Raw genomic sequence first — 107493 nt, 5'->3', positions numbered from 1 at the left:
CGCCTTTGAGCAGCAGCGCTTTGGCGAGGCGGTGGCGGCCTGGGAGATGATGCTGAAGCTGCTGCCGGCGGGTGACGCCCGGCGGGCGGTGATAGAGCGCAGTATCCGGCTGGCGCAGGAGAAATAATGCCCTGACGGCCCGGTGGCGTGGCGCCACCGGGCCTGGCTTGTTACTGCATTCCGCGTGTTTGTAAAAATAGAATGGTCGCCGCGACGCGTGAGCGCACGTTTAGCTTGCGAAGTAGATTACGAATGTGCACCTTAACCGTCTGCTCAGAAATATTCAGTACTGACGCAATCTGTTTGTTAGAAAGCCCCTGCGCCAGCTCATGCAAGACATCTAACTCTCGTTCGGTCAGGATACTAAAGGGATCTTCCTGCGCGCCAAACCGTTCGCGCTCACGCAGATATTCATTGACCCGATCGCTAAAGACTTTACCGCCGTTAGCGCCTTTGCGAATGGCCTCCAGCAGCACTTCCGGATCGCTATCTTTGAGCAGATAACCGTCGGCGCCGGCGTCGATCAGCGCGTAGATGTCGCTGGCGGAATCCGAGACGGTAAGAATAATAATTTGCGCCGTCACACCATCCCGGCGTAGCGCGTTCAGGGTATCTAACCCGCTCAGACCTTTCATATTCAGATCCAGCAGGATCAGATCGGGCTCAATGCGATTCGCCAGATCGATCGCACTCGCCCCGTCACCCGCTTCGGCAACGACATGAAAAGCCGGGTCCAGTTCCAGTAATTGACGAATACCTCGCCGCATAAGTGGATGGTCGTCCACAATAAGCACCTGAAAAGGTGTTACTTCAGGCATGCTGTATCTCCTGAGTTTTATTAGAATGATTATTGTTTTCAGCGCGGAAATCGTCCAGATTTGCCACATTGTCAAGCGCGTAAATTTTACCCTAATTAGTGCATGGGTAAGTAGTAAAACCTGTGACAGGCGAGTAATTAGCTGAACGATAGAAAGGATAAAACAACCCGTTGTGAGAGAAAACAGAATACTCCCTGAAGTTGAATACTGGTCTGGACGCTTTTTTCGGACAATGTGACATAACAGAAGTGTGGCATATGTTGCTGCGCCCTTGTACCCGTAAGTCCAGACTATCTTTACTGGCAGGAAACTCCTTATTAAAAGTCATAGCGTCTAAAGCTTGTCATTATTAACAAATTATTTTAACTGAATTTATTTATGGTTTTATTAATGTCAATGATATACATCTGAGCAGAACGAATAAACCGCGACATCTGTTAAATTAAATATTAAGTCAATAGCAGAGGTATTTTTATGCGATAAAGAGATTCTGACGATATTCTTATCATAAATGAAAATGTGGTCAGAAATGAGTGTCATTCACTTATAACTTATCCTGGATGTGCCTGAACAACACTCGCGGCGTTTTGAGCACCCGTTGGGGCGACTCAAGGGGAGAACGTAGTGTGGATGCTATATCAGCCGTTTCTGTGAGCGTAAGCGTGGCGTAGAAAATTTTAAATATGTTAGCCGGTTAAAAATAACTATTGACATTGAAATGGTGGTGGAGTGTATATGAAGAGAATATTTATATATCTATTATTACCTTGTGCATTCGCATGTTCTGCTAATGATAATGTTTTTTTTGGCAAGGGCAACAAGCACCAGATCTCTTTTGCTGCGGGAGAAAGTATAAGAAGAGGAGGGGTTGAGCACTTATATACGGCTTTTCTGACATACAGTGAACCCAGCGATTTTTTCTTTTTACAGGCAAGAAATAATCTGGAGTTAGGAGGATTTAAGGCTAAGGGTAGCGATGATTGCAGTAAACATTCTGGCAGCGTTCCCTGTAATAAATATAACCAGGGCGTATTGGGTATCTCGAAGGATGTGGCGCTGGTTCATTTCGCTGGTATCTATACCGGTATTGGTCTGGGGGCTTATATAAAATCTAAGTCGCGAGATGATATGCGTGTCAATTCTGCATTTACCTTTGGAGAAAAAGCGTTTCTTGGCTGGAACTTTGGGGCTTTTTCTACAGAAGCTTATATCCGGCATTTCTCGAATGGATCACTTACGGATAAAAATTCAGGGCATAATTTTGTAGGTGCTTCAATTAGTTATAATTTCTGAAGTTGAATAACAATTAGCGAGTTGCTGGCTGAAGGAGTAATTAATCACCGTACGTTGTCTACAAAACGTGTTGTGAATAGCCGATCGTTATCGACCCTATGGCGACAGGGAGGCTAATTGTTAGCGACAAAGGCGTGGTAGGCCGTTTACCTTACCAGAACGTTTTATTATTGCTGCGACAGATTGCTTACTCATTTACCTGCCACTGCAAACATTTTTTCCAGTATAGGGTGTAGATGCGCTTTTTCTGTTTTAGTACAAACATGGTTTACGTTAGTTGCCTGCATTGACTTTACTGTGACCACTGCACAGGAAAGATGTCCAATCAGTTCATGCAAAATCAGTTCATGCAAAATAACGTCTCTGGCATCAGCTAACTTTTTAATTGTAGGCATAAAAAAACCAGCCCTGACAGGCTGGTTTTCAAGGGGAATTTTGGTCGGCAGCTTCATCCGCAGCATCTGCGGAGAGCAGCGCAGGTACGGCGACCACAAAAGCCGGGGAGGCATCAGCCAGCGCGGCGTCGGCTGACACAGCCAGAACGGCGGCAGCCGCCTCGTCATCAGCATCGGAGGCATCCACCCACGCCGCCGCATCTGATACCAGCGCATCACTGGCAGCGCAAAGCAGAGCTGCAGCCGGAGAATTGGCAACCAGAGCCGAAGAGGCCGCGAAACGGGCCGAGGATATCGCAGACGTGATTTCCCTGGAAGATGCAAGCCTGACGAAAAAAGGTATCGTTAAATTAAGCAGTGCCACGGACAGTGACAGCGAAGCGCTGGCGGCCACACCAAAGGCGGTAAAAACCGTTATGGGTGAGGTACGGACCAAAGCGCCGCTGGACAGCCCGGCATTCACTGGAACGCCGACCACACCGACGCCGCCAGGCGATGCTAAAGGGCTTCAGACAACAAACGCGGAGTTTGTCCGCAAACTGATTGCCGCGCTGGTTGGTTCCGTACTGGAGCCACTGGACACCCTGCAGGAACTGGCTGACGCGTTGGGAAATGATCCGAACTTTGCCACCACGGTACTGAATAAACTGGCGGGCAAGCAGCCGCTGGACGAAACCCTGACGGCGCTGTCAGGAAAAAGTGTTGACGGTCTTATCGAATACGTTGGTTTGCGAGAAACCATAAGTCGTGTCGCCGATGCATTACAAAAATCACAGAATGGCGGCGATATTCCGGACAAGGATTTGTTTGTGCGTCGTATCGGTGCCGCGCGAGCGTTTGATGGCGCAGTTATTATCGGCTGTGATGATAATCCGTGGACGACGGCGGAGTTTATCGTCTGGCTGGAGTCTCAGGGCGCATTCAATCACCCTTACTGGATGTGTCGTGGCTCCTGGTCTTACGCTTATAACAAAATCATCACGGATACTGGCTGCGGTAATATCTGTCTCGCTGGCGCAGTGATTGAGGTAATGGGAGTGCGTGGCGCGATGACTATTCGGGTGACAACGTCCCATTCAGTATCTGGTTGGTGATACGTGGGTGACAGCCCCAAGTGTATAAGAAGGAATAATTATGACAGCGGAAAAAAAATAAAAAGAACAAACAGTTTTTAAATATTAAAAATTTCATTCCGTATGCACCGGAACCAGATGACACATTATTCGCCGATGCGGCGTATCTTAAATCAGAGGATGGTCAGGACTGGTATGGGTGCCAGCAATTATTTTCAGCAGACACGCTGAAAATTACCTACGACGATAACGATGTTATTACGTGTATTACGCGTGATGTTTCCGGGCTGTGGCCTGCTGGCCAGAGCGTTGCAGAGTTGCCTGATACGGATGAAAACCGTCGCGCTGATATTCATGCTGCTGGCAGTTTAAAGACGGTAAAGTCGTTCAAAGGGTTTATTCGCCGGAAGAGCTGCGCAGGCAGGCAGAATCGAAAATTGAACGCCCGGGCGTTGATACCGGATGATCTGATCATCGTGGAAAGCGACCCTGAAAAAATCGACACTTTAGCTGTAAAATGACAGTCCCGCCACCCGGTCATCATAACGGATTTTTCTTCTGCACCTTCTGAAGCCCGCCATGTCAGGACGACCATGAATCCGCCGATAACCTTATTGTGAAATTAAGACCAGGAAGAGATGATGTCTGCCGGACAGATACTATATGTAAATTTATAAAGGTTTTTTGTTATGCCCTTTCATATTGGAAGCGGATGTCTTCCCGCCACCATCAGTAACCGTCGCATTTATCGTATTGCCTGGTCTGATACCCCCCCTGAAATGAGTTCCTGGGAAAAAATGAAGGAATTTTTTTGCTCAACGCACCAGACTGAAGCGCTGGAGTGCATCTGGGCGATTTGTCACCCGCCGGCCGGAACGACGCGGGAGGATATGATCAACAGATTTGAACTGCTCAGGACGCTCGCGTATGCCGGATGGGAGGAAAGCATTCATTCCGGCCAGCACGGGGAAAATTACTTCTGTATTCTGGATGAAGACAGTCAGGAGATATTGTCAGTCACCCTTGATGATGCCGGGAACTATACCGTAAATTGCCAGGGGTACAGTGAAACACATCGCCTCACCCTGGACACAGCACAGGGTGAGGAGGGCACAGGACACGCGGAAGGGGCATCCGGGACATTCAGGACATCCTTCGTCCCTGCCACAACGGCTCCACAGACGCCAGCAGAGTATGATGCTGTCTGGTCAGCGTGGAGAAGGGCTGCACCCGCAGAAGAGTCACGCGGCCGTGCAGCAGTGGTACAGAAAATGCGTGCCTGCCTGAATAATGGCAATGCAGTGCTTAACGTGGGAGAATCAGGTCTTACCACCTTGCCAGACTGTTTACCCGCGCATATTACCACACTGGTTATTCCTGATAATAATCTGACCAGCCTGCCGGCGCTGCCGCCAGAACTGCGGACGCTGGAGGTCTCTGGTAACCAGCTGACTAGCCTGCCGGTGCTGCCGCCAGGACTACTGGAACTGTCGATCTTTAGTAACCCGCTGACCCACCTGCCGGCGCTGCCGTCAGGACTATGTAAGCTGTGGATCTTTGGTAATCAACTGACCAGCCTGCCGGTGTTGCCGCCAGGGCTACAGGAGCTGTCGGTATCTGATAACCAACTGGCCAGCCTGCCGGCGCTGCCGTCAGAATTATGTAAGCTGTGGGCCTATAATAACCAGCTGACCAGCCTGCCGACGTTGCCGTCAGGGCTACAGGAGCTGTCGGTATCTGATAACCAACTGGCCAGCCTGCCGACGCTGCCGTCAGAATTATATAAGCTGTGGGCCTATAATAATCGGCTGACCAGCCTGCCGGCGTTGCCGTCAGGACTGAAGGAGCTGATTGTATCTGGTAACCGGCTGACCAGTCTGCCGGTGCTGCCGTCAGAACTGAAGGAGCTGATGGTATCTGGTAACCGGCTGACCAGCCTGCCGATGCTGCCGTCAGGACTACTGTCGCTGTCGGTCTATCGTAACCAGCTGACCCGCCTGCCGGAAAGTCTCATTCATCTGTCTTCAGAGACAACCGTAAATCTGGAAGGGAACCCACTGTCTGAACGTACTTTGCAGGCGCTGCGGGAGATCACCAGCGCGCCTGGCTATTCAGGCCCCATAATACGATTCGATATGGCGGGAGCCTCCGCCCCCCGGGAAACTCGGGCACTGCACCTGGCGGCCGCTGACTGGCTGGTGCCTGCCCGGGAGGGGGAACCGGCTCCTGCAGACAGATGGCATATGTTCGGACAGGAAGATAACGCCGACGCCTTCAGCCTCTTCCTGGACAGACTGAGTGAGACGGAAAACTTCATAAAGGACGCGGGGTTTAAGGCACAGATATCGTCCTGGCTGGCACAACTGGCTGAAGATGAGGCGTTGAGAGCAAACACCTTTGCTATGGCAACAGAGGCAACCTCAAGCTGCGAGGACCGGGTCACATTTTTTTTGCACCAGATGAAGAACGTACAGCTGGTACATAATGCAGAAAAAGGGCAATACGATAACGATCTCGCGGCGCTGGTTGCCACGGGGCGTGAGATGTTCCGTCTGGGAAAACTGGAACAGATTGCCCGGGAAAAGGTCAGAACGCTGGCTCTCGTTGATGAAATTGAGGTCTGGCTGGCGTATCAGAATAAGCTGAAGAAATCACTCGGGCTGACCAGCGTGACGTCAGAAATGCGTTTCTTTGACGTATCCGGCGTGACGGTTACAGACCTTCAGGACGCGGAGCTTCAGGTGAAAGCCGCTGAAAAAAGCGAGTTCAGGGAGTGGATACTGCAGTGGGGGCCGTTACACAGAGTGCTGGAGCGCAAAGCGCCGGAACGCGTTAACGCGCTTCGTGAAAAGCAAATATCGGATTATGAGGAAACGTACCGGATGCTGTCTGACACAGAGCTGAGACCGTCTGGGCTGGTCGGTAATACCGATGCAGAGCGCACTATCGGAGCAAGAGCGATGGAGAGCGCGAAAAAGACATTTTTGGATGGCCTGCGACCTCTTGTGGAGGAGATGCTGGGGAGCTATCTGAACGTTCAGTGGCGTCGTAACTGATGCACCAGGTGAATGAGGTGCGGTGCGACAAAGATATTCCCGGACGAACAACATCAGACAGTACGGATGATGTACAGGTGAAATAGGGGAGACTTCTTCAGTCAGGGCGCGGCGCAACTTTTTCGATGATAACGCGCCGCGCGCCGGTAGCGAGAAGCCGATGGAAGTACTGGATCACCTGAATGCAAAGAAGGGCTGGGGAAAGCTGTACTTTGCCGGGGAGGGTATCCAGCAACAGTGGGCTATGAAGAGAAACATACTGTCATCCCGATATACCACCCGCTATGAAGACCTGCTTCAGGTTAAGTGACAGGTTTACCCTGATTTTCAAATTTCTGATGTGATGGTGTGCCGCAGCCACATTGTATGCAAGAACGGGCTGCGGCAAACTGGCGATCGTTCGATAGTGCGTGTATTGAATAGTTACCAGTCGTGGCGGATTCTACTGGTTAAGGATGACTAATCAATGTATTTAAGTCATCTGTTCAACTTTTCGCGTTGGAGGGAGCTTGAAGTCAATTTGCAGTGACCTTCGATAGCTATTTCACCATCATTTCACCATTTGCAAATTGGATATATAAAAAAACCAGCCCTGAGAGGCTGGTTTTTAAGGGGAATTTTGGTCGGCACGAGAGGATTTGAACCTCCGACCCCCGACACCCCATGACGGTGCGCTACCAGGCTGCGCTACGTGCCGACTTGTGGGTGCTAATACTACCTCTTTCCAACGCGAATGCAAGGGGAAACGGTGCTAACTGATTTATAATTAATCAGTTAGCGATAAAACGTTTCTCTTCTGTTAGCACTTGCAGCAGCAGACTGAGCTGCGGCTTCTGATCTTTGATCTTCTCGCCGTGTAAGTCATAGGTCTGATAATGACCGTTATTATTGAGCACCAGGGTCATTTGCGGCGTCGTGATTGCCAGCGTACTGCCGTCTGCCGCCGTTACCCAGTTATGACGACGTGGAACGGTAAAGATGTCCTGGCCCTGTGAATATTCGTTCGCTGGCGTGCTGACATGTAACAGGCGTTGCATCAACGTGGTCATCACATCGGTATGATCGGTAAGCACATTAATACGCTGCGCAGGCGTCCCCGGCCAGTGGATCACCAGCGGTACTTGCAGATGACCTTGCGACCAGTCGAAGCGATTTTCTTCCGGCGTCAACGGTATGCCGCGTCCTGCGGTAATGATCACGACAGTATTGTCGAATTTACCGGCCTCTCGCAGCGCGTTCAGAACCCGATTGATTTGCGCATCCACGTCGCTGGCGGCACTGGCGTAACGCTTAACAAAATTTTTCTGGTTACTGTCATCAATGTTAGTACCGTTAAACGATATCCATGAGAACCAGCGGTTATCTTCCTGTGCGTAGCGCCCAAGCCAGTCTATCCACTGGCTGGCCGTTTGCGCATCAGACTGCGTTTGCGCTGCCGGCATCGAGAAATCGGACAGTAATGCCTGACGATAAAGCGGGCTGGCGAAGCCATCCGAAGAAAACAGTCCCAGTTGATAGCCTTGCTGATTCAACGCGGTAATGAGCGCCGCAGGGGTTCTGGTGGATAACACGCCATCCATATAGCCTGGCGATATGCCATAGAACAGGCCGAAAATACCGTTATCAGTGGTATTCCCTGAACTCATATGACGGGTGAAGTCGATGTTTTGCTCGGCAAATGTAGCCAGCTCCGGCATCTGCTTCTCAAAGCGGGAATAGTTCAGGCCGTCTACGGTAATGAGCAGCACATTCTGACCGGTGCCCATATCGCGATAGTGCAAATTGCTGAGCGGGTACTGTACGGAGACCGCTTCCGGATTGCCTTGCTCTACCAGACGGCGCTGATATTCCTGCGCATCCAGCAGACCGTGTTTTTCAAGAAAACGTCGCGCCGTCATCGGATAAGAGAGCGGCAGGTTTGCCCGCTGCATGGTAATCGGCCGGTAAAAATTAGCGTCTGCCCAGATGTAGATAAGATGCGATGCGATAAAGGAGACGAAAAAGAATGCCGCAAGCGGCCTTGCGAAATGGCGACGGCGCGTGAGACTGCGCAGTTTTTGCCAACTCCATGTCGCAAATAGCATCTCAATCAATAAGATAACCGGCACGCTAATAAACATAAGCTGCCAGTCGCGCGCCATTTCGTTCTGGTCAGGGTTGATGACCAGCTCCCAGACAATGGGATTAAGATGCAGGTGAAAACGGGTAAAGACTTCGCTGTCGATAAGCAACAACGTCATACCCGCGGTCGCCAGAATGGCTGATAAAAACCGCATCAGTCGCTGGGACATCACGATAAACGTGAGCGGAAAAAGAATAAGCAAATAGGTGGCGAACACCAGAAAGCTAAAGTGCCCGACAATGCTCAGGTAGGAGTATATGCGACCCGCAAGCGTTGTCGGCCAGTCGGCGACAAACAGGTAACGGCTGCCGAGCAACGTAGCCAACAGTATATTGAACAGAGCGAACCAGTGCCCCCAGCTAACCATCTGGGAGACTTTTTCACGGTAGCGCTGACGATGAGTTACCATACCTGTCGCTTGTTTCTCCGGAGTCGGCTTTTTAGTGCGCGTTGTCTTCGCTAATCGAAGACTGCAAGGCGCGGGCAAAAGAGTTCGCAATCGCCTGGCGTTGAGCCGGCGCAACGCTGGTGTTGATAAGGTTGGTGACCATATTTCCCAGCACCATCAGGGAAAGATCGGTCGGCGCCTTATGTTTTTCCAGTACACTGAGCAGTTCGCTCAGCAGTTGTTCAACATGTTCATCACTATAGCGGGAGAGTTGTGGCATAAATCAAAATCTGTTTGTTCATGAAAGGGCAACATATTACCGTAGCAACAGTTTTTTTTCTGCATTTTTATCCCCTAAATCATTCGCGTTACGGATAACGCCTGAAATGACAGGGCGATTGCTTGCGTCTTCCGGCAGGCGGTGGTTGAATACCGCCCGGTCTTAAAGGAGAGTTTATCATGAGTCTGGATATCAACCAGATTGCCCTGCACCAGCTTATCAAGCGCGATGAGCAAAATCTTGAGCTGGTCTTGCGCGATTCATTGCTGGAGCCGACAACCACCGTTGTCGAGATGGTGGCTGAACTGCATCGGGTCTATAGCGCCAAGAATAAGGCGTATGGCCTGTTTAATGAAGAGAGTGAACTGGCGCAAGCGCTGCGGTTGCAACGTCAGGGGGAAGAAGATTTTCTTGCTTTTAGCCGGGCGGCGACCGGACGCCTGCGTGACGAACTGGCGAAATATCCCTTTGCGGACGGCGGCATTGTATTGTTCTGCCATTATCGTTACCTGGCGGTGGAGTATCTGCTGGTTACGGTACTGAACAACCTGAGCAGTATGCGGGTCAATGAAAATCTGGACATTAACCCGACGCATTATCTTGATATTAACCATGCGGATATCGTGGCGCGTATCGATCTTACCGAGTGGGAAACTAATCCGCAATCGACCCGCTACCTGACGTTTCTCAAAGGTCGGGTAGGGCGCAAGGTCGCTGACTTCTTTATGGATTTCCTCGGCGCCAGCGAAGGGTTGAACGCCAAAGCGCAGAATCGCGGCCTGTTGCAGGCAGTGGATGATTTCACCGCAGAAGCGCAGTTGGATAAAGCAGAACGTCAGAACGTGCGTCAGCAGGTGTACAGCTACTGCAACGAGCAGTTACAAGCCGGGGAAGAGATTGAGCTGGAATCACTGTCTAAAGAGCTTTCCGGCGTCAGTGAAGTCAGCTTCAGCGAATTTACCGCCGAAAAAGGCTATGAGCTGGAAGAGAGCTTCCCGGCGGATCGCAGTACGCTGCGCCAGCTAACCAAATATGCCGGCAGCGGCGGCGGGTTAACGATTAACTTTGATGCGATGCTACTGGGCGAGCGGATTTTCTGGGACCCGGCGACCGATACCCTGACTATCAAAGGGACGCCGCCGAATCTGCGCGACCAGTTGCAGCGACGCACGTCGGGCGGGAAATAAAGGCATACGACATAAAAGGACGCCGTAGTGAGTAAAGGAATACGACAGAAGCCGCCTGTTAATTTCAGTTTATTTCGGCAGATTTTGTATGCGCACATTGTCGCATTTTTGATGATGTTGGTGCTCGGCATGGTGTTCACCGTTCTCTCGTTGGTACTGTTTTATACTTATGGCGCCAACTGGTTACTGAGCTTGTTCATATGCCCGCTGTTCTTGTTAAGTGGTTTATTCATTACTGGATTTGCTTTTAAATCAACCTGGTCCAGCATACGTTACTATTACGACAAGGGGCAGTTGAAACGGTATGGACTCAATCTTGATGCAACTTTGACGCATAAAGAGAAGGTGGAAATACGCATCGATAATGCAAAGCGTCAAGTGCGTGTAGATGAACTGGAGCTCCATGTCTTATTTGATTTTCAGTTTGATAGCAAGACATGGAGCTGCGGCGACTTACTGACCAATGAAAAGGTATTTGATGCGTTGAATGACGGGCAAACTATACCAATACGAATTTTGCCATGGAAACCGGAAAGTGCCAGCGTTCGTCAACGGGCATTATTCAATCGGCTTAAAGGTATGAATACCGCGGCGGAAACTACAGATCCTCGATTAGGGGAGGCGCTAATTGAATATGGCGAGGTGTAAGAAAGCAGAAAAGCAAAGTGGGTTCTCGTTGCTCTGCATGTCGTCAAATTCAATTAAACGCATAAAAAAACCCCGCCGGGGCGGGGTTTTTCTTCAACTTCCAGGCGATTACGCGCGAACGAAGTCGATGTGAGTCAGCTTCGGTTTGTAAGCGTGACGCTGTACAGCCTGAGCTTTAACTTTTACTTCTTTACCGTCAACAACGAGGGTCAGAACTTCGCTGTAGAATTCAGCTTTAGCTTGCATGTTCATCACCTGGTCGTGGTCCAGTTCGATAGCAATCGGGGCTTCAGAACCGCCGTAGATGATTGCCGGGAACTTGTTAGCGGCGCGCAGGCGGCGGCTCGCACCCTTACCCTGCTCTTTACGTACTTCTGCGTTGATAGTAAACATTTAAATCTCTCTTTAATAATTCCTGCTACAGGCGACCCAGCAACAGGTAAGTGATCTGCTTTGCGTATGCAAAGGCGGGCGGGATTCTATACTCAAATCGCCGTTACATCAATGAAAAGTACAATTAACCACGTAATTCGTGCGCCCGGCGGAAGCGGCCTTCATAGTCGAACACTTTTTCACGCACCTGCCAGTACTGGCCTTTCATCCGCGCGACCACAAAATCGGGATGCCGCAACAGCGCCTGCTGCGCGACAATATCCGCCGCCGTGATCCAGCGTAAAGGAACGCCAGGCGTGCGCGTATGCGGGCGAATAAATAGCTGTTCGAAAGCGGTACGCTGGGCGGGCGTGTGCAAGCGGAAGCGCTCACTGACATCCGCGCCGTCCTCGTCATAGTAAGTGATTTTCAGCCATTCGCCTTTCTCATCCTGCCCATGCTGCATCGTCATTCCGCTACAGCGCAGGACTAACGCATCCTTGAGCCTGAGCGCCGCTTTTAACATATCGTCCGGGTCGACCAGAATAGCGTCACATTCCCGGCAGCGTCGGGCGGCAATATCGTTTTCGGCATTACACTGCGGGCAGTTTTTGAAGCGAAAGCGAAAATCGCACTGCTCGCGATGGCCGTCGTCATCCTCAAACCAGCCCTGGCAGCGACGGCCAAAGTGTTCAATCAGCGTGCCGTCGGCAGTGGTTTTCCCCCAGAAGGTGTTGGCAAAGCCGCAGGCCGGGCAAAATACCTGGACAGGGACGTTATCGCTTTTTCCCTTCGGGCTACCGACCTCCGGGGCATACAGGTCGTGCGGGTTGCCTGCGTAATCAAGAATCAGGCAATCGGTCTTTCCCGGCGCAAGGCGCAGACCACGCCCGACAATTTGTTGGTAAAGACTAACTGACTCCGTGGGACGTAGAATCGCGATGAGATCAACGTGTGGGGCGTCAAAGCCGGTGGTCAGCACCGAGACGTTAACCAGATAGCGAAAACGCTGCGCCTTGAAATTATCAATCAGCGCGTCGCGCTCGGGCCCTGGCGTATCGCCGGTAATCAGCGCCGCGTCGTCCGCCGGAAGCAGACCGACAATCTCTTTCGCATGTTCGACCGTGGCGGCGAAAATCATCACGCCTTTGCGCGTTTGCGCAAATTCCATAATCTGGCTGATGATGTGCGGCGTAATCCGCTGCTGCTTTTTCAGCTCGCGGTTCAGGTCGGCTTCGCTGAACAGCCCATTGCTTTGGGCCTGCAGGCGGCTGAAATCGTATTGGACCACTGGCATATCAAGCCGCTCAGGCGGCGTCAGATAGCCGTGTTTAATCATATAGCGCAGCGGCAGTTCATAAATACAGTCGCGAAACAGAGCGTTGTCGTTGCCGCGCACCATACCGTGATAATGAAATTGATAAATCCAGCCTTTTCCGAGGCGAAAAGGCGTGGCGGTGAGTCCAAGCAGACGTAAGTGAGGATTAACTTTACTCAAGTGAGTGAGGATTTGCTGATACTGACTGTCTTCATCGTCACCGATGCGGTGGCATTCATCGACAATCAACAGCGAAAACTCCTCCTGGAAGGCGTCAAGATTACGCGCCACCGACTGTACGCTGCCGAACACGACTTTGCCCTGACTCTCTTTACGTTTGAGTCCGGCGGCGAAAATATCTGCTTCCAGCCCCAGCGCGCAATATTTGGCGTGGTTCTGCGCGACCAGCTCTTTCACATGCGCCAGCACCAGTACCCGTCCGCGGGCGACGCGCGCCAGTTCGGCGATCACCAGGCTTTTACCTGCGCCGGTCGGCAGAACAATCACGGCGGGCGTACGGTGGCGGCGAAAGTGGCTGAGCGTGGCGTCTACGGCTTCTTGCTGGTAGGGGCGGAGTGTAAAAATCATGGTCTCACTACGTTAAACGGTTCCGGGAATAGTATGCCATGAATCATTTCCCTTGAGGGATATAGTTAGCCCGCTATACTGAGCGGATAGCAATTCCCTTTTTTCGGGTAGAATGCCCGATTTCCGTATTATTACAGGCTAAATCACACACATGCGACTTGATAAATTTATCGCTCAGCAGCTTGGCGTCAGCCGCGCTATTGCCGGGCGTGAAATTCGTGGTAACCGCGTTACCGTCGATGGCGACATCATTAAAAATGCGGCCTTCAAACTGCTCCCGGAACATGCGGTTGCGTATGACGGCAATCCCTTAGCGCAGCAACACGGGCCACGCTATTTTATGCTTAACAAGCCGCAGGGATACGTTTGTTCAACCGATGATCCCGATCATCCAACGGTACTGTATTTCCTGGATGAGCCGGTGGCGTATAAGCTGCATGCCGCAGGACGTCTGGATATCGATACTACCGGTCTGGTGTTAATGACAGATGACGGTCAGTGGTCGCACCGCATTACGTCGCCGCGCCATCACTGTGAAAAAACCTATCTGGTGACCCTGGAGTCGCCGGTGGCCGACGATACGGCAGCGCAATTTGCGAAAGGCGTGCAGTTGCATAATGAAAAAGATCTCACTAAACCCGCTACGCTGGAGGTGATAACGCCTGTGCAGGTCCGTTTGACCATCAGCGAAGGCCGTTATCATCAGGTGAAGCGGATGTTTGCCGCAGTAGGCAATCGCGTTGTGGAACTGCACCGCGAACGGATTGGCGCCATTACGCTGGATGAGAATCTGGCTCCCGGCGAGTACCGCCCGTTGACTGAAGAAGAAATCGCCAGCGTCGGCTAACTATCTCGTTAAATTCAGGAGTTCGATGTGACCACCCGGCAGCACTCTTCCTTTGCCATTGTCTTTATCCTTGGCCTGTTGGCCATGTTAATGCCGCTGTCGATTGATATGTATCTTCCTGCGCTGCCGGTGATTTCTGCGCAATTCGGCGTGCCTGCCGGTAGCGCGCAGATGACGCTCAGCACCTATATTCTGGGGTTTGCGCTGGGTCAGCTTATCTATGGACCGATGGCGGATAGCCTCGGGCGTAAGCCGGTCATCCTGGGCGGGACGCTGGTATTTGCTGCTGCGGCGGTCGCCTGTGCGTTGGCGCAGACTATCGATCAACTGATCGTGATGCGTTTCTTTCACGGTTTGGCGGCTGCGGCGGCAAGCGTCGTCATCAATGCGCTGATGCGGGATATTTATCCAAAGGAAGAGTTTTCGCGCATGATGTCATTTGTCATGCTGGTCACTACGATAGCGCCGTTAATGGCGCCCATTGTCGGCGGCTGGGTGTTGGTATGGTTAAGCTGGCACTATATCTTCTGGATACTGGCCATTGCGGCGATTCTGGCGTCAGTCATGATCTTTGCTCTGATTAAAGAGACGCTGCCCGTTGAGCGGCGTCAGCCTTTTCATATTCGTACCACAATAGGTAACTTTGCGGCGTTGTTTCGCCACAAACGCGTACTGAGCTATATGCTGGCGAGCGGGTTTAGTTTTGCCGGTATGTTCTCTTTTTTGAGCGCGGGGCCGTTTGTCTATATCGAAATTAATCATGTTCCGCCGCAGCATTTCGGCTACTACTTCGCGTTGAACATCGTATTTCTGTTTGTGATGACGATTATCAACAGCCGTTTTGTCAGACGGGTAGGGGCGCTAAACATGTTTCGGGCCGGGCTATGGATTCAGTTTGCGATGGCGGTGTGGATGGTTTTCAGCGCGCTGATGGGCATTGGATTCTGGGCGCTGGTGGTCGGCGTTGCGGCGTTTGTCGGCTGTGTGTCGATGGTTTCGTCCAATGCGATGGCGGTCATTTTGGATGAGTTTCCGCATATGGCCGGAACGGCGTCTTCGTTGGCGGGCACTTTCCGCTTTGGTATTGGCGCTATCGTCGGCGCGTTGCTGTCGCTGGCTACCTTTACCAGTGCGTGGCCGATGATTTGGTCGATTGCGCTTTGCGCCGCCTGTTCCATTCTGTTTTATCTCTACGCCAGCCGTCCCAAAAAACGGTGACGGGCGCGCTGTCCCTCAATGGCGCCGAAGAATGCGCAGGCGGCGTTGGGGGACGCTATCCGCTACACGATGGCAAAGCCAAACGGCTTTCATAGTTGATGTATATCAATTACCAATTCATCATTTTCCTCCTTTATGTTTATTTTATGTAAAATCCATTTATGTAAAAAGTCACATCATTGTAGTTAAAAAGGTTGAGTTAGATCGCAGAAACGGGTACATATAGCCCGCCGCTATCTCCGCGTCGGTAAAACTATTTTAACTCCCGCTTGCTGTAGAGCCACTGACGGAGAGAAGGGCGTTAGCAATCTGTTTAAGGACGGGTTGTCAATGATGTGTTAATATAAATGTAAGTAAATTGTGAAGTAATTGTGCTTCCGGGGAAAGAAAGTGAATACATTACAGCTCTCAATTGTTCACCGTCTGCCGCAAAACTATCGCTGGTCGGCGGGTTTTGCGGGGTCAAAGGTTGAACCGATTCCGCAAAACGGGCAGAGCACCGAGAATAGTCTGGTGGCGCTTAAACTGTTGAGTCCGGCAGGCGATAGCGCGTGGTCAGTGATGCATAAGCTCAGCCAGGCGCTAAGCGATATTGAAGTTCCTTGCTCCGTGCTTGAGTGCGAAGGGGAACCGTGCCTGTTCGTTAATCGTCAGGATGAGTTTGCCGCCACCTGTCGGCTGAAAAATTTCGGCGTGGCGATAGCGGAACCTTTTTCTAACAATAATCCTTTTTAGGCGTCAGCTTAACGCGAGTAGCTGACGCGTATAGGCCTGTTGCGGTGCGGTAAACACGCGCTCGCATTGCCCCTGTTCAACCACCTCCCCCTGCCGCAGCACGATAACCTGATGGCACAGCGCGCGTACTACATGCAGATCGTGGCTAATGAAGATATAGGCCAGACGGTGCTTTTGCTGGAGCGATTTCAGGAGGGCAAGAATCTGCGCCTGAACGGTTTTATCCAGCGATGAGGTCGGTTCATCCAGAATAATAAGCGACGGTTTTAAAATCAGCGCCCTGGCGACGGCGATACGTTGACGCTGGCCGCCGGAAAACTCAGCGGGGTAACGATGCCGCGTTTCCGGGTCCAGGCCGACTTCCATCATGACCGCTTTCACCTGCTGTTCGCGCTGCGCGCCTGAAAGCGTAGGCTGGTGGACGCGCAGGCCTTCTTCGATAATTTGCAACACGTTTAAACGCGGGTTTAGCGATGAGTTCGGGTCCTGGAATACGACCTGGATATGGTGGCGAACAGGTAAAAGCTGGCGGCGGTTTAACGTATCCAGCGATTGACCGTCAAACACGATGCGGCCTTCGGAGCGGATAAGCCGTAACAGCGCCAGACCGGTGGTACTTTTTCCCGATCCTGACTCGCCGACCAGACCCAGCGTTTCGCCTGGATGCAGGGTGAAACTGATATTGTTAACCACCACATTATGATCCACGACGCGCTTCAGAATGCCTTTGCGGATCGGGAAGGCGACGCGCAGCCTGTCCACCTCCAGCAACGGCGTCTGCCCGGCGGGGAGCGGAACCGGATCGCCTGTGGGTTCGCTGTTGAGTAGTTTTTGCGTGTACGGATGGGTCGGCGCGGAGAGCAGCGTGTCGGCGCGTTGGTTCTCTACGCACTTGCCGTGTTGCATTACCGCCACCGAATCCGCCAGTTTTTTTACAATGCTGAGGTTATGGGTGATAAACAGCAATCCCATATTGAGCTCGCGCTGGAGTTCCCGCAGTAGAGATAAAATCTGCGCCTGTACGGAGACGTCGAGGGCGGTGGTCGGCTCATCGGCGATCAGTAATTCCGGCCGTGTTAACAGCGCCATGGCTATCATGACGCGCTGGCGTTCGCCGCCGGAAAGCTGATGCGGATAATCGCGCAGACGCTGGCTCGCCTGGCGGATACCGACCCGATCCAGACAACCGATCATCTCCGCTCTTGCCGCCTCCCGACGCATTCCCCGATGGAGCGACAGCACTTCATAGAGCTGTTTTTCCAGCGTATGCAGTGGGTTAAGTGAAACCATCGGTTCCTGAAAAATCATGGCGATTTTATTGCCGCGCACGCCGCGTAGCGTCTGCTCGCTGGCATGAAGCAATGATTCGCCGTGAAAGCGAATATCGCCGGAGAGGTAGACGGCGGGAGGGGTAGGCAAAAGACGCAGAATGGAAAGCGCCGTCACGCTTTTCCCTGACCCGGACTCGCCGACCAGCGCCAGCGTTTCCCCGGCGTTCACCTGTAACGAAATGGCGTTAACGACAGGACGCACGTGCTGTTGCTGACGGAAACCTACCGATAAATTTTCAATCGCAAGCAATGGAGATGTCATCTTATACCGCCTTAGCAGGATCAAAGGCGTCGCGTACCGCTTCGCCGATAAAAATCAGCAGCGATAGCAGAATGGCGACAGACAGAAAGGCGGCGATCCCCAGCCAGGGAGCCTGTAAGTTGTTTTTCCCCTGTAAAAGAAGTTCGCCGAGAGAAGGGGAGCCAAGCGGCAGACCGAATCCCAGAAAATCCAGCGACGTCAGGGTGGTGATGGAGCTACATAAAATGAACGGTAAAAATGTCAGGGTAGCGACCATCGCATTAGGCAACATATGGCGCAGGATAATGTCCCGATCGCTGACGCCAAGCGCCTGCGCGGCGCGGATATAGTCAAAATTGCGGGTCCGTAAAAACTCGGCGCGCACTACGCCCACCAGACTCATCCAGCCAAACAGTACGGTTATGGCCAGCAACCACCAGAAGTTAGGCTGCACTACGCTGGAAAGTAAAATAATCAGAAACAGGGTCGGCATCCCCGACCAGACTTCGATGAGACGTTGTCCCCATAAATCGACTTTGCCGCCATAATAGCCCTGTAGCGCGCCCGCCAGTACGCCCATGACGCTGGAGCAAATCGTTAACATCAGGCCGAATAAAATAGAAATGCGGGTGCCGTACAGGATGCGGGCGAAAACGTCGCCGCCATTCGCATCGGTGCCCAGCCAGTTTTTCGCCGAAGGCGGGGAGGGGAAAGGCTGCGTGGTGGCAAAATTAATGGTATTGGCGCCAAAGCGTACGGGGGCCCACAACACCCAGCCCCGATTCTCAAGCTGCCGTTGTAGCCATGGGTCCTGATAGTCTGCCGTTGTCGCCAGCGGGCCGCCGAAATCGCGCTCGCTGTAATTTTTTACCAGCGGAAAATACCACTGGCCTTCATAGCGCACCAGCAATGGCTTATCGTTAGCAATCAGTTCCGCGCATAAGCTCAGGCTGAACACGACCAGGAAAATCCATAGTGACCAGTAGCCCCGGCGATTATGGCGGAAACGCGCCCAGCGGGCCTGATTGACCGGGCTTAATCGCGGCATTATCGTCCCTCAAAATCAATGCGTGGATCGACCAGCGTATAGCTGATATCGCTCAGGATATTCAGTAATAAGCCAATCAGGGTAAAGATATAAAGCGTGCCGAACATCACCGGATAGTCGCGCGAAACGGTTGCTTCATAACCCAGCAGCCCCAGGCCGTTGAGCGAGAACATGACTTCAATTAGCAACGAGCCGGTGAAAAACATACTGATAAAAGTGGCGGGAAACCCGGCGATCACCAGCAGCATGGCGTTACGAAAAACATGTTTCCAGAGAATGTTTTTTTCACTCACGCCTTTAGCGCGAGCGGTAACGACATACTGTTTACGCACCTCGTCGAGAAACGAATTTTTCGTCAGCATCGTCAGGGCGGCAAAACCGCCGATGACGGTTGCCAACACCGGTAGCGTAATATGCCACAAATAATCGGTGATTTTCTGGTACCACGGTAACGTGTCAAAGTTGGCGGAGACCAGGCCACGTAGCGGAAAGATATCGTAGTAGCTGCCGCCGGCAAAAAAGACGATTAATAAAATAGCGAACAGAAAGGCGGGGATCGCATAACCAATAATGATAAACGCGCTGCTCCACACATCAAAGCGACTGCCGTTATGGACGGCTTTGCGGATCCCCAGCGGGATAGACACCAGATAAATAATCAGCGTGCTCCATAATCCCAGGGTAATGGAGACGGGAAGGCTATCTTTGATCAGCGTTAGTACGGATGCGCTGCGAAACAGACTGTCGCCGAAGTCAAAAGAGAGATAGTCCCGTAGCATCTTGAAATAACGCTCATGCAGCGGTTTGTCGAAGCCGTAGCGATGGGTGATCTCCGCGATCACCTCCGGATCGAGTCCCCGGCCGCCGCGATAATGGCTGTCGCTGATATTGCCGACGCCGGTTTGCGCATGACTGGCGCGAACGCCTTCGCCGCTGGCGCCGGGCAACGCGCCGCCCTGGCCAAATTCAATCGCGGCAATCGCCTGATCGACAGGGCCGCCGGGAGCGATCTGCACGATAAAAAAGTTAATGGTAATAATGGCCCATAGCGTGGGGATCACCAGTAACAGACGGCGGATAAGATAGGCGCCCATTGATTCTTACTACCTCCTGGCTGCCGGTAGTTTGGCGGCTTTGTTGACATCATACCACCAGGTATCTAACCCGATGGTATATACCGGGCGAATCGCCGGATGGGAGAATTTATCCCACCAGGCGAGCCTGTCTTGCGCCATATACCACATCGGCAGCATGTAATAGTTCCAGGTCAGCACGCGATCCAGCGCCCGTCCCAGCGGCACCAGTTTCGCTTTATCACCCTGCGCTGCGATAATTTGCGCGATCAGTTTATCCACCACCGGGCTTTGTACGCCGGGAGCGTTATAACTGGAGTCAATGTATTCCGACGCCCATGAGATTTGTAGATCGGAGCTGGGCCAGGGCATCGCCCGCCATAGCCTCGGCATCATGTCATAGTCGCGGCTACGCATCCGGTTGGTGAGTTGAGAATTATCAACCTGACGGATAGTCATCGTAATGCCCAGACGCTGAAGATTATGCTGGAAGGGCAGAACCCACTGGCTATTACTGCTGGCAGGAAGGAGAAGTTCAAACGTCAGAGGCTTACCGGTGACGCTATTGACCCGTTGCTGTCCGTTGATCACCCATCCGGCCTGCGTCAACAAGGCGTCAGCTTTAAGAAGATTTTCGCGATCGTAGCCGTCGCCGTTAGAGACCGGCGGCTGATAGATCTGGGTGAAGACTTCAGGAGGAAGATCTTTTTTCATCGGCGCGAGTAATACCAGCTCATCGGCGTCAGGGTAATTTCTGGCGGCGTACTCGGTATTCTGGAAGTAACTGTTGGTTCGGCTCCAGGCATTATAGAACAGCGCTTTATTCATCCACTCAAAATCGAAGGCCAGGGTGACAGCTTCACGTACCCGCCGGTCTTTAAATACCGGGCGCTGAATATTAAAGGCCAGCCAGCGTGTGTCCTGCGCCGACTCGTTTTTCTGCTCTTCTTTAATGATGTAATGATTATCGAAATTTTTACCGATATAGCGCGTTGCCCAGTTTTTAGCGTCGTTTTCCAGCCGTAGATCAAATGCGCCCGCTTTAAACGCCTCGAAAGCGACATTGTCATCAAGGTAGTAATCGTAGCGGATAGTGTCGAGGTTAAAACGTCCACGATTGACCGGCAGATTAGCCGCCCAGTAGTTTTTGACGCGTGAATAGACAATGTACTGGCCCATTTTCCACTGAGTAATCCGGTATGGCCCGCTGGCTAAGGGCGGCGTTGAAAGTGGATCGCTGAGTTTGTGATTTTTCCAGAATTTTTCGGGCATGATCGGTAGTGAAAACAGACTAAGCATGTCTTCTTTACCAGGCTTCGCCAGCTCAATTCGCACGGTTAAAGGCGCAATCGCCTTCACGGTAGTACCTTTATAGACCAGACGGAACTGCGGTACGCCTTCGGTCATGAACTTATGAAAGGTAAAAGCCACATCGCGGGCGGTAATGGGCGTGCCATCGTGAAAACGAGCGCGGGGGTTAATCGAGATTTCCACCCAGGAATAGTCGGCGGCATAGCGGGCATGGTCGGCAATCAGCGGGTAATAGCTTCCGGGCTCATCATCCGAGGTGGTAAAAAGCGTATCGTAAAGGGCTTCGGTACGTACGCCGGGATTGCCGCGCAGCGAATAGCGATTGAAATTATCGAACGTACCAATGGCGGAAAGCGTCATCTGACCGCCTTTCGGCGCAGCAGGATTCACATAATCAAAGTGATCAAAGTTAAAAGCATACTTAGGTTCGCCGAGTACGGCGAAAGCGTAGCTTTCTTTGATTTCCTGGGCCTGGGCGCCAGCGCTAACCAGTGCGACAAGCAGAAGCATTACGCGCGCAATCATCTGAAGGCGGTTTCCTTATCGTATTGCCCGCTGCAAACCGGCAGGCGTTTCGCTGAATAATAAGTGACGTTGCGTCTGATGTGAATCCGTTAAAACCGTAAGGGGGCTACCATTCAGGCACGGAAGGCGCCGACATCCACAGCACGAAATCTTTAAGGGGTAAAGGACGGCTAATCCAGTACCCCTGCAAGTAATTAACACCGTGATCGCGTAGCCAACGGGCCTGCTCCGGCGTTTCAACGCCCTCGGCCACCGTCAGCATATTCAGGCGTCTGGAGAGCGTCAGCACGGTATCCAGAACTGGAGACGTGACGGTTTCCGTGCCGATCGCCTGGATAAAACCGCGATCGATTTTCAGATAATCTAAAGTAAATCGCTCCAGATAAATCAGGGCGCTATGGCCTGTACCGAAATCATCTATAGCGATTTCAAACCCGGCGGAATGCAGCCATTCGAACAGTTTGGCCGCTTCATACTGCTGAAGCATATCGCGTTCAGTGATTTCCAGCACGATATGAAAATGGTGCGCGGGCAGGGCGTCCCTGAGCCGGTGCATATCCTCTTTAAAACTGTCGCTGTGCAGATGTTCCGGTGCGATGTTAATGCCAAATTTGGCACCGACGGGCATCACCTTCTGTAGCGTGGGTGCGTCGCGGGCGATCAGCTCGAACAGATGCTGCGTTAACGGTACGATAAGTTGCTGCGCTTCGGCATAGTGGATAAAGGCATCCGGCGGAATCTCTCCTGCCGTAGGGTGACGCCAGCGCAGTAAGACTTCAAGCCCGGTGACGCTCAGCGTACGAGTATCGACGACGGGCTGATAAACCACATAAAACTGCTCGTGTTTGATCGCCGTTAAAATCTCTTTGCCCGGTCGCGTCCGGAGGGCATAGATAAAGTAACAGATAAACCCTGCTACGATGCCGCTAATGCAGCCCAGCATCAACGCATACCACAAGTCATTGTAGGTCCAGCTATCGGCATAAAGCCGTATTTTAAGCGGCAGGCCGTTGATAGTTGCCTGTCGTGATGGCGTGCCCGGCAGCTCCGCGACGGTCAGTAGACGCGAAGAAAAGGTCGACAGAGCGGTATTGCCGACAATCAGCGCGATGCCGTTAAAATCATCCTGGCGCGTGGTATAGAGTAAGTAGGGCGTCAGGTTAATATTCAGCGATGTGAATACGCCGCTGTCATTTAATAATGGGTTTCGATACCAAATCACCATTGTCGGTTTGTTGGGCATCATTGGCGTGCCGGGCAGAATCGCCATAGCAACGTCTTTGCGGATATCTATATCCGGTACCAGTTGCTGAAGCGGCATATTCATGGCGCCAGTGGCGGAAGAGCAGAACACTTTTTTATCTTTAATCAATAAGAAGGCGCGGACATTAAGGCTAAAAGCGGCTCTTGAGGTGAGTTCTGCGCCAACCTGCTGACAGGTGTTGATCGTCAACGGTTGAAGAATATCGGTGGTGGCTTTCAGGTCGGCGAAATAGCTGGCCAGGTAATGTTGTACATCAGAAAGGAGCGTATTGTATTTAACATCCCGTTTATGCCACGACAGGAAAAATTGCAGGCTACCAATAAGTAATGCTGCCGCTATCCCCGTAATGATACAGGTAAGCAGGATTTTCCGACCGGAAGAGGAGTCGCGTGTTAGCATAATTCCTGGTGTGGCCTGAAAAGGCGGATGCCGGTTAAACTGGTTGATTTATAAGACTATAGCCTGGATTACCCCGGATAGTCATGCTTTTCTGTGATGCGCAGGAAAGCGTATTGTCGCAGTAGCCGTTGGCGGAAACGACCTGAATGCCTGATGGCGCTATGTTTATCAGGCCTACGTTCGTGTGTTGTAGGCTGGATAAGACGCCACACGTCGCCATTCGGCAAAACGGGTTCAGAAGGGATAATAAGCAAAAGCACTGCTGAAGCAGTGCTTTTTATGTCGTCTCATCAGGTAAGCCAAGGGAGGTGCTGCCTGATGAAGATTAACTGCGGCTCAGAACTCGACGCGCTTCATTGTAGCGTTTTTTCCAGTACGGTTCGTTCATACTGGAGATAATGACGCCGCTACTGGTAGACGCATGGACAAACTGGTTATTGCCGATATAAATACCGACATGGCGACCAGTGGAGCCGGCGCGGAACAGAACCAGATCGCCCGTACGCAGGTTATTGCGTGAAACCGCTTTGCCCATTTCCTGCTGTTCATAGGTTGAACGCGGAAGCTCTAAACCAAACTGTTCACGGAAGGTGCGCTGTACAAAGCTGGAACAGTCGACGCCTTTCTTAGTGCTGCCGCCCAGGCGGTAACGCACGCCTTTCCAGTCAGCATACTGATCCATAATCCGCGACTTAACGTCGAGGTTACGCACCATATTTTCAAATTCATCCTGAGAGGCTTGCAGTGAAGAGCTATCGCTATTGCCCACAGCATGCGTCTCAGAATGCATATTCTTTGCGGTATTGGTGGTTGTGCTACAAGCAGAAAGCAGAACCGCAACTGCAATCGCAGGAATCCCGCGCAAAATATATCTCAAAATCGGTTGAGATTTGACCATGTTGTTTGTTTTCCCTTGAAGTCCTTAACGATAAATATCGTTATAAAAATGCCAAACGTGATGAGACTAATTACCTGCACAGCTTGAGACAATTCTTTGTGCACAAATCTGTGGCGGAACGCACAAATTTATTCGCAATGAGAATAATTATCTGGCGAGGCAAAACGAGTTTGAGATTACCCGATTGTTGCTGTCATTGCGAGCGATTTCGCGTGATTTTTTATAAGAATTTATGATACGAAAAGTGAACTATCAGCACGGGTCAAATTAAGCGCAAATCGTTTAAAAATCGGGCAAGCTGTTCATTTTGCAGAGGAATAATATGACCGAAAAATGATGGGCTGGGGGAATATCATCATAAATTACCTTCAACGATGTAAAACTATCGCTGAAGGTAATGTTAATTACATAGGTTATTTGTTTAAAATTTGTTTATTTCCGCCCGGGAGATAATTCTCAAAAAGCGCTATCGCCCGGTCGCTGAGCGGGGTCATCAGCCACCAGGGGAGGCCAATCAAAATAACCGTGAGCGACCCGACCACAATATCGGTGAACCAGTGAGCGCCAATCATAACGCGCGGAAACGCGAAAACCACAAATATAATAAGGGCGATAATCCCCGCAGTTTTGCCGAAATAACGCAGCATAAAGGCGGAAAATATCAGCAGCATCATACCGTGATCGCCTGGGAAACTGTCTTTTGACGCGTCTTTTGTCGGGATGTGCAGCAACTCGCTGACGCGATAAATATGCTCAAAAGAGAGCGTTGGGCTGGCGCGCTTGACGGGGATCAGCGCCTGACCGAGTTGGTTAAGCACCACCGCTGTTAGCAGCATGACCAATCCGATTATCACAATGCGCCGCCGGCCCGATGCGTTTTCTTTTAGCCAGAAACTGAGCATCAGTCCGCCCATCGCCAGCAGCGAACAGCCGTCAAACGCCCGATTATTGGTAATAGCGACCCACCAGAGGAACGCGTGGCTTTCCACCAGTTTCTGGTTAAAGAAGTGGAATATGCCGGAATCAATGGTGAACCAGAAGCCGTGATTGACGGGAAGATACCATGACAAAAACAGCGCCAGACCGGCGGCATTAAGCAGAATTATCAAGGAATAGCGGGTTTTCATCGTCATTTCGCCATAGTTTTTAAACGGTGGCAACCTTACGCGTGCGTCGCTAAACGAAGCTTCAACAAGGCCGTCTGTAACGTATTCCAGTCGGTTTCTGTGTTTGAGATAAGTTCAACCCGGCTGTCCGGCGGCGCGACACTCTGTGTTTCGATGTGCAGGTCATCGCCCTGGCGATTGATGCGTACCAGCCCCTCTTGTATGCGCATAACGCCTTTCACCCGGCCCACCGGCGCCAGACGCGCCCATTCGAGGAGGCCAATGGTGTCAAACACGGTATCGGCATCGAAAATCCAGCCGCAGGCCTGATGACCTTGTCCGCTATTGAGGCTGCGTCGCCAGCGCTGCTGGGCGGGCAGATTTAGCGCGGCGAGTCCTTTTTTACTGGCATGAGTGTGAGAATGCGCGGCGCTGGCCGGCAGTTCCGCCAGATTTTGTCGTGGTAAATCAAGAAGCTTACCGTCTATCTGTCCATGTTCGGCATGAATCAGTTGACGATCGCCGCCGTACTGTCGCCACCACTGTTGCAGGGCGGCATCGCTCTGCGCCGTGGCGCGATCGGTCTTATTGGCGATGATAATATCGGCTGAGGCGAGCTGATCGCGGAAATTTTCATTGGCGACGCTCTGTTGGTCCAGTAGCAGGCGAGGGTCAAGGATGCAGAGCGTAGCGCGTAAATCAATCCACGGCTCATAAACCGGCGCAGTTAATAAATCCAGAATCTGTTTTGGGTGCCCCAGTCCGGTTGGTTCAATCAGCAACCGGTCAGGTTTGCCCTGGCGCAGCAGCGTATTGAGCCCTACCTGCATAGGCAATCCGTTGACGCAGCACATGCAGCCGCCGGGGATCTCTTTTAGCAGTGCGCCGCTGTCGGCAAGCAGCGCGCCGTCAATACCCACTTCGCCAAATTCATTGACCAGGACGGCCCATTTTTCAGCCGGATCTTTATGAGCTAATAAATGAAGGATAGAGGTGGTTTTTCCGCTACCGAGAAATCCAGTAATAAGATTGGTTTTGGTCACGTCAGCTCCAGAATATTGATACAACATAACAACTTTAATAATCCTGGCGAATAAACGTGAAAAAGAGAAGGGCTGAGTTGACGAAGTCGTGCTTCTGCCATCTTAAGAGCAGAAAATGTTAAATTTTTAACGTTTCTCTTTCCTGGTGCAGAACAGTCAATAAAGAAAAGGGTCAGACTGCGCCCTGGGGCGCAGCCGAAAAATGCGAAACTTAATCCGCGCGCCCCATATAACGGCGCTCTTCGATATGAATGCGGATTTTCTCACCTGCGCTCAGGTATTCGGGAACCTGAATCACCAGACCGGTGCTTAATGTCGCGGGTTTGTTACGTGCGCTGGCGGACGCTCCTTTAATACCCGGCGCGGTTTCGACGATTTCCAGATCCACGGTCTGCGGAAGCTCTAGCGCCAGCAGTTGGCCGTCCCAGGTCAGAACCTGCATATCCGGCATTCCGCCTTCAGGCATAAACAGCAACTCTTCTTCAATCTGATCTTTGGTGAAGGTATACGGCGTATAGTCTTCTTTATCCATGAACACATATTCGTTGCCATCGACATAAGAAAAGTCAACGCCGCGACGGCTCAGGGTGACGGTATCAACGATATCGTCGCCTTTGAAACGTTCTTCCACTTTCAGACCGGTGCGGACATCGGAAAAACGCATTTTATACAGTGTGGCGGCGCCACGGGCGGTAGGCGACTGAATGTCGATATCTTTCACAATCAGCAATTTGCCGTTGTAGTTCAGTACCATACCTTTTTTGATTTCGTTCGCTCTTGGCATCGAGGAGATCCTGTTGTAGAGATTATCTAAAATATCGCGTAAAACTACTCGCGCCGGGCCGTCCAGGCAAGTGGAATTGTCACTTTTGCTGGTGCAAAAAAGGTGATACTGTTCGCCCGCTTTCCGCTCCGCGTTCAACGAGAATAGGCGATGGCATGTCGCCTGGAGGGGGGAAGTGTGCTGTGTTGTCCCTTCTGTTTCCAGCCTTGTCTTCGGAATGTCTGAGGACAGGCCTGATCATGATGACGTCCACATTTTAAATCTGGATTTTTCTTTGGACAAATTCTGTTATCTTTCATTTGGTTATAAATAGAGGGCTGAGCATGGACTGTCGTAGCGGTTGTGGCGCTTGCTGTATTGCGCCTTCAATTTCGTCGCCGATACCCGGAATGCCGAATGGCAAGCCGATGAATACCAGATGCGTGCAGCTTTCGGAAGATAACTTGTGCCTTATCTTTGGCTCGCCTTTACGCCCAAAAGTGTGCTCTGGTTTGCAACCGGCAGGGGACATGTGTTTAACGACCCGGGAAGAGGCCATTATTTATTTGCTGGAACTCGAACAGAAAACCTTACCATGAGCTAAGCCGTTTTTGATAAACGTGCAGGGGCTTACGTTATATCCCGAAATAGTCTGCAAAAGCTGCGCCTCAAATTACCTCCTTTTACCATTAAATAGCGTAATACATGATTCCCTTATTTCGTGGCTTCTGAAGCGGTAGATGCCGCCGCTCAACCCCGTTGGTGCCTGAACGTGTACCGAATAAACCGTCACATAAAACAAAAACGATCAATTTTATTTATATGATAGTTTTTATCTATTAAAAAGAGGAATTTTGATCGATTTTAATTATTTATAACGATCGATATCATGAATTTGATAGTTTATATCTATCATTGATGTATTTACCGATCGATATAACCAGTGTGAATGTGTTGTTATTTTCCTTTAAAATACTCGAATTCTTATGTGTGGGTTTTATCTTATGAAGAAATATACGTTCGCAGCCAGGGCGTTTATTTTTACGCTGGTGTTGCTTTTTGTTATTTCAGTATTCGGGTTGACTATTAGCGTTTTAAAAGGGATGTGAAATGCGGGGAGAAAATAGTGAAATTGATTTAGTCGACGTTTCCTTATTCCTTATAAGAAAATGGCTAAGTATCATGATCGCTACCTTTATTTTTGTTGCCATTGGCTATGTTTTTGTGAGCGTGCAGCATGATACAAAGGTTGTGAGTATGACAATCAAACCTAATCTGGATACGCCTGCTACCTATGCGTTATGTGGCTATACTAATGATATTCAATGTAAAACAACGGTTATCCTTAACCAGTTTAGCCGTTTCTTGCCTGCGAACTATAAAAATAAAATAAGTTTTGACGCGAAAAAACAGCTTGTTCTTTTTAAGGCGCAGGGGAGGGAAGAAAGCGTCAATAATATTATTTCCACCCTGAAAAATAGTGTCGATAAAATGGCGGCATGGTATATCGATGATGGTGACATTAAACGTTATAGCGTGCATAAAAATATGTTACAAACGGAAACATATACAAAGCTATCCTTGTTGTCGGAGGCGGTTAAAAATAATGCTAACATTGAAGTGATAGATGTTGCTGTTACACCAAAATATAAGATGCGGCTGGTGTTGGTCCTTTGCGGGCTGATGGGCGTAATTTTCTCAATAACCGGTCTCTTATGTAAGAGGGCGCTAACAGAATATCGTATTGAGAAAAAGACAATGAATGACCGCGCATGAACATCGCGCAGAAATAAATTCTGCGCTGAAATGTGTCGAAGAGTAAAAGTATCAGGCTTGCAAGTTAAACATCTTTAATACGCGCCAGGCAGAACATGGTGGCGACAATCATGACTAACGCAAACCAGAAGACCGCATGGTAATTCCAGATTTCTGCGGCGATTCCCGCCAGCGAACCGGCAATGATCCAGCCGACGCGAATGGTATTGGTATACAGCGTGGTGGCTGAACCCGCCTGGCCTGGCATGAGATCCTGAAAATAGAGCATGCCAATCCCGCCAAGAATGCCGATGTAAATCGCGTTCAGCAACTGCAAGCCGAGCAACGTCGCCGGCGCGTGCGCCAGCAACATACCCGCATAAAAGCACAGTCCGGCGACAACGGCGATGCACATTAACAGGCGTTTTCCCAGCCGTTTGGCGAAGTAACCTGCAATCAGCATTGTGGGAATCTCCAGCCCGGCGGCGGTGCCCATCATCACGCCTGCAAGTTTTTCCGGAAGATGCAGCTCATTGATGATAAACAGCGGCATATTAATGATATACAGGCTGTTAGTTCCCCACATTAACGTACAGATGACAAACAGCAACAGCGTATCGCGGCGATTACGACGCGGTGCTTCCAGCGTGCCGGTCGCCAGCGGCGCATCTTTGCGCATTGACGGTAAAAAGAACCACACCATGACGCCGCAGACGATAAAAGCTACCGCCGCGCTCAAATACATCACCGTAAAGCTAAAACCCATCGCCAGCGCATAGGCCAGCGGCGGCCCAATGACCCAGGCCAACGAGACCTGGGCGCGGAGGATTGAGCTGAACATCACCGCTTCACGACCTGTACGATCGGCATGTTCTCGGGCCAGCGCAAACATCTGCGGGTTGGCGGTAGAGCCGAAGCTACTGAGAAAGACGCCGATGAACAGCAAAATAAAGTAGTTGCGGTTCCAGGCAAACAACACGCAGGCCAACATGCCCAGCACGCAACAGAAAACGATCAGTTTTTTGCGATCGCCTTTTTTATCTGAGCGACCCGCCAGAAACTGGCTCACGATAATGCCGATAACCGCGCTGCCGGTAAAAAAGAATCCCACCATGCCGGGGCGGGCGTGAACCTCATCCGTCAGAAAAATACTGAGCGTCGGCGTCTGTAACGCACCGGCAATACCGGTGAGAAAAGCGACGATCAAAAAGGCGGTAGACGTCAGGTCAAACGATTTAGGCGCAGCGGCGGCGGGACTGTTGTGCATGTTTCTATATCAGTGGTGTGAAGAGAGGCGGAGTTTACGCTGCCCGTCAGAAAATAAACAGGCGTCTGAATCAAAATCGACACGAAAAATCAAAATAGCATTCCAGTTTGTTACCAGGGCGTGCTGACGCAAGCTGAAAGAAAAAAGCTGAAGCCTTTTATGCGTCAGCTATTGAGGGTTTGTTGGAGAAAAAATGTGCTTCACCTCAAAAAATTGCTACAAAACCGGTAACTTTTCTTGCGTGCTGAAGCAGAAAGATCCAGACTTCTTGAAACGTTTCAGCGCGATCTGGTTTTTTTGATAACTCAGATTGGCGCTTTTTTTCTCATAGTAGCTGAATCGTTTCAATTCAGCAGGAGAGGAGACACATGTTCCAGTTATCGGTTCAGGACATTCATCCGGGCGAGCAGGCCGGAAATAAAGAAGAGGCCATTCGGCAAATCGCCGCCGCGTTAGCGCAGGCGGGGAATGTGGCGGGCGGCTATGTTGACGGTATGCTGGCGCGCGAACAGCAAACCTCGACCTTTCTTGGCAATGGTATTGCGATTCCCCATGGCACAACAGACACGCGCGATCAGGTGCTGAAAACCGGCGTCCAGGTCTTTCAATTTCCGCAGGGCGTTACCTGGGGAGAAGGCCAGGTCGCCTACGTGGCGATTGGTATTGCCGCCAGTTCGGACGAACACCTCGGCCTGCTGCGTCAGCTGACGCATGTGCTGAGCGATGACTCCGTGGCTGAACAGCTGAAATCCGCGACAACGGCGGAAGAGCTGCGCGCATTGCTGATGGGCGAGAAGCAAAGTGAACAATTAAAACTTGATAACGAGACGATGACGCTGGATGTCATCGCCAGCTCGCTGGTCACATTGCAGGCGCTAAATGCGGCGCGTCTGAAAGAGGCGGGAGCGGTTGATGCGGCGTTTGTCGCAAAAACGATTAACGATAGTCCGATGAATCTGGGACAAGGCATCTGGCTGAACGACAGCGCGGAAGGCAATTTGCGCAGCGCTGTTGCGGTAAGCCGTGCGACCCAGGCGTTTGACGTAGAGGGTGAAAAAGCAGCCTTATTAGTCACTGTCGCGATGAACGATGAGCAGCCGATTGCCGTGCTAAAACGCCTCGGCGACCTGTTGCTGAACAATAAAGCCGATCGTCTGCTGAGCGCTGACGCCGCGACGCTGCTGGCGTTGCTGACCAGTGATGATGCGCTGACGGATGACGTACTGAGCGCGGAATTTGTAGTGCGTAATGAGCATGGTCTCCATGCCCGTCCGGGCACCATGCTGGTGAATACGATTAAACAATTTAACAGTGAAATTACCGTGACAAACCTTGATGGAACCGGCAAACCGGCAAACGGACGTAGTCTGATGAAAGTGGTGGCGTTAGGCGTGAAGAAAGGCCATCGTCTGCGCTTTACCGCGCAGGGTGAAGATGCTGAACAGGCGCTGAAAGCGATTGGCGATGCGATCGCCGCCGGTCTCGGGGAGGGCGCATAATGAGCAGGCGTGTCGCCACCATTACCCTTAATCCGGCTTACGATCTGGTTGGGTTTTGCCCTGAAATCGAACGCGGCGAAGTGAACCTGGTGAAAACCACGGGTCTGCACGCGGCGGGCAAAGGCATTAACGTTGCCAAAGTGCTGAAAGACTTAGGCATCGACGTCACCGTCGGCGGTTTTCTCGGTAAAGATAACCAGGACGGTTTTCAGCAATTATTCAGCGAACTGGGCATCGCTAACCGCTTTCAGGTGGTTCAGGGCCGGACCCGCATCAACGTGAAGCTGACGGAAAAAGATGGCGAAGTGACCGACTTCAACTTTTCCGGCTTTGACGTGACCCCCGCAGACTGGGAACGCTTTGTTAACGACTCCCTGAGCTGGCTGGGCCAGTTCGATATGGTCTGCGTCAGCGGTAGCTTACCGGCTGGCGTGAGTCCGGAAGCGTTCACCGACTGGATGACGCGTCTGCGCAGCCAGTGTCCATGCATTATCTTTGATAGTAGCCGTGAAGCGTTAGTCGCCGGTCTTAAAGCTGCGCCGTGGCTGGTGAAACCGAATCGCCGCGAACTGGAAATTTGGGCGGGTCGTAAGCTCCCGGAAATGAAAGATGTAATTGATGCGGCGCACGCGTTACGCGAACAGGGTATCGCTCATGTGGTGATTTCGCTGGGGGCGGAAGGCGCGCTGTGGGTTAACGCCTCAGGAGAATGGATCGCTAAACCACCGGCAGTTGACGTGGTAAGTACCGTCGGCGCAGGCGATTCCATGGTTGGCGGATTGATTTACGGCCTGCTGATGCGCGAGTCCAGCGAACATACGCTGCGTCTGGCGACGGCGGTTGCCGCGCTGGCGGTCAGCCAGAGCAATGTGGGTATTACCGATCGTCCTCAGTTGGCCGCAATGATGGCGCGTGTCGACTTACAACCGTTTAACTGACAGCAGGAGAGGCATAATGAAAACGCTGCTGATAATTGACGCTAATCTCGGCCAGGCTCGCGCTTACATGGCGAAAACCCTGCTTGGAGCGGCGGCGCATAAAGCAAATCTGGAAATTATCGACAATCCGAATGATGCTGAGCTGGCGATCGTGCTGGGCGAATCTCTGCCGAACGACAATGCTCTGAACGGCAAAAAGGTTTGGCTGGGGGATATTGGTCGCGCCGTCGCGCATCCGGAACTGTTTCTGAGTGAAGCCAAAAGCCATGCGACCCTTTACAGCGCCCCTGCTGCGGCTGCTCCTGCGGCGAGCGGCGGTCCGAAACGCGTGGTCGCGGTAACGGCCTGCCCGACCGGCGTCGCCCATACTTTTATGGCGGCTGAAGCCATTGAAACAGAAGCGAAAAAACGCGGCTGGTGGGTAAAAGTCGAAACGCGCGGCTCCGTGGGGGCCGGCAATGCCATCACCCCGGAAGAGGTGGCGGAAGCGGATTTAGTGATTGTGGCGGCGGATATCGAAGTGGATCTGGCGAAGTTTGCCGGTCTCCCGATGTACCGCACGTCGACCGGCCTGGCGCTGAAAAAGACGGCGCAGGAGCTGGATAAAGCCGTAGCGGAAGCGACGCCGTATCAACCGGCGGGTAAGGCATCGCAAGCGGCGACCGAAGGGAAGAAAGAGAGCGCTGGCGCATACCGGCATCTGTTGACGGGCGTTTCTTACATGCTGCCTATGGTGGTTGCCGGGGGGCTGTGTATCGCGCTTTCCTTCGCCTTTGGTATTGAAGCCTTTAAGGTGCCGGACACGCTGGCGGCGGCGCTGATGCAGATTGGCGGCGGTTCGGCGTTTGCGCTGATGGTGCCGGTACTGGCGGGTTATATCGCTTTCTCCATCGCGGATCGCCCAGGCCTTACGCCAGGTCTGATTGGCGGTATGCTGGCGGTTAGCACCGGTTCCGGTTTTATCGGCGGGATCATTGCCGGCTTCCTTGCCGGGTATATGGCGAAGCTTATCAGTACCAAACTGAAACTTCCGCAAAGTATGGAAGCGCTGAAGCCAATCCTGATCATCCCGTTAATTTCCAGTCTGGTGGTGGGGCTGGCAATGATTTACCTGATCGGTAAACCGGTTGCCGGGATTCTGGAAGGGCTCACCCACTGGCTGCAAACCATGGGAACCGCAAACGCAGTGCTGTTGGGCGCGATTCTCGGCGGGATGATGTGTACCGACATGGGCGGCCCAGTGAACAAAGCGGCGTATGCGTTTGGCGTTGGTCTGCTGAGTACGCAAACTTACGCGCCGATGGCGGCGATCATGGCCGCAGGTATGGTACCGCCGTTAGCGCTGGGTCTGGCGACGATGGTGGCGCGCCGTAAGTTCGACAAAGCGCAGCAGGAAGGCGGTAAAGCGGCGTTGGTGCTGGGGCTGTGCTTTATCACTGAAGGCGCTATTCCGTTTGCGGCACGCGACCCGATGCGTGTACTGCCGTGCTGTATCGTTGGCGGCGCGTTGACCGGGGCCATTTCTATGGCGGTAGGCGCAAAATTGATGGCGCCGCATGGCGGTCTGTTTGTTCTGCTTATCCCAGGCGCAATTACGCCAGTATTGGGATACCTGCTGGCAATTGTGGCCGGTACGCTGGTGGCAGGGCTGGCTTATGCCGTCCTGAAACGTCCGGAGACGGAAGTCACGGCAAAAGCGGCATAAGAGAAACACGCTAAAAAAGGCAGAGCGCGCTCTGCCTTTTTTATTGCCTGAAGAACATTGAGCGTCAGGCCATCGCTTCGGCAATTTGCTGGGCTTTTAACCACGCAATCTCTTCCGCCCAGATATCAGGATTGATGGTCTCCAGTATCAGCGGAATACCGTCAAAACGCCCATCCTGCATAATCCAACGAAACGCATCGTGGCCGATATTGCCTTCACCCAGACTGTGATGGCGGTCAACGCGGCTACCGAAGGCGCTTTTGGCGTCGTTCAGGTGCATTCCGCGCAAATACTGAAATCCGACAATTTTCCCGAATTCGGCGAATGTTTTTTCGCACGCCTCTGGCGTACGCAGATCGTATCCGGCGGCAAAGGCATGGCAGGTATCGATACAGACGCCAACGCGCGACTTATCTTCCACGCCGTCGATGATGGCGGCTAACTGTTCAAACTCAAACCCCAGATTACTGCCCTGACCGGCTGTATTTTCGATAACCGCCGTAACGCCCTCGGTCTGCGCGAGGGCAATATTGATGGATTCCGCGATCCGCGCCAGGCAATCCTCCTGTGCAATCTGCATCAGATGGCTACCGGGATGAAAATTAAGCAAGGTTAAGCCGAGTTGTTCACAGCGCTGCATTTCATCGAGAAAGGCATCGCGTGATTTTTCCAGCGCTTCACTGACCGGATGGCCCAGATTAATCAGGTAACTATCGTGGGGAAGGATTTGCGCCGCCGAAAAATGATACTTTTCACAGGCGATTTTAAAGTCATCAATGACCTGGGGAGTAAGGGGGGCGGCACGCCACTGACGCTGGTTTTTTGTGAAAAGCGCAAAGGCCGTTGCGCCAATTTCAGCCGCGCGGGCAGGGGCGTTAGCCAGACCGCCTGCAGCGCTGACGTGCGCTCCGATGTATTTCATAAAAGACTCCTGTTAAACCCGCTAACGGTTCATTACGAACGCTATGATAACGGGTTAACAGGCGTGAAACGTAATAATTTATGCGATAAGGCTATGGATTAGGACGTTAATGGCGCCACCGCCAATAATCAGCCAGGCGAATAATGCCAGCGCCATCAGCAGCGGTTTCGCCCCCGCTTTTTTCAATGCGCTAACGTGAGTGGTCAGACCCAACGCCGCCATTGCCATCGCCAGCAGCACTGTGTCCAGCGTCACCAGCATATCCACCACGGCTTTCGGCAGCAGGTGGAAAGAGTTGAAGATCGCCACTACGATGAAGAAAATAGCAAACCACGGAATGGTAATTTTGCTTTTTTCCGCGCCGGTCGCCGGTGAAAGCTGTTTAACGCGCGCCGCCAGAATGATCAGGAACGGCGCCAGCATCATGACACGCAGCATCTTAGCGATAACTGCCGCATTTTCCGCATCCGGGCTAACGGCATGACCCGCTGCGACCACTTGCGCGACTTCATGCATGGTTGAGCCGATATAGATGCCGTAAGTTTCCGGGCTGAACCAGTGCGCCAGCAGCGGATACATTGCCGGGTAAAGGAAAATAGCGATGGTGCCGAAAATAACGACAGTCGCGACGGCTACAGTAACCTTACTGGCTTCCGCTTTTACCACCGGTTCTGTCGCCAGTACCGCCGCCGCGCCGCAGATACTGCTACCGGCGCCAATCAGCCAGCTGGTGTGCCTGTCCAGACCAAAGACTTTTTGGCCTAAGAAGCAGGCCAGCATGAACGTGCTGGAAAGCGTTAATACGTCAATCACAATGCCGCTAATGCCCACGTCGGCGATTTGTGAAAAGGTAAGGCGGAAGCCGTAAAGGATAATCCCTAAACGCAGCAGATGTTGTTTTGCAAACAGCACGCCGCCGTCGCATTGTTTCCATATTTGTGGATAGACGGTATTCCCGATAACCATACCCAGCAGGATAGCCAGGGTCAGGGCGCTGAACCCCGCGCCTGCAACGGCAGGGATAGCGCCGCCCCACAGGGCGACTCCTGTAATGACGGCGCTCAGAGCGAGCCCCGGTATAAAATGCCACATTGTACGACGATGATTCTGCAAGGTGAGTTCTGTCATAACCTTCTCCTGTATATGGACAATAAGGTTACGGTGATCTGGTTTAAAAATAAAATTGATTATATATTTATAATTAATCTTTATAAGTGGTAAGTGAAACGCTATCGGTGGGATACGACTATGCATATTACGCTACGACAACTTGAAGTGTTTGCTGAAGTACTGAAAAGCGGTTCAACAACCCAGGCGTCGGTCATGCTGTCATTATCGCAGTCCGCCGTTAGCGCCGCGCTCACCGATCTGGAAGGTCAGCTCGGCGTACAGTTGTTTGATCGGGTGGGGAAACGGCTGGTGGTCAACGAACATGGTCGCTTGTTATACCCGCGCGCGCTGGCATTGCTGGAGCAAGCGGTAGAAATTGAGCAGCTATTTCGTGAAGATAACGGCGCGATACGGGTTTATGCCAGTAGCACCATCGGCAATTACATTTTACCCGCCATGATTGCCCGCTATCGCCAGCATTATCCGGCCTTGCCGCTGGAACTCAGCGTGGGAAACAGCCAGGACGTGATTAACGCGGTGCTGGATTTTCGGGTTGATATCGGCCTGATTGAAGGGCCGTGTCACAGTACAGAGATTATCTCTGAGCCGTGGCTGGAAGATGAGCTGGTGGTCTTTGCCGCGCCGTCCTCGCCGCTGACGCAGGGGCCGGTGACGCTGGAACAGCTTGCGGCATCCCCATGGATTTTACGCGAGCGCGGTTCCGGTACGCGGGAAATTGTCGATTATTTGCTGTTGTCGCATTTGCCGCGCTTTCATATGGCGATGGAGTTGGGGAATTCAGAAGCGATCAAACATGCGGTGCGTCATGGACTGGGGATAAGTTGTTTATCGCGCCGGGTGATTGCTGAACAACTCCAGGCGGGAACCCTGGGCGAAGTCGCGGTGCCGTTACCGCGCCTGGTGCGCACGTTGTGGCGTGTTCATCATCGGCAGAAACATCTTTCTAACGCGTTGCAGCGTTTTTTGAGTTACTGTGAATAAAGGTGAAGAGGAGGGCTGCCCGGGCGGCATCGCCATTTTTAGTATCCGCTTACGTATACGTTATTCTCTGCTTTACTTATAATCCGTGGCCGGTCATGAAGGTCTCTTATAACCGCGCATTTGTGTCGGAAGGATAGTATTTCGTCTGTTACAATCGCGCCTCATTTTTTGGATGGATAGCATTTTCACATGGGTTCCAAAACTAAAACCACAGAAGCGCCCGCGCTACGTCGCGAATTAAAGGCGCGTCACCTGACGATGATTGCCATTGGCGGCTCCATCGGGACAGGTCTTTTCGTTGCATCTGGTGCGACAATTTCTCAGGCGGGGCCAGGCGGCGCGCTGTTTTCTTATATTCTGATTGGTTTGATGGTCTACTTCCTGATGACCAGTCTTGGCGAGCTGGCGGCCTATATGCCAGTATCTGGCTCGTTTGCGACATATGGTCAGAACTATGTGGAAGAAGGCTTTGGTTTCGCGCTGGGCTGGAACTACTGGTACAACTGGGCGGTGACTATCGCTGTTGACCTGGTTGCCGCGCAATTGGTGATGGGCTGGTGGTTCCCGGACACGCCGGGCTGGATCTGGAGCGCGCTATTCCTCTGCGTCATTTTCTTGCTGAACTACATTTCTGTACGCGGTTTTGGCGAGGCGGAGTACTGGTTCTCGTTAATTAAAGTCGCGACCGTTATTATCTTCATCATCGTTGGCGTAGCGATGATTATCGGTATCTTTAAAGGTGTTGAGCCGGTCGGCTGGAGCAACTGGACGACGGGCGATGCGCCTTTTGCTGGCGGTTTTGCGGCAATGATTGGCGTCGCGATGATCGTGGGCTTCTCTTTCCAGGGAACCGAGCTGATTGGTATTGCCGCCGGGGAATCTGAAAACCCGGAGAAGAATATTCCGCGCGCGGTGCGTCAGGTATTCTGGCGTATTCTGCTGTTTTATGTTTTCGCGATTTTGATTATCAGCCTGATCATTCCTTATACCGATCCAAACCTGCTGCGTAACGACGTCAAAGACATTAGCGTCAGTCCGTTTACCTTAGTGTTCCAGCATGCGGGCTTGTTGTCTGCGGCGGCGATAATGAATGCGGTTATCCTGACGGCGGTACTGTCTGCGGGTAACTCCGGGATGTATGCCTCGACCCGTATGCTCTACACCCTGGCCTGTGACGGTAAGGCCCCGCGTATTTTTGCGAAATTGTCCCGCGGCGGCGTACCGCGCAATGCGCTTTATGCCACCACCGTGATTGCCGGTCTTTGCTTTTTGACCTCAATGTTTGGCAACCAGACGGTCTATCTGTGGCTGTTGAACACCTCCGGTATGACGGGCTTCATCGCCTGGCTGGGGATTGCCATTAGCCATTATCGCTTCCGTCGCGGTTACGTGTTACAAGGGTATGATGTGAATGATTTGCCGTACCGTTCCGGGTTCTTCCCGCTGGGGCCGATTTTCGCCTTTGTACTGTGCCTGATTATTACGTTGGGGCAGAACTATGAAGCGTTCCTGAAAGATACCATCGACTGGGGCGGCGTCGCGGCGACCTATATCGGTATTCCGTTGTTCCTGCTTATCTGGTTCGGCTACAAGCTGATAAAAGGTACGCATTTCGTGCGCTATAGCGAAATGCACTTCCCGGAACGCGTTAAAAAGTAACGCGGTATTCTCGTCGTAGGCCGGATAGGCTTTTATGCCGCTATCCGGCACTGACTGCCTGAATCTGACTCTTCTAACCCTCTCATTCGAGAGGGTTTTTTGTTTTTTCTTCATGATTGGTTCAAATGACATAATTATTAACAATTAAATTGATAATTATTATCGTTTGCTTTATCGTTACGCTCGAAATCAGAAAGGATGAAGATTCGGGCGCGACCGTCACTCATGAGCCCGACTCGCCTGCATAAAAAGAGTTCGCCGTGATAACCGTTATCGCAGGCGAAACGTAATGCGTTGTGAGCGATAACCAATTTTTTTGTCGTATTTACCTCATGGAGAAATGGAATGTTTAGGTTTAACCCTTTCGTTCGGGTAGGGCTTTGTATGTCCGCAGTTACGTTGGCCTGGCCGGTTGCCGCGGCAACGGATGATGGTGAAACTATGGTCGTTACCGCGTCCGCCATCGAACAAAATCTGAAAGATGCGCCAGCAAGTATCAGCGTCATTACCCAGCAAGATTTACAGCGCAGGCCCGTGCAAAACCTGAAAGATGTCCTGAAAGAGGTGCCGGGCGTACAGCTCACTAACGAAGGGGATAACCGTAAAGGCGTGAGTATTCGTGGTCTGGACAGCAGTTATACGCTGATCCTGATCGACGGTAAGCGCGTTAACTCCCGTAACGCGGTCTTCCGCCATAATGATTTTGATCTGAACTGGATACCGGTTGACGCTATCGAACGCATTGAAGTGGTGCGTGGCCCCATGTCCTCGCTGTATGGCTCCGATGCGCTGGGCGGCGTGGTCAACATTATCACCAAAAAAATTGGTCAGAAATGGCACGGCAGCGTCACGGTTGACTCCACTATTCAGGAACATCGCGACCGTGGCGATACCTATAACGGTCAGTTCTTTACCAGCGGTCCGCTGATCGACGGCGTGCTGGGAATGAAAGCCTACGGTAGTCTGGCGAAACGCGAAAAAGACGAGCAGCAGAGCTCCGCCACCACCGCTACGGGTGAAACGCCGCGCATTGAAGGATTTACCAGCCGCGATGGAAACGTCGAGTTTGCCTGGACACCAAACGAAAATCATGACGTTACCGCAGGCTACGGTTTTGATCGCCAGGACCGGGACTCCGACTCGCTGGATAAAAATCGTCTGGAACGGCAAAACTACGCGTTGAGCCATAACGGACGTTGGGATCTCGGCAACAGCGAGCTCAAGTTCTACGGCGAAAAAGTGGAAAACAAAAACCCCGGCAACAGTAGCCCTATCACGTCAGAAAGCAATTCGATTGACGGGAAATACGTTCTGCCGTTAGCGTCTGTCAACCAGTTCCTCACCTTCGGCGGCGAATGGCGTCACGATAAACTGAGCGATGCGGTGAACCTGACCGGCGGTTCCAGTACTAAAACCTCCGCCAGCCAGTATGCTCTGTTCCTTGAAGATGAGTGGCGCATCTTCGAACCGCTGGCGCTGACCACCGGTATTCGTATGGATGACCATGAAACCTATGGCGATCACTGGAGCCCGCGTGCTTATCTGGTTTATAACGCAACGGATACCCTGACGGTGAAAGGTGGGTGGGCCACGGCCTTTAAAGCGCCGTCGCTATTGCAATTAAGTCCGGACTGGGCGACCAACTCCTGCCGTGGCGGATGCCGCATTATCGGTAGCCCGGATCTGAAACCTGAAACCAGTGAAAGCTGGGAGCTCGGCCTTTATTACCGGGGCGAAGAAGGCATACTGGAGGGCGTGGAAGCGAGCGTTACCACGTTCCGTAACGATGTGGACAATCGCATCAGCATTAGCCGTACCCCTGACGTTAACGCCGCGCCCGGCTATTCCAACTTTGTCGGTTTCGAAACCAACAGTCGGGGACAGCGCGTTCCGGTCTTCCGTTATTACAACGTGAATAAAGCGCGTATTCAGGGCGTGGAAACCGAGTTGAAAGTTCCGTTTAACGAGGCGTGGAAACTGTCGTTGAATTACACCTATAACGACGGACGCGACGTCAGTAATGGCGGGAACAAGCCGCTTTCCGATCTGCCGTTCCACACCGCGAACGGTACGCTGGACTGGAAACCGGTGCAGCTCGAAGACTGGTCATTCTACGTATCAGGGAATTATACCGGGCGTAAGCGGGCCGACAGCGCAACAGCGAAAACGCCGGGCGGGTACGTGGTCTGGGATACCGGCGCGGCATGGCAGGCGACGAAAAACGTTAAACTGCGTGCGGGCGTTCTGAACGTAGGCGATAAAGATCTCAAACGCGACGACTACGGTTATACCGAAGACGGACGTCGTTACTTTATGGCGGTGGATTACCGTTTCTGACAGAGACTGGCGACAGCCGCGTTTTGCCGCTGTCGCCAGAATATTATAACCGATGCAGCCTGGAGAGCAGCGCCAGCGACAGAGTCGTTAGCAGAATGGCGATTAACGCATAGATATAAACGCCCGACCACGCCCAGCTATTTTTCACCATAATTACCGGCACACCGGCCATTGCCGCGCCGACATAGCTGAACAATCCCCGAAAGCCGGTAATCGATCCCGCCGCATCCTTATGGGTCACATCCAGACAGCCGACGGCAAAAAGCATATGCGGTCCGTATAAGGCGAAGCCCATGATGGTGAACAGAATCGCGGTGAGGGTGTAAGAGGTATCCTGAACCAGCGGCACCAGCACGATGCATATGCACAGCGCTAACGCGAAGATTAATCCGGTCATCCAGCGGTTACTTTTGAACATAAAGTCAGACAAGTAGCCTGCCAGCAACCCACCTGCCAGTCCGCCCGCCTCAAACCAGGAAATAATCGAGTTCGCTTTTATCAGACTCCAGCCGTGAACCTGCGAATAGTAAATCTGCGGCCAGTCGTTAAGAATAGTGCGCGCAATATAAACTGACATATCGCCGATAATAATGATCCATACCAGTGGATTGGTCAGGATATATTTCACAAAAATCTGCCAGAAGCTCAGGTTGACCGGGCTGGCCTTGACCTGGGCCAGTTCCGTCGGGTCGTTACGCCACTGCCCCACGTTGGGCAAACCTAACGTACCGGGACGATCTTTAATGGTAAATAGCGCCACTATCCCCATCAGCAGCGAAATGGCGCCGGGAACATAAAACCCCATTTTCCAGCTACCGCTAAAGGCGATAGCAAAACTGGTCAGCAGCGGCGCGAGGCTGCCGCCGATATTGTGCGCCGCTTCAACGATAGCCCACCAGCGTCCCCGTTCGTTTTTCGAAAACCACGAGGCCATAATTTTCGCCATCGGCGGAAAGCTGGTGCCCTGTAAGATCGCGTTGAGGCTGTACAGTACGTAGAATGCCGCCACGCTATCGGAAAAGCCGAACAGAATATTTACAATCCCCACGCCAATCAGCACCGGGCCGGTCATAGCTTTCGGGTTAATTTTATCGACCAGCATCCCGCCGACAAACTTCATTGCGCCATAAAGAATGTAAAAAATGGAAGACATAATGGCGAAGTCTTCTGCGGTCAGCGACGTTTCCGTCAGCATGGCCGGCATCGCGGCGGAGAAGTTTTTACGGGTAAGATAAAAGACGGCATAAGAGATAAAGACCGAGGCGATAATCTCAAAACGAAATTTTTTATAGGTCTGGTCTATCTCTTTTTTCTCTTTTACAATCGGCTTATCGGGCTGGCTGAAAATAAATGTTTTTATACTCATTTTAAAATTCCCTTCCGGCGAGGTGAGTCGCGTTATAATTCATCTTCAATAAGAAAAAGAAGCAATTCGAAACCGTGATAATTAATCTGATGGTGGATTTTTTCCCGTACAACCGGCTTCGCTTTCCAGGCAATACCGGTGCCAGCATGTTCTAACATCGGCAGATCGTTGGCGCCATCACCGCAGGCAATAATATTCTCCGTGGCAATATTTAACCGGGCAGCCAGGTCAACCAGCGTCTGTTTTTTGTTTGCGGCATTCATAATCGGCAAGGTAATGTTATCCGTCAGAACGTTATCGCGTATTTCAACCGTATTCGAAAAGGCATAATCCAGTTGATACCGTTCTTTTAGACGCTGGGTGAATATATCCAGTCCCCCGGAGATAATCGCGGTTTTAAATCCTTTGGCCTTGATGACTGGCAGAATAGTTAACAGGCCTGGCGAAAGGGTCATGCGATCGCATACGGCGTTCAGCACTGCTTTCGGTGTGCCTTTCAACATTCCGATACGTCGGGTAAAACTGGCGTTAAAATCAAGCTTGCCCTCCATCGCCTGTTGGGTAATGGCGGTGATTTGCGTCGACATGCCAAGCTCGCAGGCAATTTCATCCACGCCTTCTTCCGCAATAAATGTCGAGTCCATATCAAACGCGATAATACCGTTAGCAGGCAGTGGCTGCGGCTTAATAAAAAAATCAAACTGCCATTGCAATGAGAGTTCGCGTAAATAGCGATAAAATTCAGGCGTCAGACATTCCGCTGGCAGCGTAAGCTTTAAATAAGCGGTATTGATAAGCGCGGCATAACGTTTATCAAATAATAGCGGAAACGGCATGGTGACGGCATTAAATAACGTTTCCTGTAATTTTTTCTGAAACGTATCGATATCCTGTGTAGTAATAAAATAAATAATGCTCATATGATAACTCCCTTAATTTACGGGTATTATAATGGCTCTTTTGCGGCGTGGAATCTCGTGCTATCACAGATATCACAGCCAGAAAAGGGCTAAAAAAGCGTTGTTTTTGATACCAGGTAAAGTTCAGACACAAAAGGTATCACTTTTGATATGCCAACTGTGCGAGGATGTTATTTATTACTGAACGCGAATGACACTGAAAGGATTGATATAACGATGGAGAGTTGCCTTGATATATTCAAAATAGTAATAGGTCCATCCAGCTCACGTACCGTAGGGCCGATGCGCGCCGCCTGTCACTTTATTTCATTGCTCAGAGAACAAGAGACGTTGCCGCTAATTCGGGAAATTGAAATCGAGCTGTATGGCGCGTTATCGTTAAGCCGCAAGTGCCACAATGTGGATACCGCCCTTTATCTTGGGCTGCTGGGTTGCCAGCCGGAGAATGTCGATCTCCGTTCGCATATGGCGGTGATTAAGCGTGCGGAAAATGAAAACAAAATCGAACTCCCGCTCTCCGACGCGGGCGGAATCACGATAAAAGTCAAGATTATCGCCAATCACCAGGCGCATCCTGGCCATCCTTATGCCATGACGTTTCGCGCCAGGGATGATTATTTTACGGTGTATGAAGAGACCTGGTTTTCTACCGGCGCCGGGCAGGTTCGTAAACATGGCGAGCCGCTGACGCCATCGCTTCCTTTGCGTACAGTGTCGCCCTTTGAATTTAGTCATGCCGCGCAGTTGCTGGCGCTGTGTCGGCGTAACGGCCTGTCCGTGGCGGCGCTGATGATGAAAAATGAGCTGTGCCGCCACTCGCCACAGACGTTGCAGAATTATCTGGCGCAAATATGGGACGTGATGCAGCAGGCGGTTTATCGCGGCCTGCATACTGAGGGGGTATTACCCGGTCCCTATCAGGTACCGCGGCGCGCCTGTGCGTTACATAAGACGTTACAGGCTAACCGCTCCGCCAGCGATTTTTTAACCGCGCTGAACTGGGTCAATGCCTTCGCGATTGCGGTAAGCGAAGAAAATGCCAGCGGCGGACAGATTGTTACCGCGCCAACCAATGGCGCGTGCGGCATCATTCCGGCAGCGCTCTGCTGGTATGATAAATTTGTCACGCCGCTGGAGCCCGGTGCTCTGACCCGTTTCTTCCTGACCGCCGCCGCTATCGCGATATTGTTTAAACAAAACGCCTCTATTCTGGGATCTGAAGTTGGCTGTCAGGGGGAAATCGGCGTGGCGTGCTCAATGGCGGCGGCGGGCCTGGCTGAACTGATGGGCGCATCCGTGGAGCAAACGCTGAGCGCCGCTGAAATTGCCATGGAACATCATCTGGGATTGACCTGCGATCCGCTGGGCGGGCAGGTACAAATTCCCTGCATAGAGAGAAACGCCATCTCTGCCGTGAAAGCGATAAACGCGGCGACGATGGCGATGAGTCGCGTAAGCGAACCCTGTATTTCGCTCGATGAGATCATTGCTGCGATGTACGAGACCGGTAAAGACATGAGCGCTAAATACCGTGAAACGTATCATGGTTCGCTGGGGAAAATTCAGCCGCGCAAGAGAGGGTAACAGCGTGAAATACAATACGATGAATAACGACGAGATTATCCTGTCGTTGTGCGCTCGCTTAAAGGAGACGCGTCTGTCTCTTTCGATGACCCAGCAGCAGCTTGCCGATCGCGCGCACGTTGGCATCGCCACCATCAAGCGTATCGAGAAGGGGGGAGGGCTCAATCTTGATACGTTAATTTCTCTCCTGCGGGCGCTGGATAAGTTGCATAATCTTGATGCGGTGCTGTTTGAATCCGAGCTGCGTAATTTTCACGAAAGTTATGAAGGCGGAGAGGGCAGCGGCCGCCTTCAGGTACGCCAGCAGGCCGCGGATTTAAATAATAAATCTTCCGCGCCGCAGTCGGAGGAGGTGAATTACAGCGCGGCGCTGGAAAATTCATTATGTTGGTGACGCCTCACGCTCGTCCCGTAAATACCGGGCATGAAAGCGCAGATGGTCCTCGATGAAGGACGCAATAAAATAATAGCTATGATCGTAGCCAGGCTGGATTCGTAGCGTCATCGGCCAGGCGGTTTGCCGCGCGGCTTCCGCCAGTACGGCGGGCTGAAGCTGATCGGCGAGGAATTGATCGCTGTCGCCCTGATCGATGAGCACAGGAATGGCGTCCTGCGGCTGGCTGGCCAGCATTAATTCGCAGCTATCCCACTCAGTCCAGGCTGATTCATCTTCGCCGAGATAAGCGGTAAGCGCTTTGATTCCCCACGGCACGCGGCTGGGGTTGACGATAGGCGCAAAAGCAGAGACGCTGGTGTATTTGCCCGGATTTTTCAGCGCCATGATTAATGCGCCGTGGCCGCCCATCGAGTGCCCGCTGATGGCGCAACGGTCGCTGACGTTAAACTGTGTCTGGATAAGCGCCGGAAGCTCATCGCGCAGGTAATCGTACATGCGATAATGGCTGGCCCAGGGCGGCTGTGTGGCATTGAGATAAAACCCGGCGCCGTGGCCTAAATCGTATCCGCTATCGTCGGCGACCTGTTCACCGCGTGGACTGGTATCCGGCATCACCAATACAATGCCCAGTTCTGCTGCGATACGCTGCGCGCCTGCTTTGGTGGTAAAGTTCTCATCATTGCAGGTCAACCCGGACAACCAGTACAGTACCGGAGGCGGTTCATTATCCTGAGTCGGCGGAAGAAAAATGCTGAATGTCATGGCGCAGTTTAGCGTGGCGGCATGATGACGCCAGCGCTGCTGCCAGCCGCCAAAACATCGGTGCTCTTCGAGCATTTCCATGCGGGGGCTCCTTTTATGGTGAACCTGATAAGGTATGCAGATTCTTCATAATACAGATTATTCACCGCGTTGTGAGTAACTTTCACTTCCGTAATACATAAACATGCTTCATCATTTAAATAACGTTGCGTTAACAAATATGCCCTTTGTCCTGCCATCATTCCCGCACCGGAAAAGATGTCATGAAAGGCAGCGACAATTTCAACAATTATGGGCGTGAATACTGGATTATGTGCGCTACCTCACGCACAATAATCACACTGTCACAATATTGACAAACTTTGCCCCATGCAGGGCAGAGGCGCCACACCTGCAGGAGAACACGATTAATGCCATCACTCAGTAAAGAATCGGCCCTGGTTCATGACGCGCTGGTTGCCCGGGGGCTGGAAACGCCGCTGCGCCCGCCTATGGATGAACTGGATAATGAAACGCGAAAAAGCCTTATCGCAGGGCATATGACTGAGATTATGCAGTTGCTGAATCTCGATTTGAGCGATGACAGTCTGATGGAAACGCCGCATCGTATCGCTAAGATGTACGTTGACGAGATTTTCGCCGGCCTCGACTATGCCAATTTCCCGAAAATTACCCTCATTGAAAATAAAATGAAGGTGGATGAAATGGTCACCGTCCGCGATATCACGCTGACCAGCACCTGTGAACATCACTTTGTGACCATTGATGGCAAAGCGACCGTCGCGTATATCCCCAAAGATTCCGTGATCGGCCTGTCGAAAATTAACCGCATCGTGCAATTCTTCGCCCAGCGTCCGCAGGTTCAGGAACGTTTGACCCAACAAATTCTGACGGCGCTGCAAACCTTGCTCGGCACCAATAATGTAGCGGTATCGATTGATGCGGTGCATTACTGCGTGAAAGCGCGCGGTATTCGTGACGCAACCAGCGCCACGACGACGACGTCGCTGGGCGGATTGTTTAAGTCCAGCCAGAACACGCGCCAGGAGTTTCTGCGTGCCGTTCGCCATCATCCATGATTAAGGCGGAGACGATGGAGCGTAATGTCACGCTGGATTTTGTACGTGGCGTCGCTATCCTCGGTATCCTGCTTCTTAACATTAGCGCCTTTGGATTGCCGAAGGCGGCTTATCTCAATCCCGCCTGGTACGGCGCGATCGTTCCCGAAGACGCCTGGTCCTGGGCGATTCTCGATATTGTGGCGCAGGCTAAGTTTCTTACTCTGTTCGCGTTGTTGTTTGGCGCGGGGCTACAAATGCTGCTTCCGCGTGGTAAACAGTGGATTCAGTCGCGCTTAACGCTATTGGTACTGTTAGGTTTTATCCATGCGTTATTCTTTTGGGACGGCGACATTCTGCTGGCCTACGGTCTGGTCGGGTTAATTTGCTGGCGACTGGTACGCGACGCGCCTTCGGTAAAAAGCCTGTTCAATACTGGCATACTCCTTTATCTGGTCGGGATTGGCGTGCTACTGCTGCTGGGCGTGGTATCGAGTAGCGAAACCAGCCGCGCCTGGACGCCGGATGCGTCGGCAATATTGTATGAAAAATACTGGAAGCTGAATGGCGGCATGGAGGCTATCAGCAACCGGGCAGAGATGCTGTCGAATAGTTTACTGGCGCTCGGCGCGCAGTATGGCTGGCAACTGGCGGGTATGATGCTGCTGGGCGCTGCGCTAATGCGTAGCGGCTGGCTGAAAGGTCAGTACAGTCTGCGGCACTATCGCCGTACCGGGGCTCTGCTGGTGGCGTTAGGGCTAATGATCAACCTGCCTGCGGTCATTTTACAATGGCGGCTGGACTGGGCGTACCGCTGGTGCGCCTTCTTATTGCAGGCGCCGCGCGAACTGAGCGCGCCGTTGCAAACGCTGGGCTATGCCGCGCTGATGTTTGGCTTCTGGCCGCAGCTTAGCCGATGCAGACTGACACTTGCCATTGCCTGCGTAGGGCGAATGGCGCTGACCAATTATCTGCTGCAGACGATCATCTGTACCACGCTGTTTTATCAGTTTGGCTTATTTATGAAATTCAATCGACTGGAACTCTTGTTCTTTGTCGTTCCGGTATGGGCAATAAACCTTCTCTTTTCCGTCATCTGGCTACGTTTCTGGCGACAGGGACCGGTCGAGTGGTTATGGCGTCAACTCACGTTGCGCGCGTCAGGATCGCTCAGATAACGATCTGGATCACATTCATTAACAAAATGGCTGTAACCGTTTCCATCCCTGTGATGTTTCTCACGCAGCCCTGGGCAGGGTGCTGACAAAATAGCCGCCTGCTAACGGGGCATTTGTGAGCATTTTTGAACTCAAACAGGGCAGTGAATATGATCACCATTCGTGATGTAGCGCGCCAGGCTGGCGTGTCTGTAGCGACCGTTTCCCGCGTACTGAATAACAGCGCGTTAGTCAGTCCCGACACCCGTGACGCCGTTATGCAGGCCGTCACCCTGCTGGGATATCGGCCAAATGCGAATGCGCAAGCGCTGGCCACCCAGGTGAGCGACACCATCGGCGTCGTGGTCATGGATGTTTCCGATGCCTTTTTCGGCGCTCTGGTGAAAGCCGTAGATCTGGTCGCGCAGCAGCACCAGAAATATGTTCTCATTGGCAACAGTTATCATGAGGCGGAAAAAGAGCGCCATGCGATTGAAGTCTTGATCCGTCAGCGTTGTAACGCATTGATTGTTCACTCAAAAGCCTTAACCGATCGCGAGCTGAGCGACTTTATGGATCAGATCCCCGGTATGGTGCTGATTAACCGTATCGTGCCGGGTTATGCGCATCGTTGTGTTTGTCTCGACAATGTGAGCGGCGCCAGAATGGCGACCCGAATGTTGCTGAATAATGGACATCAACGCATCGGCTACCTGGCCTCCAGCCACCGTATTGAAGATGACGCGATGCGCAGAGAAGGGTGGTTACACGCGCTGCAAGAGCAGGGGATTGCTGCGTCGGAGAGCTGGATAGGCACCGGCACGCCGGACATGCAGGGCGGCGAGTCGGCAATGGTTGAGTTGCTGGGACGCAATCTGCAACTGACGGCGGTATTTGCCTATAACGATAACATGGCGGCGGGCGCGCTGACGGCGTTAAAAGATAACGGCATCGCCATTCCCTTGCATCTGTCTGTCATCGGTTTCGATGATATCCCTATTGCTCGTTATACCGATCCTCAGTTGACTACCGTGCGCTATCCTATTGCTTCTATGGCGAAAATCGCGACCGAGCTGGCGTTACAGGGGGCTGCAGGCACGCTGGATATCACGGCGACGCACTGCTTCATGCCGACCCTGGTACGGCGCCATTCGGTGGCATGGCGACAGAATGCGGTACTGATCACTAACTGATTACGCACCGCATGTAACCGTTTTCAATCTGTGAGTAAATTCACAGTTTATTAACATTGTGATAGCTATGATGACAACGTTTGTCGCACTGTAACTAACGTGTAACAGCTAGTTGTCAGTTTTGCTGGGGTATTTCGCTTATAAAAACCGTTATCACAATATCCCGCGACTACCGGACAAAAATAAAGAGTTGAATAAGAGCTTATCCCATTAGGGCTATTTTACTTGCCATTTTGGACCTGGGCAGTGCTCGCCAAAACGCGTTAGCGTTTTGAACGCCGCTAGCGGCGGCCCGAAGGGCGAGCGTAGCGAGTCAAACCTCACGTACTACGTTGTACGCTCCGGTTTTTGCGCGCTGTCCGTGTCCAAACTGGCTGCGCCAATAACGCCTGGTGGGATAGGCTCTAAATACGCTTCGGCGTTCAGTAACACGCGTTAACGTGCTGAACAGCCGGGCATTTTTTTACGCTATACCCTACATAATAAAACCGGAGCTACCATGAATAAGAAGGTACTGACCCTTTCTGCCGTGATGGCAAGTCTGTTATTCGGCGCGCACGCGCAGGCGGCTGATACTCGTATTGGCGTGACGATTTATAAATATGACGATAACTTTATGTCCGTGGTGCGTAAGGCTATTGAAAAAGATGGCAAATCCGCGCCGGATGTTCAGCTACTGATGAATGACTCGCAAAACGATCAATCTAAACAGAATGATCAAATTGACGTTTTATTGGCGAAAGGGGTTAAAGCTCTGGCGATTAACCTGGTCGACCCGGCAGCCGCCGGTACGGTGATTGAGAAAGCGCGCGGGCAAAATGTGCCGGTGGTGTTCTTTAACAAAGAGCCTTCCCGCAAAGCGCTGGACAGCTATGACAAGGCGTATTATGTCGGGACTGACTCTAAAGAATCCGGTGTGATTCAGGGCGACTTGATTGCCAAACACTGGCAGGCGAATCAGGGTTGGGATCTGAATAAAGACGGTAAAATTCAGTATGTTCTGCTGAAAGGCGAGCCGGGGCACCCGGATGCTGAAGCCCGTACGACGTATGTGGTGAAAGAGTTAAATGCTAAAGGTATTCAGACCGAGCAACTGGCGTTAGACACCGCTATGTGGGATACCGCGCAGGCAAAAGATAAGATGGATGCCTGGCTGTCTGGCCCGAACGCTAACAAGATTGAAGTGGTTATCGCGAATAACGATGCGATGGCGATGGGCGCGGTAGAGGCGCTGAAAGCGCATAATAAATCGTCGATTCCGGTCTTTGGCGTCGATGCGTTACCGGAAGCCCTGGCGCTGGTGAAATCGGGCGCGATGGCCGGTACGGTACTGAATGACGCCAACAATCAGGCGAAAGCGACATTCGATCTGGCGAAAAACCTCGCCGAAGGCAAGGGCGCGGCTGACGGCACCAGCTGGAAGATTGAGAACAAAATCGTGCGCGTGCCTTATGTCGGCGTGGACAAAGACAATCTGAGCGAATTTACCCAAAAATAACTTTTCCGTCTGTGGGCGCAATTTTGTTGCGCCCTGAAACCGTGGAAGGGTGACGCGCCGCAGACCGGATAACGTATTTCTTTTGCCATCCGGCGCGGATAGTCATAATTAAAAAGGCCGACAGGGTATCATTATGGGCAGCACGATTTCTCCGCCGTCGGGTGAATATTTGTTGGAAATGCGTGGCATTAACAAATCATTTCCCGGCGTGAAAGCGCTTGATAATGTCAACTTAAACGTTCGTCCGCATTCTATTCATGCATTAATGGGTGAAAACGGCGCAGGCAAATCAACATTATTAAAATGTCTTTTCGGTATTTATCAAAAAGACTCCGGCAGCATTGTATTTCAGGGAAAAGAAGTGGACTTCCATTCGGCGAAAGAAGCGCTGGAGAATGGGATTTCGATGGTACACCAGGAGTTAAATCTGGTATTACAACGTTCGGTCATGGATAACATGTGGTTGGGACGTTATCCCACCAAAGGTATGTTTGTCGACCAGGATAAAATGTACCAGGATACCAAAGCGATATTTGATGAGCTGGATATCGATATTGACCCGCGCGCGCGCGTGGGAACGTTATCCGTTTCGCAAATGCAGATGATTGAAATTGCGAAGGCGTTTTCCTATAACGCTAAGATCGTTATTATGGATGAACCGACCTCATCGTTAACTGAGAAAGAGGTTAATCATCTGTTCACCATTATTCGCAAGCTGAAAGAACGCGGCTGCGGCATTGTTTATATCTCGCATAAAATGGAAGAAATTTTTCAATTGTGCGATGAAATTACTATCTTGCGCGACGGTCAGTGGATTGCCACCCAGCCGCTGGAAGGGCTGGATATGGATAAGATCATTGCGATGATGGTCGGGCGTTCCCTGAACCAGCGCTTTCCGGATAAAGAAAATAAGCCGGGCGACGTGATTCTGGAGGTTCGTCACCTGACCTCGCTGCGCCAGCCTTCCATTCGCGATGTCTCCTTTGATTTGCACAAGGGCGAAATTCTGGGCATTGCCGGCCTGGTTGGGGCAAAGCGTACCGATATCGTCGAAACGCTGTTTGGCATTCGTGAGAAGTCGTCCGGGACAATCACTTTACATGGCAAGAAAATTAATAATCACACTGCGAACGAAGCGATTAACCACGGTTTTGCGCTGGTGACGGAAGAGCGTCGTTCCACCGGAATTTATGCCTATCTGGATATCGGATTTAACTCATTAATTTCGAATATCCGTAATTATAAAAATAAAGTGGGGTTACTGGATAATTCCCGGATGAAAAGCGACACCCAATGGGTTATTGATTCCATGCGGGTAAAAACGCCGGGGCATCGCACGCAAATTGGTTCACTTTCCGGCGGCAATCAGCAAAAGGTGATCATTGGTCGTTGGCTATTGACGCAGCCGGAAATATTAATGCTGGACGAACCGACCCGCGGCATTGATGTCGGCGCAAAATTTGAAATTTATCAGCTTATTGCGGAACTGGCGAAAAAAGGCAAGGGGATCATCATTATCTCTTCTGAAATGCCGGAGCTGTTAGGGATTACCGATCGTATCCTGGTGATGAGTAACGGTCTCGTTTCCGGCATTGTCGATACTAAAACAACAACGCAAAACGAAATTTTGCGTCTTGCTTCTTTGCACCTTTAAGATCAGGGGCTCCTTATGAGTGCGTTAAACAAGAAAAGCTTTTTGACCTGGCTGAAAGAGGGCGGAATTTACGTCGTTCTTTTAGTGTTGCTGGCGATTATTATTTTCCAGGACCCGACTTTTTTAAGTTTGCTGAATTTAAGTAATATTCTGACGCAATCTTCGGTACGTATTATTATCGCGCTGGGCGTGGCGGGACTCATCGTCACCCAGGGGACAGACCTGTCGGCGGGGCGTCAGGTAGGGCTGGCGGCGGTTGTGGCGGCAACATTACTGCAATCAATGGAAAACGCCAACAAAGTGTTTCCGGAAATGGCGACCATGCCGATTGCGCTGGTCATCCTGATTGTCTGCGCGATTGGCGCGGTGATTGGCCTGGTGAACGGTATCATCATTGCTTACCTGAACGTGACGCCGTTTATTACCACGCTTGGCACGATGATTATCGTTTATGGGATCAACTCCCTTTACTATGACTTTGTCGGCGCTTCGCCCATTTCCGGCTTTGACAGCGGCTTTTCCACCTTTGCGCAGGGCTTTGTGGCGATGGGCAGTTTCCGGCTCTCCTACATCACCTTTTACGCTCTGATTGCGGTAGCGTTTGTCTGGGTGCTGTGGAATAAGACCCGCTTTGGTAAAAACATTTTTGCTATTGGCGGCAACCCGGAAGCGGCGAAAGTTTCTGGCGTAAACGTGGCGCTGAACCTGCTGATGATTTATGCGCTCTCCGGCGTGTTTTATGCCTTCGGCGGCTTACTGGAAGCAGGGCGTATTGGTTCTGCCACCAACAACCTCGGCTTTATGTATGAACTGGATGCGATTGCCGCGTGCGTGGTCGGGGGCGTATCGTTTAGCGGCGGAGTGGGGACGGTCTTCGGCGTGGTGACCGGCGTCATTATCTTTACCGTCATCAACTATGGCCTGACCTATATCGGGGTAAACCCGTACTGGCAGTACATTATCAAAGGCGGCATTATCATTTTCGCCGTGGCGCTGGACTCGCTGAAATACGCGCGTAAGAAGTAGTTATCCAGACCTATTGCCTTGCTTATCAGATAACCCGGCGCAGCGAAACTGCGCGCCGGGCTTCATACCGCGAGCTACAGCGTTAACGCGTGCTCTTTTTCGCCTTTTTTAAATTTGACCTCGCCTAAATCAATACAGGCGACCGGGCAGACATGACCGCACAGCAGACAACCGACGCATTTTTCCGTATTGCAATGCGGGGTGCGGCTGTGTTCATCCCACTCCATCGCCTGATGGCCGCCGTCATAGCAGGAGATATAGCAACGTCCGCAGCCGACGCATTTCTCCTGATTAATCCGCGGATAGACGATATAGCTGCGATCCAGGTCTTCCGCCGGGATAATATTGCCATTCGCCAGCCCGATCATCTCCTGTAATGAGGCAAATCCCTGATCGGCCAGATAGTGGCTGAGGCCGCTCGCCATATCTTCTACAATGCGGTAACCGTATTGCATAATGCCTGTCGTCACCTGTAGGGTCGCCGCGCCCAGCAGCAGAAATTCGGCAGCGTCTTCCCAGGTTTCAATGCCGCCGATACCGCTAATCGGGAAATCGCGCAGTTCAGGGTGCATTCGCAACTGCTGGATAAAACGCAGCGCAATGGGTTTCACCGCTTTTCCTGAATAACCGGAGATACTGGATTTACCGTTAACCACCGGCATCCCGATTTTGCGGTTCAGGTCGATGTTAGTAATGGATTTCACGGTGTTGATGGTGGCGATACCGTCGGCTCCGCCGCGTTTGGCGGCCAGCGCGACTTCACACATATCGCCAATATTCGGCGTCATTTTCGCCAGCATTGGCAAAGATGAACCGCGTTTTACGGCGCGGCAGTATTTTTCAACCAGCTCCGGGCTTTGCCCTACATCGCTTCCCATGGCGTGCGAGGTCATCTGCGGGCAAGAGAAGTTACACTCAATCATATCCGCGCCGGCTTCTTCAACCAGACGCGCCAGTTCTTGCCACTGCTGCTCATTTTCCCCCATGATGGAAGCAATCAGCACCTTATCCGGATAATCCTGTTTTAGCCGTCGAATGGCGGCCAGATTCTCTTCCAGCGGATGCTCAGCAATTTGCTCCATGTTTTTGAAACCAATAAAACCGGTATCTTCTTTCGTCAGGTGATCAAAACGTGGAGAGACTTCGTTGGCAATAAAAAAACCAATGGTTTTAAAAACGATCCCGCCCCAGCCGGTATCATAGGCTTTGGCGCACATCTCATAACAATTGCCTACCGGAGAAGAAGAAAGACAAAACGGATTGGGAAACTTAACGCCGCAAAAGGTAACAGACAAATCTTTTGTTAACATGAGCAGGCCTCCTCTAAATAATGATGAATAGCCTGAGCGGCTTCTTTTCCGGTTTTTACCGCATAAACGACGGTCTTATCACCTTTAACAATATCGCCAGCGGCAAAGATCGCCGGGTCGTCGGTTTGATAATTATGCGTGTCGATAATATTATGCTGCGCTTTTATCTCCGCAAAGGTATCCAGTCGCGCGTGCTGCCCCACGGCCAAAATAATATTTTCCGCTTCCAGCGTCAGTTCTCCTGAGTGGCGTACATGGTGGAAGGTCACTTTATTTCCGCTGACGGCGACAGGCGTAAAGCCATCAATAATCGATACGCCTAATGCCTGCGTGCTGGTAAATTCTTTTTCGCTGGCGGGGAATTCGGCTAATTCTTCCCGCGCCACGCAGGTGACGGAAGGGCAGCCGAGAATTTTTAACGTACTGGCGACATCCATCGCTACGTCGCCGCCGCCAATAATTAATGCGCTACGCGGAACGCTAATATCGCCGTCGGCCTGACGGGCGCGCTGTAAAAAATCAACGGCAATCTCTACGTGACTGGCTTGCTCAAATAACGGTAAACCAGAGCCACAGGACATCCCGACGGTCATCAGCACGGCGCGATATTCGGCTTTGAGTTGCGCAAGCGATAGCGACCCGCCCACCTCACAATTACATTTAATATTGACGCCCATTTCTACAATGCGGGCAATTTCCTGATCGAGTACGCTTTGCGGCAGACGAAATGCCGGGATGCCGTGACGCAGCCATCCGCCGGGCTGCGGCTGTTTTTCGTAAATGGTGACGTCATAGCCTAAATGCGTGAGCGTCACGCTTGCCTGCAAACCTGCCGGACCCGCGCCAATAATCGCGACTTTCCCGCGTGTTTTACTCCCGGGCTGATAAATCTGCATGGCAGTCTGCTGTTCAAAATCGGTAATAAAACGTTGCAGGCGTGCAATATCAATAGGTTTATCTATCCCGGAACGTGTACATCCGCGCTGGCATAATTTTTCCGTCGGACAGACTCTGGCGCAGACGGCGCCAAGCGCATTATTTTCCCGGATAGTTTCCGCTGCGCCTTTAAAATTGCGAAAGTAAATAGAACGAATAAATTTCCCCGGATCGGTTTGCGCCGGGCAAGCCTGACTACAGGGCGCATCGTGACATAATAAACAACGTGAAGCCTCTTTTATTGCCAGTAATGGCGTAAAACCAGGCGTGAGTTCATCCAGATAATTTTGTTGCGGCATATAATCTTCCTTAATGCTTGAATAAATTAAGGCGAAACGCAAATAACGCGTTTTAATGATCTAAAATCTACCGCCAGCCTAAGCATTGAAAGAAGGGTATTCTGTGAAAGAATTCACAAAAAAATGAAACCAGAATGCAAAACAGCATTTGTTCCTTATATCATAATAATAACTATTCTCAATTTTAAAGGGATAATAAATAGATTAACGATAAAAAAGAAGATAAATAATCATTCCAGTAAATAAAAAACCGCAACCGGTATAAAGAAAAAGATAAGACCAATATTGTACGGGATCGGCATGGCGATAGACATAAACCGGTTTTCGCGCATTTTTGACAACTTTATCTACCGCGCCGGTTCGCCAGCCTTTCCAGGCCTCACGGAAGCAAAAAAGCGGGAGTAGCAGAAAGGCTAATATGACAAATATCGTCTGTACATCCATGATCATTTCCCTTTTTTCTTTTCCAGTTCAAGCAATTGTTCCGGCGTAACGGCCGGATACCCCTGGGCGTCATTCGGCACCTGATGCTGCGTGGGAATAGGTACCAGCGGGCCTAAAAAACGCGGTTCGCGTTTAAAAATATAGAGATCCGCCAGCGCACTAAAGCGGGCGCCAAATTCGCGCAGGCGCACTGTCAGCATATTTTTGGGTGAAGGTACCGCGTAACACTGCGCCTGAATGCCCATATGCAACGCAATAAACAAGGCGCGTTCGCAGTGGAAGCGCTGAGTGATGATAATAAAGTCGTTGGTATCAAACACTTTGCGGGTACGCACAATGGAGTCAAGCGTACGGAAGCCAGCGTAATCAAGCACAATGTCCGCAGGATCGACGCCCGCCGCGATAAGGTCTTTGCGCATGGTCATCGGTTCGTTATAGCTTTGCAGGGCATTGTCGCCGCTGAGCAGCAGGTAATTGACTTTACCGCTATTGTAAGCGTTTAACGCGCCCTGGATACGATAACGATAGTACTGATTAATGACACCCTTGCGATAGTATTTGGCTGTCCCTAACACGACGCCAACCTGGCGGTAGGGGAGATCCTGTAGCTCGTCATAGATATAGGGCGCTGTTTTCCAGCTCATCCACCGATCGAGGCCAAGCACCGTCAACAGCAGCAAGCCTACCAGGACCAACAGGCTGTAAAACACGCGCTTTAACATGCAGGAAACTCGATACCAGGATGAAAGTACGATCAGGCTACTGTACCCGAAGACGTAGCGCAAGAAACCGCCGTCTGATTGCGGAGATTTTCAGCATGATTTCCCTTGTATCGAGTCGCGGGTGAGGAGAGTCAGGCCGGATAAGACGCCAGTGCGTCGCTATCCGGCACATTTGCTTAGCCGAGAAGCACGCGGTCAATATTATGGCAACCTAACGCTTTCAGCGTTGCGGCGGTGGCATCCCATTGAATTAATGCTGCATCGCCTTTTTCCGCCAGAATCGCACGCTGAATATCCGCATAGTCATAGCCATTGAGACTCAGCAGGTTTAGCGCGCCTTGCAGCGGGGGAAGCGTAGGGTTAAAGGCGGCGTTTTCCGCATAGCTGCCGGTGAAAATACGGCCATCTTTACATTCCAGCGCCACGCCGCTCGGTGAGTGGCTATAAGGCATATGGCTCTTATTGGCTGCCGTAATCGCCGCTTGCGTTAGCGTATCGCCCGTTAACGTAAAGCCATGATCCTGCTCGTCCATCAGCAGCGTTTTGATCTCCAGATCTTTTGGCCCGAAAGCGTCAGGCAGATAATCGCGTAACGTATGCGGCGCGCGGCCCGGCAGATGAATGCGCAGATCCAGACCGCTGTTCAGCTCGTTCATAAACTGGCGACAGTGGCCGCAAGGCGTGTAGTTAACGGTGACGGCGGCGAGCCCTTTTTCGCCGCGTAGCCAGGCGTGGCTAATCGCGCTTTGTTCAGCATGCACAGTTTGTTGCATGGTGGCGCCCAGGAACTCCATATTCGCGCCGAAATACCAGTTGCCGCTAACGCCGCGCGCAATCGCGCCGACGTTAAAATGGGACAAATCGGTACGGGCGCAGGCCGCCGCCAGAGGTAACAGTGCGAAAGCCAGCGCGTCTTCGTCCAGTCCCGCCGTATTTTTAAGCGTCGAGACCTGCTCTGCGGTCAGCATGGCGGGAAAATGGTGGTCCGCCAGGATAGGGGCCAGCGCTGATTGCAAATTATCCGCAAGCTGGGCAAAAGCAGTTTGAAAACGTGGATGCATGGCGTTGCCTCATAACAATGTAATGGAACCGTAGTTTACGGGCCTGCTATGTCTTAATATGTGATCTAAATCTCATTGCTTATGCAACTTGTGAAACTTCAATGAAAAATGCGCGACGTATCGCAAATTTTAACCCGGTCTTTTGTCCCGTCGTTAGCGCATTACCGCCAGAATGAGCGGAAACAAAAAGGGCGCTACCAGCGAGGTAATAATGCCGCAGATCACCAGCGCCAGGGAGCTAAACGCGCCTTCCTGGTAATCCAGCTCGGCACAGCGCGCAGTACCGAGCGCATGTGAGGCGGTCCCCATTGCCAGCCCGCGTGCGGCCTTAGTACGGATGTGCATCGCGTTTAACAGCGTGTGGCCAAACACCGCGCCCAGAATACCGACAAAAATTACGCATACCGCGCTGATCGCGGGGATGCCGCCGATGCTGCCGCCCACCGCCATCGCGATAGGCGTAGTCACGGATTTAGGCAGTACCGATGCCGCGATTTCAGGCGTTGCGCCCATCAGCAAGGCAACGGATGTCCCGGTAATCATCGCTACCAGACTGCCGACAAAACAGATGCTAATAATGGATTTCCAACGCGCGCGAATCTGGTGCAATTGTTCATAAAGGGGATAGGCCAGTGCCACTACCGCCGGTTGCAGCAGATCGTTAAGTACTTCGCTGCCTTTGAAGTAGTGCTCGTAGGGAATACCGGTCAGCAACAGAAAAGGAATAATGACTACCATTGCCACCAGCAGCGGATTCAGCAACGGCATTTTAAAATGCGCCGCCAGTCTGCGGGCGGCGAAAAATACCGCCAGCGTCAGCGGTAACGACCACCAGATATATGTCATCATTTTTTCGTTCCCTTCTGCCCAACCACTTTACGCTCACCGTGTATCAGATGTGAACTCCAGCTTACGACCACAAAAACGACCAGCGTACTGATAGCGCAAGAGACCACCACCGGGCCGAATTGCGCGCGCAGTAAGTCAAAATATTGCATGACCCCAACGCCAATCGGCACAAACAGCAACGCCATATAACGAATCAGCACATAACAGCCGGGGTTAACCCACTTTGCCGGCAGAATTTGCAGCGCCAGCAATACAAACAGAATTAACATCCCGATAATGCTGCCGGGAATAGTGATAGGAAGCAGTGATGCAAGAAAAATGCCTGCGTACAAACAGGCATAAATCAATACAAAAGCGCGTATATATTGCCAGATAATATTCAGTGACTTACTCATGTTTAAAGCCCTTGATGAGATGGATTCATCATACAATTAAACGTTAAAACGTGCTACCGATCACATCATGAATTCTTAGCATAGTGGGTATAGACAGCAGGAACATCGGGCAATGCCCCTGGTCGGCGGCGTTAAACTTGGGCTAAAAAATACAAAAAGCGGCTCAGGGCCAAAGACGGCGTCTCATTCTTACGCCAGAACATCCCTACGCTGCCTTTTTGCTCAATTTTTGGCAAGTTTAAAATCGCCAGTTGCCCCTGGCTGGCATAGCGTTGCGCCAGCCGTAAAGAAAGAATAGAGATCATATCGCTGCTTTGCAGCAAATTGGTGCTGACGTTCATTGACGCCGATTCAATGGTGTTTTCCGGGAGCATGACGCCATTATCGACGAGGGCGTTATCAATACTGATGCGAATAGGGGTGCCGGTTGGCCAGACTATCCACCGCCAGTGCGCCAGATCGCTCCAGGCGATCTGCGCTCGCGCGGCCAGCGGATGGTGCGGACGCGCCACAAAGCAGACCGGCTCGGTATAAAGTACCTGATAATTAAGCGGCAGTTGCAGGGCGCGTCCGCCGACACGCCCTACCACCACATCCACCTGACCGGCAAGCAAATCGTGCAGCAGCGGCGTCATTACCTTCTCTTCAATATTCAGATGCAGCGTCGGCATTTCGTTAAGCAGGCTCAGAATCGCCTGTGATACGCAGTCAGTCGCCACGGGCGAACAGCCGATCTTCAGGCTGCCAACCAGGCCGCCCTGCTTGAAACGGGCGATTTCATACTGTGAACGCTCCAGATCGTTAATTAGGCGCTGGGCGTGCTGGAGCAGTAATTTACCGCCTTCCGAGGGGCGTAGTCCTTTACTGTGGCGCTCAAAAAGCGTGATGCCTATCTCATCTTCGAGTTGAGATAGCCACTTCGATAGCGCCGGCTGGGAGATATTCATCATCCGGGCGACGTGCGTCAGGTTGCCCTGTTCGCCCAGCGCAACCAGCGTTTGCAGGTGATGTAATTTCAATTTCTGCGCCCAGTTCGCCATTCGCTATAACCTCCAGGTTATGTCTCTGCCTGAAAAGCCATTGTACATTTTATCGCTCACTCTACAAACTCGTAACATAGCAAACATAAAAACAACATCTATCTCCCTGCACTGAGGCATTAGCTATGACTCAACGACGTGATCTACAAGCCCTTATTGATGCCGCGCCCGTCGGCAAAATGCAGTGGCGCGTTATCATCTGCTGTTTTCTGGTGGTTATGCTCGACGGTTTCGACACCGCCGCGATTGGCTTCATCGCCCCGGATATTCGTACCCACTGGCAGCTAAGCGCCAGCGAACTTGCGCCGCTGTTTGGCGCAGGGCTGCTGGGGCTTACGGCCGGCGCGCTGCTATGCGGGCCGCTGGCGGATCGCTTTGGCCGCAAGCGGGTCATTGAGCTTTGCGTGGCGCTATTCGGCGCATTGAGCCTGCTTTCCGCTTTCTCGCCGGATATAGAAACCCTGGTGTTGCTGCGCTTCTTAACCGGTCTGGGACTGGGCGGAGCGATGCCGAATACCATCACCATGACGTCGGAATACCTTCCCGCTCGTCGACGCGGAGCGCTGGTCACGCTGATGTTCTGCGGTTTTACCCTGGGGTCGGCGATGGGCGGGATTGTGAGCGCGCAACTGGTGCCGCTGATTGGCTGGCACGGAATTCTGGCGCTAGGCGGCATCTTGCCTTTGATGCTGTTTTTCGGCCTGCTGTTCGCGCTGCCGGAATCTCCCCGCTGGCAGGTACGTCGCCAACTACCGCAAGCCGTTGTCGCCCGGACGGTCAGCGCCATTACCGGCGAGCGCTATCACGATACGCAATTCTTTCTGCATGAGACGGCAGCCGTCGCCAAAGGCAGTATTCGCCAGCTTTTTGCCGGGCGACAGCTTGTCATTACCCTGATGTTATGGGTGGTGTTCTTTATGAGCCTGCTCATTATCTATCTGCTTTCCAGCTGGATGCCGACGTTACTTAACCATCGAGGTATTGATCTGCAACAGGCGTCGTGGGTGACTGCCGCATTCCAGGTTGGCGGCACGCTTGGCGCGCTGTTACTCGGCGTGTTGATGGACCGGCTTAACCCGTTCCGGGTACTGGCGGTGAGCTATGCGCTGGGCGCAGTTTGCATTGTCATGATAGGCCTGAGCGAAAACGGCCTTTGGCTGATGGCGCTGGCGATTTTTGGTACCGGCATCGGTATTAGCGGTTCCCAGGTCGGGCTGAATGCTCTGACGGCGACGCTGTACCCCACCCAAAGTCGGGCGACGGGCGTGAGCTGGTCGAACGCCATTGGACGCTGCGGGGCGATTGTCGGTTCGCTCTCCGGCGGCATGATGATGGCCCTCAATTTCTCTTTCGATACGTTGTTTTTTGTCATTGCTATTCCGGCGGCTATCAGCGCGGTAATGCTTACCCTGCTGACAGTGGTTGTCCGCCTTTCGATTTCTGTACCTGACGACCTGCCGCGTGCCAGCGTCGTAAACGAATAAGGAGAATCTCCATGTCTGAAATAAATCAGAACGTAAAAGATAGCCGTCAGCAGTATTACCAGCATATTTCCGGGCAGAATCTGACGCCGCTGTGGGAATCGTTACATCACCTGGTACCGCAGACGCCAAACGCCAACTGCGCGCCGGCCTACTGGAATTATCAGGAAATTCGTCCGCTACTGATGGAAAGCGGCAATGTCATTGGCGCGAAAGAGGCGATCCGCCGGGTGCTGGTGCTGGAAAATCCGGCATTGCGCGGTCAGTCGTCGATCACGGCGACCTTATACGCTGGTTTACAGCTGATCCTGCCCGGCGAAGTCGCGCCGAGTCATCGCCATAACCAGTCGGCGCTGCGTTTTATCGTCGAAGGTAAAGGCGCATTTACCGCGGTGGACGGCGAGCGCACGCCAATGCATACCGGCGATTTTATCCTGACGCCGCAGTGGCGCTGGCACGATCATGGTAATCCGGGATCAGAGCCGGTGGTATGGCTGGATGGTCTGGATCTGCCGTTAGTCAATCTCCTGGGCTGTGGTTTTGCGGAAGACTATCCCGAAGATCAGCAGCCGGTGACGCGAAAAGAGGGCGATTATCTGCCGCGCTATGCAGCGAATATGCTGCCGCTGCGCCACCAGCGCGGGAACTCGTCGCCGATTTTCAACTACCGTTACGACCGCAGTCGCGAGGCGTTGCACGATCTGACCCGTATGGGCGATCCGGATGAGTGGGAAGGCTACAAGCTGCGTTACGTTAATCCCGTCACCGGCGGTTATCCGATGCCGTCGATGGGCGCGTTCCTGCAACTGCTGCCAAAAGGCTTTGCCTCGCGTGTGGCGCGGAGCACCGACAGCACTATCTACCACGTCGTTGAAGGGGCAGGGCAGGTCACTATCGGCAACGAAACTTTTCATTTTTCCGCAAAAGACATTTTTGTGGCGCCGACCTGGCATGAGGTGTCGTTTCGCAGCAGCGAAGACACGGTGTTATTCAGTTTTTCGGACAAGCCGGTTCAGGAAGCCCTGGGGCTGTTCCGCGAAGCACGTTATTAATTAGGGAGAGAGAACATGACCAAATATGTATTCCAGCCGCAGGCCCCAGTGACAGTACCCGTGGCGGGCAGTGATGAGCAGTTTCCGGTACGTCGCGTTTACTGCGTGGGTCGCAACTATGCCGCCCATGCCCGTGAAATGGGCTTTGATCCCGATCGTGAACCGCCGTTCTTCTTTTGTAAACCAGCGGACGCTGTCGTCCCGGTAGCGGAGGGGGATACCCTGGAACTGCCGTATCCGGCGCAGACCGATAACTACCATTATGAAATTGAGCTGGTGGTGGCGATTGGTAAAAAGGGGAGCGATATTCCGCTCGAAAAAGCCCATGAATATGTCTGGGGATACGCCACCGGTCTGGACATGACGCGTCGCGATCGTCAGATGGAAATGCGTCAGATGGGACGCCCGTGGGAAATCGGCAAAGCGTTCGATCTCTCCGCGCCCATTGCGCCATTACACAAAGCCGCTGAAACGCATAATGTGGATAACGCCCCTATTTGGCTACAGGTTAACGGCGAAGACCATCAACGCAGCGATATTCGTCACCTGATTTGGTCGGTGAATGAAACCATCAGCTATTTGTCCGGCTTTTTTGAATTGCAGCCAGGTGATTTGATTTTCACCGGTACGCCAGAGGGGGTGGGCGCCGTGGTGAAAGGGGATGTCATCACCGGGAACGTAGAAGGTCTGACGCCGATTGCTGTGAAAATTGTCTGAGGTGAACGATGAAGCTGTACAGTTTCTTTAATAGTTCGGCGTCTTATCGTGTACGTATTGCGCTGGCGTTAAAGGGGATTGATTACCAGACGGTGGGCGTCAATATTCGTATCGGCCAGCAGAATGCGCTGGCCTACCGACGGATGAATCCGGTAGGCCTGGTGCCGACGCTGGTCACTGATGACGGCGAATCGTTGGGGCAATCGCTGGCCATCGTCGACTGGCTGGACCGACATTTTCCGCAAACGCCGCTGCTGCCGACGAGCGACCCGGCGCGCAGCCAGGCGCTGGAAATTGTCTACGCTATCGCCTGCGATATACACCCAATCAATAACATGCGCGTGTTGCGCTACCTGACCGATGAGCTGAAGGTTAGCGAAGAGGATAAAAAACGCTGGTACGCCCACTGGATACAGCAAGGGTTAAGCGCGGTAGAGCAGCTATTGCGTAAAAGTCAGTCCGGACGATTCTGCGTGGGCGACGCGCCAGGACTTGCGGACTGCTGCCTGATTCCTCAGTGGGCGAATGCGCTCAGGATGGGCTGCGATTTATCAGGCTATCCGCGCTGTAAAGCCGTTTATGACGCCTGCGTACAGCTACCGGCGTTTATTGCCGCCGCGCCGGAAAATCAACAAGATAAAATCCCGGCCTGAAAAGGAGAATGACCATGACTCACGTGACAAGCGCAATTATTGTAGGTGGCGGAATCGGCGGCGCGGCGACCGCGCTGTCGCTGGCGCGCCAGGGAATAAAAGTCATGCTGTTGGAAAAAGCGCACGAAATTGGCGAGATTGGCGCGGGTATTCAGCTTGGGCCGAACGCTTTTTCGGCGCTGGATAGTCTCGGTGTGGGCGATGTTGCCCGCCAGCGTGCGGTGTTTACCGATCACATTACCATGATGGATGCCGTGAATGCCGAAGAAGTGGTATGCATTGAAACCGGACAGGCGTTCCGCGACCATTTTGGCGGGCCGTATGCGGTAATTCACCGGGTAGATATTCATGCAACGGTATGGGAAGCGGTGCTGACGCACCCTGGCGTGGAGTATCGTACCTCGACCCATATTGTCGATATCCGCCAGACGCCGGATGACGTTACGGTGTTTGATGAGCAGGGAAATAGCTGGACGGCGGATATTCTCGTGGGCTGCGACGGCGTTAAATCGGTCGTGCGGCAAAGTTTACTCGGCGACGCGCCGCGCGTAACGGGGCATGTAGTCTATCGGGCGGTGATTGATTGCGACGATATGCCGGACGATTTACGTATTAATGCGCCGGTGCTGTGGGCAGGCCCGCATTGTCACCTGGTCCATTATCCGCTGCGCGGAGGCCAACAGTACAATCTGGTGGTGACATTCCACAGCCGCCAGCAAGAAGAGTGGGGCGTGAAAGACGGCAGTAAAGAAGAGGTGCTCTCTTATTTTGCCGGTATTCATCCCCGCCCGCGTCAGATGCTGGATAAGCCGACCTCCTGGCGCCGCTGGTCGACCGCCGATCGCGAGCCGGTCGCAAAATGGGGAACCGAGCGTATCACTCTGGTGGGCGACGCCGCGCATCCGGTGGCGCAATATATGGCCCAGGGCGCCTGTATGGCGCTGGAAGACGCCGTCACGCTAGGCAAAGCGCTGGAACGCTGCGACGGCGACGCGCAGCAGGCATTTGCGCTGTATGAGTCGGTGCGTATTCCCCGCACGGCGCGTATCGTCTGGTCTACCCGCGAGATGGGGCGTCTCTATCACGCCGCCGGGGTGGAGCGTCAGGTGCGTAATCTGTTGTGGAAAGGGAAATCGCAGGAGGCGTTTTATCGCGGTATCGAATGGCTGTACGGCTGGAAAGAAGATAACTGTCTTGAGCCGCGTTGAGCACTTTACGTGACGTAGCGTGGCGTTTGCGCCGCCACCCGGCAAAAAGTTTTGCTCATCGCAGAGAGGCGTTATGATAGCGCCTCTTTTTTTGCTGTGGATACCGATATGCGTGTTTTACTGGCGCCGATGGAAGGCGTGCTCGACGCGTTAGTGCGCGAGCTGCTGACCGAAGTGAATGATTACGATCTCTGCATCACCGAATTTGTGCGCGTGGTGGATCAGCTGCTGCCGGTAAAAGTGTTTCATCGCATCTGCCCGGAGTTGCATCACGCCAGCCGCACGCCGTCCGGCACGCCGGTGCGTATTCAGCTTCTGGGCCAGCATCCGCAGTGGCTGGCGGAAAACGCCGCGCGGGCGACGGCGTTGGGATCGTATGGCGTGGACCTGAACTGCGGCTGTCCGTCAAAAGTGGTGAACGGCAGCGGCGGCGGCGCGACATTGCTCAAAGATCCCGAACTCATCTATCAGGGCGCGAAAGCGATGCGGGCCGCGGTACCGTCGCATCTGCCGGTGACGGTAAAAGTGCGTCTCGGCTGGGATAGCGGCGATAGAAAATTTGAAATCGCCGATGCGGTGCAGCAGGCCGGCGCCAGTGAACTGGTGGTGCATGGCCGTACCAAAGCGCAGGGCTACCGCGCCGAGCATATCGACTGGCAGGCGATCGGCGAAATACGCCAGCGTCTGACTATTCCGGTTATCGCTAATGGCGAAATCTGGGACTGGCAGAGCGCGCAGGCATGTATGGCGACCAGCGGCTGCGATGCGGTGATGATCGGCCGTGGGGCGTTAAATATTCCTAACCTGAGCCGGGTGGTGAAGTATAACGAGCCGCGTATGCCGTGGCCGGAAGTGGTGACGTTATTACAAAAATATACCCGACTGGAAAAGCAGGGCGATACCGGTTTATATCATGTCGCGCGTATTAAACAGTGGTTGGGATATTTACGTAAGGAATATATTGAGGCGACGGAACTCTTTCAGTCGATTCGGGCGTTAAACCGTTCATCCGAGATTGCGCGGGCGATTCAGGCTATTAAAATCTAATCTCTACAGCGTCCAGAACGTGTGCCGGGCAGATACTATCGCTGCCCGGCGCAGGAATCAGAAAATCATCTTAAACACGCCCGTTACCACCAACAGCCCAATCAGAAAAATAATTAAGATTGCCCATAGAAGAATTTTCATTGTTTGTCCCTTTATTGGTAAATACAAACAAAGTATAGGAAAGTATTAAGCCATCTGCTGCTTTGTTGGGCGCGGCGACGTTTAACTCATGAAGGCTGCTGGCGCGTATTGCAGCAAAATCGTTCATTTATTAACGGGTTAATGGGGCTTTACATTGAATCATTACATCAAAAAATGTATCAGATGAAATTATTTGCTAATCATATAAATTTCAAAATATGTCTTTTGTTGTCTGATGATGTATTGCCACGCGTAACTAAAAAATAGATCGCCGTAAGACGTACTCTCTGCGCACCTTTTTTTATCAGAACACCTCCATGAATCGTAATTCTTTCCTTGCCGCGACAGCGAGCTTACCGCTTTTTATTTTGCTGGCGGGTTGCGCCCCCATGCACGATACCCGCCAGTCGCTGACCCAGCAGACGCCCTCTTCTCATGTTGATTCCAGCCTGCCGGCGGCATTGAAAAACGGTTGGCCGGATAGCCAGTGGTGGAAGGCGTATCACGATGCGCAGCTTGACGCGCTGATCGATAATGCCATACAGCATTCGCCGGATATGCAGGTGGCTGAACAGCGTATTCAACTGGCGGAAGCGCAGGCGAAAGCGGTTGAGGCGCAGGACGGCCCGCAGCTCGACTTTTCTGCCGACATTGAGCGCCAGCGAATGTCCGCGGAAGGGCTGATGGGGCCATTCGCGATTACCGACCCCGCGGCGGGAACGACCGGGCCGTGGTATACCAACGGTACATTCGGCCTGACGGCGGGCTGGGATCTGGATTTATGGGGGAAAAACCGCGCTGAAGTTACCGCGCGGATCGGGGCGGTCAAAGCGCGCGAAGCGGAGCAGGAGCAGACCCGACAATTGCTGGCAAGCGGCGTGGCGCGACTCTACTGGGAGTGGCAGACGCAGGCGGCGCTGAAAAATGTGCTGATGCAAATCGAGCATGAGCAGCAAAACGTGGTGACGGTAAACCGGGAGCTGTATCAACACGGCATTACTTCTTCTGTTGAAGGGGTCGAGACCGATATCGACGCCAGCAAAACCCAGCAGCAGCTGAATGACGTTAACGGTAAAATGAAGGTTATTGAAGCGCGGCTCAGCGCGTTAACCAATACGCAATCGGCGGCGCTCAAGCTGCGTCAGGTGAGTCTCCCCGCCGTTGAAAGCCAGTTACCGTCGCAACTGGGGTATTCGTTGCTGGCGCGCCGGGCGGATCTACAGGCCGCGCACTGGTACATTGAATCCTCGTTGAGCAGCATTGACGCCGCGAAGGCCGCGTTTTATCCCGATATCAATCTGATGGCTTTTTTACAGCAGGATGCGTTACATCTGAGCGATCTGTTCCGCCATTCCGCACAGCAATATGGCATTACCGGCGGGCTGACGCTGCCGATTTTCGACAGCGGCAGGCTGAATGCCAACCTCGATATCGCCAAAGCGCAAAGCAACCTTTCTATCGCCAACTACAACAAAGCGGTGGTAGATGCGGTTAATGATGTGGCGCGCGCCGCCAGTCAGGTAGAGACGCTGGCGCAGAAAAATCAGCATCAGCAGCAGATTGAGCATGACGCGCAGCGTGTGGTCGGTCTGGCGCAAGCGCGCTTTAATGCCGGCATTATTGCGGGTTCCCGCGTGAGCGAGGCCAAAATCCCGGCACTGCGCGAGCAGTGTAACGGCTTGCTGTTGCAGGGCCAGTGGCTGGATGCCTCTATTCAGCTTACCAGCGCGCTGGGCGGCGGTTATCATTCCTGATTTTTCCGGATGATTCAGACAGGGTTCCTATACTTAGGCTGTGTATGATTCATCCGGAGAGGAATATGACCAAAGTCGCAATTGTAACGGCATCAGATTCGGGAATTGGCAAAGCGTGTGCGTTGTTATTAGCACAAAACGGTTTTGATATTGGTATCACCTGGCATTCCGATGAACGCGGCGCGCAGGAGACGGCAAAAAAAGCGGCGCAGTTTGGTGTGCGGGCAGAGACCATTCATCTTGACCTGAGCCAGTTACCCGAGGGCGCGCAGGCCATTGAACATCTTATCCAGCGCCTGGGGCGCGTTGACGTGCTGGTCAATAATGCCGGGGCGATGACCAAATCCGCGTTTATTGATATGCCGTTTACGCAGTGGCGGCAAATTTTTACCGTGGACGTCGATGGCGCGTTTCTCTGCGCGCAGATCGCCGCCCGGCATATGATTAAACAAGGAGAGGGAGGGCGCATTATCAACATCACCTCCGTCCATGAGCATACGCCGCTTCCGCAAGCCAGCGCCTATACCGCGGCGAAACATGCGCTGGGCGGATTGACTAAATCCATGGCGCTGGAACTGATTGAACATCATATTTTGGTCAACGCCGTCGCGCCAGGCGCTATCGCCACGCCGATGAATGATATGGATGACAGCGACATTGAGCCGGGATCGGAACCCTCGATCCCTATTGCCCGACCGGGTTCTACGCATGAAATAGCCAGCCTCGTCGCCTGGCTGTGTTCGGAAGGAGCAAGCTATACCACCGGTCAGTCGCTGATTGTCGACGGCGGATTTATGCTGGCGAATCCGCAATTCAACGCAAAATAAACGCCGGGTGCCGGATGGCGGCGTTATGCCATCCGGATACCATCGGGTTTAACGGGCCTCCGCTTTGCTGCGTCTTTTCAGCCACCAGCGCACGCCCACCACCAGGACGATGGCCAGAATCAGCCAGACCCCGTGCCTGAGATGCTGATCGAGGTCGTGCAGCCATGGCGCGATCACCTCGCCGCCAAGATATCCCAGCGTGGTAAATAGCAGCGCCCAGATCAGCGCGCCTACAATATTCAGCGGCAGAAAAATTTTAGGCGGCAGGCGGCTGGCGCCAATCAGCAGCGGGCCAACCACCCGGAAGCCATACATAAAACGCGTGCCGATCACAAACAGATACGGATGGCGTTGGATCATTTTCTGCGCGCGACGAATCTTCGTATGATAACGCGGGAAACGACGCAGGATCTTCCCGCCATAGCATCGTCCTAACAGGTAAAGTAGCTGATCGCCCATCATCCCTCCCAGCGCGACGGCCGCCGCCACCAGCGGAAACTTGAGTAATCCCTGATGCGCCGCGACGCCCCCCAACAGGGTAACGGTTTCACCTTCGGCCATACTGCCGATAACCAGCGCCGCATAGCCATAATGCGTAATAAGCGTGTTGATATCCATGCGTAAACCACCTCCGGCATTAAGCATACACCCTGGCAAGAGGCGTGCGCGGCAAAGCCGACGTTTTGCCGGAGACTATTTTGCCATTGCTCATAAAATAACCAGAAACTGAATTATACTTGAACATACTGGCATCTGAGGCAGCAGAAGGGGGCAGTATGAACCATGTATGGGGGCTTTTTTCCCATCCCGATCGGGAAATGCAGGTGATCAAAAGCGAAAACGAAACCGTTTCGCATCACTATACGCACCATGTTTTGCTGATGGCGGCGATTCCCGTCGTCTGCGCCTTTATCGGCACGACGCAAATCGGCTGGAATTTTGGCGACGGCAACGTGTTACAACTCTCGCTGTTTACCGCTTTTGCGCTGGCGGTCTTGTTCTACGGCGTGATGCTGGCGGGCGTCGCGGTGATGGGACGCGTCATCTGGTGGATGGCGCGAAACTATCCGCAACGGCCATCGCTTGCGCGCTGTATGGTTTTTGCCGGCTATGTCGCGACGCCGCTGTTTTTAAGTGGTCTGGTGGCGCTCTATCCCCTGGTATGGCTATGCGCACTGGTCGGCGCTGTCGCGCTTTTTTACACCGGCTATTTGCTGTATTTGGGTATTCCGACTTTCCTTAACATTAATAGAGAGGAAGGATTAAGCTTCTCCAGTTCGACGCTCGCTATCGGCGTGCTGGTCCTGGAGGTGCTACTGGCGATCACCGTGATCCTGTGGGGATACGGCTACCGCCTGTTCTGATGAGAAAAAGGGCTGGCGCAAAAGCCAGCAATGCAGCATTTGCTGACGATTCTTCTGTAGCGGCAACGCTGGCGTGCCGCTATGATGCCACTGCTAGCTTGAGTATAATCTTAGCTCAGGCGGTGTGCGTTACGACGCGCGTGAATCATTATCAGAAATCTCATCATGCTGAAATTCCGAGCTTCATTCCTGAGCCTTGCTCTGATGTTGGCCGTACCTTTTGCCCCGCAGGCCGTGGCGAAAACGGCAGCGACAACCGCGGCGTCTCAACCTGAGATTGCCTCCGGTAGCGCAATGATTGTTGATCTCAACACCAATAAAGTGATCTATTCGAACCACCCGGATCTGGTGCGTCCGATTGCCTCGATAACCAAATTAATGACGGCGATGGTCGTGCTCGACGCGCGATTGCCGCTGGATGAAATACTGAAGGTCGATATCAGCCAGACGCCGGAAATGAAAGGGGTTTACTCCCGCGTGCGCCTGAACAGCGAAATTAGCCGCAAAAATATGTTGCTGCTGGCGTTGATGTCATCCGAAAACCGTGCGGCGGCAAGCCTGGCGCACTATTATCCTGGCGGTTATAACGCATTTATTAAAGCGATGAATGCGAAGGCGAAAGCGCTGGGCATGACGCATACCCGCTTCGTTGAGCCGACGGGGCTGTCGATTCATAACGTCTCGACCGCGCGGGATTTAACAAAATTGCTGATTGCCACGAAGCAATACCCGCTGATTGGCCAGCTAAGCACCACGCGCGAAGACATGGCGACATTCTCGCATCCGGCGTATACGCTGCCGTTTCGCAATACCAACCATTTGGTCTACCGTGATAACTGGAATATCCAGTTAACGAAAACCGGATTTACCAATGCGGCGGGGCATTGCCTGGTGATGCGTACCGTGATCAATAACAAACCGGTCGCGCTGGTGGTCATGGACGCGTTCGGCAAATATACCCACTTTGCGGACGCCAGCCGCCTGCGTACATGGATTGAAACCGGTAAAGTCATGCCCGTTCCGGCTGCCGCGCTGAGCTATAAAAAGCAAAAAGCCGCGCAAATGGCGGCAGCCAGCGCCAGCGCCGGAGCGCAAACCGCACAGAACGATTAAGTCGCCGCAGGCCCGGCAGGCATCGCGCCGCCGGGCTTCACGGTAAACCGCACGGTGTTAATGCGTTTCGTCGGGCGTATTTTCCTGCCAGAATTTCCGCTTACTCGTTTTGCCGATACCGGGGTTCATACTGTTGGTCGGGTCATTTTGCCGATAAAAACGCGTCAGCGTTTCCGGCGCTTTATACAGATGTCCAACGTTGTGCTCCGCCGGGTATTGTGCCCCGCGCGCCTGCAACAGCTCCAGCATTTGCGCTTTCAGCGCGTGGACGTCGACGCCTTTCTTCACGATATAGTCCTGATGAAAAACGTGGCACATAAAGTGGCCGTAATAGAGTTTATGTACCAGTTGGCTGTCGATTTCCGGCGGCAGATGCTCGAACCAGTCGGTATCGTTGCGGCGCAGAGCGATATCCAGCGCCAGGATATCTTCCACTTCATCAGCGTGTACGGCCTGATAACGAATCGCCGCGCCAGCAGCGGCGAAGCGGTGCAGGAAGGCTTTGCTGCCTTCTTCCGGCGTACAGGTGAAGAAACCGCCCTCAGCGGATTTAAAAAATTCATTCAGCCAGCGTTGCGCTTCTGCGACGCCGTCTCCCGCCATTTTTAACAGCAGATGATGCTCATATTTATCGCGCCAGTTTTTCATTCGTGGCGGCAGATGGCTGGGAAACAGATGGCCGAATTTCTGCATCGCGCGGTCGGTGAAATGCGGACGGAAAAATTTTACTTTTTCCAGCATCGCATCGGTTCGGCCTTTTAGCGTGAAAAAGAATGGCATCTTGTCGGTGCCGAGTTTATCGATCATCAGAAAGGTATCTTTACCGTACTGCTCCGCAATATCGTAGATATCGCGATGCATATATTCTCCCGCCACTGGCAGATTGTCGAAGTTCGCCAGAATATGCCGACGGATTTCAGTCAGTACCGCGGGCTGATTGGTGCCGATATAAAAAACCTGCTGATTTTTTTCCGCTGCAAAGGTATCAAGGCGAACGGCAAAAACCGCCAGTTTTCCGGCGCAGCCGGAAGATTCAAACAAACGGTCCGGGTCGGCGTTATAGCGGGCGGGCGTATCGGCGTTGATATCTCGTACCCGCGTCACGTAGTCGTGATCGTGCGCATGACGACCATCGTGACGCACATCCTCATCTTTAATCCGTTCATCATCCAGCTTGCTCAGGATCTGCTCCGGCGTATGCCCAAGATCGATACCCAGATGATTGACCAGTTGCAGTTTGCCTTGCTCGTCAATACGGGCAAAGAGCGACATCTCGGTATAGGCCGGGCCGCGCTGCACCAGCGAGCCGCCGGAGTTATTACAGATGCCGCCGATGACCGACGCGCCGATACACGACGAACCAATCACCGAGTGCGGTTCACGGCCCAGCGGTTTAAGCGCTTTTTCCAGCGCATAGAGCGTCGTACCGGGCCAGGCCAGAACCTGTTGGCCGTTATCCAGTAAGTGCAGCTTATCCAGCCGCTGGGTGCTGATAATCACAATATCGCGATCGTAGTCGTTGCCGTTCGGCGTGGAGCCTTCCGTCAGACCGGTGTTGGCGGCCTGCATCAGAATAATTTTGTCAGCGTTAACGCAGGCGTTGAGCACGCGCCACAGTTCCAGTAACGAACCCGGGAAAACAACGGCCAGCGCGTCGCCCTGACCGGAACGGAAACCCTTGCGATAGCGGGCGGTTTTGGCGGGGTCTGTCAGCAGGTGAGAATGGCCTACCAGGCGGGCCAGCTCATTCAGGAACGTTTTATTATCAGTCATTGTTATGGAAGACATTCTCCACTCCTTGTGGTGGGACAAAATATCAGCGTTAAGCATAGCGCTTGGTATGACAATACGCTTTCTCATTCAAATTGTCTCTGTGTTGGTGGTATTCATTTGCCGCCTTGATACCATTTGCTGGTGGTTGCGTATTCGACTGTGCGGAAAATTAGGAGAATAACCTTCGCTTTCTTCTCCTCTCGCGTTTAGGCTTATGGCAAACTGCGGTTTTTATTCTGTTTTTACCGCCTCGTCGGGATAAAGATAAAGAGAGACTCAACATGAAATGGTTATGTTCAGTAGGTGTTGCTGTGAGTCTGGCGATGCAGCCAGCATTGGCGGAAAACCTGTTTGGCAATCACCCGCTGACGCCTGAAGCGCGCGACGCGTTCGTCACCGATTTACTCAAGAAAATGACTGTCGATGAAAAAATTGGTCAGTTACGTCTGATCAGCGTCGGCCCTGATAACCCGAAAGAAGCGATTCGCGAGATGATCAAAGACGGGCAGGTAGGGGCGATTTTCAATACCGTCACCCGCCAGGATATCCGTCAAATGCAGGATCAGGTGATGGCATTGAGCCGCCTGAAAATTCCTCTCTTTTTTGCCTATGACGTGGTACACGGCCAGCGAACCGTCTTCCCGATAAGCCTCGGTCTGGCTTCTTCTTTTAATCTGGATGCGGTAAGAACCGTAGGACGCGTATCGGCGTATGAAGCGGCGGACGACGGTCTGAATATGACCTGGGCGCCGATGGTGGATGTCTCCCGCGATCCGCGTTGGGGACGCGCCTCCGAAGGCTTTGGCGAAGATACATATTTAACCTCCATCATGGGCGAAACCATGGTGAAAGCGATGCAGGGCAAAAGTCCGGCGGATCGCTATTCGGTGATGACCAGCGTGAAACATTTTGCCGCCTATGGGGCCGTTGAAGGCGGTAAAGAATACAACACCGTGGATATGAGTTCCCAGCGTCTGTTTAATGACTATATGCCGCCTTACAAAGCGGGGCTGGATGCGGGGAGCGGCGCGGTGATGGTGGCGCTGAACTCGCTGAACGGCACGCCTGCGACGTCAGATTCCTGGTTATTGAAAGATGTCCTGCGCGATGAGTGGGGCTTTAAGGGAATTACCGTTTCCGACCACGGCGCTATTAAAGAACTGATTAAACACGGCACCGCGGCCGACCCGGAAGATGCGGTGCGCGTGGCGCTAAAGGCAGGGGTGGATATGAGCATGGCGGATGAGTATTACAGCAAATATCTGCCGGGTCTGATTAAGTCGGGCAAAGTGACGATGGCGGAACTGGACGACGCGACGCGCCATGTGCTCAACGTAAAATATGACATGGGATTGTTTAACGACCCCTATAGCCATCTGGGGCCGAAAGAGAGCGACCCGGTGGACACCAATGCCGAAAGCCGCCTGCATCGTAAAGAGGCGCGGGAAGTGGCGCGGGAAAGTGTGGTACTGCTGAAAAACCGGCTGGAAACGCTGCCGCTGAAAAAATCGGGCACCATTGCCGTTGTTGGGCCGCTGGCCGACAGTCAACGTGATGTAATGGGAAGCTGGTCTGCTGCTGGGGTTGCGAATCAGTCGGTGACGGTGCTGGCGGGTATTCAAAATGCCGTCGGCGACGGGGCGAAGATCCTCTATGCCAAAGGGGCGAATATCACTAACGATAAAGATATCGTCGATTTCTTAAACCTGTATGAAGAGGCAGTGAAAATCGATCCGCGCTCACCGCAGGCGATGATTGATGAGGCGGTGCAGGCGGCGAAACAGGCCGATGTGGTGGTCGCAGTGGTAGGCGAGTCGCAGGGGATGGCGCATGAAGCCTCCAGCCGTACCAATATCACCATTCCGCAGAGTCAGCGCGACTTAATCACCGCTCTGAAAGCCACCGGTAAGCCGCTGGTACTGGTATTAATGAACGGCAGACCGCTGGCGCTGGTAAAAGAAGATCAACAGGCCGATGCGATTCTGGAGACCTGGTTTGCCGGGACGGAAGGCGGCAACGCCATTGCCGATGTGCTGTTTGGCGATTACAACCCGTCAGGCAAACTGCCGATCTCCTTCCCGCGTTCGGTGGGACAAATTCCGGTCTATTACAGCCATCTCAATACGGGACGCCCGTATAATCCTGAAAAGCCAAACAAATACACCTCACGTTATTTTGACGAAGCGAATGGCCCGCTCTATCCGTTTGGTTACGGTCTGAGCTACACCACATTTACGGTGTCTGACGTCACGCTCTCCTCACCGACAATGCAACGCGACGGCAAAGTCACGGCCAGCGTAGAGGTCACGAACACCGGTAAACGCGAAGGGGCTACGGTCATCCAGATGTACTTACAGGATGTCACGGCGTCAATGAGCCGCCCGGTGAAGCAATTAAAAGGCTTTGAAAAAATCACCCTCAAGCCCGGCGAACGTAAAACCGTGAGTTTCCCGATTGATATCGAGGCGTTGAAGTTCTGGAATCAGCAGATGAAATATGACGCGGAACCCGGCAAGTTCAACGTCTTTATCGGCGTGGATTCCGCTCGCGTTAAACAAGGATCGTTCGAGCTACTGTAAGCCTGCCGTCAACAGGGCGCGATAGCAGCGCCCTGTCTGGCAATGACTTTTCCTGTCCCCCCTTTTATTGCCTGCCACGTCACTTAAACTGCCGGAAAATCCCAGGTTAAACGCAGACTTTTCAACTATGCTTTTTTCTCAAGTCTCTGAAAAAGGCCGTAAAAGGATGAGGAAAGCATCATGACGATCTCAAAGCTATGGGTAAGTTCGCTGGCGTTGCTGGCGACGGTGAGTTTACCTCTACAGGCGGCATCGCCCGTGACGGTCGGGTCAAAGATTGATACCGAAGGCGCGCTGCTCGGCAACATGATTTTGCAGGTACTGGAAAGCCACGGCGTTAAAACGGTCAATAAAATTCAGCTCGGGACGACGCCAGTCGTTCGTGGCGCGATTACCGCCGGAGAGCTGGATATCTATCCGGAATACACCGGTAACGGGGCGTTCTTTTTTAAAGATGAAAACGATCCGGCATGGAAAAATGCAAAGCAAGGCTTTGAGAAAGTCAAAAAACTGGATGCGGAGCAGAATAAGCTGGTCTGGTTGACGCCTGCGCCGGCCAACAACACCTGGACCATCGCGGTACGCCAGGACATCGCGGAAAAAAATAAACTCTCCTCGCTTGCCGATCTCAGCCGTTATCTGAAAGAGGGCGGCACTTTTAAACTGGCGGCGTCTGCGGAATTTATCGAACGGGCGGATGCGCTGCCGGCATTTGAAAAAGCCTATGATTTTACCTTGAATCAGAACCAGCTCTTGTCGCTGGCGGGCGGCGATACGGCGGTCACGATCAAAGCCGCCGCGCAACAAACATCCGGCGTTAACGCCGCGATGGCGTATGGCACCGACGGCCCTGTCGCCGCGCTGGGTCTGCAAACCCTGAGCGACCCGAAAGGCGTCCAGCCTATCTATGCGCCCGCGCCGGTAGTGCGTGAATCGGTGTTACAGGCCTATCCGCAGATAGCCGACTGGCTACAGCCCGTTTTCGCCAGCCTTGATGAGAAAACGCTGCAACAGTTGAACGCCAGAATCGCCGTAGAAGGGCTGGATGCGAAAAAAGTCGCCGCAGATTACCTCCGACAAAAAGGGTGGGTGAAGTAATCTGTGAGTGATGCTGCCAAAAAAATCACGGTTAATCGTGTGCTGTTGCTGTTGGTTGTTCTGACCCTGCTTGCTGTCGCGCTGCCTTTCATTACTTACGCCCCGAATCGTCTGGTGAGCGGCGAGGGGCGCCAGTTATGGGAGATCTGGCCGGCGACCATCTGGATGCTGACTGGCGCGGGATGCGCGCTGTTTACGTTGTGCTTTGTACCCGGTAAACGCGGTAGCGTACTGACGCTGATGATGGCGCAGACGCTTTTTATTGTCATGCTGTGGGGAGTCGGCAGGGCGGCGACCCAGTTGGCGCAGGAGGGCAGCCCGCTGGCGCGTACCAGTCTGGGAAGTGGATTGTGGCTGGGCCTCGGTCTGATGCTGCTGGCCTGTAGCGATGCGATCCGCCGTATTACCGTTGGGCCGCTGTGGCGCTGGTTGCTGCACGCGCAAATTGTCATTGTCCCGCTGGCGCTGCTGTTTTCAGGCACGTTCGACAACCTCTCGCTTCTGAAAGAGTATACCAACCGCCAGGATGTTTTCGATGCCGCGCTGGTGCAACATTTGATGTTACTGGCGGGCACGGTGCTGCCGGCGCTGGCGATCGGACTACCGTTGGGCGTCTGGTGTTATTTTTCCGCCTCACGCCAGGGGCCGGTGTTTACCGTGCTGAATGTGATCCAGACTATCCCTTCCGTCGCGCTGTTTGGCCTGCTGATTGCGCCGTTGGCCGGGCTGGTGAAACAGTTTCCGTGGCTTGCCGAATTCGGCGTCGCGGGAACCGGCATGACGCCTGCACTGATAGCGCTGGTGCTCTATGCGTTATTGCCGCTGGTGCGCGGCGTGGTCGCCGGGCTCAATCAGGTGCCGCGCGATGTGCTGGAGAGCGCAAGAGCAATGGGAATGAGTAGCGGCCAGCGCTTCAGGCATGTGCAACTGCCGCTGGCGCTGCCGGTCTTTTTACGTAGCCTGCGGGTAGTAATGGTTCAGACAGTGGGAATGGCCGTCGTCGCCGCGCTGATTGGCGCGGGAGGTTTCGGCGCGCTGGTGTTTCAGGGGCTATTGAGCAGCGCCATTGATTTAGTCCTGTTGGGCGTCATTCCGGTGATTGCGCTGGCGGTAGTGATCGACGCGCTGTTTGATTTATGGATCGCGTTTTTGAAGGGAGCAACCGATGATTGAATTTAACCATGTCAGTAAAACCTTCGGCGATCAACAGGCTGTTAGCGACCTCAATTTGCACTTTAGCGAAGGCAGCTTTTCGGTGTTAATTGGCACCTCCGGTTCGGGAAAATCGACCACTCTGAAGATGATTAACCGGCTGGTAGAGCATGATAGCGGAACGATCCGTTTTGCCGGGGAAGAGATCCGCAGCCTGCCGGTGCTTGAACTGCGCCGTCGCATGGGCTATGCCATTCAGTCTATCGGTCTTTTTCCCCACTGGACGGTGGCGCAAAATATCGCCACCGTACCGCAACTACAAAAGTGGTCGCGTGCGCGGATTAACGATCGTATTGATGAACTGATGGCATTATTGGGTCTGGAAAGCGCGCTGCGCGATCGTTATCCGCATCAGCTTTCCGGCGGGCAACAGCAGCGGGTCGGCGTTGCGCGGGCGCTGGCTGCCGATCCGCAGGTATTGCTGATGGACGAGCCTTTCGGCGCGCTTGATCCGGTAACGCGCGGCGCATTGCAGCAGGAGATGACCCGCATTCATCAGCTGCTGGGGCGCACCATCGTACTGGTGACGCACGACATCGACGAGGCGCTACGCCTCGCCGACCATCTGGTGCTGATGGACGGGGGCCACGTTATCCAACAGGGATCGCCGCTTTCTATGCTGACCTCGCCGGAAAATGATTTCGTGCAGGCATTTTTTGGCCGCAGCGAGCTGGGCGTAAGGCTGCTTTCGTTACGTAGCGTAGGCGATTATGTACGTCGGCATGAACAGCTCAGCGGCGACGCGCTGGTGGAAGAGATGACGCTACGCGATGCGCTATCGATGTTTGTCGCCCGTCGGTGCGACGTCCTGCCGGTGGCGAATCAGCAGGGCGAGCCCTGCGGTACGCTCCATTTCCGCGATCTGCTTTCGGAGACGTCCCCCCGTGAAACGACTGTGTGATCCGCTTCTCTGGCTTATTGTTCTGTTCTTGCTTCTGCTGTTTGGATTGCCTTATAGCCAGCCGTTCTTCGCCGCGCTGTTTCCCGATTTACCGCGCCCGGTCTACCAACAGGAGAGTTTTGCCGCCCTCGCGCTCGCCCATTTCTGGTTGGTGGGCATCTCAAGTTTGTTTGCCGTCGTGGTGGGCGTCGGCGCAGGGATTGCGGTCACGCGAGAAAGTGGGAAAGAGTTTCGTCCCCTGGTGGAGACTATCGCCGCCGTCGGGCAGACCTTTCCGCCGGTCGCGGTACTGGCGATCGCGGTACCCGTCATGGGTTTTGGTCAGCAACCGGCCATTATCGCCTTGATCCTGTATGGGGTGTTGCCCATCCTGCAGGCGACCCTGGCCGGGCTGGGCGCGGTGCCTGCCAGCGTGATGAGCGTTGCCAGCGGTATGGGAATGAGCCGTCGCCAACAGTTGTATCAGGTTGAGCTGCCGCTGGCCGCGCCGGTGATTCTGGCGGGCATCCGAACCTCTGTGATTATCAATATTGGTACGGCGACCATCGCTTCAACGGTGGGGGCCAGTACGTTAGGCACGCCGATCATTATCGGGCTTAGCGGCTTTAATACGGCCTATGTTATCCAGGGGGCGCTGCTGGTGGCGCTGGCGGCGATCATTATCGATCGCCTGTTTGAAAGGCTGACGCGCGCGCTTACCCGGCACGCAAAATAAAACTGTAACCTGCCAGCATCACGCCGCCGATACCGCCAATAGCCATCAGCAGGAAAAGGGTGATCACCCCGATTTTCGCTACGCGCATTATGTACTCCTTATGTTAATAAAAGGAGTATACATTAAAGCGAATTTGTTAGCTGCTGTTTAAACGCCAAGGGGATGAATGTCGCGTCCTTGGGCGCGCCAGGCCAAAAGTTGCTGCTGCTGCGCCAGCGTCTGGTTTTCTCCGCACCATACCAGTAACGTCTTGCCGTCAAACAGTTCCGGGCGGAACTGGCTAAGCGAGTGCGCCAGCACGTCGATTCGCCATCCCTGTTGGCTGGCGACCCAACCTTCCAGCCACAGGCGGGTGGTATCATGGATATTCCAGCCGATCACCAGCGCATCTTTTCCCTGTTTCTTACGCGCAGACGCCAGGCAGAGCGCAATATAGTTGATCAGGATACCGTCAAGAATGCCGAGCAGCGCCTGAAGGGCGGGTTGTTGGCACTGTAATCGTCGCCGCAGTGGGACGAACAGGTTAGTGGTCAATGTTTGGGCTGGATAATCCTGACCGCGTTCTTTGACCCATAACCGTAAACTGTGCAGATTACTGCTTTGCAGGTAGTGCAGCAGGATCTCCTGCTGTTCGCGCCAGCCGTTAGGTTGTTCGCTACTGTCGCTACTGAGCAGCACTTTGACTTTGCTGACCTGAACGCCGTTATCTATCCAGCGCTTGATTTCGCGGATTCTGTCGATATCGGCATCGTTAAACAGACGATGACCGCCATCCGTTCGCTGTGGTTTTAAAAGTCCATAACGTCTCTGCCACGCGCGCAACGTGACAGGATTGATATCACAAAGCAAAGCCACTTCACCAATTGTGTAAAGCGCCATCGTTTCACCCTTGCTCGCGAGGTCCCGGTTTAACTTTAGACGCTCTTTTAGGAACCAGGAAGTTTTGCCTGTTTTTTATGCATTAAAACGCGAAGTAGCGGGTTGCGGCGCGGCGTTTAAGTGATCGTATTCACGAATTCATATTTTTATGCAACAGTTCAAAGAAAGTTAATCGTACTCAATGTATGTTACGCGCTTTTAATTGAAGTGTGGTTTGCGGGTATGTACGAGTTTAATCTGGTGTTGCTGCTGCTTCAGCAGATGTGCGTGTTTCTGGTCATTGCGTGGCTAATGAGTAAAACGCGTCTGTTCATCCCGCTTATGCAGGTCACGGTTCGTCTGCCGCACAAGCTTCTGTGTTACGTCACGTTTTCTATCTTCTGCATTATGGGCACTTATTTTGGGCTGCATATCGAAGATTCGATTGCCAATACCCGTGCGATTGGCGCGGTGATGGGCGGCCTACTCGGCGGGCCGGTCGTCGGCGGGCTGGTCGGTCTGACCGGTGGGTTACATCGGTATTCTATGGGCGGCATGACGGCGCTGAGCTGTATGATTTCCACCATCGTCGAAGGGCTGCTGGGCGGGTTGGTACACAGCGTTCTCATACGTCGCGGACGCCCGGACAAAGTGTTTAGCCCGCTGACGGCGGGAGCAATTACGTGTGTTGCCGAACTGGTGCAGATGCTGATCATTTTACTGATAGCCAGGCCGTTTGACGATGCCCTGCATCTGGTCAGTAATATTGCCGCGCCGATGATGGTGACGAATACCGTTGGCGCCGCGCTGTTTATGCGTATTTTGCTCGATAAGCGCGCCATGTTCGAAAAATATACTTCGGCATTTTCTGCTACCGCGCTGAAGGTCGCCGCGTCAACGGAGGGGATTCTGCGTCAGGGATTTAACGAAGTGAACAGTATGAAGGTGGCGCAGGTGTTATATCAGGAGCTGGATATTGGCGCCGTCGCCATCACCGATCGTGAAAAACTGCTGGCTTTTACTGGTATTGGCGACGATCACCATCTACCGGGCAAACCCATTTCATCAGGTTATACGCTGAAAGCAATTGAAACCGGAGAGGTGGTTTATGCCGATGGCAACGAAGTGCCGTATCGCTGTTCGCTACACCCGCAGTGTAAACTCGGTTCGACGCTGGTGATCCCGCTGCGTGGCGAAAATCAGCGAGTCATGGGCACCATTAAATTGTACGAAGCGAAAAACCGACTGTTCAGCTCAATTAACCGCACCCTGGGAGAGGGTATTGCGCAGCTTTTATCCGCGCAGATCCTGGCCGGGCAGTATGAACGGCAGAAGGCGTTGCTGACGCAGTCAGAGATCAAGCTGTTGCACGCGCAGGTGAATCCGCATTTTCTGTTTAACGCGCTCAATACCATTAAAGCGGTGATTCGCCGCGACAGCGAACAGGCCAGCCAACTGGTGCAGTACTTGTCGACCTTTTTTCGCAAAAATTTAAAACGCCCGTCGGAAATCGTCACGCTGGCGGATGAAATTGAACACGTAAACGCTTATCTGCAAATTGAAAAAGCGCGTTTTCAGTCGCGTCTGCAGGTACAGCTTGATGTTCCATCGACGCTTTCACGTCAGAAATTGCCTGCGTTTACATTACAGCCGATTGTTGAGAACGCCATTAAACATGGCACGTCGCAACTGCTTGATACCGGCAACGTCGCTATTCGCGCCCGGCGCGAAGGGCAGCATTTGATGTTAGATATTGAGGATAATGCGGGACTGTATCAGCCTTCCGCCGGCAGTAGCGGGCTGGGGATGAGTCTGGTTGATAAACGTCTGCGCGAACACTTTGGCGATGATTATGGTATTAGCGTGGCCTGCGAGCCGGACTGTTTTACCCGAATTACATTACGACTTCCACTGGAGGAGGACGCATGATTAAAGTGCTGATTGTGGATGATGAGCCGTTAGCGCGGGAAAATCTGCGGATTTTGCTCCAGGGGCAGGATGACATTGAGATTGTGGGAGAGTGCGCGAACGCGGTAGAAGCGATTGGCGCGGTACATAAGTTGCGACCTGATGTGCTGTTTCTGGATATTCAGATGCCGCGTATCAGTGGACTGGAGATGGTAGGAATGCTTGATCCGGAACACCGCCCGTATATCGTTTTTTTGACCGCATTTGACGAATACGCCATCAAAGCCTTTGAAGAGCACGCTTTTGATTATCTGCTCAAGCCGATAGAGGAGAAACGGCTGGAAAAAACGTTACATCGTCTGCGTCAGGAGCGCAGTAAACAGGATGTTTCGTTGTTGCCGGAAAACCAGCAGGCGCTTAAATTCATTCCCTGTACCGGACACAGCCGGATCTATTTGTTGCAAATGGATGATGTCGCCTTTGTCAGTAGCCGTATGAGCGGCGTTTATGTGACCAGCAGTGAAGGGAAAGAGGGGTTTACCGAGCTGACGCTGCGCACGCTGGAAAGCCGGACGCCGCTACTGCGTTGTCATCGTCAGTTTCTGGTGAATATGGCCCATTTGCAGGAAATTCGGCTGGAGGATAATGGGCAGGCAGAGCTGATTTTACGCAACGGCCTGACGGTGCCGGTAAGCCGTCGCTATCTGAAAAGTTTAAAAGAGGCGATTGGCCTGTAAAAGACTGTTAGAATATCGTTTTGCCATAGAAACGACCGAAGGCCTCATGCTGAGTAACGATATTCTGCGTAGCGTGCGCTACATTTTAAAAGCTAATAATACCGATCTGGCGCGTATCCTGGCGCTGGGTAACGTTGATGCTACGCCGGAGCAGATAGCAATCTGGTTGCGCAAAGAAGAGGAAGAGGGGTTTCAGCGTTGCCCGGATATCGTGTTGTCCTCATTTCTCAATGGCCTCATTTATGAAAAACGCGGCAAAGATGAGGCGGCGCCTGCATTGACGGCGGAACGTCGTATCAACAACAATATTGTGCTGAAAAAGCTGCGTATTGCCTTTTCGCTAAAAACAGATGATATCCTGGCGATACTTACCGGTCAGTTGTTTCGTGTCTCAATGCCAGAGATCACCGCGATGATGCGCGCGCCGGACCATAAGAACTTCCGCGAATGCGGCGATCAGTTTATGCGTTATTTTCTACGCGGTCTGGCGGCCCGTGAACACGCGGCGAAGTAATTCTGCGGTATTGTTCCCGGCAGCGTCCTGTCTGACCGGGAAAACGCATTATTATACTAATTGATTCTATGATACCCGCTCTCTTCCAACAGTTTCTGCGAGCGAATCATTGACAGATAGTACGCGGAACAGTTGTCAATTGATGATCCTGGCAATTTACAGAGGTCGCTCATTTTTGCCTGGGTAAAATCAATATTCACATATTCCGTAGCATAGCTATCATAATAGTCGATTCGTTCAGTCAAACCCGGCATACCCTGATAAGCTTCGCCGACTTGCCTCAGCATTTTTTGTGCTTCTTCTTTATTATTGGCTTTCAGGGTCTTATAAAGTATTTTATGTTCAGATGTTTGACGTAAAACGATATCCCCTTTGTAGTAATAGGTTAACTTGATTTCAATACCGTTGAGATTACCTGCATAGCGTTGTGTTTCCTCTGACTCTTTGTTAGCGGCTATCTTCTTGATAAACGCTGTCATGTTATTTTGCTTTCCCTGGAGAGTATCGTTTTCCTGATCGCAGCCAGTTATGCTAACCGATAGAGAGAGCGCGAATAGTGGCAGTGCCATAAGGCGTAGAACCCGCATAACAATTCCTTGTCGTTAAGTATTGGTGAGGCCAGGAATTCAGGGATTATAGGCTTTGGCGAGGGGACTTACAGCGAGGCTGTCTTTTTTCGGAATTCATAAAGAAAAGACGCTGCCGAAGCAGCGCCCTGAGCGACTTTACCAGTCGATGCAATACATTATGCCTGCCAGTTATTTCGCTTCTTTAAAACCAGCAGCTTCCAACAGCGTCTGAGTTTGTTTCATGCTGATACCTTTGCTGGTATCGCCGGACACCATCGTCCCTGAGATTTGCTGTAACGCTTTAAAGTCCACTTTTTCCATATCCACAGAGACGTTTTCCTGGGCATAGGTATCTTCATAGGTTAATTTTTCTTCCACTCCGGCGATATTTTTATATTTCGCGCTCAGCGGATCGAGAATTTTGGCGGCATCTTCTTTCGTTTTAGCGCCTACAGTGGCATAGCTGATTTTACTTTCAGACGTCTGCTTAATGATTTTGTCACCTTTATAGGTGTAAGTAATTGAAATTTCTGTCCCCGCCAGGTTTGCGTTAAAGGTCTTTGATTCTTCTTTATCGCCACAGCCAGCAAGAGAGAACACCAGTACGGAAGCCAAAGCCGCGGACAATAACTTGCCAGAAATTTTCATCTAAAACTCCATTTTATATAATGATTGGGTTTTTAAAATAATTTCAATGAATTAATTTAACCCAGTAATAGCAATGTATCAGGGAGAGATAGAATATGACTTTTAGCCGTTATTTAGCAGTCCGGATATGGAGTCTCAACGCTGTTGCTTATTAAGGAAAAAGTTAAAACGTGCGGAGGAGGCGATATGCCAGTCAGGATTAAGCGGTTAAAAAAGCCGGAGCATGCTCCGGCTTGTTGCTTATTTCACCTGTTGGCCAGGCTTCGCGCCGTCATCAGGGCTTAACAGGAAGATATCTTTCCCGCCAGGTCCTGCGGCCATCACCATTCCCTCGGAGACGCCAAAGCGCATTTTGCGCGGCGCGAGGTTGGCGACCATTACCGTCTGGCGGCCAATCAGCGCCTGCGGGTCCGGGTAGGCGGAACGAATGCCGGAGAAGACGTTACGCTTCTCGCCGCCCAGATCCAGCGTCAGACGCAGCAATTTGTCGGAGCCTTCCACGAACTCAGCGTTTTCAATCAATGCTACGCGCAGGTCAATTTTGGCGAAATCGTCAAAGGTGATGGTTTCCTGAATCGGGAAGTCGGCTAACGGGCCGGTAACCGGCGCGGCTGCGGCTTTCACCTCTTCTTTAGACGCTTCAACCAGCGCTTCAACTTGCTTCATGTCGATGCGATTGTAGAGCGCCTTAAAGGTGTTGACCTTGTGACTGAGCAGCGGCTGTTCGATGGCATCCCAGTTCAGTTCGCTGTTCAGGAAGGCTTCAACGCGTTCAGAAAGCGTCGGCAGTACCGGTTTCAGATACGTCATCAGCACGCGGAACAGGTTGATGCCCATCGAGCAAATGGCCTGCAGGTCAGCGTCGCGGCCTTCCTGTTTAGCCACCACCCACGGCGCTTGCTCGTCAACATAACGGTTAGCGACGTCGGCCAGCGCCATAATCTCACGGATAGCTTTACCGAATTCACGGCTTTCCCATGCTTCGCCAATCACCGCAGCGGCGTCAGTAAAGGTTTTGTACAATTGCGGATCGGCCAGTTCAGCCGCCAGCACGCCGTCGAAACGCTTATTGATAAAACCGGCGTTACGGGATGCCAGGTTGACTACTTTATTGACGATATCGGCATTGACGCGCTGGACAAAGTCTTCCAGGTTCAGGTCGATGTCATCAATGCGTGAAGAAAGCTTCGCGGTGTAGTAGTAGCGCAGGCTGTCGGCGTCAAAGTGTTTCAGCCAGGTGCTGGCCTTAATAAAGGTGCCGCGAGACTTAGACATCTTCGCGCCGTTCACCGTCACGTAACCGTGAACGAACAGGTTGGTCGGCTTACGGAAGTGGCTGCCTTCCAGCATGGCAGGCCAGAACAGGCTGTGGAAATAGACGATGTCTTTGCCGATAAAGTGATACAGCTCGGCGTCGGAGTCTTTTTTCCAGTACTCATCAAAACTGGTCGTGTCACCGCGCTTATCGCACAGATTTTTGAAGGAGCCCATATAGCCAATAGGCGCGTCCAGCCAGACGTAGAAATATTTGCCCGGCGCGTTCGGGATTTCGAAACCAAAATACGGCGCGTCGCGGGAAATGTCCCACTGTTGCAGGCCGGATTCAAACCACTCCTGCATTTTGTTCGCCACCTGCTCCTGCAGCGCGCCGCTGCGGGTCCACGCCTGCAGCATTTCGCTGAATGACGGCAGATCAAAGAAAAAGTGCTCGGAGTCACGCATTACCGGCGTCGCGCCGGACACCACGGATTTCGGCTCGATAAGTTCGGTCGGGCTGTAAGTTGCGCCGCAGACTTCACAGTTATCGCCGTACTGGTCCGCGGATTTACATTTCGGGCAGGTGCCTTTCACAAATCGGTCCGGCAGGAACATGCCTTTTTCCGGATCGTAGAGTTGAGAGATAGTGCGGTTCTTAATAAAACCGTTCTCTTTCAGGCGCGTATAAATCAGCTCGGACAGCTCGCGATTCTCGTCGCTGTGCGTTGAGTGGTAGTTGTCGTAGCTAATATTAAAACCGGCGAAATCGGTCTGGTGCTCCTGGCTCATTTCACCGATCATTTGCTCCGGCGTAATACCAAGCTGCTGCGCTTTCAGCATGATCGGCGTGCCATGAGCGTCATCGGCACAGATGAAGTTAACCTCATGGCCGCGCATTCGCTGGTAACGGACCCAGACATCAGCCTGGATGTGCTCCAGCATATGGCCGAGGTGGATAGAGCCGTTGGCGTACGGCAGCGCGCACGTTACCAGAATTTTCTTCGCGACTTGAGTCATAGTGGGTATTACTTCTTCTGTTGTAAAAAAGGGCTTTGATAGTACCAAAATGGTAATTACTGCGCCAATCGATAAGGGCATTTATCCGTAAATGAATAATTGTTACCGCTGGAGTAAACTACAAAGTTACAATCGTACTTTTCAGAACTACAAAAGGAGTCGGGATGAACGAACAATCCCAGGCCAAATCACCAGATACCCTGCGAGCGATGGTCGCCGGGACGCTGGCGAATTTTCAGCACCCAACCCTGAAGCATAACCTCACCACGCTTAAGGCGTTGCACCACGTCGCCTGGATGGATGATACGCTGCACGTTGAGCTGGTCATGCCGTTCGTCTGGAACAGCGCGTTTGAGGTATTAAAAGAGCAATGCAGCGCCGATCTGTTACGTATTACGGGCGCAAAAGCGATCGACTGGAAACTGTCGTACAACATTGCGACGCTGAAACGCGTCAAAAATCAGCCTGGCATTAATGGCGTGAAAAACATCATTGCCGTGAGCTCCGGTAAAGGCGGGGTGGGGAAATCGTCCACGGCGGTAAACCTGGCGCTGGCGTTAGCGGCTGAAGGCGCAAAGGTCGGGGTTCTCGATGCCGATATTTACGGTCCGTCGATCCCAACCATGCTTGGCGCAGAAGATCAGCGCCCGACATCGCCAGACGGTACGCATATGGCGCCGATTATGTCTCACGGCCTGGCGACCAACTCGATCGGCTATCTGGTGACTGACGATAACGCGATGGTATGGCGCGGCCCAATGGCCAGTAAGGCGCTGATGCAGATGTTGCAGGAGACGCTGTGGCCGGATCTGGATTATCTGGTACTGGATATGCCGCCGGGAACCGGGGATATTCAGTTAACGCTGGCGCAGAACATTCCTGTTACCGGCGCGGTGGTGGTGACTACGCCGCAGGATATCGCGCTGATCGACGCCAAAAAAGGTATCGTGATGTTCGAGAAGGTGGAAGTGCCGGTGCTCGGCATTGTGGAAAATATGAGTATGCATATTTGTAGCAACTGCGGCCATCACGAACCGATCTTCGGCACGGGTGGCGCGCAGAAGCTGGCGGAAAAATACCATACTCAGCTTCTGGGTCAGATGCCGCTGCATATTAGTCTGCGCGAAGATCTCGATCGTGGTACGCCGACGGTGGTTAGCCGTCCGGAGAGCGAGTTTACCGCGATCTATCGCGAACTGGCCGATCGCGTTGCGGCACAGCTTTACTGGCAGGGTGAAGTGATTCCGGGTGAAATCGCCTTCCGCGCGGTGTAATTTCTGGCGTTAAATTTTATTCACCGCATCAATGATATATTGATGTGGTGAATATATGGAATGGAAAAGCTGCGTAATATTGTTTATCCTGCCTGTATAATCCATGCCTTTTTCTGAATAATTCGCCTCAATGCATCATTTGAATTGATCAAACCTATCTCATTAATCTACCATTCCAATTGGTTTTAGCAGGGACGTTAATACATAATTCAACGGAAAAATGGCTTGTACGCTGTTTTCCACTTAAAACAGGAATAATGAACGCAATGAAGAAAAGTTTATTCTTGGGATTTATAACTCTGGCTTATGGAATGAGTTTACAGGCTTTGGCTTCTGATACGGCAACCTTAACCATTACCGGGAGGGTTGTTGAACCAACATGCAGTACTGATGTTGTGAATAATACGGTGCAGCAGCGATGTGGTCAGACTCTTCATCATACAGATATTAACAATGTTACCCCCACTCCTGCACAAGGCATTGTTACTGAAATTGTCGCTGTTCCTGGGGATTCCACACGACAGATAGTGTTAAATCGCTACGACTAAGAAAATATATTGTTTATTAAGCCTCTATCATTTCAATGAATGATAGAGGCTTTTTTATTTGCTATACAAATAATTATTGTCAATTAATTACGCTAATTTATTAAATTTTAAAATAGTACTCACCTTCACTTATTTGCTACAACTATATTGATATTTGTAACTTGTTTTAAATCAATAAAACAACACGTTTACATTGCAGTAACGTTTTTGGTGTGCGAATTTAAATCCAAGAGTTAACCCTCTTAACAAATAGAAATTATTTTATTAAGGAAGATACTATGAAACGTTCAATTATTTCTGCTGCTGTACTGTCTGCTGTATTTATGAGTGCTGGGGCGTTTGCTGAAGATACCGGAACTTTAAACATTATTGGCACAGTAGTTGGAACATCATGCCAGTTTGTGTCAGGAAATAATTCAGAGGATGTGGTGTTAAGTCAGGTTGAAACTAAAGTATTTGATACGATGAGCCCCGGTTCGGTTTATACACCAATCACGGAACAGACCACACATCTCAAAATTTACTGCCCAGATATTGAAGAAGGAAAAAGTCTGAATATTACTGTCAAGGCACCAACTTTAGATGCTGAAGGTGTAATTGGAAATACGTTACCTGATGGTGCTAAAGGTGTCGGTTTTGCTTTGAAATATAAAAACAAAGCTGTTGATCATAGCTCAAACAATATCATCGTGGGAGCCACAGATTTTGACTCAGATAAGATCTATACGATTCCACTGGATGTTTATTATGCTAAGCAAGGTACTGACGCAGTAACGTCAGGGGATGTGAACGCTACCGTAACACTGCAAGCTGCATATAATTGATTTGTAGGCCGGCATAACCTGCCGGCCTTTTATAAGGTAGTTACCCATGAAAAAACTTCTTTTTTTTTCGCTGTTCTTCATTTCAACGGCAAATGCCGGTGTAGTTATTTACGGTACTCGCATTATCTATCCAGCAGAGAAAAATGAAGTACTGGTGCAGTTAATGAATCAGGGTGGGCGTTCTTCATTGGTTCAGTCATGGATTGATGATGGAGATACATCGTTACCACCGGAAAAGATTAAGGTTCCATTTTTGCTAACACCTCCTGTTGCGAAGGTTGCTGGGGATTCAGGTCAGCAGATTAAAATTAAAAAAATGCCAAATATGCTACCAAATAATAAAGAAAGTTTGTTTTATCTCAACGTGCTGGATATTCCACCAAACAATCCAAATAGTACCGGTAAAAATGTATTGAAATTTGCCATGCAGAATCGCATCAAATTATTCTATCGGCCTAAAGGAATTGCCCCAGTTAATAGAGGTACTTTTCAGAAACTGTCCATGAAACGTACTGCTAGTAGTTATTCTATTCAGAATGATACAGCAAATTGGGTCACGATAATAGAAGTTAAAGTTAATGGTGTTAAAATAAATAACGAAAGTATTATGCTTGCACCGCTCTCCAGTGCAGATGTGGCATTAAAAAGTGCTAATGCCAATCAGTATAAAATGACCATTATTGACGATCACGGTAATTATATTAGCGATAACGTCAGCTTAAAATAACAGGAGCTGGTTATGTTAAGGATGACTCCGATTGCTTCGGCGGTATTACTGTTGCTACTCGGCATTGACGCCCATGCCGCAGAAGAAACGTTTGATACAAATTTTATGATGGGTGGAATGAAAGGTGAGAGGGTTTCTGATTTTCGCCTCGATGATAACCAACCCCTGCCAGGCCAATATGATATTGACATCTACGTCAATAAGCAGTGGCGTGGTAAGTATGATATTACTGTTAAGGATAATCCGGATGACACCTGTTTATCCCGCGATGCATTAACGCGTCTGGGGATAAATATACAAGCGTTGGACAAGCAGAATGAATGCCCAACCTTGAAGCAGGCGGTACAAGGGGGCAGTTATGCCTGGAATATTGGCACGTTTCGTCTGGATCTTAGCGTTCCGCAGGCGTTTGTCGATGAACTTGAGCAAGGGTATGTTCCTCCGGAAAACTGGGATCGTGGCATTAATGCCTTCTATACCTCGTACTATGCCAGCCAGTATTACAGCGACTATAAGGATTCTGGCAACAGTAAAAGTACCTACGCGCGTTTCACCAGCGGGTTAAACCTGCTGGGCTGGCAGCTGCATTCCGATGCCAGCTATAACAAAACCGATGACAGCAGCGGGGAGTGGAAAAGCAACACCCTGTATCTGGAGCGCGGTATCCCGCAAATTCTGGGCACTCTGCGTGCCGGGGATATGTATACCTCATCAGATATTTTTGATGCGGTGCGTTTTCGTGGCGTACGGCTGTATCGCGATATGCAGATGCTGCCGAACTCAAAACAGAATTTTACGCCGCTGGTGCAGGGGATTGCGCAAAGTAACGCGCTGGTCACCATCGAACAGAACGGTTTTGTGGTTTACCAGAAAGAGGTTCCGCCAGGCCCGTTCTCTATTGCGGATTTACAGTTGGCAGGCGGCGGTGCGGATCTTGATGTTAGCATCAAAGAGGCTGACGGATCGGTAACAACCTATCTGGTGCCCTATGCTGCGGTGCCCAATATGTTGCAGCCGGGTGTTTCAAAATATGATTTTGCGGCAGGGCGTAGCCATATCGAAGGCGCCAGCAACCAGACCGATTTTGCGCAGATGAGCTACCAATACGGGCTGAATAATCTCTTAACGCTGTACGGCGGCACCATGCTGGCGGATAACTACAATGCATTTACGTTGGGTACTGGCTGGAATACGCGTATCGGCGCGATTTCCGTCGATATGACACAATCGCATAGCAAGCAAGACAATGGTGATGTGTTTGACGGGCAAAGTTACCAGATTGCCTATAACAAGTATTTGACGCAAACCGCCACCCGTTTTGGGCTTGCTGCCTATCGTTACTCGTCACGAGATTACCGAACGTTTAACGATCACGTTTGGGCCAATAACAAAGACAGCTATGATCGTGATGAAAATGATGTGTACGACATTGCGGATTATTATCAGAACGATTTTGGTCGTAAGAACAGTTTTTCGGCGAACGTCAGCCAATCTTTGCCGCAGGGCTGGGGCTCTGTATCTTTGAGCACGCTGTGGCGTGATTATTGGGGGCGTAGCGGTAACAGTAAAGATTATCAGCTGAGCTATTCCAATAGCTGGCAACGGATTAGCTATACCTTTTCCGCCAGCCAGACTTACGATGAAGATCATCACGAAGATAAGCGTTTTAACGTCTTTATCTCTATTCCGTTCGATTGGGGAGATGATATTAGCGCTCCGCGCAGGCATTTGTATGTGTCTAACTCAACGACCTTTGATGATGACGGTTTTGCGTCAAATAATACCGGGCTTTCCGGCACCGCAGGCAGTCGCGATCAGTTTAACTATGGGGTGAATCTCAGCCATCAACGGCAGGACAGTGAGACAACGGCTGGCGGAAATCTGACGTGGAATGCGCCAGTTGCGACGCTTAACGGCAGCTATAGTCAGTCGTCTAAATATACACAAACTGGCGGCAGTATTTCCGGGGGGCTGGTGGCCTGGTCTGGGGGCGTGAATTTAGCCAACCGACTGTCGGAAACGTTTGCCGTGATGCATGCGCCGGGTCTGGAAGGAGCGTATGTTAATGGGCAGAAATACCGCACCACCAACCGTAATGGCGTGGTGGTCTACGATGGTTTAACGCCGTATCGTGAAAACCACTTGATGCTGGATGTTTCCAACACTAATAGTGAAACCGATCTGCAAGGGAATCGGCGTAATACAGCCCCATATCGGGGGGCAGTCGTTCTGGCGACGTTTGATACCGACCAACGTAAACCTTGGTATATCCGGGCGCAGCGTCCCGATGGTTCACCGCTGACCTTTGGTTACGAAGTAGAGGATATTCATGGACATAATATTGGCGTGGTAGGCCAGGGAAGCCAGCTCTTTATTCGCACCAATGAAGTACCGCCGGAAATAAATGTGGCGATTGATAAACAACAGGGACTTTCATGCTCAATCACTTTCGGCAAAACGATTGATGAAAGTAAAGTTTATATTTGTCGGTGAGGAATGTCATGAGATATTTATTGATGTTGTTTATGATTTTTATATCTTCAAATTTGCAAGCGTATTGTTATATTATAAATCCGGAATCTGCTAGTAATACAAAAATAGAGGATGTAATTGAAATTAAATTAGATAGCAGGAATGTTTTTGAAAAAGAAGTATCAATGGTATTTCCAGATTCTTTCTCTGGATTCCGTTGTTTGGGAGGGACTGCTGTAGAAAACCGCTTTAAGACAACGTATTCAAGTGGTAATGGGGAGACTGTAAGATATAAAATAAAAGATGATAGCGGACATAGGTTGTATGTTGATGTGACATTGTTTGTTGATGGTAGCCAAACAGGAAAACAAAAAGCCAATGAGACTTCTCAAGCCAGTAAACTAAACAATAACTTAAAATACAAGGTATTGGCTAAGGTGGTGAAAGTGGAGGCAGATGATAATAGTATTAAAGACAAATCTGCAGGTGAAGCTTTTTTGTTAGGAAATTATATCAAAGTCAAACCATTGGATTGTCATGGTGCAGTTATTTGTAATCATGATAACACCAACCATGAATATAGTTTTAAAGTGCCGATAAAAATATTTTTTACTAAGACAACATGTTCTTTGTCTAATAATGAGATTACATTGCCTCCTATTTCATTAAGTGATCTGTTGGCTGGTAATGCTCAGGTCGAATACTTTCCTGATGCACTGAAATTTACATGTGATGGAGGGCTGGGAATGACGACAAGTATTGTAAATTATCATTTTTCTGCCGTTTCAGCAACCAATGGAGATTATTTGGCAAATGAATTAACAAGCGCCGATAGTGCAAAAAATGTTGGGTTTAAAATTTTCCTTAATGATAACCTTATTCATGTAAACTCTGATGAGAAAAGGCAACTGTTAGGGTATAATAAAGAAATGACTGAAGCTTCAGAACTGAAGCTGGGTGTACAATACTATAAATATGGTAACGTCCAACCGGGCAATGTAAAAAGTAGTGTTTATATTATTACAAGTTATCAGTAATCAATGCTAAGCACACTCTCCTTAACGGAGAGTGTGCTTTTTTATCGATGATAAAAAATCTCGCCATCATAGGCTTTGATGATTTTTCCATCGGTATCGTTAATCAGTACATACGCGCCGCCCATATAGGTCCAGTGAGTACCGGCATCTGGCGCGGGCAGATTACGTAATTTCCACTGTTTAATATTGTACTCATCGGTGCGGTACATCTGCGGAACGGTATCGCCGGGCTTGAAGTGGGTGAAGTCGGCGATAAAGCTTTTTAACTCATATTGATCAATGCCCGTTGTCGCGGGGGCGGCCCATGCAAAACTGGTTGCAAACAACAGCGCGCAAGGCAGCAACTTACTTTTCATACTTTTACCCTCCACATATGCGGGTCAGTTAACATCGTGTGTATCATTTCTGCTGGTGGCGTATCTGACAAGCGCTATTTTGTTATCTCACGCCCCTTTTCGTAAAAAGTGTAAACGAAAGCGTCGTGCAGCAACATATCCGCCAGCAAGTTTGCCAGAACCGAATAGGTTTTGAGAACTATCTGATAACGCTGAAATTATCGTCCGCGGCTGACTGTAAATTTACATTGTCTGGCGCAGACAGTATGCTTAATAGCGAAACCCCGCTTAACACGGTGGGGCTTGACGACTCGGGGTGCCCTTCTTTGTGAAGGCTGAGAAATACCCGTACCACCTGATCTGGATAATGCCAGCGTAGGGAAGTCTGACACTGCTCGTGTCCCTTCTTCACGCGGGCAGGAGCTGAACCATGCAGCCTGACCTGCACTGCCGCACGCTTGCGGCGCATACGTTAAAACACTTTCGCGCGCTCTCCCCGCTTACGCACTGTATGACGAATGACGTCGTACAAACGTTTACCGCCAATACGCTGCTGGCGCTGGGCGCTTCACCCGCCATGGTGATTGATCCTGTCGAGGCCAGACCGTTTGCCGCCATCGCCAACGCCTTGCTGGTTAATGTCGGAACCTTAACCGCCTCACGCGCTGACGCGATGCGTGCGGCGGTAGAAAGCGCTTATGATGCCAAAACGCCGTGGACCCTTGATCCTGTCGCGGTGGGCGCGCTGGAATTTCGTCGGCGATTTTGCCTGGATCTCTTGTCCCTGCGCCCGGCGGCAATACGCGGTAACGCCTCGGAAATCCTGGCGTTATCCGGCATGGCGCTGGGCGGACGCGGCGTAGATACCACCGAGGCGGCGTTGGCCGCACTGCCTGCGGCGCAGGCGCTGGCGCGTCAGATAGACTGCATCGTTGTGGTTACCGGAGAGATAGATTACGTTACTAATGGTCAGCGCACGCTGAGCATTCCCGGCGGCGATCCGTTAATGACTCGCATTGTAGGCACTGGCTGCGCGTTGTCGGCGGTTGTCGCCGCCAGTTGCGCGTTACCGGGCGCCGCGCTGGACAATGTCGCGTCGGCCTGCTGCTGGATGAAACTGGCAGGACAGGCCGCGGCAGAGCGTAGCGAAGGACCGGGTAGCTTCATCCCGGCTTTTCTTGATGCGCTCTATCATCTGGATGTGGAGGCGGCCAATGCAACGAATTAACGCGCTGACGATTGCCGGCACCGATCCCAGCGGCGGGGCCGGTATCCAGGCGGATCTCAAGACCTTTTCCGCGCTGGGCGCATATGGCTGTTCGGTCATCACTGCGCTGGTGGCGCAAAATACCTGTGGCGTACAGTCGGTGTACCGGATAGAGCCGGACTTTGTCGCCGCTCAACTTGATTCCGTGCTCAGCGATGTGCGCATTGATACCACAAAAATCGGCATGCTGGCGGAAACCGATATTGTCGAGGCCGTGGCGGAGCGACTACAGCGCCATCATGTACGTAATGTGGTGTTGGATACGGTGATGCTGGCGAAAAGCGGCGATCCGCTGCTCTCGCCCTCTGCGATAGAAACATTACGCGTCCGGCTGTTGCCGCAGGTATCGCTGATTACGCCTAATTTGCCGGAAGCCGCAGCGTTGCTGGATGCGCCCCATGCGCGTACGGAACAGGAGATGCTGGCGCAGGGGCGGGCGTTACTGGCGATGGGGTGTGAAGCGGTATTGATGAAAGGCGGGCATTTAGAGGATGCGCAAAGCCCGGACTGGCTCTTTACCCGTGAGGGCGAGCAACGTTTTAGCGCGCCGCGTGTGAACACCAAAAATACGCATGGGACGGGCTGTACGCTGTCGGCGGCGCTGGCGGCGTTACGGCCCCGGCATCGCAGTTGGGGAGAGACGGTAAACGAGGCGAAGGCATGGCTTTCGGCGGCGCTGGCGCAGGCGGACACGCTGGAAGTGGGGAAGGGCATTGGTCCGGTACATCATTTCCACGCGTGGTGGTAGTATACTGCCTACAGACCCGTCGTCAGGAAAGATAAATGGAACAAGCGCATACCCGGCTCATCGCGCAACTGAATGAACGAATTTCAGCGGCGGATAATACGCCGCTATACATGAAATTCGCCCAGACGGTAAAGGATGCCGTGCGCAGCGGTATTCTTGAGCACGGTAATATTTTGCCTGGCGAACGCGATCTCAGCCAGCTTACCGGCGTCTCGCGCATCACGGTACGAAAAGCGATGCAGGCGCTGGAAGAAGAGGGTGTCGTCACGCGCGCCCGCGGCTACGGCACGCAAATCAATAATATCTTTGAATATTCCCTGAAAGAGGCGCGGGGATTTTCTCAGCAGGTTGTCTTGCGCGGCAAAAAACCGGATACGCTATGGGTTAACAAACGCGTGGTAAGTTGTCCGGATGAGGTCGCGCAGCATCTGGCGATCCCCGCAGGCAGCGACGTCTTTTTACTCAAACGCATTCGTTATGTTGATGAGGACGCGGTATCGATTGAAGAGTCCTGGGTGCCCGCGCATCTGATTCATGATGTCGACGCGATTGGCATTTCGTTGTATGACTATTTTCGTCGCCAGCACATTTACCCTCAGCGTACCCGATCTCGCGTCAGCGCCCGGATGCCGGATGATGAGTTTCAGTCGCATATTCAAATGGATGGTAAAGTGCCGGTGCTGGTGATTAAGCAGGTGGCGCTCGATCAGCAGCAGCGGCCTATTGAATACAGCATCAGTTATTGTCGTAGCGACCTATACGTTTTTGTGTGCGAGGAGTAGCGCCTCGCGTGTGGGCGCGCAGTCGCCGCCGCGATGCCCGACCACCCAGCTCGCCACCGCATTTCCCAGCAGTACGGCATCCGCGAGCGACCAGCCTGACGCCAGTCCTGCCAGCACGCCGCCAGCATGGCTGTCGCCTGCGCCGATGGTATCCACCACGGTTGCCGGAAACGCTGGCACAACGCCGGAAGATTGCGCGCTAAAATACCACGCTCCGTCTTTATCGTGGCGCACCACCAGCGGCGCGGAAAAGCGGTTTACCCATGCCTCGCCGAAAGTGCGCGTATCGGTCGCAAGCCCGGTGCGTTCCGCAGCGATGGTGGCCTCCTGGCGATTGAGGGAGATGATGGGGCGGCAGGCCATAATGCGCGCCATTGCATCGTCTGTAATATCACCGATTCGTGGGCCAAAATCGATAAAAGGCGTGACATCGTCGACGGTTTCCAGCCACTGGATCAGTGGTTCGCCACAGGACGAGGCCAGTTGATAGCCGGACAGGTAGACAAGACTGCCCCGCGGTGTCCTGAGCTGCGACAGCCAGTCCGCATTCCACTGGTTTTCCACGCCGCTAAAAGACATAAACGTGCGTTCGCCATCCGGTTCGACTAACGCCAGACACCAGCCGTTATCCCCTTCAACCGCGTCAATCACGCTGGATAATTCCTCTTTTGCCAGACGGCGGCGAATCCTCTCCGCCCACACGCCCTGGCCCAGCGGCAGCGCATTGCCGGCGTCAATCCCCAGTCGTTTCAACGCCACGGCAATATTCAGCGCACAGCCGCCGACATTGACGCTCTGTTGTTGCAGTTCAATATCGCCTCCGCGACGCGGCAACGTCCAGGCATCAGCAATGATATCGACCACTGCCGCGCCGATAACGGTGAGCGGACGCCGGGTATGCAGGGTCGGTAATAATGTCAGCAACCGTGCGCCGTTCATAGTGCCTCCCGCCGTTGACGATAACTCGCCAGCGCAACGGCATAGCGCGCAAAATCCAGCTGATTAACCTCGTCCAGCGTTTGCTTTAACTGGGGGTTAATGGCGCTTACCCCGTGCAACGCGCCGCAAATGGCGGTAGCCATCGCGCCGATAGTGTCGGTATCGCCGCCGAGGTTAGCGCACAGCACGGCACAGCGGTTAGGATCGGTATTCGCCAGTTCCACCATGGCGATAGCGCAGGGAACCGATTCAATGGTGCTGGTTCCCGCGCCGATGATCTGATAGAGCTGTTCGCTGGCAGATTCGACGCCGTCGGCGTGGCGGACAATGTTTAGCGCCAGTTCCAGACGTGCCGATAGCGAGGCGCTAAACGTGGTAATACGCGCTGTCTGCGCCTGATGGGCGACGGCGGGGAGCGAGTCGGCAATACTTTGCCATGTGTCGCCGTTAACCGCTCGCGAGACGGCCCAGGCGACAACCACGGCTCCAGCCACCGCCAGATCGGATTTATGCGTCGGGCTGGAGGCTAACGCTACTTCTGCTATAAAGGCTGTCAGGTTAGTTGGCGGCAACAGGCAGCCCAACGGCGAAACGCGCATGGCCGCGCCGTTAGTCACGCCGTTATTTTCCAGCGCCGCGATGGGTTTGCCGTCGCGAATCGCATTCAGCGCAATTTTTGACGTCGGGCCGAGTACATTTTTATTGAACGCATCAAAGCGTTCCGCCCAGGCGAGGATGTTACGCCCAATAATCTCGGGATCAATGTTGCCTTCGCATTCGAGTAGCGCGTCGGCCAGGCAGAGCGCCATTGCGGTATCATCCGTAAACTCCGCGCGGTTAAAATAGCAGGCGGCATTATTCTCTTTTGGCCCGGGCAGAAAGCGGTCAATCCAGCCGAAATGCGCTTTGACGCGCGTTCTCGGCCACAGCTCAGAGGGCATTCCCATCGCATCCCCTAACGCTTGCCCGTAAAGAGCACCGAGAATACGTTCTGCTTTCATTTTACTTCCCCTTGTGTCAACGCAATATCGCGATCGTCAATAGCAGTGATCTCTTTGTCCGATTCGCGAAAGAAAATCATAAACAGTAGCGCGATGACGGCAATCATCACTGCGCCAAACGTCCACATGCCCGCCCAGTTGAATGTCAGACCGTTAACCGGTTGCGGATAAGCAAACATTTTTTCCATCATCACGCCGCCGAGACGATAGCCCAGCAGGCTGCCGAATCCCTGACAGCAGAGGGTGATAAGCCCTTGCGCAGCGGTACGCATATGAACCGGCGCTTTTTTATCGACATAAATGTAGGCGGTGACGTAGTAGAAATCGTAACTTACGCCGTGCAGCAAAATACCGAGGAACAGCAGGGCGTAAGTGAAGTACGTTTCCGCGCCGCCATAGACAAAAAAGCCGTAGCGGATCGCGGCGGTAATAAGACCAAGTAATAATACCTTTTTAATACCAAAGCGCTTAGTGAAAAAGGGTAGCGCCAGCATAAAGAAGATTTCAGAGAACTGGCCGAGCGTCATCCAGCCGGTGGCGTTTTTCATTCCCACTTCTGTCAGATAGCCGTTAGCGAAGATGTAGTAGAAGGCCAGCGGCATCGCAAACAGGAAGGAACAGAAGAAGAAAACGAGAAAGTTTTTATCGCGCAGCAGAACCAGCGCATCCAGCCCCAGCATCACTTTAATATCCATCTTGCCGGTGCTTTTTGGCGGCGTGTCTGGCAGACAGAACGCAAATACGCCCAGCAACGCTGAACTTGCGGCGGTTATGAGCAGTGGAATGTTGGTGGGGGAAATATCGTTATAGCCTAACATTTGCGGCAGGAATCCACAGGCGAGGCCGGAGGCTATCCACCCAATGGTTCCCATAACGCGAATGCGTGGAAAATCGCGTTCAACGTCCGGTACGTTAGCGAAGGCAATGCTGTTTGTCAGCGCGATGGTCGGCATATAGGTCAATGAATAGGCCAGAAGCAGCGGAAAGAATCCGGCGAAGGTGGTTTGCTGCGCCGCGAAATACATCAGCACGGCGCCTGCAAACATCAGTACCGCCAGGACTTTTTGCGCTGAGAAAAAACGGTCGGTAACGGAGCCGACCAGAATCGGCGACAGGATCGCCGCAATGGCGGTACAGGCATAAGACCAGCCTATTTCACCGGCGGAAAACCCGCTTTTATTTAGCCATAGCCACAGGGGGACGAACCAGGCGCCCCAGATAAACCACTCCACGAACATCATGAACGACAGTTTAAAGGTCGTTTTCATTTTTGAATCCTTCATGACAGGTAAGGTACGCCATGACAATACCACTTAATAATACCTTTTAAATACCATTGAGCATTAATTTTGACCGATCTAACACTTTTTCGGACGTGAATCGAGTCAGCAGATAGCGCCGAAAAAATGCGCTAAAGTTGGCAAAAATGGTCGGTCAGTACCAGGCTTATTGCGACCCGCAATCTGTGGGGCAGGACTATTCACCTTCCGATACCCTATCGGAACTTACGGGAGCATAGCTATGACTGATATTGCGCAGTTGCTTGGCAAAGACGCCGACAGCCTTTTACAGCATCGTTGTATGACCATTCCTTCCGATCAGCTTTATCTACCCGGCAAGGATTACGTTGACCGGGTGATGATTGACAATAATCGTCCACCAGCCGTTCTGCGTAATATGCAGACGCTCTATAATACTGGACGCCTGGCGGGAACAGGATACCTTTCGATACTGCCCGTCGATCAGGGAGTGGAGCACTCCGCCGGCGCCTCTTTTGCGGCCAACCCGCGCTACTTTGACCCAAAAAACATTGTTGAATTGGCGATTGAGGCCGGCTGTAACTGCGTGGCCTCTACCTACGGCGTACTGGCCTCGGTTTCACGGCGCTATGCGCACCGTATTCCGTTTTTGGTCAAACTGAATCACAACGAAACATTGAGCTATCCGACAGAGTACGATCAGACCCTGTACGCCAGCGTTGAGCAGGCGTTCAATATGGGCGCCGTGGCGGTAGGCGCGACGATCTATTTCGGTTCGGAACAGTCTCGTCGCCAGATTGAAGAGATCTCCGCCGCTTTTGAGCGTGCGCATGAGCTGGGTATGGTGACCGTATTGTGGGCTTACCTGCGTAATTCTTCCTTTAAAAAAGACGGCGTTGATTACCATGTATCCGCTGACCTGACGGGGCAAGCCAACCATCTGGCCGCTACGATTGGTGCGGATATTGTGAAACAGAAAATGGCCGAGAATAATGGCGGTTATAAAGCGGTCAACTTCGGCTATACCGACGATCGCGTGTACAGCAAACTGACCAGCGATAACCCGATTGATTTGGTACGTTACCAGTTGGCGAACTGCTATATGGGACGCGCCGGGCTTATCAACTCCGGCGGCGCGGACGGCGGCGACACTGACCTCGGCGACGCGGTTCGTACCGCGGTGATCAACAAACGAGCCGGTGGAATGGGGCTAATTCTGGGACGTAAAGCCTTTAAGAAATCGATGGCTGACGGCGTGAAGTTGATTAACGCCGTACAGGATGTCTATCTGGATAGCAAAGTCACCATCGCCTGAGTTTAACGAAGAAAAGCCGGATGTGAGCGCATCCGGCCAACGACTGGTGTTATTAACGTAGCAACGGGCAGTCTGGCGGCAGCCGACAGCGTAATGCGCCAGGCAGCACCTCAATATGAAATTCTTGCCCGCTGAGTGGTTCGCCATCCAGATTGAACGTGATTTCATGCGGCGCATGAATATCAAACCACGCTGAGGCGCCGTCAATAATATTCGGATTGTCATCTGACTGCGTGAGTGTGGAAAACAGCGCCGGCAGCAGTTCTTCGCCGGTAAAAATCCGTAGCTGTAACAGTCCGTCGTTAATCAGCGCGGTGGGACATAATTGCTGCCCGCCGCCGGCCTGACGACCGTTGCCGATGCCGATCACCAGCGCATCTCCCTGCCAGTGAAAGTTTTCGCCACGTATTTCGCAGCGGTCAGGGGTCAGCGTATCCATTCTCATCAGACCGTGAATAAGATAGGAGACGCCGCCCAACGCGGCTTTAAGTTTTTCCGGCGTTTCGGTGGTAATGCGGGTGCCAAAACCACCCGTCGCCATATTGATAAAACAGGTTTTATCATTGACCCTGGCCATATCAATTTCCATCGCGTTTCCGGCAATCGCCAGTTTCAGCGCTTTGTCCAGCGCTTCAGGAATACCGGCGCTGGTGGCAAAATCGTTGGCAGTGCCGAGCGGCAAAAGGCCCAGTGCAGGGGCTACGCCGTCGCGGATCTGGATGAGCGCGGTCGACACTTCATTAATGGTACCGTCTCCGCCGCCGGCAATCACCGTTTCAACGCCCAGTCTACGGGCTTCATCAACGTAACGCTGCGCGTCGCCTTTTTCCCAGGTTACCCGAACGTGAATCTGTATGCCTTCGTCGCGAAGTAGAGTAATGGCCTCACGTAGCGGCTGGTTATCAGCGCTTTTGCCATTGAGGATCAGTAAGCTGGCGGGAAAGTTAGCCATCCGTTATGCCTTAATAGGTTGAACAACAATCTCCAGAAAGTGTATAGCAGAAATGAAAAAGCGAGGTCAGAACAGGATGAAAATTGAAATGTTGCGCACTTATTGCTTTACCGTTTTTCTTCCTGCTGTACGCAGCGGTAAGCGAAGCATGGTTTAAGGCAAATGGCGACAAAAGAGATGCCGGTATGCGCATTGAGTAGCGCTTGTGAGAGTGCAAGGAAATCACAAGGGGTAGTCAGACGCTTTCCGATATAGCGCCTTTGATAACGAAACGGAGAATTAACAAGACGAACATACGTCAGTTATCAGTATTAATTTCAAACACCATAATATCAGATAAAAACCTGATATTTATTACCAAACATACTTTTTAATAGCATAAAATCGAAATGTTCTTTAGACTCTTTAGCAGAAACACGGCGCACTATTAGAAGCACGCTACTATATATCAAATAAAACCTATTTAGATGATGGCTTAGCGCGGTGTCCTATAGTCGTACCGTTGCCTGATGTATCGCTTTTCTCATAAACATAAACAGGCATGTGCATGAAGAGGTTTATATGAATGTCACTTCAGGCGTGAATGCGCAAACGCCATTGCTCCCTCCTTCTGAACGGGGTAATGACGAAAAACCGGTAGCTGAAATCGTTGATTTTAACGCTTACGGCAATAAACCCAGATGTTTAATGTGCCTGGGAACCACGGCATTGTTTACAGGTGTTTTCAGTGGGGTATGCTCAGGGGCTGTCGCCAGTGTCAGTAGTGGTACTGCATATACTACCGCCCTGACGGTTTTAGGCGCATCGTTTGGCATGGGGGGAATTGGTATGATGGGAATATGCGCCGGACTATACCTTAGCGCAAATGGCATCAGAACCCGGCCAGCCTGGCCATAAATGAGCAAACACAGCAAGTCATAGGGAAAAGACGAATTCCGACGATGACACGGGGTGTTAAGCGTCCAGACCAGAGGCTTATGACTTATATAGGAACGCTTTAGATAGAGTATGGGGTGTTATGTATTCAAGAGCCGATCGCTTATTAAGACAGTTTTCACTAAAATTAAATACCGATTCAATTGTCTTTGACGAAAACAGATTATGCTCATTTATTATAGATAACCGTTACCGTATCTTACTAACAAGCACTAACAGTGAGTATATAATGATATACGGTTTTTGCGGAAGACCTCCGGATAATAATAATCTTGCTTTTGAATTTCTCAATGCTAATTTATGGTTTGCAGAGAATAATGGACCACATTTGTGTTATGATAATAACTCACAATCATTATTACTGGCTCTCAACTTCTCACTCAATGAAAGTTCTGTAGAGAAACTTGAATGTGAAATTGAGGTAGTTATTAGATCAATGGAGAATCTGTATCACATTTTACAGGATAAAGGAATAACTCTGGATACCGATTATACGTGACGGTGGGAAGGGTGAGTAAAACAAGGCTATCATGATTACCTCCAAGAACTGGCAGTTAAACTGCTTGTGTTCATAATGATATTTTCGTGTTTAAATTCAATGAAATCGCAAAATGCGTCATAATCTTGTATATGAGAACCGTCAAAATAATGCCTCAACCCTTTACTGAGCCAGTCATTATAGGGATCGCCATAAGGTTTACTGTGCATAATTTCGAGTCCTTTTATTAATGCTGGATGCTCGCTGCGGTTAACAGCAATAATCCCATTTTCAAGGCTAACATGATTATCTTTACGACTTACATGGATAGCGATACCATCAGGTAAATACAAAGTACCGAGTTTATCAGTAAGTAACATATCTGCATCAAGATATATGCACCCACCGCCTGGTTGCAGATGATGACAACCAGGTTTACCAGCTTCCAGAAAGGCATCGCTTCCTTTTAGCAGGAAAAGATTTCTGTAGAAGTCAAACCATAAGTGACCTTTGTCTTTATTATGAGATGAAATAAGCGTTTCCTCCGGATTGTTTTTCAAGACATCTTCCAGGCTTTTTTTTACCCCGTTAAGCAAGACCTCATCTCGTTCACTTGCTGACTGAGCTTCCAGTTTGGTGATGTTTTCTAAATAAATCGTCGTTAACTTTTTATCATACATGCTATAATTAAGGTCAGAATTGTAAATAACCTTTATGTTTCTATAATTTTGTTCCAATTTTCCCAATGCTTTTCTTTGTCCCTTGCTAAAATCGCCATCAACGAAAATACCGATAATTCTTTCTTTTTCTATTATAGCAGCATTGATAATATTATTAAGATAAGGGTTTTTCTGCGTATTGATAATGGGAATTTCGTTTTGACCAAATCTATCTGGATTGCGTTCAAACCACTGAAAAACGAGCGGCGTTTGGTGATCTAGTGGCAATAGAGGATAATCAATCCCAGCAAAACTTACATGGCCTGATGAAGGTGGACTGAGCGTAGGTGCGATGGTTTGAGTATTACTTTGACATGAAATCAAACCTCTAATCCGGGAAAACATTATTTTAATCCTTGTAAAAGCGGCATTAAAACGTGCCATATTTTTACACGCTTAAATTATCAGTTTTTAACCTTAATTTAATAACCTGGAAACTTTTTGTGTAAGTGCTCACAAAGTAGTTATTGATTTAATTCACTGATTTTAAACGTTAACGTCACAATGCTAAGTCCTGAGTCCGACCGGATGCGGGGAGGATTGTGACTTGCTGGCTGGCAATGGATAGGGGAGGTCTCTAAACCTAAGCGCCCATTTGCGCTTTGGTTAGTGTGGTCAATTTTGGATATGGCGGGAAGTACCACTTTTTTATGGATTATACGCAAAAAATAAGCCTGCGTAAGGGAGATTACGCAGGCCAAGGAGGTGGTTCCTGGTACAGCTAGCATTTATGGGTTATGTTTTTCAGCGCGTTGAATAATACCCGCATTGAGCGAAGCGGTATGTGATCAATTTCTAAGAATCTTCCCGCCATGAAAAAATAACCGCAATTAACTACTTAGCATGGGGGTTACGCGTTGATTCGCCTGAGAAATTACGCATCAATAGTGCGTAATCCAGCGTAACGTCCTGCGGGACGGGCATCCAGACGGTATAGCCATCGCCAGGTGCCACCGGCATAGCGTCGCCTTTGGCGTTCTCCATCTGTTCCAGGGTGAAATTGATATTTCCCTGCGGTGTCATCAGCTCCAGACTATCGCCAACGGAGAATTTATTTTTCACCGCCACGGCCGCCAGTTGGCCTTTACGCTCGCCGGTGAACTCGCCGACAAATTGCTGGCGTTCGGAAACGGAGTACCCGTACTCGTAATTCTGGTAATCGTCGTGCGTATGGCGACGCAGGAAACCTTCGGTATAGCCGCGATGAGCCAGACCTTCCAACGTTTCCAGCAGCGTAGGGTCGAAGGGTTTACCCGCGGCGGCGTCGTCGATGGCCTTACGGTAGACCTGCGCGGTACGGGCGCAGTAATAAAAGGATTTGGTGCGGCCTTCGATTTTCAGCGAGTGGACGCCCATTTTCGTCAGGCGCTCCACGTGGGCGATAGCGCGCAAATCTTTTGAGTTCATGATATAGGTGCCATGCTCGTCTTCGAACGCGGTCATGTATTCGCCCGGTCTTTGGGCCTCTTCTATCATAAACACTTTATCCGTCGGCGCGCCGATACCGAGCGTCGGCTCAACGTTCTGTACCG

The 107493-nt window shown here is 51.9% G+C and carries 100 protein-coding genes, 1 tRNA gene, 3 pseudogenes and 1 riboswitch (1 of these 105 only partly in view); of the genes and pseudogenes, 57 read left to right on the top strand and 47 right to left on the bottom strand.

What is annotated here, in order from left to right:
- A pseudogene (locus tag J4650_RS05995) lies at window positions 1-127 on the top strand (cytochrome C biogenesis protein); the annotation flags it as partial.
- 43 nt (window positions 128-170) lie between these two features.
- Here J4650_RS05995 and narP read toward each other — a convergent pair.
- Window positions 171-818: a nitrate/nitrite response regulator protein NarP gene (gene narP / locus J4650_RS05990; protein WP_001115498.1), complete on the bottom strand. Its 648-nt coding sequence runs from the start codon at window positions 816-818 to the stop codon at window positions 171-173.
- 729 nt (window positions 819-1547) lie between these two features.
- Here narP and pagL point away from each other — a divergent pair.
- Window positions 1548-2111, top strand: coding sequence for a lipid A 3-O-deacylase PagL (gene pagL / locus J4650_RS05985; RefSeq protein ID WP_000281877.1), 564 nt, complete (start codon window positions 1548-1550; stop codon window positions 2109-2111).
- 191 nt (window positions 2112-2302) lie between these two features.
- Here pagL and J4650_RS05980 read toward each other — a convergent pair whose 3' ends face one another.
- Together J4650_RS05980 and J4650_RS05975 are read right to left on the bottom strand one after the other, a co-directional pair.
- Complete coding sequence (locus J4650_RS05980; RefSeq protein ID WP_001653202.1) at window positions 2303-2506, bottom strand: virulence protein MsgA; 204 nt, start codon at window positions 2504-2506, stop codon at window positions 2303-2305.
- Between the two features lie 28 nt (window positions 2507-2534).
- Entirely contained in the window at window positions 2535-2693 is a 159-nt protein-coding gene (locus tag J4650_RS05975) for a hypothetical protein (RefSeq protein ID WP_000340080.1), read from the bottom strand.
- A gap of 115 nt (window positions 2694-2808) precedes the next feature.
- On the opposite strand from J4650_RS05975, the gene J4650_RS05970 reads away from it, so the two are divergent.
- The 3 genes and pseudogenes from J4650_RS05970 to J4650_RS05955 all read left to right on the top strand — a co-directional run.
- On the top strand, window positions 2809-3600 hold the full coding sequence (locus J4650_RS05970; RefSeq protein ID WP_024147573.1) for a tail fiber protein: 792 nt from the start codon (window positions 2809-2811) through the stop codon (window positions 3598-3600).
- A gap of 668 nt (window positions 3601-4268) precedes the next feature.
- Window positions 4269-6635 (top strand): SPI-2 type III secretion system effector E3 ubiquitin transferase SspH2, encoded by a 2367-nt coding sequence (gene sspH2 / locus J4650_RS05960; RefSeq protein ID WP_023993397.1) that lies wholly within the window; start codon window positions 4269-4271, stop codon window positions 6633-6635.
- A 12-nt stretch (window positions 6636-6647) separates the two neighbouring features.
- Window positions 6648-6945, top strand: a pseudogene (locus J4650_RS05955) (DUF4113 domain-containing protein); the annotation flags it as partial.
- A gap of 256 nt (window positions 6946-7201) precedes the next feature.
- Here the strand turns inward: J4650_RS05955 and J4650_RS22765 are convergent.
- The 4 genes and pseudogenes from J4650_RS22765 to J4650_RS05940 form a co-directional block, all read right to left on the bottom strand.
- A pseudogene (locus J4650_RS22765) lies at window positions 7202-7300 on the bottom strand (hypothetical protein); the annotation flags it as partial.
- Window positions 7256-7332, bottom strand: a tRNA-Pro gene (locus tag J4650_RS05950). The gene J4650_RS05950 and the pseudogene J4650_RS22765, both read right to left, overlap by 45 nt.
- Before the next feature lie 73 nt (window positions 7333-7405).
- Entirely contained in the window at window positions 7406-9166 is a 1761-nt protein-coding gene (gene yejM / locus J4650_RS05945) for an LPS biosynthesis-modulating metalloenzyme YejM (RefSeq protein WP_000256150.1), read from the bottom strand.
- Window positions 9167-9197: 31 nt separating this feature from the next.
- Window positions 9198-9425, bottom strand: a complete 228-nt coding sequence (locus tag J4650_RS05940) for a YejL family protein (RefSeq protein ID WP_001135904.1) — start codon at window positions 9423-9425, stop codon at window positions 9198-9200.
- 179 nt (window positions 9426-9604) lie between these two features.
- On the opposite strand from J4650_RS05940, the gene yejK reads away from it, so the two are divergent.
- Together yejK and J4650_RS05930 are read left to right on the top strand one after the other, a co-directional pair.
- Window positions 9605-10612: a nucleoid-associated protein YejK gene (yejK, locus tag J4650_RS05935; RefSeq protein ID WP_000050806.1), complete on the top strand. Its 1008-nt coding sequence runs from the start codon at window positions 9605-9607 to the stop codon at window positions 10610-10612.
- 27 nt (window positions 10613-10639) lie between these two features.
- Window positions 10640-11260 (top strand): hypothetical protein, encoded by a 621-nt coding sequence (locus J4650_RS05930; RefSeq protein WP_023994321.1) that lies wholly within the window; start codon window positions 10640-10642, stop codon window positions 11258-11260.
- A gap of 108 nt (window positions 11261-11368) precedes the next feature.
- Here the strand turns inward: J4650_RS05930 and rplY are convergent, their stop codons facing one another.
- Window positions 11369-11653, bottom strand: a complete 285-nt coding sequence (gene rplY / locus J4650_RS05925) for a 50S ribosomal protein L25 (RefSeq protein ID WP_000494192.1) — start codon at window positions 11651-11653, stop codon at window positions 11369-11371.
- A 124-nt stretch (window positions 11654-11777) separates the two neighbouring features.
- Window positions 11778-13538, bottom strand: coding sequence for a DEAD/DEAH box helicase (locus J4650_RS05920; RefSeq protein ID WP_000578121.1), 1761 nt, complete (start codon window positions 13536-13538; stop codon window positions 11778-11780).
- A gap of 151 nt (window positions 13539-13689) precedes the next feature.
- Here J4650_RS05920 and rsuA point away from each other — a divergent pair, with 151 nt between their 5' ends.
- The 3 genes from rsuA to J4650_RS05905 all read left to right on the top strand — a co-directional run bounded on the left by rsuA (window position 13690) and on the right by J4650_RS05905 (window position 16338).
- Window positions 13690-14385, top strand: coding sequence for a 16S rRNA pseudouridine(516) synthase RsuA (gene rsuA, locus J4650_RS05915; protein ID WP_001234836.1), 696 nt, complete (start codon window positions 13690-13692; stop codon window positions 14383-14385).
- 27 nt (window positions 14386-14412) lie between these two features.
- Complete coding sequence (locus J4650_RS05910) at window positions 14413-15603, top strand: Bcr/CflA family multidrug efflux MFS transporter (protein ID WP_023993396.1); 1191 nt, start codon at window positions 14413-14415, stop codon at window positions 15601-15603.
- Window positions 15604-15993: 390 nt separating this feature from the next.
- On the top strand, window positions 15994-16338 hold the full coding sequence (locus tag J4650_RS05905) for a YejG family protein (protein ID WP_001094639.1): 345 nt from the start codon (window positions 15994-15996) through the stop codon (window positions 16336-16338).
- 3 nt (window positions 16339-16341) lie between these two features.
- Here the strand turns inward: J4650_RS05905 and yejF are convergent, their stop codons facing one another.
- The 9 genes from yejF to yeiP all read right to left on the bottom strand — a co-directional run bounded on the left by yejF (window position 16342) and on the right by yeiP (window position 27361).
- A complete protein-coding gene (gene yejF, locus J4650_RS05900) occupies window positions 16342-17931 on the bottom strand; it encodes a microcin C ABC transporter ATP-binding protein YejF (protein WP_023243077.1) in 1590 nt (529 codons plus the stop codon).
- Between the two features lies 1 nt (window position 17932).
- Complete coding sequence (locus J4650_RS05895; RefSeq protein ID WP_001137761.1) at window positions 17933-18958, bottom strand: ABC transporter permease; 1026 nt, start codon at window positions 18956-18958, stop codon at window positions 17933-17935.
- Window positions 18958-20052, bottom strand: a complete 1095-nt coding sequence (locus tag J4650_RS05890; RefSeq protein WP_000501623.1) for a microcin C ABC transporter permease YejB — start codon at window positions 20050-20052, stop codon at window positions 18958-18960. The genes J4650_RS05895 and J4650_RS05890 overlap by 1 nt, the downstream gene beginning before the upstream one ends.
- Window positions 20053-20061: 9 nt before the next feature.
- Window positions 20062-21867: an extracellular solute-binding protein gene (locus J4650_RS05885; protein ID WP_000561742.1), complete on the bottom strand. Its 1806-nt coding sequence runs from the start codon at window positions 21865-21867 to the stop codon at window positions 20062-20064.
- Window positions 21868-21973: 106 nt separating this feature from the next.
- On the bottom strand, window positions 21974-23530 hold the full coding sequence (locus J4650_RS05880; RefSeq protein ID WP_000957755.1) for a cyclic di-GMP phosphodiesterase: 1557 nt from the start codon (window positions 23528-23530) through the stop codon (window positions 21974-21976).
- A 325-nt stretch (window positions 23531-23855) separates the two neighbouring features.
- A complete protein-coding gene (mepS, locus tag J4650_RS05875; protein ID WP_000241015.1) occupies window positions 23856-24428 on the bottom strand; it encodes a bifunctional murein DD-endopeptidase/murein LD-carboxypeptidase in 573 nt (190 codons plus the stop codon).
- A gap of 413 nt (window positions 24429-24841) precedes the next feature.
- Complete coding sequence (locus tag J4650_RS05870; RefSeq protein ID WP_000178095.1) at window positions 24842-25561, bottom strand: phosphatase PAP2 family protein; 720 nt, start codon at window positions 25559-25561, stop codon at window positions 24842-24844.
- Window positions 25562-25590: 29 nt separating this feature from the next.
- Window positions 25591-26577, bottom strand: a complete 987-nt coding sequence (locus J4650_RS05865; RefSeq protein ID WP_000169350.1) for a GTP-binding protein — start codon at window positions 26575-26577, stop codon at window positions 25591-25593.
- 211 nt (window positions 26578-26788) lie between these two features.
- On the bottom strand, window positions 26789-27361 hold the full coding sequence (gene yeiP / locus J4650_RS05860; protein ID WP_001136822.1) for an elongation factor P-like protein YeiP: 573 nt from the start codon (window positions 27359-27361) through the stop codon (window positions 26789-26791).
- Window positions 27362-27684: 323 nt separating this feature from the next.
- Here yeiP and J4650_RS05855 point away from each other — a divergent pair, with 323 nt between their 5' ends.
- From J4650_RS05855 to J4650_RS05845, 3 genes are all read left to right on the top strand, one after another.
- Entirely contained in the window at window positions 27685-27939 is a 255-nt protein-coding gene (locus tag J4650_RS05855) for a zinc/iron-chelating domain-containing protein (RefSeq protein ID WP_023209193.1), read from the top strand.
- A gap of 387 nt (window positions 27940-28326) precedes the next feature.
- Window positions 28327-28449 (top strand): membrane protein, encoded by a 123-nt coding sequence (locus J4650_RS05850; protein WP_001519564.1) that lies wholly within the window; start codon window positions 28327-28329, stop codon window positions 28447-28449.
- A gap of 1 nt (window position 28450) precedes the next feature.
- Window positions 28451-29116 (top strand): GNVR domain-containing protein, encoded by a 666-nt coding sequence (locus J4650_RS05845; RefSeq protein WP_023993395.1) that lies wholly within the window; start codon window positions 28451-28453, stop codon window positions 29114-29116.
- A gap of 64 nt (window positions 29117-29180) precedes the next feature.
- On the opposite strand, the gene setB is transcribed toward J4650_RS05845, so the two are convergent.
- Entirely contained in the window at window positions 29181-30362 is a 1182-nt protein-coding gene (gene setB / locus J4650_RS05840; protein WP_000551934.1) for a sugar efflux transporter SetB, read from the bottom strand.
- A 368-nt stretch (window positions 30363-30730) separates the two neighbouring features.
- Here setB and fruB point away from each other — a divergent pair, with 368 nt between their 5' ends.
- From fruB to fruA, 3 genes are read left to right on the top strand one after another with little or no spacing between them, the layout of a single operon-like run.
- Window positions 30731-31861: a fused PTS fructose transporter subunit IIA/HPr protein gene (fruB, locus tag J4650_RS05835; RefSeq protein ID WP_000487287.1), complete on the top strand. Its 1131-nt coding sequence runs from the start codon at window positions 30731-30733 to the stop codon at window positions 31859-31861.
- Window positions 31861-32799: a 1-phosphofructokinase gene (fruK, locus tag J4650_RS05830; protein ID WP_000091249.1), complete on the top strand. Its 939-nt coding sequence runs from the start codon at window positions 31861-31863 to the stop codon at window positions 32797-32799. Before fruB ends, fruK begins: the two co-directional genes overlap by 1 nt.
- A 16-nt stretch (window positions 32800-32815) precedes the next feature.
- Window positions 32816-34504, top strand: coding sequence for a PTS fructose transporter subunit IIBC (gene fruA, locus J4650_RS05825; protein ID WP_000854396.1), 1689 nt, complete (start codon window positions 32816-32818; stop codon window positions 34502-34504).
- A 64-nt stretch (window positions 34505-34568) separates the two neighbouring features.
- Here the strand turns inward: fruA and nfo are convergent, their stop codons facing one another.
- Together nfo and J4650_RS05815 are read right to left on the bottom strand one after the other, a co-directional pair.
- The gene (nfo, locus tag J4650_RS05820; RefSeq protein WP_000873909.1) at window positions 34569-35426 is read right to left on the bottom strand and encodes a deoxyribonuclease IV; all 858 of its coding nucleotides are present in this window, start codon (window positions 35424-35426) and stop codon (window positions 34569-34571) included.
- A 78-nt stretch (window positions 35427-35504) separates the two neighbouring features.
- A complete protein-coding gene (locus J4650_RS05815; RefSeq protein ID WP_000137966.1) occupies window positions 35505-36554 on the bottom strand; it encodes a YeiH family protein in 1050 nt (349 codons plus the stop codon).
- Window positions 36555-36674: 120 nt separating this feature from the next.
- On the opposite strand from J4650_RS05815, the gene yieE reads away from it, so the two are divergent.
- From yieE to cirA, 3 genes are all read left to right on the top strand, one after another.
- On the top strand, window positions 36675-37538 hold the full coding sequence (yieE, locus tag J4650_RS05810; protein ID WP_000548316.1) for a DNA-binding transcriptional regulator YeiE: 864 nt from the start codon (window positions 36675-36677) through the stop codon (window positions 37536-37538).
- Between the two features lie 189 nt (window positions 37539-37727).
- Window positions 37728-39197, top strand: coding sequence for a lysine-specific permease (gene lysP, locus J4650_RS05805; protein WP_000535000.1), 1470 nt, complete (start codon window positions 37728-37730; stop codon window positions 39195-39197).
- Between the two features lie 345 nt (window positions 39198-39542).
- On the top strand, window positions 39543-41534 hold the full coding sequence (gene cirA, locus J4650_RS05800) for a catecholate siderophore receptor CirA (protein WP_000488252.1): 1992 nt from the start codon (window positions 39543-39545) through the stop codon (window positions 41532-41534).
- A 43-nt stretch (window positions 41535-41577) separates the two neighbouring features.
- Here the strand turns inward: cirA and J4650_RS05795 are convergent, their stop codons facing one another.
- Window positions 41578-42900 carry an MFS transporter gene (locus J4650_RS05795; RefSeq protein ID WP_000023806.1) on the bottom strand — a complete coding sequence of 441 codons (1323 nt, stop codon included), beginning with the start codon at window positions 42898-42900 and terminating at the stop codon, window positions 41578-41580.
- A gap of 32 nt (window positions 42901-42932) precedes the next feature.
- On the bottom strand, window positions 42933-43820 hold the full coding sequence (serB, locus tag J4650_RS05790) for a phosphoserine phosphatase SerB (RefSeq protein ID WP_000022908.1): 888 nt from the start codon (window positions 43818-43820) through the stop codon (window positions 42933-42935).
- Window positions 43821-44036: 216 nt separating this feature from the next.
- Between serB and J4650_RS05785 the strand changes: the two genes are divergently transcribed.
- Window positions 44037-45404, top strand: coding sequence for an L-serine ammonia-lyase (locus tag J4650_RS05785; RefSeq protein WP_000443206.1), 1368 nt, complete (start codon window positions 44037-44039; stop codon window positions 45402-45404).
- Between the two features lie 4 nt (window positions 45405-45408).
- Window positions 45409-45798, top strand: a complete 390-nt coding sequence (locus J4650_RS05780; RefSeq protein WP_000876817.1) for a helix-turn-helix transcriptional regulator — start codon at window positions 45409-45411, stop codon at window positions 45796-45798.
- Here J4650_RS05780 and fghA read toward each other — a convergent pair.
- On the bottom strand, window positions 45787-46644 hold the full coding sequence (gene fghA / locus J4650_RS05775) for an S-formylglutathione hydrolase (RefSeq protein ID WP_000425487.1): 858 nt from the start codon (window positions 46642-46644) through the stop codon (window positions 45787-45789). The genes J4650_RS05780 and fghA overlap by 12 nt on opposite strands.
- 329 nt (window positions 46645-46973) lie before the next feature.
- Here fghA and folE point away from each other — a divergent pair, with 329 nt between their 5' ends.
- From folE to mglC, 6 genes are all read left to right on the top strand, one after another.
- A complete protein-coding gene (gene folE, locus J4650_RS05770) occupies window positions 46974-47642 on the top strand; it encodes a GTP cyclohydrolase I FolE (protein WP_023993394.1) in 669 nt (222 codons plus the stop codon).
- Window positions 47643-47656: 14 nt separating this feature from the next.
- Window positions 47657-48799, top strand: coding sequence for a DUF418 domain-containing protein YeiB (gene yeiB, locus J4650_RS05765; protein ID WP_001520237.1), 1143 nt, complete (start codon window positions 47657-47659; stop codon window positions 48797-48799).
- A 149-nt stretch (window positions 48800-48948) separates the two neighbouring features.
- A complete protein-coding gene (gene galS / locus J4650_RS05760; protein ID WP_000628631.1) occupies window positions 48949-49971 on the top strand; it encodes an HTH-type transcriptional regulator GalS in 1023 nt (340 codons plus the stop codon).
- Between the two features lie 499 nt (window positions 49972-50470).
- Entirely contained in the window at window positions 50471-51469 is a 999-nt protein-coding gene (gene mglB, locus J4650_RS05755; protein ID WP_017465879.1) for a galactose/glucose ABC transporter substrate-binding protein MglB, read from the top strand.
- A gap of 133 nt (window positions 51470-51602) precedes the next feature.
- The gene (gene mglA / locus J4650_RS05750) at window positions 51603-53123 is read left to right on the top strand and encodes a galactose/methyl galactoside ABC transporter ATP-binding protein MglA (RefSeq protein ID WP_000535907.1); all 1521 of its coding nucleotides are present in this window, start codon (window positions 51603-51605) and stop codon (window positions 53121-53123) included.
- 15 nt (window positions 53124-53138) lie between these two features.
- A complete protein-coding gene (gene mglC, locus J4650_RS05745; RefSeq protein ID WP_001275101.1) occupies window positions 53139-54149 on the top strand; it encodes a galactose/methyl galactoside ABC transporter permease MglC in 1011 nt (336 codons plus the stop codon).
- 74 nt (window positions 54150-54223) lie between these two features.
- Here the strand turns inward: mglC and preA are convergent, their stop codons facing one another.
- The 8 genes from preA to J4650_RS05705 all read right to left on the bottom strand — a co-directional run bounded on the left by preA (window position 54224) and on the right by J4650_RS05705 (window position 61205).
- Entirely contained in the window at window positions 54224-55459 is a 1236-nt protein-coding gene (gene preA / locus J4650_RS05740; protein ID WP_000956095.1) for an NAD-dependent dihydropyrimidine dehydrogenase subunit PreA, read from the bottom strand.
- Complete coding sequence (locus tag J4650_RS05735) at window positions 55453-56694, bottom strand: NAD(P)-dependent oxidoreductase (RefSeq protein ID WP_001136409.1); 1242 nt, start codon at window positions 56692-56694, stop codon at window positions 55453-55455. The genes preA and J4650_RS05735 overlap by 7 nt, the downstream gene beginning before the upstream one ends.
- Before the next feature lie 204 nt (window positions 56695-56898).
- On the bottom strand, window positions 56899-57144 hold the full coding sequence (locus J4650_RS05730) for a DUF2542 family protein (protein WP_000605187.1): 246 nt from the start codon (window positions 57142-57144) through the stop codon (window positions 56899-56901).
- Entirely contained in the window at window positions 57141-57860 is a 720-nt protein-coding gene (gene sanA, locus J4650_RS05725) for an outer membrane permeability protein SanA (protein WP_000920081.1), read from the bottom strand. The genes J4650_RS05730 and sanA overlap by 4 nt, the downstream gene beginning before the upstream one ends.
- A gap of 176 nt (window positions 57861-58036) precedes the next feature.
- On the bottom strand, window positions 58037-58921 hold the full coding sequence (cdd, locus tag J4650_RS05720; RefSeq protein WP_000553526.1) for a cytidine deaminase: 885 nt from the start codon (window positions 58919-58921) through the stop codon (window positions 58037-58039).
- Window positions 58922-59074: 153 nt separating this feature from the next.
- Entirely contained in the window at window positions 59075-59770 is a 696-nt protein-coding gene (locus J4650_RS05715) for a CidB/LrgB family autolysis modulator (RefSeq protein ID WP_000989296.1), read from the bottom strand.
- Complete coding sequence (locus tag J4650_RS05710; protein ID WP_000045719.1) at window positions 59767-60165, bottom strand: CidA/LrgA family protein; 399 nt, start codon at window positions 60163-60165, stop codon at window positions 59767-59769. The genes J4650_RS05715 and J4650_RS05710 overlap by 4 nt, the downstream gene beginning before the upstream one ends.
- 131 nt (window positions 60166-60296) lie before the next feature.
- Window positions 60297-61205, bottom strand: a complete 909-nt coding sequence (locus J4650_RS05705; RefSeq protein WP_000024658.1) for a LysR substrate-binding domain-containing protein — start codon at window positions 61203-61205, stop codon at window positions 60297-60299.
- Between the two features lie 125 nt (window positions 61206-61330).
- Between J4650_RS05705 and J4650_RS05700 the strand changes: the two genes are divergently transcribed.
- The 6 genes from J4650_RS05700 (at window position 61331) to dusC (ending at window position 67363) form a co-directional block, all read left to right on the top strand.
- Window positions 61331-62689, top strand: coding sequence for an aromatic acid/H+ symport family MFS transporter (locus J4650_RS05700; protein ID WP_000194222.1), 1359 nt, complete (start codon window positions 61331-61333; stop codon window positions 62687-62689).
- An 11-nt stretch (window positions 62690-62700) separates the two neighbouring features.
- Complete coding sequence (gene gtdA, locus J4650_RS05695) at window positions 62701-63738, top strand: gentisate 1,2-dioxygenase (protein WP_001289857.1); 1038 nt, start codon at window positions 62701-62703, stop codon at window positions 63736-63738.
- A gap of 15 nt (window positions 63739-63753) precedes the next feature.
- On the top strand, window positions 63754-64455 hold the full coding sequence (locus tag J4650_RS05690; RefSeq protein WP_000170626.1) for a fumarylacetoacetate hydrolase family protein: 702 nt from the start codon (window positions 63754-63756) through the stop codon (window positions 64453-64455).
- Between the two features lie 8 nt (window positions 64456-64463).
- On the top strand, window positions 64464-65108 hold the full coding sequence (gene maiA, locus J4650_RS05685) for a maleylacetoacetate isomerase (protein WP_000781183.1): 645 nt from the start codon (window positions 64464-64466) through the stop codon (window positions 65106-65108).
- 14 nt (window positions 65109-65122) lie between these two features.
- Window positions 65123-66316: a 3-hydroxybenzoate 6-monooxygenase gene (locus J4650_RS05680; protein WP_000150103.1), complete on the top strand. Its 1194-nt coding sequence runs from the start codon at window positions 65123-65125 to the stop codon at window positions 66314-66316.
- A gap of 108 nt (window positions 66317-66424) precedes the next feature.
- Complete coding sequence (gene dusC, locus J4650_RS05675; protein WP_001264839.1) at window positions 66425-67363, top strand: tRNA dihydrouridine(16) synthase DusC; 939 nt, start codon at window positions 66425-66427, stop codon at window positions 67361-67363.
- Window positions 67364-67420: 57 nt separating this feature from the next.
- Here the strand turns inward: dusC and yohP are convergent, their stop codons facing one another.
- Complete coding sequence (yohP, locus tag J4650_RS05670) at window positions 67421-67504, bottom strand: small membrane protein YohP (RefSeq protein ID WP_000698460.1); 84 nt, start codon at window positions 67502-67504, stop codon at window positions 67421-67423.
- 317 nt (window positions 67505-67821) lie between these two features.
- Between yohP and mdtQ the strand changes: the two genes are divergently transcribed.
- Together mdtQ and J4650_RS05660 are read left to right on the top strand one after the other, a co-directional pair.
- A complete protein-coding gene (gene mdtQ / locus J4650_RS05665; RefSeq protein ID WP_001081457.1) occupies window positions 67822-69258 on the top strand; it encodes a multidrug resistance outer membrane protein MdtQ in 1437 nt (478 codons plus the stop codon).
- A gap of 65 nt (window positions 69259-69323) precedes the next feature.
- Complete coding sequence (locus tag J4650_RS05660) at window positions 69324-70085, top strand: SDR family oxidoreductase (protein WP_000169608.1); 762 nt, start codon at window positions 69324-69326, stop codon at window positions 70083-70085.
- 48 nt (window positions 70086-70133) lie between these two features.
- Here the strand turns inward: J4650_RS05660 and J4650_RS05655 are convergent, their stop codons facing one another.
- Entirely contained in the window at window positions 70134-70703 is a 570-nt protein-coding gene (locus tag J4650_RS05655; protein ID WP_023242136.1) for a DedA family protein, read from the bottom strand.
- 158 nt (window positions 70704-70861) lie between these two features.
- Between J4650_RS05655 and J4650_RS05650 the strand changes: the two genes are divergently transcribed.
- Both J4650_RS05650 and pbpG read left to right on the top strand, forming a co-directional pair.
- Window positions 70862-71449, top strand: coding sequence for a Yip1 family protein (locus J4650_RS05650; RefSeq protein ID WP_001017057.1), 588 nt, complete (start codon window positions 70862-70864; stop codon window positions 71447-71449).
- 165 nt (window positions 71450-71614) lie between these two features.
- Window positions 71615-72562: a D-alanyl-D-alanine endopeptidase gene (gene pbpG / locus J4650_RS05645; protein WP_000911555.1), complete on the top strand. Its 948-nt coding sequence runs from the start codon at window positions 71615-71617 to the stop codon at window positions 72560-72562.
- Between the two features lie 57 nt (window positions 72563-72619).
- Here the strand turns inward: pbpG and dld are convergent, their stop codons facing one another.
- Window positions 72620-74350, bottom strand: coding sequence for a D-lactate dehydrogenase (gene dld / locus J4650_RS05640; RefSeq protein ID WP_000095234.1), 1731 nt, complete (start codon window positions 74348-74350; stop codon window positions 72620-72622).
- 266 nt (window positions 74351-74616) lie between these two features.
- Between dld and bglX the strand changes: the two genes are divergently transcribed.
- The 5 genes from bglX to J4650_RS05615 all read left to right on the top strand — a co-directional run bounded on the left by bglX (window position 74617) and on the right by J4650_RS05615 (window position 80840).
- Window positions 74617-76914: a beta-glucosidase BglX gene (gene bglX, locus J4650_RS05635; RefSeq protein ID WP_000871554.1), complete on the top strand. Its 2298-nt coding sequence runs from the start codon at window positions 74617-74619 to the stop codon at window positions 76912-76914.
- Window positions 76915-77094: 180 nt separating this feature from the next.
- Entirely contained in the window at window positions 77095-78012 is a 918-nt protein-coding gene (locus J4650_RS05630; RefSeq protein WP_000155876.1) for an ABC transporter substrate-binding protein, read from the top strand.
- 3 nt (window positions 78013-78015) lie between these two features.
- Complete coding sequence (locus J4650_RS05625) at window positions 78016-79185, top strand: ABC transporter permease (RefSeq protein ID WP_023993393.1); 1170 nt, start codon at window positions 78016-78018, stop codon at window positions 79183-79185.
- Entirely contained in the window at window positions 79178-80125 is a 948-nt protein-coding gene (locus tag J4650_RS05620; protein WP_000569166.1) for an ABC transporter ATP-binding protein, read from the top strand. The genes J4650_RS05625 and J4650_RS05620 overlap by 8 nt, the downstream gene beginning before the upstream one ends.
- A complete protein-coding gene (locus J4650_RS05615; RefSeq protein ID WP_000824854.1) occupies window positions 80109-80840 on the top strand; it encodes an ABC transporter permease in 732 nt (243 codons plus the stop codon). The genes J4650_RS05620 and J4650_RS05615 overlap by 17 nt, the downstream gene beginning before the upstream one ends.
- On the opposite strand, the gene J4650_RS05610 is transcribed toward J4650_RS05615, so the two are convergent.
- Together J4650_RS05610 and mlrA are read right to left on the bottom strand one after the other, a co-directional pair.
- Complete coding sequence (locus tag J4650_RS05610) at window positions 80821-80928, bottom strand: protein YohO (protein ID WP_023993392.1); 108 nt, start codon at window positions 80926-80928, stop codon at window positions 80821-80823. The genes J4650_RS05615 and J4650_RS05610 overlap by 20 nt on opposite strands.
- Window positions 80929-80987: 59 nt before the next feature.
- Window positions 80988-81719, bottom strand: a complete 732-nt coding sequence (mlrA, locus tag J4650_RS05605; protein ID WP_001240418.1) for an HTH-type transcriptional regulator MlrA — start codon at window positions 81717-81719, stop codon at window positions 80988-80990.
- A gap of 222 nt (window positions 81720-81941) precedes the next feature.
- Here mlrA and J4650_RS05600 point away from each other — a divergent pair, with 222 nt between their 5' ends.
- The 3 genes from J4650_RS05600 to J4650_RS05590 are packed head-to-tail and all read left to right on the top strand — an operon-like array spanning window position 81942 to window position 84857.
- The gene (locus J4650_RS05600) at window positions 81942-83627 is read left to right on the top strand and encodes a sensor histidine kinase (RefSeq protein ID WP_000272850.1); all 1686 of its coding nucleotides are present in this window, start codon (window positions 81942-81944) and stop codon (window positions 83625-83627) included.
- Window positions 83624-84343, top strand: a complete 720-nt coding sequence (gene btsR, locus J4650_RS05595) for a two-component system response regulator BtsR (protein ID WP_000598637.1) — start codon at window positions 83624-83626, stop codon at window positions 84341-84343. The genes J4650_RS05600 and btsR overlap by 4 nt, the downstream gene beginning before the upstream one ends.
- 46 nt (window positions 84344-84389) lie before the next feature.
- Complete coding sequence (locus J4650_RS05590; RefSeq protein ID WP_000950413.1) at window positions 84390-84857, top strand: DUF1456 family protein; 468 nt, start codon at window positions 84390-84392, stop codon at window positions 84855-84857.
- 56 nt (window positions 84858-84913) lie between these two features.
- On the opposite strand, the gene J4650_RS05585 is transcribed toward J4650_RS05590, so the two are convergent.
- From J4650_RS05585 to metG, 3 genes are all read right to left on the bottom strand, one after another.
- On the bottom strand, window positions 84914-85444 hold the full coding sequence (locus J4650_RS05585; protein ID WP_023993390.1) for a YehR family lipoprotein: 531 nt from the start codon (window positions 85442-85444) through the stop codon (window positions 84914-84916).
- Between the two features lie 171 nt (window positions 85445-85615).
- Complete coding sequence (locus tag J4650_RS05580; RefSeq protein WP_000703137.1) at window positions 85616-86074, bottom strand: YehR family lipoprotein; 459 nt, start codon at window positions 86072-86074, stop codon at window positions 85616-85618.
- Window positions 86075-86314: 240 nt separating this feature from the next.
- Complete coding sequence (gene metG / locus J4650_RS05575) at window positions 86315-88348, bottom strand: methionine--tRNA ligase (RefSeq protein WP_000195340.1); 2034 nt, start codon at window positions 88346-88348, stop codon at window positions 86315-86317.
- 164 nt (window positions 88349-88512) lie between these two features.
- Between metG and apbC the strand changes: the two genes are divergently transcribed.
- The 6 genes from apbC to J4650_RS05545 all read left to right on the top strand — a co-directional run bounded on the left by apbC (window position 88513) and on the right by J4650_RS05545 (window position 95230).
- Entirely contained in the window at window positions 88513-89622 is a 1110-nt protein-coding gene (gene apbC / locus J4650_RS05570; RefSeq protein WP_001005424.1) for an iron-sulfur cluster carrier protein ApbC, read from the top strand.
- Window positions 89623-89888: 266 nt separating this feature from the next.
- Window positions 89889-90170, top strand: a complete 282-nt coding sequence (locus J4650_RS05565) for a DUF2574 family protein (RefSeq protein WP_001543027.1) — start codon at window positions 89889-89891, stop codon at window positions 90168-90170.
- Between the two features lie 278 nt (window positions 90171-90448).
- Window positions 90449-90994 carry a fimbrial protein gene (locus J4650_RS05560; RefSeq protein ID WP_023993389.1) on the top strand — a complete coding sequence of 182 codons (546 nt, stop codon included), beginning with the start codon at window positions 90449-90451 and terminating at the stop codon, window positions 90992-90994.
- A gap of 46 nt (window positions 90995-91040) precedes the next feature.
- Complete coding sequence (locus J4650_RS05555; RefSeq protein ID WP_000734580.1) at window positions 91041-91721, top strand: fimbria/pilus periplasmic chaperone; 681 nt, start codon at window positions 91041-91043, stop codon at window positions 91719-91721.
- 12 nt (window positions 91722-91733) lie between these two features.
- A complete protein-coding gene (locus J4650_RS05550) occupies window positions 91734-94214 on the top strand; it encodes a fimbrial biogenesis outer membrane usher protein (RefSeq protein ID WP_000945356.1) in 2481 nt (826 codons plus the stop codon).
- An 8-nt stretch (window positions 94215-94222) separates the two neighbouring features.
- On the top strand, window positions 94223-95230 hold the full coding sequence (locus J4650_RS05545; protein WP_023993388.1) for a fimbrial protein: 1008 nt from the start codon (window positions 94223-94225) through the stop codon (window positions 95228-95230).
- A 41-nt stretch (window positions 95231-95271) separates the two neighbouring features.
- On the opposite strand, the gene rcnB is transcribed toward J4650_RS05545, so the two are convergent.
- Complete coding sequence (gene rcnB / locus J4650_RS05540) at window positions 95272-95586, bottom strand: Ni(II)/Co(II) efflux transporter accessory subunit RcnB (RefSeq protein ID WP_023993387.1); 315 nt, start codon at window positions 95584-95586, stop codon at window positions 95272-95274.
- A 281-nt stretch (window positions 95587-95867) separates the two neighbouring features.
- Window positions 95868-95964: riboswitch (TPP riboswitch) on the top strand.
- Between the two features lie 31 nt (window positions 95965-95995).
- Between rcnB and thiM the strand changes: the two genes are divergently transcribed.
- Genes thiM through J4650_RS05525 form a run of 3 tightly spaced genes read left to right on the top strand, consistent with a single transcriptional unit; the run spans window position 95996 to window position 98362 of the window.
- Complete coding sequence (gene thiM, locus J4650_RS05535; RefSeq protein ID WP_001182163.1) at window positions 95996-96793, top strand: hydroxyethylthiazole kinase; 798 nt, start codon at window positions 95996-95998, stop codon at window positions 96791-96793.
- Window positions 96780-97580 carry a bifunctional hydroxymethylpyrimidine kinase/phosphomethylpyrimidine kinase gene (thiD, locus tag J4650_RS05530; RefSeq protein WP_001528513.1) on the top strand — a complete coding sequence of 267 codons (801 nt, stop codon included), beginning with the start codon at window positions 96780-96782 and terminating at the stop codon, window positions 97578-97580. The genes thiM and thiD overlap by 14 nt, the downstream gene beginning before the upstream one ends.
- A 35-nt stretch (window positions 97581-97615) precedes the next feature.
- On the top strand, window positions 97616-98362 hold the full coding sequence (locus J4650_RS05525) for a GntR family transcriptional regulator (RefSeq protein ID WP_000434062.1): 747 nt from the start codon (window positions 97616-97618) through the stop codon (window positions 98360-98362).
- Here the strand turns inward: J4650_RS05525 and J4650_RS05520 are convergent.
- From J4650_RS05520 to J4650_RS05510, 3 genes are read right to left on the bottom strand one after another with little or no spacing between them, the layout of a single operon-like run.
- The gene (locus J4650_RS05520) at window positions 98336-99301 is read right to left on the bottom strand and encodes a PfkB family carbohydrate kinase (RefSeq protein ID WP_023993386.1); all 966 of its coding nucleotides are present in this window, start codon (window positions 99299-99301) and stop codon (window positions 98336-98338) included. The genes J4650_RS05525 and J4650_RS05520 overlap by 27 nt on opposite strands.
- Window positions 99298-100302 carry an ADP-ribosylglycohydrolase family protein gene (locus J4650_RS05515; RefSeq protein ID WP_000642793.1) on the bottom strand — a complete coding sequence of 335 codons (1005 nt, stop codon included), beginning with the start codon at window positions 100300-100302 and terminating at the stop codon, window positions 99298-99300. Before J4650_RS05515 ends, J4650_RS05520 begins: the two co-directional genes overlap by 4 nt.
- Window positions 100299-101570, bottom strand: coding sequence for a nucleoside permease (locus tag J4650_RS05510; protein ID WP_000858692.1), 1272 nt, complete (start codon window positions 101568-101570; stop codon window positions 100299-100301). Before J4650_RS05510 ends, J4650_RS05515 begins: the two co-directional genes overlap by 4 nt.
- A gap of 253 nt (window positions 101571-101823) precedes the next feature.
- On the opposite strand from J4650_RS05510, the gene fbaB reads away from it, so the two are divergent.
- Window positions 101824-102876 carry a class I fructose-bisphosphate aldolase gene (gene fbaB, locus J4650_RS05505; protein ID WP_000129590.1) on the top strand — a complete coding sequence of 351 codons (1053 nt, stop codon included), beginning with the start codon at window positions 101824-101826 and terminating at the stop codon, window positions 102874-102876.
- A 52-nt stretch (window positions 102877-102928) separates the two neighbouring features.
- Here fbaB and yegS read toward each other — a convergent pair whose 3' ends face one another.
- Window positions 102929-103828 carry a lipid kinase YegS gene (gene yegS, locus J4650_RS05500; protein ID WP_001273393.1) on the bottom strand — a complete coding sequence of 300 codons (900 nt, stop codon included), beginning with the start codon at window positions 103826-103828 and terminating at the stop codon, window positions 102929-102931.
- Window positions 103829-104389: 561 nt separating this feature from the next.
- Here yegS and steD point away from each other — a divergent pair.
- Entirely contained in the window at window positions 104390-104725 is a 336-nt protein-coding gene (gene steD, locus J4650_RS05495; RefSeq protein WP_001533113.1) for a type III secretion system effector SteD, read from the top strand.
- A gap of 121 nt (window positions 104726-104846) precedes the next feature.
- On the top strand, window positions 104847-105263 hold the full coding sequence (locus J4650_RS05490; protein WP_001540404.1) for a CesT family type III secretion system chaperone: 417 nt from the start codon (window positions 104847-104849) through the stop codon (window positions 105261-105263).
- Window positions 105264-105298: 35 nt separating this feature from the next.
- Here the strand turns inward: J4650_RS05490 and sseK2 are convergent, their stop codons facing one another.
- On the bottom strand, window positions 105299-106345 hold the full coding sequence (gene sseK2, locus J4650_RS05485; protein WP_023994319.1) for a type III secretion system effector arginine glycosyltransferase SseK2: 1047 nt from the start codon (window positions 106343-106345) through the stop codon (window positions 105299-105301).
- 450 nt (window positions 106346-106795) lie between these two features.
- Window positions 106796-107493 carry the 3' portion of a tRNA 5-hydroxyuridine modification protein YegQ gene (gene yegQ / locus J4650_RS05480; RefSeq protein ID WP_001517981.1) on the bottom strand. It continues 664 nt past the right edge of the window, so the window shows 698 of its 1362 coding nt (coding positions 665-1362); its start codon lies off the right edge, out of view; the stop codon is at window positions 106796-106798.

The sequence above is a fragment of the Salmonella sp. 32120201201600049SM genome (assembly GCF_017572835.1).
In the GTDB taxonomy this organism is placed as follows: domain Bacteria; phylum Pseudomonadota; class Gammaproteobacteria; order Enterobacterales; family Enterobacteriaceae; genus Salmonella; species Salmonella enterica.
The sequence above is the reverse complement of the archived record's forward strand: the minus strand, read 5'-3'. Positions and strand labels throughout refer to the sequence as shown.

Excerpts from the sequence above, each read along its gene's own strand:
- narP (WP_001115498.1), bottom strand. The coding sequence starts at position 818 with ATGCCTGAAGTAACACCTTTTCAGGTGCTTATTGTGGACGACCATCCA.
- J4650_RS05980 (WP_001653202.1), bottom strand. The coding sequence starts at position 2,506 with ATGCCTACAATTAAAAAGTTAGCTGATGCCAGAGACGTTATTTTGCAT.
- sspH2 (WP_023993397.1), top strand. The coding sequence starts at position 4,269 with ATGCCCTTTCATATTGGAAGCGGATGTCTTCCCGCCACCATCAGTAAC.
- yejM (WP_000256150.1), bottom strand. The coding sequence starts at position 9,166 with ATGGTAACTCATCGTCAGCGCTACCGTGAAAAAGTCTCCCAGATGGTT.
- J4650_RS05940 (WP_001135904.1), bottom strand. The coding sequence starts at position 9,425 with ATGCCACAACTCTCCCGCTATAGTGATGAACATGTTGAACAACTGCTG.
- yejK (WP_000050806.1), top strand. The coding sequence starts at position 9,605 with ATGAGTCTGGATATCAACCAGATTGCCCTGCACCAGCTTATCAAGCGC.
- rplY (WP_000494192.1), bottom strand. The coding sequence starts at position 11,653 with ATGTTTACTATCAACGCAGAAGTACGTAAAGAGCAGGGTAAGGGTGCG.
- J4650_RS05920 (WP_000578121.1), bottom strand. The coding sequence starts at position 13,538 with ATGATTTTTACACTCCGCCCCTACCAGCAAGAAGCCGTAGACGCCACG.
- rsuA (WP_001234836.1), top strand. The coding sequence starts at position 13,690 with ATGCGACTTGATAAATTTATCGCTCAGCAGCTTGGCGTCAGCCGCGCT.
- yejF (WP_023243077.1), bottom strand. The coding sequence starts at position 17,931 with ATGACATCTCCATTGCTTGCGATTGAAAATTTATCGGTAGGTTTCCGT.
- J4650_RS05895 (WP_001137761.1), bottom strand. The coding sequence starts at position 18,958 with ATGCCGCGATTAAGCCCGGTCAATCAGGCCCGCTGGGCGCGTTTCCGC.
- J4650_RS05890 (WP_000501623.1), bottom strand. The coding sequence starts at position 20,052 with ATGGGCGCCTATCTTATCCGCCGTCTGTTACTGGTGATCCCCACGCTA.
- J4650_RS05885 (WP_000561742.1), bottom strand. The coding sequence starts at position 21,867 with ATGATTGCGCGCGTAATGCTTCTGCTTGTCGCACTGGTTAGCGCTGGC.
- J4650_RS05880 (WP_000957755.1), bottom strand. The coding sequence starts at position 23,530 with ATGCTAACACGCGACTCCTCTTCCGGTCGGAAAATCCTGCTTACCTGT.
- mepS (WP_000241015.1), bottom strand. The coding sequence starts at position 24,428 with ATGGTCAAATCTCAACCGATTTTGAGATATATTTTGCGCGGGATTCCT.
- J4650_RS05870 (WP_000178095.1), bottom strand. The coding sequence starts at position 25,561 with ATGACGATGAAAACCCGCTATTCCTTGATAATTCTGCTTAATGCCGCC.
- yeiP (WP_001136822.1), bottom strand. The coding sequence starts at position 27,361 with ATGCCAAGAGCGAACGAAATCAAAAAAGGTATGGTACTGAACTACAAC.
- J4650_RS05855 (WP_023209193.1), top strand. The coding sequence starts at position 27,685 with ATGGACTGTCGTAGCGGTTGTGGCGCTTGCTGTATTGCGCCTTCAATT.
- J4650_RS05850 (WP_001519564.1), top strand. The coding sequence starts at position 28,327 with ATGTGTGGGTTTTATCTTATGAAGAAATATACGTTCGCAGCCAGGGCG.
- J4650_RS05845 (WP_023993395.1), top strand. The coding sequence starts at position 28,451 with ATGCGGGGAGAAAATAGTGAAATTGATTTAGTCGACGTTTCCTTATTC.
- setB (WP_000551934.1), bottom strand. The coding sequence starts at position 30,362 with ATGCACAACAGTCCCGCCGCCGCTGCGCCTAAATCGTTTGACCTGACG.
- fruB (WP_000487287.1), top strand. The coding sequence starts at position 30,731 with ATGTTCCAGTTATCGGTTCAGGACATTCATCCGGGCGAGCAGGCCGGA.
- fruK (WP_000091249.1), top strand. The coding sequence starts at position 31,861 with ATGAGCAGGCGTGTCGCCACCATTACCCTTAATCCGGCTTACGATCTG.
- fruA (WP_000854396.1), top strand. The coding sequence starts at position 32,816 with ATGAAAACGCTGCTGATAATTGACGCTAATCTCGGCCAGGCTCGCGCT.
- nfo (WP_000873909.1), bottom strand. The coding sequence starts at position 35,426 with ATGAAATACATCGGAGCGCACGTCAGCGCTGCAGGCGGTCTGGCTAAC.
- J4650_RS05815 (WP_000137966.1), bottom strand. The coding sequence starts at position 36,554 with ATGACAGAACTCACCTTGCAGAATCATCGTCGTACAATGTGGCATTTT.
- yieE (WP_000548316.1), top strand. The coding sequence starts at position 36,675 with ATGCATATTACGCTACGACAACTTGAAGTGTTTGCTGAAGTACTGAAA.
- lysP (WP_000535000.1), top strand. The coding sequence starts at position 37,728 with ATGGGTTCCAAAACTAAAACCACAGAAGCGCCCGCGCTACGTCGCGAA.
- cirA (WP_000488252.1), top strand. The coding sequence starts at position 39,543 with ATGTTTAGGTTTAACCCTTTCGTTCGGGTAGGGCTTTGTATGTCCGCA.
- J4650_RS05795 (WP_000023806.1), bottom strand. The coding sequence starts at position 42,900 with ATGAGTATAAAAACATTTATTTTCAGCCAGCCCGATAAGCCGATTGTA.
- serB (WP_000022908.1), bottom strand. The coding sequence starts at position 43,820 with ATGAGCATTATTTATTTTATTACTACACAGGATATCGATACGTTTCAG.
- J4650_RS05785 (WP_000443206.1), top strand. The coding sequence starts at position 44,037 with ATGGAGAGTTGCCTTGATATATTCAAAATAGTAATAGGTCCATCCAGC.
- fghA (WP_000425487.1), bottom strand. The coding sequence starts at position 46,644 with ATGGAAATGCTCGAAGAGCACCGATGTTTTGGCGGCTGGCAGCAGCGC.
- folE (WP_023993394.1), top strand. The coding sequence starts at position 46,974 with ATGCCATCACTCAGTAAAGAATCGGCCCTGGTTCATGACGCGCTGGTT.
- yeiB (WP_001520237.1), top strand. The coding sequence starts at position 47,657 with ATGGAGCGTAATGTCACGCTGGATTTTGTACGTGGCGTCGCTATCCTC.
- galS (WP_000628631.1), top strand. The coding sequence starts at position 48,949 with ATGATCACCATTCGTGATGTAGCGCGCCAGGCTGGCGTGTCTGTAGCG.
- mglB (WP_017465879.1), top strand. The coding sequence starts at position 50,471 with ATGAATAAGAAGGTACTGACCCTTTCTGCCGTGATGGCAAGTCTGTTA.
- mglA (WP_000535907.1), top strand. The coding sequence starts at position 51,603 with ATGGGCAGCACGATTTCTCCGCCGTCGGGTGAATATTTGTTGGAAATG.
- mglC (WP_001275101.1), top strand. The coding sequence starts at position 53,139 with ATGAGTGCGTTAAACAAGAAAAGCTTTTTGACCTGGCTGAAAGAGGGC.
- preA (WP_000956095.1), bottom strand. The coding sequence starts at position 55,459 with ATGTTAACAAAAGATTTGTCTGTTACCTTTTGCGGCGTTAAGTTTCCC.
- J4650_RS05735 (WP_001136409.1), bottom strand. The coding sequence starts at position 56,694 with ATGCCGCAACAAAATTATCTGGATGAACTCACGCCTGGTTTTACGCCA.
- J4650_RS05730 (WP_000605187.1), bottom strand. The coding sequence starts at position 57,144 with ATGATCATGGATGTACAGACGATATTTGTCATATTAGCCTTTCTGCTA.
- sanA (WP_000920081.1), bottom strand. The coding sequence starts at position 57,860 with ATGTTAAAGCGCGTGTTTTACAGCCTGTTGGTCCTGGTAGGCTTGCTG.
- cdd (WP_000553526.1), bottom strand. The coding sequence starts at position 58,921 with ATGCATCCACGTTTTCAAACTGCTTTTGCCCAGCTTGCGGATAATTTG.
- J4650_RS05715 (WP_000989296.1), bottom strand. The coding sequence starts at position 59,770 with ATGATGACATATATCTGGTGGTCGTTACCGCTGACGCTGGCGGTATTT.
- J4650_RS05710 (WP_000045719.1), bottom strand. The coding sequence starts at position 60,165 with ATGAGTAAGTCACTGAATATTATCTGGCAATATATACGCGCTTTTGTA.
- J4650_RS05705 (WP_000024658.1), bottom strand. The coding sequence starts at position 61,205 with ATGGCGAACTGGGCGCAGAAATTGAAATTACATCACCTGCAAACGCTG.
- J4650_RS05700 (WP_000194222.1), top strand. The coding sequence starts at position 61,331 with ATGACTCAACGACGTGATCTACAAGCCCTTATTGATGCCGCGCCCGTC.
- gtdA (WP_001289857.1), top strand. The coding sequence starts at position 62,701 with ATGTCTGAAATAAATCAGAACGTAAAAGATAGCCGTCAGCAGTATTAC.
- J4650_RS05690 (WP_000170626.1), top strand. The coding sequence starts at position 63,754 with ATGACCAAATATGTATTCCAGCCGCAGGCCCCAGTGACAGTACCCGTG.
- maiA (WP_000781183.1), top strand. The coding sequence starts at position 64,464 with ATGAAGCTGTACAGTTTCTTTAATAGTTCGGCGTCTTATCGTGTACGT.
- J4650_RS05680 (WP_000150103.1), top strand. The coding sequence starts at position 65,123 with ATGACTCACGTGACAAGCGCAATTATTGTAGGTGGCGGAATCGGCGGC.
- dusC (WP_001264839.1), top strand. The coding sequence starts at position 66,425 with ATGCGTGTTTTACTGGCGCCGATGGAAGGCGTGCTCGACGCGTTAGTG.
- yohP (WP_000698460.1), bottom strand. The coding sequence starts at position 67,504 with ATGAAAATTCTTCTATGGGCAATCTTAATTATTTTTCTGATTGGGCTG.
- mdtQ (WP_001081457.1), top strand. The coding sequence starts at position 67,822 with ATGAATCGTAATTCTTTCCTTGCCGCGACAGCGAGCTTACCGCTTTTT.
- J4650_RS05660 (WP_000169608.1), top strand. The coding sequence starts at position 69,324 with ATGACCAAAGTCGCAATTGTAACGGCATCAGATTCGGGAATTGGCAAA.
- J4650_RS05655 (WP_023242136.1), bottom strand. The coding sequence starts at position 70,703 with ATGGATATCAACACGCTTATTACGCATTATGGCTATGCGGCGCTGGTT.
- J4650_RS05650 (WP_001017057.1), top strand. The coding sequence starts at position 70,862 with ATGAACCATGTATGGGGGCTTTTTTCCCATCCCGATCGGGAAATGCAG.
- pbpG (WP_000911555.1), top strand. The coding sequence starts at position 71,615 with ATGCTGAAATTCCGAGCTTCATTCCTGAGCCTTGCTCTGATGTTGGCC.
- dld (WP_000095234.1), bottom strand. The coding sequence starts at position 74,350 with ATGTCTTCCATAACAATGACTGATAATAAAACGTTCCTGAATGAGCTG.
- bglX (WP_000871554.1), top strand. The coding sequence starts at position 74,617 with ATGAAATGGTTATGTTCAGTAGGTGTTGCTGTGAGTCTGGCGATGCAG.
- J4650_RS05630 (WP_000155876.1), top strand. The coding sequence starts at position 77,095 with ATGACGATCTCAAAGCTATGGGTAAGTTCGCTGGCGTTGCTGGCGACG.
- J4650_RS05620 (WP_000569166.1), top strand. The coding sequence starts at position 79,178 with ATGATTGAATTTAACCATGTCAGTAAAACCTTCGGCGATCAACAGGCT.
- J4650_RS05610 (WP_023993392.1), bottom strand. The coding sequence starts at position 80,928 with ATGCGCGTAGCGAAAATCGGGGTGATCACCCTTTTCCTGCTGATGGCT.
- mlrA (WP_001240418.1), bottom strand. The coding sequence starts at position 81,719 with ATGGCGCTTTACACAATTGGTGAAGTGGCTTTGCTTTGTGATATCAAT.
- J4650_RS05600 (WP_000272850.1), top strand. The coding sequence starts at position 81,942 with ATGTACGAGTTTAATCTGGTGTTGCTGCTGCTTCAGCAGATGTGCGTG.
- btsR (WP_000598637.1), top strand. The coding sequence starts at position 83,624 with ATGATTAAAGTGCTGATTGTGGATGATGAGCCGTTAGCGCGGGAAAAT.
- J4650_RS05590 (WP_000950413.1), top strand. The coding sequence starts at position 84,390 with ATGCTGAGTAACGATATTCTGCGTAGCGTGCGCTACATTTTAAAAGCT.
- J4650_RS05585 (WP_023993390.1), bottom strand. The coding sequence starts at position 85,444 with ATGCGGGTTCTACGCCTTATGGCACTGCCACTATTCGCGCTCTCTCTA.
- J4650_RS05580 (WP_000703137.1), bottom strand. The coding sequence starts at position 86,074 with ATGAAAATTTCTGGCAAGTTATTGTCCGCGGCTTTGGCTTCCGTACTG.
- metG (WP_000195340.1), bottom strand. The coding sequence starts at position 88,348 with ATGACTCAAGTCGCGAAGAAAATTCTGGTAACGTGCGCGCTGCCGTAC.
- apbC (WP_001005424.1), top strand. The coding sequence starts at position 88,513 with ATGAACGAACAATCCCAGGCCAAATCACCAGATACCCTGCGAGCGATG.
- J4650_RS05565 (WP_001543027.1), top strand. The coding sequence starts at position 89,889 with ATGAAGAAAAGTTTATTCTTGGGATTTATAACTCTGGCTTATGGAATG.
- J4650_RS05560 (WP_023993389.1), top strand. The coding sequence starts at position 90,449 with ATGAAACGTTCAATTATTTCTGCTGCTGTACTGTCTGCTGTATTTATG.
- J4650_RS05555 (WP_000734580.1), top strand. The coding sequence starts at position 91,041 with ATGAAAAAACTTCTTTTTTTTTCGCTGTTCTTCATTTCAACGGCAAAT.
- J4650_RS05550 (WP_000945356.1), top strand. The coding sequence starts at position 91,734 with ATGTTAAGGATGACTCCGATTGCTTCGGCGGTATTACTGTTGCTACTC.
- J4650_RS05545 (WP_023993388.1), top strand. The coding sequence starts at position 94,223 with ATGAGATATTTATTGATGTTGTTTATGATTTTTATATCTTCAAATTTG.
- rcnB (WP_023993387.1), bottom strand. The coding sequence starts at position 95,586 with ATGAAAAGTAAGTTGCTGCCTTGCGCGCTGTTGTTTGCAACCAGTTTT.
- thiM (WP_001182163.1), top strand. The coding sequence starts at position 95,996 with ATGCAGCCTGACCTGCACTGCCGCACGCTTGCGGCGCATACGTTAAAA.
- thiD (WP_001528513.1), top strand. The coding sequence starts at position 96,780 with ATGCAACGAATTAACGCGCTGACGATTGCCGGCACCGATCCCAGCGGC.
- J4650_RS05525 (WP_000434062.1), top strand. The coding sequence starts at position 97,616 with ATGGAACAAGCGCATACCCGGCTCATCGCGCAACTGAATGAACGAATT.
- J4650_RS05520 (WP_023993386.1), bottom strand. The coding sequence starts at position 99,301 with ATGAACGGCGCACGGTTGCTGACATTATTACCGACCCTGCATACCCGG.
- J4650_RS05515 (WP_000642793.1), bottom strand. The coding sequence starts at position 100,302 with ATGAAAGCAGAACGTATTCTCGGTGCTCTTTACGGGCAAGCGTTAGGG.
- J4650_RS05510 (WP_000858692.1), bottom strand. The coding sequence starts at position 101,570 with ATGAAAACGACCTTTAAACTGTCGTTCATGATGTTCGTGGAGTGGTTT.
- fbaB (WP_000129590.1), top strand. The coding sequence starts at position 101,824 with ATGACTGATATTGCGCAGTTGCTTGGCAAAGACGCCGACAGCCTTTTA.
- yegS (WP_001273393.1), bottom strand. The coding sequence starts at position 103,828 with ATGGCTAACTTTCCCGCCAGCTTACTGATCCTCAATGGCAAAAGCGCT.
- steD (WP_001533113.1), top strand. The coding sequence starts at position 104,390 with ATGAATGTCACTTCAGGCGTGAATGCGCAAACGCCATTGCTCCCTCCT.
- J4650_RS05490 (WP_001540404.1), top strand. The coding sequence starts at position 104,847 with ATGTATTCAAGAGCCGATCGCTTATTAAGACAGTTTTCACTAAAATTA.
- sseK2 (WP_023994319.1), bottom strand. The coding sequence starts at position 106,345 with ATGGCACGTTTTAATGCCGCTTTTACAAGGATTAAAATAATGTTTTCC.